The sequence below is a fragment of the Colwellia polaris genome (genome assembly GCF_002104515.1).
Taxonomy (GTDB): Bacteria; Pseudomonadota; Gammaproteobacteria; order Enterobacterales; family Alteromonadaceae; genus Cognaticolwellia; species Cognaticolwellia polaris.
The window spans coordinates 1-115,343 of the sequence record NZ_NBOE01000004.1; the positions used below are offsets into that span (position 1 = coordinate 1).

Annotated in this window: 91 protein-coding genes, 1 tRNA gene and 2 rRNA genes (1 of these 94 running past the window's edge); 58 read left to right on the plus strand and 36 right to left on the minus strand. The window is 37.5% G+C overall.

The window, feature by feature from the left end; translation table 11 throughout:
• From B6A32_RS08400 to B6A32_RS08415, 4 genes are all read left to right on the plus strand, one after another.
• Positions 1–108, plus strand: a 23S ribosomal RNA gene (locus tag B6A32_RS08400); the annotation flags it as partial.
• A 203-nt stretch (positions 109–311) separates the two neighbouring features.
• A 5S ribosomal RNA gene (gene rrf, locus B6A32_RS08405) occupies positions 312–426 on the plus strand.
• Between the two features lie 43 nt (positions 427–469).
• A tRNA-Tyr gene (locus B6A32_RS08410) sits at positions 470–554 on the plus strand.
• Between the two features lie 177 nt (positions 555–731).
• Positions 732–2,099 carry a DEAD/DEAH box helicase gene (locus B6A32_RS08415; RefSeq protein WP_085302900.1) on the plus strand — a complete coding sequence of 456 codons (1,368 nt, stop codon included), beginning with the start codon at positions 732–734 and terminating at the stop codon, positions 2,097–2,099.
• Positions 2,100–2,223: 124 nt separating this feature from the next.
• On the opposite strand, the gene B6A32_RS08420 is transcribed toward B6A32_RS08415, so the two are convergent.
• A complete protein-coding gene (locus B6A32_RS08420) occupies positions 2,224–2,667 on the minus strand; it encodes a YaiI/YqxD family protein (protein WP_085302901.1) in 444 nt (147 codons plus the stop codon).
• A 117-nt stretch (positions 2,668–2,784) separates the two neighbouring features.
• Between B6A32_RS08420 and B6A32_RS08425 the strand changes: the two genes are divergently transcribed.
• The 3 genes from B6A32_RS08425 to B6A32_RS08435 all read left to right on the plus strand — a co-directional run bounded on the left by B6A32_RS08425 (position 2,785) and on the right by B6A32_RS08435 (position 4,947).
• A complete protein-coding gene (locus tag B6A32_RS08425; protein ID WP_085302902.1) occupies positions 2,785–3,261 on the plus strand; it encodes an acyl-CoA thioesterase in 477 nt (158 codons plus the stop codon).
• A gap of 66 nt (positions 3,262–3,327) precedes the next feature.
• Positions 3,328–3,681 (plus strand): DUF2750 domain-containing protein, encoded by a 354-nt coding sequence (locus B6A32_RS08430; protein ID WP_085303361.1) that lies wholly within the window; start codon positions 3,328–3,330, stop codon positions 3,679–3,681.
• Positions 3,682–3,687: 6 nt separating this feature from the next.
• Entirely contained in the window at positions 3,688–4,947 is a 1,260-nt protein-coding gene (locus B6A32_RS08435; RefSeq protein WP_085302903.1) for a DEAD/DEAH box helicase, read from the plus strand.
• Positions 4,948–5,339: 392 nt separating this feature from the next.
• Here the strand turns inward: B6A32_RS08435 and B6A32_RS08440 are convergent, their stop codons facing one another.
• The 3 genes from B6A32_RS08440 to B6A32_RS19620 all read right to left on the minus strand — a co-directional run bounded on the left by B6A32_RS08440 (position 5,340) and on the right by B6A32_RS19620 (position 7,285).
• A complete protein-coding gene (locus tag B6A32_RS08440) occupies positions 5,340–6,467 on the minus strand; it encodes an alpha/beta hydrolase (protein ID WP_085302904.1) in 1,128 nt (375 codons plus the stop codon).
• Between the two features lie 75 nt (positions 6,468–6,542).
• Positions 6,543–6,980 carry a hypothetical protein gene (locus B6A32_RS08445; RefSeq protein ID WP_085302905.1) on the minus strand — a complete coding sequence of 146 codons (438 nt, stop codon included), beginning with the start codon at positions 6,978–6,980 and terminating at the stop codon, positions 6,543–6,545.
• A 68-nt stretch (positions 6,981–7,048) separates the two neighbouring features.
• Entirely contained in the window at positions 7,049–7,285 is a 237-nt protein-coding gene (locus tag B6A32_RS19620; RefSeq protein ID WP_085302906.1) for a cysteine-rich CWC family protein, read from the minus strand.
• Positions 7,286–7,427: 142 nt separating this feature from the next.
• Between B6A32_RS19620 and B6A32_RS08455 the strand changes: the two genes are divergently transcribed.
• Entirely contained in the window at positions 7,428–9,389 is a 1,962-nt protein-coding gene (locus B6A32_RS08455; protein ID WP_085302907.1) for a DNA topoisomerase III, read from the plus strand.
• A gap of 81 nt (positions 9,390–9,470) precedes the next feature.
• On the opposite strand, the gene B6A32_RS08460 is transcribed toward B6A32_RS08455, so the two are convergent.
• A complete protein-coding gene (locus tag B6A32_RS08460; RefSeq protein WP_085302908.1) occupies positions 9,471–10,355 on the minus strand; it encodes a LysR family transcriptional regulator in 885 nt (294 codons plus the stop codon).
• 123 nt (positions 10,356–10,478) lie between these two features.
• On the opposite strand from B6A32_RS08460, the gene B6A32_RS08465 reads away from it, so the two are divergent.
• The 6 genes from B6A32_RS08465 (at position 10,479) to B6A32_RS08490 (ending at position 20,732) form a co-directional block, all read left to right on the plus strand.
• Positions 10,479–11,129 carry a peroxiredoxin-like family protein gene (locus tag B6A32_RS08465; RefSeq protein WP_085302909.1) on the plus strand — a complete coding sequence of 217 codons (651 nt, stop codon included), beginning with the start codon at positions 10,479–10,481 and terminating at the stop codon, positions 11,127–11,129.
• Positions 11,129–11,890, plus strand: a complete 762-nt coding sequence (locus B6A32_RS08470; protein ID WP_085302910.1) for a haloacid dehalogenase type II — start codon at positions 11,129–11,131, stop codon at positions 11,888–11,890. Before B6A32_RS08465 ends, B6A32_RS08470 begins: the two co-directional genes overlap by 1 nt.
• A 402-nt stretch (positions 11,891–12,292) precedes the next feature.
• Positions 12,293–16,321 carry an ExeM/NucH family extracellular endonuclease gene (locus B6A32_RS08475; protein WP_101685936.1) on the plus strand — a complete coding sequence of 1,343 codons (4,029 nt, stop codon included), beginning with the start codon at positions 12,293–12,295 and terminating at the stop codon, positions 16,319–16,321.
• Positions 16,322–16,364: 43 nt separating this feature from the next.
• Positions 16,365–16,955 (plus strand): PEP-CTERM sorting domain-containing protein, encoded by a 591-nt coding sequence (locus B6A32_RS08480; RefSeq protein ID WP_085302912.1) that lies wholly within the window; start codon positions 16,365–16,367, stop codon positions 16,953–16,955.
• A 191-nt stretch (positions 16,956–17,146) separates the two neighbouring features.
• On the plus strand, positions 17,147–19,342 hold the full coding sequence (locus B6A32_RS08485; RefSeq protein ID WP_085302914.1) for a DUF3857 domain-containing transglutaminase family protein: 2,196 nt from the start codon (positions 17,147–17,149) through the stop codon (positions 19,340–19,342).
• Between the two features lie 10 nt (positions 19,343–19,352).
• Complete coding sequence (locus tag B6A32_RS08490) at positions 19,353–20,732, plus strand: hypothetical protein (protein WP_085302916.1); 1,380 nt, start codon at positions 19,353–19,355, stop codon at positions 20,730–20,732.
• 173 nt (positions 20,733–20,905) lie between these two features.
• Here the strand turns inward: B6A32_RS08490 and B6A32_RS08495 are convergent, their stop codons facing one another.
• On the minus strand, positions 20,906–21,535 hold the full coding sequence (locus tag B6A32_RS08495) for a GNAT family N-acetyltransferase (protein ID WP_085302918.1): 630 nt from the start codon (positions 21,533–21,535) through the stop codon (positions 20,906–20,908).
• A 266-nt stretch (positions 21,536–21,801) separates the two neighbouring features.
• On the opposite strand from B6A32_RS08495, the gene B6A32_RS08500 reads away from it, so the two are divergent.
• Positions 21,802–23,250 (plus strand): sensor domain-containing diguanylate cyclase, encoded by a 1,449-nt coding sequence (locus tag B6A32_RS08500; protein WP_085302920.1) that lies wholly within the window; start codon positions 21,802–21,804, stop codon positions 23,248–23,250.
• Positions 23,251–23,318: 68 nt separating this feature from the next.
• Here the strand turns inward: B6A32_RS08500 and B6A32_RS08505 are convergent, their stop codons facing one another.
• Positions 23,319–24,455, minus strand: coding sequence for a BaiN/RdsA family NAD(P)/FAD-dependent oxidoreductase (locus B6A32_RS08505; RefSeq protein WP_408607667.1), 1,137 nt, complete (start codon positions 24,453–24,455; stop codon positions 23,319–23,321).
• Between the two features lie 338 nt (positions 24,456–24,793).
• Here B6A32_RS08505 and B6A32_RS08510 point away from each other — a divergent pair, with 338 nt between their 5' ends.
• Complete coding sequence (locus tag B6A32_RS08510; RefSeq protein ID WP_085302924.1) at positions 24,794–26,314, plus strand: DUF4397 domain-containing protein; 1,521 nt, start codon at positions 24,794–24,796, stop codon at positions 26,312–26,314.
• Positions 26,315–26,434: 120 nt separating this feature from the next.
• On the opposite strand, the gene B6A32_RS08515 is transcribed toward B6A32_RS08510, so the two are convergent.
• From B6A32_RS08515 to B6A32_RS08540, 6 genes are all read right to left on the minus strand, one after another.
• On the minus strand, positions 26,435–26,887 hold the full coding sequence (locus tag B6A32_RS08515; protein WP_408607668.1) for a peroxiredoxin: 453 nt from the start codon (positions 26,885–26,887) through the stop codon (positions 26,435–26,437).
• Positions 26,888–27,072: 185 nt separating this feature from the next.
• Entirely contained in the window at positions 27,073–29,007 is a 1,935-nt protein-coding gene (locus tag B6A32_RS19265) for a methyl-accepting chemotaxis protein (RefSeq protein ID WP_158088470.1), read from the minus strand.
• A gap of 772 nt (positions 29,008–29,779) precedes the next feature.
• Positions 29,780–30,391, minus strand: a complete 612-nt coding sequence (gene cas6f, locus B6A32_RS08525; protein ID WP_085302930.1) for a type I-F CRISPR-associated endoribonuclease Cas6/Csy4 — start codon at positions 30,389–30,391, stop codon at positions 29,780–29,782.
• 1 nt (position 30,392) lies between these two features.
• Entirely contained in the window at positions 30,393–31,445 is a 1,053-nt protein-coding gene (csy3, locus tag B6A32_RS08530) for a type I-F CRISPR-associated protein Csy3 (RefSeq protein ID WP_085302932.1), read from the minus strand.
• A gap of 14 nt (positions 31,446–31,459) precedes the next feature.
• The gene (locus B6A32_RS08535) at positions 31,460–33,556 is read right to left on the minus strand and encodes a type I-F CRISPR-associated protein Csy2 (RefSeq protein WP_198946890.1); all 2,097 of its coding nucleotides are present in this window, start codon (positions 33,554–33,556) and stop codon (positions 31,460–31,462) included.
• A 5-nt stretch (positions 33,557–33,561) separates the two neighbouring features.
• Positions 33,562–34,806 carry a TniQ family protein gene (locus tag B6A32_RS08540; protein ID WP_085302936.1) on the minus strand — a complete coding sequence of 415 codons (1,245 nt, stop codon included), beginning with the start codon at positions 34,804–34,806 and terminating at the stop codon, positions 33,562–33,564.
• 388 nt (positions 34,807–35,194) lie between these two features.
• On the opposite strand from B6A32_RS08540, the gene B6A32_RS08545 reads away from it, so the two are divergent.
• The 9 genes from B6A32_RS08545 to B6A32_RS08585 all read left to right on the plus strand — a co-directional run bounded on the left by B6A32_RS08545 (position 35,195) and on the right by B6A32_RS08585 (position 49,975).
• Positions 35,195–36,919 (plus strand): type I restriction-modification system subunit M, encoded by a 1,725-nt coding sequence (locus B6A32_RS08545; protein WP_085302938.1) that lies wholly within the window; start codon positions 35,195–35,197, stop codon positions 36,917–36,919.
• On the plus strand, positions 36,909–38,222 hold the full coding sequence (locus tag B6A32_RS08550; RefSeq protein ID WP_085302940.1) for a restriction endonuclease subunit S: 1,314 nt from the start codon (positions 36,909–36,911) through the stop codon (positions 38,220–38,222). The genes B6A32_RS08545 and B6A32_RS08550 overlap by 11 nt, the downstream gene beginning before the upstream one ends.
• Positions 38,212–39,513: an FRG domain-containing protein gene (locus B6A32_RS08555; protein ID WP_085302942.1), complete on the plus strand. Its 1,302-nt coding sequence runs from the start codon at positions 38,212–38,214 to the stop codon at positions 39,511–39,513. The genes B6A32_RS08550 and B6A32_RS08555 overlap by 11 nt, the downstream gene beginning before the upstream one ends.
• Positions 39,514–39,588: 75 nt before the next feature.
• Positions 39,589–41,550: an RNA-binding domain-containing protein gene (locus B6A32_RS08560; protein ID WP_085302944.1), complete on the plus strand. Its 1,962-nt coding sequence runs from the start codon at positions 39,589–39,591 to the stop codon at positions 41,548–41,550.
• Between the two features lie 56 nt (positions 41,551–41,606).
• The gene (locus B6A32_RS08565; protein WP_085302946.1) at positions 41,607–43,577 is read left to right on the plus strand and encodes a nuclease-related domain-containing DEAD/DEAH box helicase; all 1,971 of its coding nucleotides are present in this window, start codon (positions 41,607–41,609) and stop codon (positions 43,575–43,577) included.
• Between the two features lie 16 nt (positions 43,578–43,593).
• The gene (locus tag B6A32_RS08570) at positions 43,594–46,809 is read left to right on the plus strand and encodes a type I restriction endonuclease subunit R (protein ID WP_085302948.1); all 3,216 of its coding nucleotides are present in this window, start codon (positions 43,594–43,596) and stop codon (positions 46,807–46,809) included.
• Positions 46,810–46,910: 101 nt separating this feature from the next.
• A complete protein-coding gene (locus tag B6A32_RS08575; RefSeq protein WP_143327888.1) occupies positions 46,911–48,188 on the plus strand; it encodes a hypothetical protein in 1,278 nt (425 codons plus the stop codon).
• A gap of 48 nt (positions 48,189–48,236) precedes the next feature.
• Positions 48,237–49,397: an ankyrin repeat domain-containing protein gene (locus B6A32_RS08580; protein ID WP_085302953.1), complete on the plus strand. Its 1,161-nt coding sequence runs from the start codon at positions 48,237–48,239 to the stop codon at positions 49,395–49,397.
• Positions 49,398–49,399: 2 nt separating this feature from the next.
• On the plus strand, positions 49,400–49,975 hold the full coding sequence (locus tag B6A32_RS08585) for a hypothetical protein (RefSeq protein WP_085302955.1): 576 nt from the start codon (positions 49,400–49,402) through the stop codon (positions 49,973–49,975).
• Positions 49,976–49,993: 18 nt separating this feature from the next.
• Here the strand turns inward: B6A32_RS08585 and B6A32_RS08590 are convergent, their stop codons facing one another.
• Positions 49,994–50,248 (minus strand): helix-turn-helix domain-containing protein, encoded by a 255-nt coding sequence (locus B6A32_RS08590; RefSeq protein WP_085302957.1) that lies wholly within the window; start codon positions 50,246–50,248, stop codon positions 49,994–49,996.
• Between the two features lie 156 nt (positions 50,249–50,404).
• Between B6A32_RS08590 and B6A32_RS08595 the strand changes: the two genes are divergently transcribed.
• The 3 genes from B6A32_RS08595 to B6A32_RS08605 all read left to right on the plus strand — a co-directional run bounded on the left by B6A32_RS08595 (position 50,405) and on the right by B6A32_RS08605 (position 52,998).
• Entirely contained in the window at positions 50,405–50,986 is a 582-nt protein-coding gene (locus B6A32_RS08595) for a hypothetical protein (protein ID WP_085302959.1), read from the plus strand.
• Positions 50,980–52,383, plus strand: a complete 1,404-nt coding sequence (locus tag B6A32_RS08600) for a DEAD/DEAH box helicase (RefSeq protein ID WP_198946891.1) — start codon at positions 50,980–50,982, stop codon at positions 52,381–52,383. Before B6A32_RS08595 ends, B6A32_RS08600 begins: the two co-directional genes overlap by 7 nt.
• Before the next feature lie 66 nt (positions 52,384–52,449).
• The gene (locus B6A32_RS08605; RefSeq protein ID WP_085302963.1) at positions 52,450–52,998 is read left to right on the plus strand and encodes an HD domain-containing protein; all 549 of its coding nucleotides are present in this window, start codon (positions 52,450–52,452) and stop codon (positions 52,996–52,998) included.
• 651 nt (positions 52,999–53,649) lie between these two features.
• Here B6A32_RS08605 and B6A32_RS08610 read toward each other — a convergent pair.
• On the minus strand, positions 53,650–54,555 hold the full coding sequence (locus B6A32_RS08610) for a LysR substrate-binding domain-containing protein (protein WP_085302965.1): 906 nt from the start codon (positions 54,553–54,555) through the stop codon (positions 53,650–53,652).
• A gap of 146 nt (positions 54,556–54,701) precedes the next feature.
• Between B6A32_RS08610 and B6A32_RS08615 the strand changes: the two genes are divergently transcribed.
• The 16 genes from B6A32_RS08615 (at position 54,702) to B6A32_RS08690 (ending at position 67,877) form a co-directional block, all read left to right on the plus strand.
• Positions 54,702–55,574 (plus strand): DMT family transporter, encoded by an 873-nt coding sequence (locus tag B6A32_RS08615; RefSeq protein ID WP_085302967.1) that lies wholly within the window; start codon positions 54,702–54,704, stop codon positions 55,572–55,574.
• A 650-nt stretch (positions 55,575–56,224) separates the two neighbouring features.
• A complete protein-coding gene (locus tag B6A32_RS08620; protein ID WP_085302969.1) occupies positions 56,225–56,593 on the plus strand; it encodes a hypothetical protein in 369 nt (122 codons plus the stop codon).
• Positions 56,594–56,725: 132 nt separating this feature from the next.
• Positions 56,726–57,418, plus strand: a complete 693-nt coding sequence (locus B6A32_RS08625; protein ID WP_085302971.1) for a thermostable hemolysin — start codon at positions 56,726–56,728, stop codon at positions 57,416–57,418.
• Entirely contained in the window at positions 57,415–58,860 is a 1,446-nt protein-coding gene (locus B6A32_RS08630) for an AMP-binding protein (protein ID WP_085302973.1), read from the plus strand. The genes B6A32_RS08625 and B6A32_RS08630 overlap by 4 nt, the downstream gene beginning before the upstream one ends.
• A gap of 10 nt (positions 58,861–58,870) precedes the next feature.
• Entirely contained in the window at positions 58,871–59,542 is a 672-nt protein-coding gene (locus B6A32_RS08635) for a TenA family transcriptional regulator (RefSeq protein WP_085302975.1), read from the plus strand.
• A 9-nt stretch (positions 59,543–59,551) separates the two neighbouring features.
• On the plus strand, positions 59,552–60,403 hold the full coding sequence (locus tag B6A32_RS08640) for an SDR family oxidoreductase (RefSeq protein WP_085302977.1): 852 nt from the start codon (positions 59,552–59,554) through the stop codon (positions 60,401–60,403).
• Between the two features lie 3 nt (positions 60,404–60,406).
• Positions 60,407–61,069 (plus strand): tetratricopeptide repeat protein, encoded by a 663-nt coding sequence (locus B6A32_RS08645; RefSeq protein ID WP_085302979.1) that lies wholly within the window; start codon positions 60,407–60,409, stop codon positions 61,067–61,069.
• A 91-nt stretch (positions 61,070–61,160) separates the two neighbouring features.
• Complete coding sequence (locus B6A32_RS08650; protein ID WP_085302981.1) at positions 61,161–61,637, plus strand: TlpA family protein disulfide reductase; 477 nt, start codon at positions 61,161–61,163, stop codon at positions 61,635–61,637.
• Entirely contained in the window at positions 61,624–61,851 is a 228-nt protein-coding gene (locus B6A32_RS08655; protein ID WP_085302983.1) for a DUF4266 domain-containing protein, read from the plus strand. The genes B6A32_RS08650 and B6A32_RS08655 overlap by 14 nt, the downstream gene beginning before the upstream one ends.
• Complete coding sequence (locus tag B6A32_RS08660) at positions 61,842–63,125, plus strand: DUF3570 domain-containing protein (RefSeq protein ID WP_085302985.1); 1,284 nt, start codon at positions 61,842–61,844, stop codon at positions 63,123–63,125. The genes B6A32_RS08655 and B6A32_RS08660 overlap by 10 nt, the downstream gene beginning before the upstream one ends.
• Positions 63,126–63,134: 9 nt before the next feature.
• Entirely contained in the window at positions 63,135–64,043 is a 909-nt protein-coding gene (locus tag B6A32_RS08665) for an FAD:protein FMN transferase (protein ID WP_085302987.1), read from the plus strand.
• A 39-nt stretch (positions 64,044–64,082) separates the two neighbouring features.
• The gene (locus B6A32_RS08670) at positions 64,083–64,742 is read left to right on the plus strand and encodes a response regulator (RefSeq protein ID WP_085302989.1); all 660 of its coding nucleotides are present in this window, start codon (positions 64,083–64,085) and stop codon (positions 64,740–64,742) included.
• A gap of 48 nt (positions 64,743–64,790) precedes the next feature.
• Positions 64,791–66,053 carry a sensor histidine kinase gene (locus B6A32_RS08675; RefSeq protein ID WP_158088471.1) on the plus strand — a complete coding sequence of 421 codons (1,263 nt, stop codon included), beginning with the start codon at positions 64,791–64,793 and terminating at the stop codon, positions 66,051–66,053.
• A 37-nt stretch (positions 66,054–66,090) separates the two neighbouring features.
• Positions 66,091–66,399: a cupredoxin domain-containing protein gene (locus tag B6A32_RS08680; RefSeq protein ID WP_085303378.1), complete on the plus strand. Its 309-nt coding sequence runs from the start codon at positions 66,091–66,093 to the stop codon at positions 66,397–66,399.
• Positions 66,389–67,192 (plus strand): FTR1 family protein, encoded by an 804-nt coding sequence (locus B6A32_RS08685; RefSeq protein WP_085302993.1) that lies wholly within the window; start codon positions 66,389–66,391, stop codon positions 67,190–67,192. The genes B6A32_RS08680 and B6A32_RS08685 overlap by 11 nt, the downstream gene beginning before the upstream one ends.
• A complete protein-coding gene (locus tag B6A32_RS08690; RefSeq protein WP_085302995.1) occupies positions 67,182–67,877 on the plus strand; it encodes a hypothetical protein in 696 nt (231 codons plus the stop codon). The genes B6A32_RS08685 and B6A32_RS08690 overlap by 11 nt, the downstream gene beginning before the upstream one ends.
• An 845-nt stretch (positions 67,878–68,722) precedes the next feature.
• Here the strand turns inward: B6A32_RS08690 and B6A32_RS08700 are convergent.
• The 4 genes from B6A32_RS08700 to B6A32_RS08715 are packed head-to-tail and all read right to left on the minus strand — an operon-like array spanning position 68,723 to position 74,549.
• Positions 68,723–69,034, minus strand: coding sequence for a DUF3240 family protein (locus B6A32_RS08700; RefSeq protein ID WP_085302997.1), 312 nt, complete (start codon positions 69,032–69,034; stop codon positions 68,723–68,725).
• Positions 69,031–72,096: an efflux RND transporter permease subunit gene (locus tag B6A32_RS08705; protein ID WP_085303380.1), complete on the minus strand. Its 3,066-nt coding sequence runs from the start codon at positions 72,094–72,096 to the stop codon at positions 69,031–69,033. Before B6A32_RS08705 ends, B6A32_RS08700 begins: the two co-directional genes overlap by 4 nt.
• A gap of 3 nt (positions 72,097–72,099) precedes the next feature.
• Positions 72,100–73,296: a hypothetical protein gene (locus B6A32_RS08710; protein ID WP_085302998.1), complete on the minus strand. Its 1,197-nt coding sequence runs from the start codon at positions 73,294–73,296 to the stop codon at positions 72,100–72,102.
• On the minus strand, positions 73,293–74,549 hold the full coding sequence (locus tag B6A32_RS08715; RefSeq protein WP_085302999.1) for a TolC family protein: 1,257 nt from the start codon (positions 74,547–74,549) through the stop codon (positions 73,293–73,295). The genes B6A32_RS08710 and B6A32_RS08715 overlap by 4 nt, the downstream gene beginning before the upstream one ends.
• 182 nt (positions 74,550–74,731) lie before the next feature.
• Here B6A32_RS08715 and B6A32_RS08720 point away from each other — a divergent pair, with 182 nt between their 5' ends.
• The gene (locus tag B6A32_RS08720) at positions 74,732–75,229 is read left to right on the plus strand and encodes a helix-turn-helix transcriptional regulator (protein WP_085303000.1); all 498 of its coding nucleotides are present in this window, start codon (positions 74,732–74,734) and stop codon (positions 75,227–75,229) included.
• 660 nt (positions 75,230–75,889) lie between these two features.
• Here the strand turns inward: B6A32_RS08720 and B6A32_RS08725 are convergent.
• From B6A32_RS08725 to prlC, 6 genes are all read right to left on the minus strand, one after another.
• Complete coding sequence (locus B6A32_RS08725) at positions 75,890–76,921, minus strand: TniB family NTP-binding protein (RefSeq protein WP_085303001.1); 1,032 nt, start codon at positions 76,919–76,921, stop codon at positions 75,890–75,892.
• A complete protein-coding gene (locus B6A32_RS08730) occupies positions 76,918–78,759 on the minus strand; it encodes a Mu transposase C-terminal domain-containing protein (protein ID WP_085303002.1) in 1,842 nt (613 codons plus the stop codon). The genes B6A32_RS08725 and B6A32_RS08730 overlap by 4 nt, the downstream gene beginning before the upstream one ends.
• Positions 78,746–79,384, minus strand: coding sequence for a TnsA endonuclease N-terminal domain-containing protein (locus B6A32_RS08735; protein ID WP_085303003.1), 639 nt, complete (start codon positions 79,382–79,384; stop codon positions 78,746–78,748). The genes B6A32_RS08730 and B6A32_RS08735 overlap by 14 nt, the downstream gene beginning before the upstream one ends.
• Positions 79,385–79,622: 238 nt before the next feature.
• Positions 79,623–80,414, minus strand: coding sequence for a class I SAM-dependent methyltransferase (locus tag B6A32_RS08740; RefSeq protein ID WP_085303004.1), 792 nt, complete (start codon positions 80,412–80,414; stop codon positions 79,623–79,625).
• Positions 80,404–81,117, minus strand: coding sequence for a DNA-3-methyladenine glycosylase I (locus tag B6A32_RS08745; protein WP_085303005.1), 714 nt, complete (start codon positions 81,115–81,117; stop codon positions 80,404–80,406). Before B6A32_RS08745 ends, B6A32_RS08740 begins: the two co-directional genes overlap by 11 nt.
• Positions 81,118–81,122: 5 nt before the next feature.
• Positions 81,123–83,165, minus strand: coding sequence for an oligopeptidase A (prlC, locus tag B6A32_RS08750; protein WP_085303006.1), 2,043 nt, complete (start codon positions 83,163–83,165; stop codon positions 81,123–81,125).
• Positions 83,166–83,397: 232 nt separating this feature from the next.
• Here prlC and B6A32_RS08755 point away from each other — a divergent pair, with 232 nt between their 5' ends.
• The gene (locus B6A32_RS08755) at positions 83,398–87,165 is read left to right on the plus strand and encodes an EAL domain-containing protein (protein ID WP_143327889.1); all 3,768 of its coding nucleotides are present in this window, start codon (positions 83,398–83,400) and stop codon (positions 87,163–87,165) included.
• Between the two features lie 151 nt (positions 87,166–87,316).
• Entirely contained in the window at positions 87,317–88,669 is a 1,353-nt protein-coding gene (gorA, locus tag B6A32_RS08760) for a glutathione-disulfide reductase (protein ID WP_085303009.1), read from the plus strand.
• A 124-nt stretch (positions 88,670–88,793) separates the two neighbouring features.
• On the opposite strand, the gene B6A32_RS08765 is transcribed toward gorA, so the two are convergent.
• Together B6A32_RS08765 and B6A32_RS08770 are read right to left on the minus strand one after the other, a co-directional pair.
• The gene (locus B6A32_RS08765; RefSeq protein WP_085303011.1) at positions 88,794–90,197 is read right to left on the minus strand and encodes a heavy metal sensor histidine kinase; all 1,404 of its coding nucleotides are present in this window, start codon (positions 90,195–90,197) and stop codon (positions 88,794–88,796) included.
• On the minus strand, positions 90,187–90,873 hold the full coding sequence (locus B6A32_RS08770; RefSeq protein ID WP_085303013.1) for a heavy metal response regulator transcription factor: 687 nt from the start codon (positions 90,871–90,873) through the stop codon (positions 90,187–90,189). The genes B6A32_RS08765 and B6A32_RS08770 overlap by 11 nt, the downstream gene beginning before the upstream one ends.
• 155 nt (positions 90,874–91,028) lie before the next feature.
• Between B6A32_RS08770 and B6A32_RS08775 the strand changes: the two genes are divergently transcribed.
• The 5 genes from B6A32_RS08775 to polA all read left to right on the plus strand — a co-directional run bounded on the left by B6A32_RS08775 (position 91,029) and on the right by polA (position 98,491).
• Positions 91,029–92,882: a copper resistance system multicopper oxidase gene (locus B6A32_RS08775; protein ID WP_085303015.1), complete on the plus strand. Its 1,854-nt coding sequence runs from the start codon at positions 91,029–91,031 to the stop codon at positions 92,880–92,882.
• Complete coding sequence (locus tag B6A32_RS08780; RefSeq protein WP_085303017.1) at positions 92,879–93,751, plus strand: copper resistance protein B; 873 nt, start codon at positions 92,879–92,881, stop codon at positions 93,749–93,751. The genes B6A32_RS08775 and B6A32_RS08780 overlap by 4 nt, the downstream gene beginning before the upstream one ends.
• A 23-nt stretch (positions 93,752–93,774) precedes the next feature.
• The gene (locus B6A32_RS08785; RefSeq protein ID WP_085303019.1) at positions 93,775–94,188 is read left to right on the plus strand and encodes a copper resistance CopC family protein; all 414 of its coding nucleotides are present in this window, start codon (positions 93,775–93,777) and stop codon (positions 94,186–94,188) included.
• Positions 94,189–94,199: 11 nt separating this feature from the next.
• A complete protein-coding gene (locus tag B6A32_RS08790) occupies positions 94,200–95,102 on the plus strand; it encodes a copper resistance D family protein (RefSeq protein WP_085303021.1) in 903 nt (300 codons plus the stop codon).
• 644 nt (positions 95,103–95,746) lie between these two features.
• A complete protein-coding gene (gene polA / locus B6A32_RS08795; RefSeq protein WP_085303023.1) occupies positions 95,747–98,491 on the plus strand; it encodes a DNA polymerase I in 2,745 nt (914 codons plus the stop codon).
• 658 nt (positions 98,492–99,149) lie between these two features.
• On the opposite strand, the gene B6A32_RS08800 is transcribed toward polA, so the two are convergent.
• On the minus strand, positions 99,150–100,610 hold the full coding sequence (locus tag B6A32_RS08800; protein ID WP_085303025.1) for an HDOD domain-containing protein: 1,461 nt from the start codon (positions 100,608–100,610) through the stop codon (positions 99,150–99,152).
• A 288-nt stretch (positions 100,611–100,898) separates the two neighbouring features.
• Between B6A32_RS08800 and B6A32_RS08805 the strand changes: the two genes are divergently transcribed.
• A complete protein-coding gene (locus tag B6A32_RS08805; RefSeq protein WP_085303382.1) occupies positions 100,899–103,736 on the plus strand; it encodes a M16 family metallopeptidase in 2,838 nt (945 codons plus the stop codon).
• A 240-nt stretch (positions 103,737–103,976) separates the two neighbouring features.
• Here the strand turns inward: B6A32_RS08805 and B6A32_RS08810 are convergent, their stop codons facing one another.
• A complete protein-coding gene (locus tag B6A32_RS08810; RefSeq protein ID WP_198946892.1) occupies positions 103,977–104,846 on the minus strand; it encodes a DMT family transporter in 870 nt (289 codons plus the stop codon).
• 189 nt (positions 104,847–105,035) lie between these two features.
• On the opposite strand from B6A32_RS08810, the gene B6A32_RS19325 reads away from it, so the two are divergent.
• Complete coding sequence (locus B6A32_RS19325; RefSeq protein WP_198946893.1) at positions 105,036–105,206, plus strand: NF038104 family lipoprotein; 171 nt, start codon at positions 105,036–105,038, stop codon at positions 105,204–105,206.
• A 130-nt stretch (positions 105,207–105,336) separates the two neighbouring features.
• On the opposite strand, the gene B6A32_RS08820 is transcribed toward B6A32_RS19325, so the two are convergent.
• Together B6A32_RS08820 and B6A32_RS08825 are read right to left on the minus strand one after the other, a co-directional pair.
• Positions 105,337–106,860 carry a S10 family peptidase gene (locus tag B6A32_RS08820; protein WP_085303031.1) on the minus strand — a complete coding sequence of 508 codons (1,524 nt, stop codon included), beginning with the start codon at positions 106,858–106,860 and terminating at the stop codon, positions 105,337–105,339.
• Positions 106,861–107,010: 150 nt separating this feature from the next.
• The gene (locus B6A32_RS08825) at positions 107,011–107,592 is read right to left on the minus strand and encodes a HutD/Ves family protein (RefSeq protein ID WP_158088472.1); all 582 of its coding nucleotides are present in this window, start codon (positions 107,590–107,592) and stop codon (positions 107,011–107,013) included.
• A gap of 245 nt (positions 107,593–107,837) precedes the next feature.
• On the opposite strand from B6A32_RS08825, the gene B6A32_RS08830 reads away from it, so the two are divergent.
• Positions 107,838–108,332, plus strand: coding sequence for an outer membrane beta-barrel protein (locus B6A32_RS08830; protein ID WP_085303035.1), 495 nt, complete (start codon positions 107,838–107,840; stop codon positions 108,330–108,332).
• A 169-nt stretch (positions 108,333–108,501) separates the two neighbouring features.
• Here B6A32_RS08830 and B6A32_RS08835 read toward each other — a convergent pair whose 3' ends face one another.
• Both B6A32_RS08835 and B6A32_RS19330 read right to left on the minus strand, forming a co-directional pair.
• Positions 108,502–109,122, minus strand: a complete 621-nt coding sequence (locus B6A32_RS08835; RefSeq protein WP_085303037.1) for a c-type cytochrome — start codon at positions 109,120–109,122, stop codon at positions 108,502–108,504.
• Positions 109,123–109,321: 199 nt separating this feature from the next.
• The gene (locus tag B6A32_RS19330; RefSeq protein ID WP_198946894.1) at positions 109,322–110,548 is read right to left on the minus strand and encodes a c-type cytochrome; all 1,227 of its coding nucleotides are present in this window, start codon (positions 110,546–110,548) and stop codon (positions 109,322–109,324) included.
• Between the two features lie 195 nt (positions 110,549–110,743).
• On the opposite strand from B6A32_RS19330, the gene yihA reads away from it, so the two are divergent.
• The gene (yihA, locus tag B6A32_RS08850; protein WP_085303039.1) at positions 110,744–111,400 is read left to right on the plus strand and encodes a ribosome biogenesis GTP-binding protein YihA/YsxC; all 657 of its coding nucleotides are present in this window, start codon (positions 110,744–110,746) and stop codon (positions 111,398–111,400) included.
• Between the two features lie 105 nt (positions 111,401–111,505).
• Here the strand turns inward: yihA and msrA are convergent, their stop codons facing one another.
• Complete coding sequence (msrA, locus tag B6A32_RS08855) at positions 111,506–112,003, minus strand: peptide-methionine (S)-S-oxide reductase MsrA (RefSeq protein WP_085303041.1); 498 nt, start codon at positions 112,001–112,003, stop codon at positions 111,506–111,508.
• A 3-nt stretch (positions 112,004–112,006) separates the two neighbouring features.
• Positions 112,007–112,450, minus strand: a complete 444-nt coding sequence (gene msrB / locus B6A32_RS08860; RefSeq protein WP_085303043.1) for a peptide-methionine (R)-S-oxide reductase MsrB — start codon at positions 112,448–112,450, stop codon at positions 112,007–112,009.
• Between the two features lie 599 nt (positions 112,451–113,049).
• Here msrB and B6A32_RS08865 point away from each other — a divergent pair.
• Together B6A32_RS08865 and B6A32_RS08870 are read left to right on the plus strand one after the other, a co-directional pair.
• Positions 113,050–113,886: a hypothetical protein gene (locus tag B6A32_RS08865; protein ID WP_085303045.1), complete on the plus strand. Its 837-nt coding sequence runs from the start codon at positions 113,050–113,052 to the stop codon at positions 113,884–113,886.
• On the plus strand, positions 113,886–114,362 hold the full coding sequence (locus B6A32_RS08870; RefSeq protein WP_085303048.1) for a pilin: 477 nt from the start codon (positions 113,886–113,888) through the stop codon (positions 114,360–114,362). Before B6A32_RS08865 ends, B6A32_RS08870 begins: the two co-directional genes overlap by 1 nt.
• 548 nt (positions 114,363–114,910) lie before the next feature.
• On the opposite strand, the gene B6A32_RS08875 is transcribed toward B6A32_RS08870, so the two are convergent.
• Positions 114,911–115,343 carry the 3' portion of a TIGR00645 family protein gene (locus B6A32_RS08875; protein ID WP_085303050.1) on the minus strand. 80 nt of this gene lie beyond the right edge of the window, so 433 of the gene's 513 nt are visible here — the last part of the coding sequence; its start codon lies off the right edge, out of view; the stop codon is at positions 114,911–114,913.

Here is a 115,343-nt window from a genome sequence, read left to right on the forward strand (position 1 = left end):
TTAAGCTCCCTAAAGGGTCGTTGGAGACTACAACGTTGATAGGTTGGGTGTGGAAGTGCTGCGAGGCATTGAGCTAACCAATACTAATTACCCGTGAGGCTTAACCATACAACACCCAAGTGGTTTTGTAGGTAAGTTTGACTAACATTCGAAAGAATGACACGTACATAAAGAATTGAATAAAAATTTGAAAATCGTCGTTCCTTGGCATCCATGCCACCACGACATTAGTGCATCCGTGCACGTCAACGTATTTATCATCATTGAGACAAGGTCTCATTGATACGGCTTTCAAGATTGTACCCTTTTTGTCTAGCGACAATAGCGACATGGCCCCACCTGATCCCATTCCGAACTCAGAAGTGAAACGTGTTAGCGCCGATGGTAGTGTGGGAGTTCCCATGTGAGAGTAGGACATTGCTAGGCTTCTTTTCAGAATACCCAGCTTATGCTGGGTTTTCGACCCTGTGGAGGGGTTCCCGAGTGGCCAAAGGGATCAGACTGTAAATCTGACGGCTCAGCCTTCGGTGGTTCGAATCCACCTCCCTCCACCATCATTCTTAAAACCCGTAACGAAAGTTACGGGTTTTTTCGTTTATATCTATTAATCGAAAATAATTTATATTAAATCTACTGCCTACAAGCACTATCATTGCACTAAAGCCTCCTATAATGTATTCTCCACCGCTGTTTGACATTGGCTCAAACCATCAGCGAGAAGAGTACATTCTATGAGTTTTACCGATTTAGGTTTATCTGCACCAATACAAAAAGCTATTGCTGAGAAAGGCTATGATACACCGTCACCTATTCAAGCTCAGGCAATACCTGCAGTGCTTTCTGGTAAAGATGTTATGGCGGCAGCCCAAACGGGTACAGGTAAAACGGCTGGCTTTACTTTACCGATTCTTGAATTGCTATCTCGTGGAGATAAAGTTCGTGCAAACCAAGCTCGAACATTAATTATTACCCCAACGCGTGAGCTTGCAGCACAGATAGCTGAGAATGTAGAAATGTATGGTAAACACTTACCATTAAAATCAGCTGTAGTTTTTGGTGGCGTTAAGATCAACCCTCAGATGCAAAAGCTACGTGAAGGTGTCGATATATTAGTTGCCACGCCAGGTAGATTGCTAGATTTATATAATCAAAATGCTATACGCTTTAATCAACTTGAAATACTAGTACTCGATGAAGCTGACAGAATGTTAGATATGGGTTTTCTTCGAGATATTAAGAAAATCTTGTCATTGTTACCTAAAGTTCGTCAAACCTTGCTTTTCTCTGCGACATTCTCACCAGATATTCGTGAACTTGCTAAACGTATGGTCAATGACCCTGTAGAGATTTCAATTAGCCCAGAAACTACCACGGCTGAACGAGTTGAGCAATCGATCTACTCAGTTGATAAAAACAGAAAATCAGCGTTGTTAACACATTTAATTTTAGAAAATGACTGGCAACAAGTTATCGTGTTTATGAAAACTAAGCATGGCGCAAACAAACTTACTAAACAATTAGACGCTGCAGGTATTCCTGCTGCTGCTATTCATGGTAATAAAAGCCAAGGTGCAAGAACCAAAGCATTAGCACAATTTAAAGAAGGTAAGATCAGTGTGCTAGTTGCTACTGATATCGCCGCACGTGGTATTGATATTGACCAACTACCGCAAGTGGTTAACTATGAATTACCTAATGTTCCTGAAGATTATGTTCATAGAATTGGTAGAACGGGCCGAGCAGGCTCAAGTGGTCATGCTGTATCCTTAGTGTGTGCTGATGAAATAGATTTACTTAATGACGTTGAACATGTGATACAAGCGCATATTCCAAGAGAGATTGTTGCTGGTTTTGAACCCGTACATGCGCTACCCGAGTCACGTAAATTAAGAGCATTAAAGCCTAAAAAGCCAAGAAAATTTAAATCTGAAAGCTTAGATCATAAAGATGGACAACGCTCAGGTGGAAATGCTCGAGGCAATAAACCTACTGGAAAAAATAGACGTCATATAGGAAATAGCTCTGCAAGTAACCCTTACGGTAATAGCGAGCAAAAAAGTGGCGGTAGAAGAAGAATAAATCCTAACCCAAGCAAGTAGAACTCTTTAATACCAATTGACTTAATGAATCGTTCAATTTTAAACCGCTTTAAAATGATCGATTGTTTATATCAATTGGTATAACTATGGCTAAATAAAATTTAGCCATAGTGCTAATCAATAATTATTTCTGAGCTAATAATTTATCCAAGTTGTTAGCAAAAGCTTGTCGATCACTTTGACTGATCGGCGGTGCACCACCTGTTTCAATACCACTAGAACGTAATGTATCCATAAAATCACGCATGTTAAGGCGTTGGCGAATATTACTTTCAGTGTATAGCTCACCTCTAGGGTTTAAAGCTAAACAGCCTTTCTCAACCACTTCTGCTGCTAATGGGATATCAGCGGTTATCACTAAATCATTGGCTTGAGCGCGTTTTACTATTTCATCGTCAGCAACATCAAAACCCGCGGTAACCTGAACAAAGCTAATAACCTTTGATGGTGGGACTTTTAAGTAATGATTTGCTAATAAAGTCGTGGTTGTTTGTGTTCGTTCTGCAGCCCTAAATAGTATCTCCTTAATAACAACAGGACAGGCATCAGCATCAACCCATATTTTCATGGTTTACCTTTAAATTATAAATGATTTAACTAGTGGTAATGTAACGCTAAATGTCGTGTAATGTAAGTACTGCTAGCGTTAATCAACCAAACTCAATTTACTTTATTAGGAATAATCATGAACCAACCACAACGCGATATTACCTTAAGATTTTTAGCTGAACCGCAAGATGTTAACTTCGGTGGTAAAGTTCATGGTGGTGCGGTAATGAAATGGATAGATTTAGCTGCATACGCCTGTGCCGCAGGATGGAGTGGTCGATATTGTGTTACCGCGTACGCTGGTGGTATTCGATTCATAGCACCTATTCATGTTGGTAGTTTAGTTGAAGTAGAAGCTAAGGTAATTTACACCGGAAACTCTTCTATGCATATCGCATTAGAAGTTAATGCTTGCGATCCTAAATCATTAAATCGTCGTTTAACAACCCACTGTATTGTGATCATGGTTGCTGTAGATCAAAACGGTCAGTCTGAACAAATTCCTAAATGGATACCAAAAACAGATGAAGATAAAAAGCAGCATGAAAGTGCGAAAAAATTAATGGAAATGCGTAAACAAATCGGCGAAGAGATGCAAATTTTTGTAGAATAGCGCTATTAATAAAGTTGGGCAGGATTACTCGTGTTAGAAGCAGATAAAATTAAACAAATATTGCAAATGGATGATGCACAGCGTGCAGCTTATTTCATCAATGAAACTGTCAGTCAAAATACTCTTTGGATATTAACCGATGAGCATGGCTGTGTAATGCTAAACACCGAAGATGAAGACTGCGTGCCTGTATGGCCGAACCAAGAGTTTGCAAAAGCTTGGGCAACTGATGAATGGCAAGCCTGTCAACCTGAAGCTATTTCTTTAAATAAATGGTTTAGTCGTTGGACGCATGGCTTAGCTGATGATGAGTTAGCAATAGTGGTATTTCCAAGCCAAGAAGAGCAAGGTTTAGTTTTTTATCCCGATGAACTAGAACATGAACTTAAACAAAAGCAACAAGCGATTAAGAAGCGATAGACAGGCATGAGTTTTTCATCACTAGCATTAGATAAATCATTAACTGACGCTGTAAAAGCCTTAGGTTATGAGCAGCCAACTCCAATACAGCAACAAGCTATTCCCGCTATTCTAGCCAATAAAGATATCATGGCAGGTGCGCAAACGGGTACAGGTAAAACGGCTGCTTTTGCATTACCTATTCTTCAACGTTTGGGCGAAAATATTCCAGCTCAAAGGCCGATAAGAGCATTAGTGTTAACGCCAACACGTGAACTTGCTCAGCAAGTGTATAAAAGCTTTGTCAGTTATGCTGAAAATACTGATCTTAATATTGCTGTAGCTTATGGCGGAGTTAGTATTAAACCGCAAATTGAAGCAATAGAAAAAGGTGCAGACGTTTTAATCGCCACACCGGGTCGATTGTTAGACCATATTATTAATGGCAGTGTGTTATTAATTCACCTTGAAACCATCGTATTTGATGAAGCTGATCGCATGTTAGACATGGGCTTTAAAGATGAAATTGATCGAATTTTAAATCGCTTACCACCAAAGCGCCAAACATTGCTTTTTTCGGCCACCTTTGATGATGCAATTTTTAAACTCAGTAAAACATTGCTCAATGATCCAGAGCTCATTGAAGTTAGCGAACGTAATACTGCAGCAAGCCAAGTAGAGCAAATTGTTTATACCGTTGATAGTGATCGCAAACGTGAACTGACATCGTTTTTAATTGGTTCGAAAAATTGGCAGCAAGTGCTTATTTTTACTCGCACTAAGCAAGGCGCAGATGATCTAGCAAAAGAAATGTCGAAAGACGGTATTAAAACTCAATCTATACACGGTGATAAGTCTCAAGGCGCAAGAGACAAAGCATTAGCTGAATTTAAAGCGGGTAAAACGAGAGCATTAGTAGCAACTGATGTCGCTGCTCGTGGCATCGATATTCACGATTTACGTTACGTGATTAACTACGAGTTGCCTTATATCGCCGAAGACTACATTCATCGAATTGGGCGCACAGGACGTGCAGGTAATGACGGCTTAGCTATTTCTTTAATGAGTCCATCAGAAGAATGGTTGCTAGAAGCGGTAGAGAAAGTATTAGATACGCGTTTAATGCAACAATGGTTACCAGGTTATGAGCCCGATCTAACCAAGAAAGACTTGCCAGCTCGTAAAAACACACTAGGGCAGCAAAAAAAGCATGGTCGACAAAAAGCTTTTGGTGGCAAGAGTAAAGCCAAAGCAAATGCTAAACAGAACAAACAACGTCGTCGATAAGCTGGTTTGTTACGTTGATATCAAAAAGCCGAATTGAATAACAATTCGGCTTTTTATTGTAATTTATAGTTAGATAACCTGAACTCTGGATAATGAGTGCTTGAAACTCAAGTGAACCAAAAGCTTAGGTAATAAAGTAAATGCTATAGCCAGGTGAACATCACTAATAGACACCATCAATGCTTCATTTTATGCCATTTTTAAGGCAAAACGTTTATGAATAGCGCGCTATTTATCGACGTTTTAACGCAGAAAATGGCTTAAAAGGGAGCTTTGAGCAAGTGCTGCTTATCCAGAGTTCAGGTTAGATATAAAAACGACTGCATTTAACGCAGAAACACGTTACTCAACAAAGCTAACACAGCCGCTATAAGTTAAGGAGTTAAGCTAGCCTACGTTAATCGCCAAACTTGCGCTGATTTACTTTGTCTATTTCGAGTGCTGTCTTCGTAAGGTACGCCATCAATACTTTGTCTGATATCTTCATTCACGGTGGCCCATAAGTAATAGCTATGCTCAGTAATACCACCAACAATTTTAGAACAGTTTACTTGGCTGACTTTGTTGTGTAATTGCGAGGGTCTAGCTGTGCCGTTGTGACCAAGCCTATCAGTATTGCCTTTAGTGTAATCAGAAATATACATCGCTAAATCACCATTGTTATAATAAACCGTTACTTGCTTTGCTAGTCGGTACAAGTTAACCATAGGGCGATCTTCTTCAAAAATATTATCGTCTACATCAGGAGCACACATAAATATATGCTGAAATAATTGAGGGAAACGTTTTTGATTATTGAGTTTATCTAATGAAACTAGTGCATGTTGTAAAACATAATTCCCCATAGAATGACAAAGCAAATGTAATTGTTGTCCACATTCTTTTATGGAAGGATCTTTATGCGTAGGTCTAAGTGTCATCAGAAAATCGCGTAATTTAAGAAACCCTCGCGCGACTGCAATACTTGAATCTCTGGCATCGTTACGGTCAGACAAGTAGGCTTTGTTTTTCATCATTGCGCCGTCCGAAGGCCAAGAAAATAAGAACACACAAGTGTCTTTTTGTTCTTCATTATTGAGCGAATGTCGGTTTAGCATTAACTCTAGAGCCAAAGCGGAAGCAACCGCTTCAAACCAGTCAACATTAAAGCCATGAATGAAGATAACGAGATCTTGTTTCGTTTCCATTTGTTTTTTTAGCGCTTGAAAAACCTTAACTGAAGGCAGTTGAGTTGTTGTGACATCGGCTAGATTTTTAGGTTCTTCAAAAGCCGTGATTAAATGTTTTTTACGCAGTTTTTTCTCGATATAGCCAGCTAAACTTTCACCATCGCCAGAGCGTTTATCAACGGTACTGTTAAGGTATTCCTTAACTTTATTAGCACTTACTTCTACGCAAACTTTGCCAAAGCGTAAATTGTTAGCGCGATCAGAACTAAAGTCTTGTCCGTAGCTGTCAGGTGACCAACGTTCACCTATGTGGTTTCTGTTTGTGGCATAATACAAGGTTAAAGTGAGCATATAGTCATCCCGTTACTATGAACTTAACTACTATAATTGTAGCTAAGTTATGGTTGCTAACAAGTGAACGTTAAGCTATTTCGATTTAAGCTTGTGGATGATTCTTGAAAGTAGGTTTGCTCGGCCCATTTCTAAAGAAGCCTCGTCATAATTACTGTTTAAAATTTTAATACGCATAGAATACGTACCGCCATGGCCCCAAGGCCACCAAATAACAGCAATAGCAGGAAAGTCTTCAGTAGCAGGCTTAGTAAAGATGAATTGATCTTTACTCAGTTGAGTTAACTCTCCTAACTCAGCCTTTAATGACGTTGGCGATTTTTTAATATTTTTTTTATGCCACTCCTCACTAAATATTCGGCGCAAAACTGTTAACACCCGCTCTTTTTTTTCCCATGAAAACTCTGTAAGTAACACAGATTGTTTTTCTTCCCAACGCCAGGTAAGTTCATCGCCTAATGGTGTGGTTATAGCGTTGAATATAGTGTCTTGTTGTTTTTTATTATATGACACAAAAATTCCTTGTTATTGAATGAATTAAGAAAATTGCATGAGAAATATTAACACGTTATTACTAACGTTTACGTCTTATCGACAATGTTATTGAAGTTAAATTTATCGATACATTTTTTGCAAATACACGACTTTAGAGATAGCGCCTGTGGTACTTTTTGCAGTAACTCAGGTTTTACTTCACTTGTTGTGCACCAGCAGGGCGTTTCAGCATTAATTTCACAGAAATTATTTTGTTGGCACAAAGGACATTGATTAGTATCAATGGTAGGCATTAGTATTCGCTTAATATTGTAATTGTTCATCAGGAAAGTAGCACAATTTACCTCGCAGTAAAATATTTAGCTAGAATCTCAAGAGTAATTCTTGGTAACTGTATAAATAAACAGGTTTAAGTGTTAGGCTGTTATAAAATTCATTCGACGTTACGCTAGAAAAGTTTACATTGTGAAATTATACATCGCAGAAAAACCAAGCTTAGGGCGAGCCATAGCAGCAGCTTTGCCTAAACCTCAAAAAAATAATCAAGGTTATATCACACTTGCTAACGGTGATGTGGTGAGCTGGTGTATTGGACATATTCTTGAGCAAGCTGATCCTGAAAACTATGACCCAGCGTTTAAAAAGTGGCAAATGGCCCATCTACCGATTATTCCAGAGCAATGGCAGTTAAAACCCAAAGCACAAACGCGTGCCCAACTTACCGTGTTGCGTAAACTCGTTAAACAAGCGGATGAAATTGTCCATGCAGGCGACCCTGATCGAGAAGGGCAGTTGCTAGTGGATGAAGTGATCGAATTTTTAAAAGTTCCGGCGAAGAAAAAGCAAAATATTCAACGTTTACTGATCAGCGATTTAAATTTGCCAGCCGTAAAAAGATCGCTAAATAACATGCAAAGTAATCAACTGTTTATGCCGTTATCTATTTCAGCGTTAGCGCGCTCTCGAGCAGACTGGTTGTACGGCATTAACCTCACTCGTGCTTATACTTTACAAGGGCAAAAGGCAGGCTTTAACAGTGTGTTGTCAGTAGGGCGAGTACAAACCCCTATTTTAGGTTTAGTAGTTCGACGCCAACAAGAAATCGACAACTTTGTTGCGAAAGACTTTTATGAAGTACATGCGCATTTGTTAACTAATCAGCAAGAGGCGTTTATTGCCAAGTGGCAGCCAAGCGAGGCATGCCAACCCCATATGGATGAGGAAGGGCGTGTACTTAATCGTGCGTTAGCGGAAAATGTTGTTGGTCGAATTGAAAATAAAGCTGCTGAGGTCAGCAAGGTTGATGAGCAACAAAAAAAACAAGCGGCGCCTTTACCTTATAATTTATCGTCATTACAAATTGACGCAGCCAAAATATATGCTTTAAATGCTAAGCTTGTTTTAGATGTATGTCAGGCGCTCTATGAAAAGCATAAATTGATCACCTATCCTCGTTCAGATTGTCGTTATTTACCGAAAGAGCATCATGCGCAAGCGAAAGGTATTATTGCCATGTTGGCCAGCGCCGATGAAAACTATGGCAAATTTGCTCAAGGTGCTAATAGCGCATTAAAAAGTAAAGCTTGGAACAGTGCTAAAGTTACCGCGCATCATGCCATTATACCGACCGAAAAATCAGCCAATAATTTGAGTTTAAACCCTTTTGAAAAGAAAATTTATTTTCTGATTGTGCGACAGTATTTAGCGCAGTTTTATCCGGCTTATCAATACAACCAATGTCGAGTGGAAATTTTAATTGCTGGCGGAAAATTTTTAGCTAATGCCAAAACACCTACAGCGCAAGGCTGGAAAGTATTATTTCAGCGAACTAAAACTAAGCAGGCTGACACCAACACAGATAATTCGGCTCAAAATAATGACGATACACTCAGTAATCAATTATTACCAAAATTAGTCGCGGGTGAAAAAATACATTGTACTCATGGTGAATTAATTAGCCGCATGACCCAAGCCCCCAAACACTTTACCGATGCTAGTTTATTGAGCGCCATGACCGGTATTGCTCGATTTGTAAGCGATAACGAAATAAAAAAATTGTTAAAAGATACCGATGGTTTAGGCACAGAGGCAACCCGTGCCGGCATTATTGATTTGCTTTTTAAACGTGGGTACTTAGAGCGTAAAGCTAAAAATATTCATGCAACTGTAGTGGGCACATCACTAATTAATGCCTTACCTATTGCTGCTACCATGCCAGATATGACCGCGCATTGGGAAGCAACGCTGACCAATATTAGTGAGAAAAAAAGTCGTTACGAACATTTAATTACTCCCTTAACATCGACAATCACCGAGATGATCCGCCAATCAGAGCAACAATCTTTTGCTCATCTGCCAAAAGTAGCTTTTAAGCGAAAATCGAAAACAAAAAAGAAAACAGCTTGGAAAAAAGCAGCGGCTAAGTAAAGTTACTTTTATGTTTAAAGCCAAGCTGAAAATAAGTGCTTAGCATTCGGCAATTAGTAATCGACAGTTAGTAATACATAACTAGCAATCAATAAACAGCGATTTCATAAAGTCATAAAACACGTCAGTTTTACGGGTGGTTAAGCTATTTTGTGGTCGCAAAAACCATACGGGTGCATCACTTTTGGCCATTACCTTAGGCATTACTTCAACTAAAGTGCCGTCAGCGAGTTCATCATTAATCGCTATTCGTGACTTAATCGCGATACCATGTCCGGCGATAGCGGCTTGCGTCATATTGTCTGAATTTGAAATCGTAAAGCGGGTTTTAGCGTTAAAGTTTTGTATTTTGCCTTTTTCATCAAACAGCTTTAATTGCCTTTGCCAAGGTAAACAAACCCAATTATGTTCAGCAAGTTCAGTTAAGTTAGCTGGCATGCCATGTTTTTCGATATAACTTGGTGCAGCACACAGTACACGGCTGTTATTTACTAATTTTCGAGATAATAAACCTGAGTCATTTAATTGCCCAACCCTTATCGCCACATCTTGCGCATCATCAACAACATTAACAAAGTGGTCGTTAATAAGAAAATCGAGCTTGAGTTCAGGGTAAGTATCTTCAAATTGGGTGAGCTTAGGCATTACATATTTAGAAAACACCCAAGGCGGCATAGTAACTCTGAGCAAGCCATTTACCGATGAACTACGGGCACCAATACTGTGCTCTGCATCGTGTAAAGCCTCTATAATAGCGCCAACTCGCGTATAAAAAACTTCTCCAGCTGGAGATAAACGTATTCTACGACTATCTCTAAATACTAAAACAGTTGAAAGTTCTCGTTCAAGTTTACTTAATCTATGACTCACGGTGGCAGGCGATAATCGTTGTTCGCGCGCAGCAGCTAAAACACCTTTATTTTCCACCACAGCAATAAAGGTTTCTAAATCGCTTAAGTTATACATCACAACACCAACATTTGTTTTTCAATGTTTAATATTTTCGAATGATGCTTTCACTTTTGCAATGTTTATTTAAATAAGTAAAACACTATAATGAAGTATAGTTTGATTAACGAGGTTTTTATTATGAGTTTAAAAGCACAAATTGACGCATATAATGTTCAAAAAGAAGCGAAGTTACCGGCTGACGTTTTAGCATTAATGAATACAACTAACGAAGAGCTTATTGCCCAACATGTTAGAGATAATGCCTTACAAGTAGGCCAAAAGGTTGCAAATTTTAGCCTAGCAAATCATTGTGGCGATACCGTAGCGTTAACTGATTTACTGGCAAAAGGACCAGTAATTATCAGCTTTTATCGTGGCGGTTGGTGTCCATATTGTAATTTAGAGCTAAAAGCACTGAACGATTATTTACCAAAATTTAAAGCACATAATGCGCAGTTAGTTGCCGTATCACCGCAGTTACCTGACGAGTCACTATCAACAGCACAAAAAAATGAGCTTGAGTTTGATGTACTTTCCGATGTGAGCAATACCGTGGCGAATCAATTTGGTTTGTTATTTACTTTAGATGAGCGCATTCAAAGCTTATACACGGGTTTTGGTATCGACTTTGAAAGTTACTACGGCGATAAGAGTTTCAAACTACCTTTGCCTGCAACTTATGTTATTAATCAAGATGGTATTATTACTTACGCATTCATCAGCGAAGACTATACTTTACGTGCAGAGCCTGAAGCTGTACTCAACGCCCTACAAACGGAAAAAAATTAATGTCAGTTTTACAATCACTAAAAAAAATTACCCTCGCACTTTTAGTGGGTACGAGCCTTTTATCTGGAGCTGTTATGGCGAACGAAGCACCAAGCAAACCTAAAGTACTTATTTTTGATGTTAACGAAACCTTACTTGATCTAACATCAATGCGAACGTCTATTGGCCAAGCTTTAGGTGGTCGCGAAGATTTATTGCCACTTTGGTTTTCTACCATGTTGCATCATTCGCTGGTTTCTACTGTGATGAACGATTACCACGACTTTGGCCAAATTGGCGTGGCTTCATTATTAATGGTGGCACAAAACAACAATATTGAAATCACTTCTGAGCAAGCAAAAACCGCAATAGTAACGCCACTTTTAACCTTGCCACCACATAGCGATGTAAAAGCAGGCTTAGCGCAACTTAAAGCGCAAGGTTACAAGTTGGTTAGCTTAACTAACTCTTCAAATAAAGGCGTTAAAGCACAGTTCGAAAGTGCAGGGTTAACCTCTTACTTTGACGAGCGTTACAGTATTGAAGATATAAAAATTTATAAGCCCGACTTACGCGCTTACGAATGGGTACTTAAAAAACTTAATATTAAAGCGAATGAAGCTATGATGGTAGCCGCTCATGGTTGGGATGTTGCTGGCGCCAAAGAAGCTGGCCTACAAACCACCTTTATTGCTCGCCCGGGTAAAGCACTTTATCCGTTAGCTAAAAATCCTGATCATGTGGTGAAAGACTTAGCTGAATTGGTTACGTTACTGAAATAATATCGATAATTTTAATCAGAATACTAGCGGTTAATTACACTGTAATTAATCGCTTTTTTTAACCCTCTAATTTTAGCCCCCACATTACATATCTCTTCATTGTTGTTATTTATTTATATTTATCTAAAACATTTACTATTTTTATTTCATTGGATAAATAAAAAATTTTTCATTTTATCAAGAGTTTATGATTATTTAGATGCAATACTCTAATATTACCTCAATTATCATAAAAATAAATATAGAGCTAACTTACTGTTAGTAATGAGAAAATAATGTATTTATTTACTTACCAAGTGGTCAGCGATTAAAAAACCTTCATTTTGTTGTAACAATAATTTAACATTAATAAGGCAAAATAAGGTCAGGTGATTTTGAATAATAATAATATTAGGAGAATGTGTGGTGGCTATTTTTTTACCGAGAAAACTCAACAGCGTTAGGTCAGGCTTCGCTAGTTCGATAGTTTTTACTATTTTTACCGGGAGTGTATTAGCATCAACTTTGGTTAACGCAGAGGAAATATGGAGTGAAAACTTCGACGCTGCAGCCATTGATGGTAAAGGAGCAGTTTTCAACCAAATTGATTTAACGAATGTAACCAAATGGTCAATTGATGTAAGTTCAGCAGGACTTACCGCGACTTCAGATTGGTTTAAAGTTAATAATGGCAAGTTTGAAGGTAGAGATCTTGATGGCGCAGCGATGTGGTTGTCTGAAGCTATCGATATTAGTCGCTTTTCTGATGTTAGCTTGTCGGTAAATGCCGCAGAAAATGGTAACCATGAAGGGACAGATTTTTTAGATGTTGCTTATGCTATCGACGGTGGTGCATTTGTTACTGTAGAGAATTGGCAAGGTAAGGGCAGTGCTTCAAATACCTTAATTGATGATTTTACCAGTGAAACAGTGACAGCAGCAATTGCCGCAGGCAATTCATTAGTTATTCGTATTAGCATGAAAAACAATGCCGGTTCTGAGTATATTTCTTTTGATAACGTAATGGTTTCGGGTAACAGCGGTAACGTTGAACCGCCAATTGACCCACCCATTGATCCACCTGTTGAGCCACCAGTTACAGATACTATTACAAACGCATGTTTTAATTGCCCTGATTTAAGTAAAGTGGCATCAGCAAGTGATTTTGATGACGCTATTTACTATGCCGATGTACACGCATTGCAAGCTAACCAAGCATCAGCAACAGATTTTCGCAATGCAATTAATGGTGCCATTACCATAAATCATAACGTACTGAGTTACTCTGAAGTTTGGACTGCATTGACGAAAACTGATGAAGATCCGCTGAACAGCGATAATGTTATTTTATTATACCGAGGCCTTTCATTAGCTAAATTCTCAAACGGTAGTGGTTCACAATCTTCTAATCCAGATAACTGGAATCGCGAGCATGTTTGGGCAAAAAGTCATGGCTTCCCAAGTTCAAGTGCTTCAGCGTATACCGATATTCATCATTTAAGACCTACCGATATTTCAGTTAATTCATCGCGTGGTAATTTAGATTTTGATTACAGCGACAATGCCTTATCAGAAGCACCACAAAATCGCGTCGATGGTAACTCATTTGAGCCACGTGATGCGGTAAAAGGTGATGTTGCCCGTATGACCTTTTATATGGATGTACGCTATGAAGGTGCTGATCCACAAACACCTGATTTAACCTTAGTTGATATGCTAACCAGCACAGGTCAGCCTCGTTTAGGTAAATTATGTGCTTTACTTGCTTGGCATGTTGCTGACCCTGTTGACAGCTACGAGCAAGAACGTAACAACCGTATTTATGAATTCCAAGGGAACCGTAACCCGTTTATTGATCACCCTGAATGGGTAACACAAGTATTTACTAATGCCTGTGATGGAACAACACCGGTAGATCCGATTGACCCTACGCCTGTAGACCCAGTTGACCCGGTTGATCCAGACCCTGTTGATCCGGTAGACCCTACACCACCATCAAGCAGCTCAGCTTTGTTTATTTCTGAGTATGTTGAAGGCAGTAGCTACAACAAAGCGGTTGAAATTTTTAACCCAACCGATACCAGTGTTTCATTAACCGGCTACCAATTAAAACTTTATGCTAACGGCAATACTGAACCAACAGTAACAACAGATCTATCGGGTGTAGTATTAGCGAATGACGTTGTAGTGCTTGGTTCAACACAAGTAACAGCAGACAGCGCTCTAAAACCTTTAATAGATATAGCGGTTAGTGCAGTTAACTTTAATGGCGATGACTATTTTGAACTAGTAAAAGATGGCGAACTCGTTGACTCTTTTGGCGTTAAAGACGAAAGAACAAGTTGGGCGTCTAATACTACCTTGGTTAGAAAATCGTCGATTGCCAGCGGTGATAAAAATGTTAGCGATGCATTCGTTGTTGCCAATGAATGGGACAGCTATCCGTCAAACACTTTTAGCTTTTTAGGCTCACACAGCTTTGATGGCACAGTGGTTGATCCAGGTCCTGATCCAGAACCTGAAGAACCGTCGCTAATCGGTATGTGTGGCGACAGTGCTGAGCTGATCAGTGCAATTCAAGGCAACGGCGATGCTTCTCCTATGGTAGAGCAAAACAAAGTTGTGGAAGGTGTAGTAACTTCAGTTGTTGATAGTTTATCTGGCTTTTTTGTTCAAGAAGAAGCGCAAGATAACGATGCAGACCCTGAAACTTCAGAAGCACTTTTTGTTTATTTAAATGGTCAAGGCGAAGCGCCAACTTTAGGTTCGCAAGTACGTGTTAAAGGTGACGTTAAAGAGTTTTATAATCGTACACAGTTAACGCTTAGCGAAAATGTTGTTGAGTGTGGAGTAGGCGATACTATCGCAGCAACGAATGTAATTATGCCGGTTGATAGTTTAAATACTTGGGAATCATTAGAAGGGATGAAAGTTACTTTTGAGCAGAAACTACATGTAACCGATACCTTTAGTTTAGCAAGATATGGTCAACTGAGCTTATCAAAGGGTCGCTTACTGATCCCAACTAATATTTATCAACCTAACTCAAGTCAAGCGCTAGCATTAGCCGAGAGAAATACGCGAAATGTTATTGTCCTAGATGATCAAAACAATAGCCAAAACCCAGAGTTTATACCATTTCCAAACTCGGGACTTAGCTACAATAATGGCGTTCGCTTAGGCGATGCGGTTGATAATATTACCGGTATTTTAGATTACAGTTTCAATGAATATCGTGTTCTACCAACGCAAGAGCCAACTTTCCTTGGTAATAACCAGCGTTTAGCATCTCCAACTATTGGTTCTACAAGTGAAGTTAAAGTCGCAAGCTTTAACGTGCTGAATTACTTTAATGGTGACGGCCAAGGTGGCGGATTTCCAACCGCACGTGGCGCTGACAACCTTGAAGAGTTTACACGCCAAAGTGACAAAATAGTTGCCGCTCTAGCTGAAATTAATGCTGATGTTGTTGGCTTAATGGAAATAGAAAACGATGGCTTTGATGAGTTATCTGCTATTGCCGACTTAACCGATAAACTCAATAGCGTTGTCGGTGCAAATACTTATCAATATATAAGTATTGATGCCACAGAACTAGGTACTGATGCTATTACCGTTGGTTTACTTTACAAGCCTGGTACGGTAACTCTTGCTGGTAATGCAGTAACAACAAACGAAGCACCATTTGATTTTGGTAATCGTCAGCCTTTAGTACAATCGTTTACCTCTAACACTAGCGGTGAAGCATTTACTGTTGCTGTAAATCATTTTAAATCAAAAGGTAGCTGTGGCAGTGCTTCAGGTGCAAATGCTGATCAAAATGACGGACAAGCATGTTGGAATGAGCTACGTACTCAAGCTGCCAATAAACTTGTATCTTGGTTAGCTTCAAAGCCAACGCAATCAGATACCGATAATATGCTCATTATTGGAGACCTTAATGCGTATGGCATGGAAGACCCAATTCGCGCTATTACCGCTAGTGGCTATCATAACCTTATTGCTGAAAAGGTAGGCCTAAGCGCTTATTCTTATACTTTTGGTGGTGAAAGTGGTTACTTAGATCATGCCCTAGCTTCAAGCAGCTTAGCGGCTTTTGTTGATTCAGTTGACGAGTGGCATATTAACGCCGATGAACCTGTCGTTTTTGATTACAATATTGAAAATAAATCAGCAACTCAGTTAGTGTCGTATTACGGCAGTGACGCTTATCGTGCCTCAGATCATGATCCAGTTATTGTCTCACTAACCTTTAACACACCTGAAGTGTTAATTGGTGACTTTGACAACGATGCCGATATTGATATCGCTGATGTTAGAGCGTTTATCAGCATGCTAAGAGCGGGCGAAAACTTTGATTTAAGTTACGACTTTAATAACGACGGCCAAGTAAATACGCTTGATGCACGTACGCTTATGCAAAACTGTACTCGCAATCGCTGTGCGATGTAGTAACAGTTGAAATAACAATAATAAATTTATAATAGGAATAAACATGAAAAAATTACTGATACTACTAAGCTTTTGGTGTGCTGCTATAACCGCCAACGCTTCACTTATTACCATCGATGTAGAAGACAAAAACTATGGTATAAACGACACATTAACCGCGAATATTTATATCTCTGAACTAGAAGATGACTTCGGGTTTCAAACTTTTGTGACGGAATTTACCTTTGATTTTATTTTCGCAGAAGGTTTGCTAGATTTTGAACAAGTTACCTTTGGTGACAAGCTTGATATAGATGCTTTTTTTCCTAGCGATAGAGTTGATAGCTACACCATGGGCCAACCATTTACCATCAGCGAAACAACTTATGCATTTGATATTGACACCGTACAATTTGGCTTAAGTAGCTTCTTACTTGCGTCAATTGACTTTACGGTTGTTGGCAGTGGTTTAGCGGAATTTTCATTAGCAAATGTCGATGTACTAGACTTAGGTTTTTCACATGATGATATATCATCACGAGGAACTAGTGCTCAATTAGGTAATCAAGTTGCCGTGCCAGAGCCAAGCACAGTAGCTATATTAGTATTAGCTTTATTAATGCTTATCAGCATGAAAAGAAAAGCAAAACACTAATTAAATAGCATAAATTATACCTACTAGCCGAAGCTAACTCTAAGCGTTCACTAGTAGGTATACCTTTCTAAAAAATTCAAACATTATTGCAGAAAAACAATACTTTAGTTATTTTCAAAAACTAGGTAAGCTAGCAGTATAAAATTCAACCTGTTAAGCACTTAACCGGTATTTAGAATAAGGAAATCAGCATGCTGTTTCGCGGTATTATTACAATCATTATTAGCTTCATATTTTTGGCTTTACCTGCTTTTTCACAAACGGCCAGTATTGGTCCGTCTGTAGAAGATCTACTTGAAAAACGCGCGTTAGCGACTAAACAATTTAGTAGTAGCGCGGTGATACTAAGCCGCCGAGGCGATGTTATTGTTGATGATAAGGGGTTTGAAAAAAGTCACTTTTATAATGCCATTTATATTGCAGATGAAAGTGCCGTAAAAGACTATTCAAAAATGATTAGTCAATTTAATTCGCATTACCAAGAAAAACAAATCGACTTTGCGCGGGTTATTACCCCAGAAGGTAAAGTAATAGAAATGCAAGCAGACGCTATTACCTTAGTCACCAGTAATAATGGTGACTACTTTGATGAAGGTAAACAATATGAGTTTGCGCTTCCTCAACTGCGCGCCGGCAGTATTATTGAGTATCAAGCCACTACACAGCAAATAAAACCTTTTATTGAAAACGAATGGTTTTCAAGTATTAGCTTTCATTTCGTAAAATTTCTCCCTAGCATTAATTGGCTACGAATCGATCCAGTATTAGAAACTAAAAACACCCTAACATTACCCAAAAATACTGAAATTTCTATTGTTAACCACAATATTGAAATAAGCCCTAAGTTGACTGAAGCAGCAAAAACTAAAACTTATAGCTGGCAAACCAGCAACCAAACCGGTATTGAGTTGGAAATGGAAATGCCGAGTTTAGATGATATTTTACCGTCTATTCACCTTTCCACCATCAAAGAATGGCGTACCGTTAATCAGTGGTTTAATACCTTATATTTACCAACACAAAAAGCTGATCAATCCATTGTTGAGTTAGCTCAATCTCTATTTAAAGATGGTATGAATGAGCGTGAAAAAATTAAAGCCGTTTTTGACTATATGCAGAAAAACGTGCGTTATATAGGTGCCCATGTAAATCGAGGTGGTTATAAGCCTCATTTAGCGAGCGAAGTGCTAAGCCAAGCCTACGGTGACTGTAAAGATCAAACCGTACTTATTATTGCCTTATTAAAACAAGCCGATATAGCAGCATATCCTGCATTAATTAACTCATACCCAGGCGCAAAATTTAACGACGATTTACCGATGTTAAATTTTGACCATATGATCACCTACATTGAAACAAAAACTGCAAAATATTGGCTTGATACCAGTGGGCAAACGGGGACATTCCCAGGTATTAACCTTAATTTAGAAGATAAAAAAGCGTTAGTGGTAAATGAACAAGAGGGCAGAATATTAACACTACCGGCTACAACAAGTGCTGACAATATAGCCACCGTGAATATCGACTTTTCAGTTGATAAAGCGAAAATTAACGCGCGTGTATCGTTAGATTTAGCAGGTCATGTTGAAACCAACCTAAGAAGTTTTATGCAGTTTTCGCCAAACGCTTTATCAGCCGCAGAGCAAATACTGTCGCCATTATTGTTTAGCCGACGCATTAACGATTTTGAAAACTCAGATCCCATTGATATTACAACGCCTTTTACCTTATCAGCAAATTTCAATGACATAGCAGAGTTAACAGCAGAAATTGATAACTTTAGATACAGTTATGATTACAGCGCACTTTTAAATGTTTTTACTACACTGAGTAATCTTGCGCCCGTAGCAACGCGAAAATTCGATTTTGTTATCTTACAACCTATAACGGTTGTTATTAATTCCTTTTACCCACACCCGTGGTCAGGCTCAACATTAGGTTATAGCCAACCGGCGAAAAATGTAGAAAACGACTTTTTTGAAATAACCCATCAAGTACAAGAAAAAAGTGACGGCATGTACATAAGCTCAACCTTTGTTTTGCCTAAGCAAGTTATTAAAGTTGGCGATTATGCGCGCTTTTACCAGCAGGTCAGTGAATTGCCAACACATTCACAAAGCTTATTTGTTTTTCTAAAACCGTCGAAATCAACACCTAAGGTTGATATTAATGACGCGACAACAACCAATAAAATAGCACTCGCAAAGCACTTGTTAGAGCAATCAGAATTTGCACAAGCACTTGAGGTTATTGGTGAGGTAGTTGCGTTAGACGAAACTAATGGTGAAGCACAGTACTTATTAGGCATATCATTGGGCTTTGCCGGTAACAATGAGCAATCTGAAAAAGCTTTTGAGCGTGCAGAACAACTTGGCTATCAGGACTAGGAGCACAGAGATGAAAATTATTTTAGCTGTTTTAATGACTTCAATTCTTTTGCTTAGTGCCTGTGCAAGTACGGAAAAAGAGCCCAGCCGAGCAACAACTAATCAATCGTCATTAGATAATTCGTTAGCAGCAACAGCGGCCAAATATCCAAAAGACACCGTAGCGTTAACACAATTAGCCTTGCAGCAATTACAAGAATATGAGGCCAATAAGAACTTATATACCTTAAACCAAGTTATTGCCTCTTATGATGAACTATATAAGCGCCAGCCTTATAATCACGATGTGTTATTAAACTATTATCGTTTGAATTTGATTAAAAGCTTTGGCACTAATAGTTATGATGTTGCCTATTGGCAGACCTTTTTTCAACAACAGCCTTTTCTAAAAACCATTGATATAGCACCACCGGTATATATGAAACTTCCGCTCGCGCCACGAGGGAGTTTAAGTATTGAAGATCGCATTAATATTTTACAAGAAACAGTGCACGATAATCCCAAATTTATAAACGGAAACATGGCACTTGCGGCAACATATGTAGAACAGAATAACTTACAATTAGCCTTATTTGTGCTCGAAACTGCAGCCAAACATAATCCTGAAAGCAGCGATATTTTAGGCGCTTTAAATGAATACAAAGTAGACAAAATATTCGATAACCTTTGTCATAAAGATACTAGTCAGCAATTAACTCAAGTATTTGAAGATTATAAACTATTAGTAAAACAGACCCCAGAAAACGCTTATTATCATATGCAATTAAGTACGGTATTAAGGTTGATGGGCAAACTGCGCATGTCAAACTTTTCAGCTAAAAAGGCTGCCTCACTTGATGTTGACTTTAAAAGTGCTTTAGCGGAATCTGATTTTTGGCTTGGCAACAATAAAGCGCTTACCACCTATTTTTCTGATAAAGATATGCACAGCCTAAGTACTGACGATTTATACCTCGCTATTTTGTCTAATGTGGTTAACTTTAACTGGCAAACTGCGGCGGATCTAATGCCTGAATATATTACGCGTAACGACAGAAGTTTTTATGGTGTGCTATATGGAGCGCATGCTTTTAAAATGTTAGGTAAACCCCATGTCGCAAAACAAATTACCGAGACAGGTTTAACAAATGTAAACCTGAAACCTTGGCATCAACAGATGTTAAATTATGCTAATCAACAAATTACCTCTGCTGAACTGATGGCCGCTAGTAAGAATAATTGTAACTTGTCAGAAGCTCATTTTATCGAGGGCTTAAGCGATATTAAAGCTGATAATATGACGGACTTTGAGAAAAATATGGCCGCAATTGTTGAGCTAAATATTTATCCATTTTATGAATATGCTGGCGCGAAGCAAATAATGAAACGTATTAAACGTAGCAAGCCTTAAGCATGAAAAAATAAAGTGTTAATTCATGTGGCTAGCTCAAATGGCTAATTCAAAAGTTCAACGTAGATAATATGTAAGGGCGGTAAAGTATTAACTTACTAACGCAGCATGTAGCTTATGCTGCATTAGTAAATTAACTTAACATGTTGTGTTTATCGAACACAACGCAACATTTATGCAGTGATGGTGTTTGGGCTAGCCATAAAAACTTTAAAAGGTAATGGTGCTTCTAAGGCACTGTCATCAATGGCTAAATGATTAAAGCCAGATTTTTCAAAAAATGCACTTAACTGTTCCTGAGTTAAGGCATCATCAGTTAAATTCATCGCTTGATAATACGCTTTGTTTTCTTCAGTTTCACAATCTTGCGCATCAACAAATAAATTCATCGGCAAGCTTAATAGTGAGATAGATTGCACTTTATTATAATGCTGGGCAATTTCATTTAATAAAAATGTAGCTACACCTTGCTGGCGAAATGCCGGTAGCACACTAATCGCTTCAATCAAAATATGATCTTTCGCTTTTGCGTCTACTTTGGCTTGAAATTTTTCGACTAAGTCAGCAGCAATATTTTGTTTTTTAAAGAATAAATTTAAAGGTACTTCCCAATCAGTCGCATCTTGTTGGCTAAGTAATTCATAGCTTTCGTCAGCGCCGCGGTGTTTGTTTAGGGTAATTATTTCAATCTCTGCTTTAGCAATAACTCGGTTATCGTCATTTTTAACGTTTACTTCCTGTATTAACTGCCATTCAAAGCTAGTTTTAATTTCTGGTTTATTAAATTCTATTGTTAAATTCATTTTTATTCAGTGCCTTGCGATGAATTTTCACCGTAATTAGCAACAGCCTTCACTTGTTAGCGCAGTAATTTTATTAAAACGTATTCACTAATACTGCAAATATTAATTCTATGGCGCGTTTATACCATTAGAAAGCCTGTCTGACCAGATTTTGCGGCAATTACCGAATATTAATTGAGCTTTTATAGGGGATACATAGTATTAATTTGCATAAAAATCTCAAAGTATTCTAAGCTTAAAAGATGCATTAAAGAAGTGAGCGCGAAATGACAGATTTTTATGGTCTTAATCTAAAAAATTTACTCGAAAAAGCGCATGTAGGGGTTGTTGTTCATCGATGGGATACCTCAATTGTATATGCTAATCCAACAGCGTTGAAATTGTTAGATGTAAGTTTTGAAGATATGAATAACAAAGCAACTGCCGATTTTCAATGGGACTTTTTAGATTATGCTGGTAATAAGTTAGCTGAAGAAAACTTTCCCGTAAACAAGGTAAGGCGTACGAGAAAGCCCGTTACCAATGAAATAATAGGGATAGTAAACGCTAATAACTCACTTTGGGTTATGATAAATGCTTACCCAGAGGGCAATGAAGACAGCGATACTCGTGCAATTATTGTTACCTTTAATGATATATCAGATTTTAAACAGCTTTATTTTTTCTCAGACATTGTAGAAAACACGCAAGATATTGTTATTGTATGTGAAGCAGATAATATTCAATACCCAACCGGCCCTAAAATTGTGTACGTTAATAAAGCATTTGAAACACTTACCGGCTACAAAAAAGAAGAGGCTATAGGCGAAACTCCTCGAATTTTACAAGGAGAACTCACCGATAAAGAAGCCATGGGACGCATCAATGTTGCACTGACAAATAATGTAGCTATTACAGAAACCTTGTTAAATTATGACATTAATGGCAGACCTTATTGGATTGAAATGAATATTATTCCGTTAAAAAATAAATACGGAGAAGTAACGCATTTTGGCGCAATTGAGCGTGACGTTTCAGAGCGAAAGTTTCATTTAGAACAGCTGCAGTTTAGAAATCAAGAACTAAAGTCTTTAAAAAATGAGCTTGAAAAATTAGTGCGAGAAAGAACAAATGAACTACAAAAGGCCAACGAAAAATTAGAAAAAATTGCATTTTTTGACCCCCTCACTAATATTCCTAATCGCCGTTTTTTTATCGACCAAGTACATCGACTGATTAAGTCTTGCAATAGAAGAAAAGTATCAATTGCTTTTGGCTTAATAGATATCGACGACTTTAAGTTGGTAAACGACACACATGGGCATGACGCAGGTGACTTGATTTTAGTAGAGCTAGCAAGCTATTTAGAAAAATTTTGTCGAGTAGATGAGGTTTTTTGTCGATACGGCGGCGAAGAGTTTGCCTTTGCGGTAGCAATTGAAAAAGAATCTGATCTCGACAGTTTAACAACACGTTTAATTGAAGGTATTCGCGGCTTAAAGCCAACACTTGGTGGTAACGACTTATCGATTACCGCTAGCGCTGGCTTTAAACTATGCCAACCTAGCGACTATCTCGACTTTGAAAAAGCGATGAAACAGGCCGACATAGCGCTTTATCATTCTAAACAAAGCGGAAAAAATAGAGTAACCATTGAAAGTGCCCAAGAGAATGACTGCTGCATTGAACACAACTTGAACACTGTTGATAAGCTAACACCACATAAAGACGAGTAACGCTTGGTTAGGTTTTAATGCTTTAAAATGTAAATGAATATATTGGATTTATTGTTATTCAAAATTAACTAAACCGCCTGCCCACAAGCCACACCGCTGCTCCACGCGAACTGAAAATTGTAGCCTCCGAGCCATCCCGTTACATCAATAGCTTCACCAATAAAAAATAAGCCTTTCGATTTTTTAGCTTCGAAAGTTTTTGATGACAATTCATCAGTGTCGACACCGCCTAAAGTAACTTCAGCGGTTCTATAGCCTTCGGTGCCATTAGGTTTTATTTGCCAGTTATGTAGGTATTGGCTTAGATAGGTTATTTCGTCGTTACTAATTTGCTTAATAGTTTTATCGGTTATATCTTTTTGTTTTACGAGTGCTTCAATGAAACGCTTGGGCAATACGGTTGCGAGCATATTTTTTAGGGATTTCTGGCCGCTAGTTTCTCGCCATTGTATGAGTAAATTTTCGATCGAAGTTTCTGGCAATAAATTTATAGTTACCGCTTGGCCTGAGCGCCAGAATGACGATATTTGCAGTATGGCGGGGCCTGATAAGCCACGATGGGTAAATAGTATATTTTCTTTAAATGAAGTGCCGTCTTCGCTAGTCACCTCAGTCGCTAAGCTAATGCCTGATAAACCATCAAACTTTTGTTTGTCGTGATCGTGCAAAGTAAAGGGCACTAGAGCTGCCATTGTCGGTAAAACGTTTAACCCAAATTGCTCTGCTACTTTATAGCCTATTGGGCTGGCGCCTAATTTCGGCATAGTTAAGCCACCTGAGGCAATAACTAATGATTCACACTGGTAACTTTCACCTGAGGTAACTACCACATAACCGGTTTCATTTTTACTTACTGATATGACTTCGCTGCGCAGGGCAATATTAACTCCGGCCCATTCACATTCGGTCATCAAAATATCGACAATGTCTTGCGCGCTGTTATCACAAAATAATTGCCCTAAGGTTTTATGATGATAATTAAGGCCATGGCGATCAACCAGTTCAATAAAGTCTTGTGCGCTATAGCGACTCAATGCTGATTTAGCAAAATGAGGGTTTTGGCATAAGTAGTTTTCAGCGCTGGCATTTTCGTTGGTGAAATTACAACGCCCACCGCCTGAAATGAGTATTTTTCGACCAGGCTTTTTACCCATATCCACAACGGTTACGCTTTTGCCACGATAGCCAGCAGTTGCAGCAGCCATTAAGCCTGCAGCGCCAGCGCCAATAATAATTACATCAGAAAATATCAACGAAATAACCCAGTTTAAGCTTTTAATGTCAGCATTATACGTGAGATAACAAAGTAGGGCGATAAGTTAAAATAGTGAATGAAATGTTAACTATAAACTTGCATAAGTCGCCCGCTATGTCAGGAAATGTAGGGTTAAGTAAAGAAGTGCAAAGATACTGTGAATCGTTGAACTTACCCATAAAATGCCGCTCTACGTAGTGCTATCTCAGCTGTTTAACAGGTGTAAGCATAAATAAGCTGGCAGTTATATCTGTACAGTCGTGACAACTAACTCTATTGGAAAAACATATGCGCTTTAACTCCAACCTACTTTCAACGATTTCGCCTGCAAAAATACTGTTACTTTCTTCCGCATTTGTACTGGCTGCTTGTGGCGGCGGCAGTGATAGCTCAAATGTGGGCTATGTAAAATTTTATAACAGTTCGAAAAATGCGCCGGATATTATTCTTACCATAGATCAAGATCTTGAGTCAGACGATGACGATGATTCTGATAACTTTGAAGTAACCTTTAACGGTGTTGCTTATACAGAAGCGCTAAGTGCTTTTGAAATAGACACGGGCAGCTACTTTTATGAAATGGGTTGGCAAGACGAAGACAGTAGCGACCGTGATGATCTTGAATTAGTTGCAGAAGGGCAAGTTAATGTTACAACCGATACCATTGAACTTGTGGTATTAACTGACGATATTACGGCTGCTCAAGTACAGACCTACAGCATCGAAATGCTTGACGATGAAGAAGACGAAGATGAAGATTTATTCAACTTACGGGTATTAAATTTACATCCTGATTCAGCTGGCGTAGATTTTTATATGTCTGAGTCTGACGAAACCTTTAATGAAGCAAAACTTGTTGGTCAATACAACTATAAGCAGTTATCGGATAATCAAAAATTTGACCAAGACGAATATATTTTCTACATCACTAGGGCTGGAACGCAAGAAGTACTATTTACGTCAGACGATATAGATTACGCATTCCCTGCACAATATGTGATGATAGTTCGCGAAAATACCGGTTCAGGTAACTCGCCTTATGCTATGGATAGAATGTCTAACTCGTCAATTACCGAGTATTTAGATACCGACTCCGAAGCGCAATTTCGAGCATACAATGCGATTAGAGAACACGAATTAATCCCTAATTATACTGGTACGTTAGATATATATATTAATGGTGTTGATGATGAAGCAGAAATATCAGCACTTGAAATTGGTACCTATAGCGAGACTAAAGTTCAAGATAAAGGTGATTATAGTTTAGATTTATTAATTCCGGGTACTACTGAGCGCCTTTTAAGTAATCATTTATTGGGCTTGGCTGAAAACACCAATAAAACCGTATTCTTTTACTTAAATGAAGAAGATGTTGATTTAGACGGCGACGGCAATGTTGATGAAAACAATGACGGTATTGTTGACGAAATTGAAATAACTATTAAGTCACTTGTAGTTTCAAATAGTACGCGAGAAAGTATCTACGATCATCAAATTACCATGATAGATTTAGTCGATAGTGATGACTTTAACTTTGTTAAATTCTATTTTGTTCGTAATAATGAAACTATAGAAACTGCTTTGTATAACCGCAGTGCAGTATACACTCAGCCGGAGTCAATTTACTTACAAAACAATACTTATCAAGTATTTGCTATTGCCGAAGTTGATAGCAGTGAGATTATTTTATCAAACTTTCAATTAACCCTTGATGAAGACTCACATGAACTATTTTTAATTGTTGAAGCGGATATCGATTCGCCAACAGGTTATCGCATAGAGATGATTAAGCAAACTGAAGGCGAGTAATTAATCTTGAGTGATTAAGACTTTGAGCATAATGAATGCACAGAATAAAGCAGGGAGCCAATGGTTCCCTGCTTTGATAAACAACGGTTAACTACATTGTTTAAAGTCGTTTAAAGTCGTTTAAAGTTGTTTGATAATTGTTTCGGCATTACTAACTTCAAACTTCTGTGGCTGTTCAACATTTAATGTTGTTACAACGCCGTTTTCAATAATCATAGCGTAACGTTGTGAGCGTAAACCACCAAAAGTGGCGGTATCCATTTCAAGGCCTAAGGCTTTTGTGTAGCTACCATCACCATCAGCAAGCATCATTAGATTTTCAGCATTTTGCGCTTTACCCCAAGATGACATTACAAATGCGTCATTAACTGCCACACAAATAATCGCATCAACGCCTTTGGCTTTGAATTCATCAGCTAATACAACGTAACCCGGTAAATGAGTTTCTGAACACGTAGGGGTGAATGCGCCAGGTACGGCAAACATAACTACTTTTTTGTTCGCAAATAATTCAGCGGTTTTGTGGGTGAGCATTTCACCATTTTTTAATTCTTGTAGCTGCCCTTCAGGCATAGCTGCATTTAAAGAGATCATAATATTTCCATTATTGTGTAGTGAATTAGCACCCTTACTTTATAGTGTTAGGGTAATTTTATGGTGTGGTCTAAAGCTAAGTACTGTTTAAGCTAGTGTAGAATAATGTATAGCACAGCGCACGAATTAGATGGAATTAATTAACCACACTTTGCGTTAGCTAGCTAGCTAGCTTGCTTTAAGGTATCGGAAATACCTGATATATGGCTATTAACATCTTGAGTTATTTTCTCGGCAAGTTTTTGTGATTGATTCACTTCTTGGTCAACATTACTCATAGCGGTTTCAAACGTAATGAACTGTTCTCGCTGGAGGGTAATTTGTTCTAAAGTGTTTTGAGCGACTTCAGCCGAAACTTTCGCTTGGCCTGTAACCTCTATAGCCGTTTGTTGAAGTTCATCGGCAATGTTTTGTTGATTGGCTGATGCGGTTTCTATATCAATAATGGTGGCTTGAATTGAGTTGGTCGCGCTTTGTAATTGCTCAAGCTTCGCTGAAATTTGTTGTAATGACTCTTGTGTTTTACCGGCTAACTGTCTTACTTCATCTGCGACTACCGAAAAACCTCTACCGTGCTCTCCAGCTCTTGCTGCTTCAATAGCGGCATTTAATGCCAGTAAATTTGTTTGATCGGCAATCGCGGCAATAACGTCAACAATCGAGGTTACACTATTTACTGATTGAGAAAGTAAAGTAATGGCGGTTTTACTTTCCTGTGCAGCCATATTGGTTGACTCGCTGGCTTTTAATACTTGTCCAACACGGGCTTGGCTCGCTTCCATTGCTTGTTGAGTGGCTTGTGCGTTACTTACAACCTGGCCAGATAAGTCGTTAACGGTTTCAGTAGCTTGTCCAAGTGCTGCCATAATCTCACGTGCGCCTTGTACGTGGTCACTGGTACTTGCAGACGATTGGTAAATATTTTGTACTTGGCTTTCCATGGCTTTAAGTGCGCTTGCTACTAGGTCAAGCTGATGCGCTTTTTGTCTGTCGTCATGGGCAAGCTTATTTACCATTTCATTAAAACTTGACGATATTTCACCGAGCTCGGTTCTAGCAGAAATCCCTTTAATGTTATCTACTTTGCCTTGCTCAACCAAGGCGACAAAGCTATCGCGAAGCTTGCGCAAAGGGTTTAAAATAACCGTACGTTGTAAGACATAATTAGTCACAAGAAAAATAATTAAAAATGCCGTTAAGCCACAAACAATCCACATAAGTTGATTATTTAATGCTTGTTGTTTGCGAGTAACTGTTAATTCGCCAATAAGAATAATTTGCTCTAATGCTTCAACGTCTTCTGCTAGCTGTTGCAGACCTTTTTTACTACTTAATTTAAGTGCTAAGGTATTATTAACCTCATTAAGATAGCGACTGTTGATTGAGCGTAGTTCATTTATTGCATCGTTTGCTAAGTCTTCATTATCTTCTTCATCAGCAAAAAAATCATCTTGTTCCACATCAGCATATATAGCTAAAGCAGGCATTTCTTCTAGCTTTGCTATTAAACTCTGTAGCTCAAGTGTAATAACCTTCATATGCGTAGCGTTAGAAGCACCAGTAAGAAATAACTTTTCTCGGCTATGTATCAGCTCATTAATGCTTTTAGTAATTAATTGAGTGTTTGTTAAGTAATTGAGGCGCTGTTTAATACTCAGTTTATCACTCACTTGTGCATAGCCAGTCAAATTATAAGAAAGCGCTAGCATGTCTTGTTCTGAGTTTCTTAGTAGAGCAAGAGGGTCTCCACTGAGTTTTCCTAAGGCGCGATATTTTGTGCTTATATCATGATCTAGCTTTACCGTTTGTTGCTCAATCTTAGCCTTTAAAAGAGGAAAGTTAAGTTGTGTGCTTTGCTGTTTAATGTATGTTAATTTTTGCTGTGCTTGAGTTAATAAAGTTGCATCACCAGAACGCAAATATTGCGCAATGGTACGATAGAAGTTAACGGTGGTTGCGGACTTTAGCTTTTGATAGTCGGCAAGTTCTGCGCGGCTAGATGTGAGTGAACTACCAACATGGAACATGGTTGTTAAAAAAACGATTGCAAATAAGCTGACCGCAAAAACGGACACTTTTGAAAAACTTGAAACCCGCACTAGCATTCAACCTTGTAAATAACGTTTTTAAAACATGCTAAATTTTTACCTTTTTATATGACAGTTACGTTACGGCTAGGTGACACAAATGTGACAAATTTAAGATGATGAAACTGATATAGGCCTGATACGTTACTTAGCAGAACTAAGCGATTGTATGTATGCAAGATGTTAAGCGCAGTAAGGGGAAGGTCTGAATATCGCTTATGCTCCTAAATGCAAGGTGTCGCTGAACCCAAAGCATGACATAAGCCACAACTAAAAAACAAGGACTTAGCAACACTGTAAAACCATACAGTGACATAAAATATAACCATACTATGACAAATAAATAACCAAATAAAAATATTTTATTTAATCTTGTAATAAAATTACATAAATATTCGAGAGAATTTATGAAGAAAAAGGCCTCTTCTAAACTTAAAATTTAGAAGAGGTCTGATCTCTGCCTGTGCGGCAAATGTCGGTTAACATAAACATCAAAACGATTGTTTTTATTTTCAGCTGCCTATGCGGCAGGTCACACGTTCAAGCATCAAATCCATACCTTTATCAAATTTTCAGCTGCCTATGCGGCAGGTCACCATGGCGAGCTTTTTGCTATTAGTGTTGTGATATTTTCAGCTGCCTATGCGGCAGGTCACAATGAAGAATAAGCTTATTATACATTGTAATCATAAGATTAGATTATAAATGATAATTATACCAAAAATATTCGTATTAAATATAAATGATGATTATCAATTGGTTAGCTTATTACTTTAAGATTAGGTTAAATATTATTAGTTAAAGTAGATAAGTCAGGAACCGTTCCTTGAAACTTCTTATTCGTTGCGAAACCATAACTACCAAAACTTTGTTCACCTTTAAAATCTACGTATTCTCGTTGTATATGGAGAATAAAATCTTCAAGATTGCAGCTACTACTCATTGGAATCCGGTGAAAAGTATCTAATTCCCTTGTGTAAGACGACTTTTTAGGGCTAAAAACTTCGCCTCTTGCCAGTGCCCTTTTTTCAAGCCGCTTGAGTCTTCTCCGGCTTTCACCTACAAAAATTTTAGCTACTGATTGATTTCGCTTAAACCTAACCTCTTTACATTCATTTGGTACAACACAAACGTCGCTCAATTTAAAAAAGCCACAGTCTTTCATATCTTGAAAATAGGGTTGTTGTTTTAAACTATTTAAAGTCACATCATCATAGTGGATGAAAGCAATTTTATTTCCAATTGTGTTATCAGACCAAGCAGGAAGCGATACTCCCAACCCTTGAATATTATTTTTGCAAATAAAACCATGCATAATCGAAATGCAGCGACCGGAAAGTAAAGGGAAATTGGCTTCTTTTGGACAAAACTCCACCATAAAATAATGCCGTAACATATTACCCCTTCTTTGATTCAAGTTTTTTCTGAAACAGTCCGCCCTTTATTAACACTGAAAACATGTAATATATGTTTGAGTTAATAGTGTACTTTGTCGTTGTGTTTTTTACGTTTAGCTCGTCAATATATTGTTCAGTATTTTTCAATAAGTGATAAAAATTTCTGCCTGAATCAGGAGGGCGACGAGTTACACTAAGTTCCTTATCAGCACCAAATTCATGAACTCGTAATCTTTTATCTGCATCTTCATCCCACCAATCGTCAATTGATTGGAGTGCCGCGCCTACTTTTACCGAATTGAAACTCACAGCATAACGTCCGTCTATACATTTGGTTTTTACAAATTGTTTAGAAGCATCGCCTTGTGCTGGCTTGTCGCTGAGAATTTGGCTTGGGTAAATCTCCTGACAAAAAGCAGTCTCAATCTTCGCGGTTATATCTGCACTCCAAAATATATTCGGATCGATTAATGCGTTTTGCATTTCATCACTTAATTCATTTAATACGTTTTGATCTTCAGAAGGCCATGAACTTTCCCATGCAACTTTACGGGTATTCCTTATTTTATAGGAGTTTCCTGAGCTGGTTTTAATCTCAATTTCGGTGTTGCCAGTATTTTGATTACGCCATAACCAAGTACCAAGTAAAATATTTCTACAATAACGAGTTGCTAATTCTTTGTAGCCACCACTATCTGTAAATACTGTTGCTAGTTCTTTTAGTAAAGAAAATACTTTAGGATCACTACAGCCAGAGGGCTTTAATGAATTGGCTTGCACTCTTAATGAAAAACGACAATAAACGTGCTCTACATTAGGAGGAACATAACACTCTTCAAGCGTTAAAATATTATTATGAGTTAAATCTTGAGGAGCTAATTTCTTGGGTGAAAATTGTGGAGTAAAGGCTTCAGTAAAACCTGCTTTTGGTCCGCGAATCTTATTAATGTCAGCCTCAAGAGGAATAAAATCATTATCTTTTGTCTTATAAAAGAAAACAGCTTTACCAGGGTAAAGCGAGCGATCGTATTTTAATATATTGCATATATCCATAAAAGGCCTTTAGTTTAAACTCCCTTCATTAGCATAAACTGTTCTTTAGCTTCTAACATCCAAAAACCATGATTAAAGTAAAAGTTTTTCCCTTTTAATCTTATATTAATGGCTGTGATATATTCAACTAATCCTATAGCTGGCTCAGCATAGCAATGTAATTCTTCTAAAGACCCACACCTTTTTTTAGGTTTATCTAGTAGTAAATATCCAAACATAATAGGGCTTAACTTAAGATCATTGTTGAGCAACAAAAGCAACTCATCTAAGTCACAGATTTTATGTTTTGTTGGCATAACCCATCGACCAGATAAAGGAAGACGTTTTAGTTTTTCAAACAGTTTATTTTCATCGTCATATAATCTACACCAATTAATAGCTAAATCTAGCTCGGGTGGATGCATCACACCTCCAGCAAAAGTTGTTGGAAAGTGCGCTTTAAGCATTTCAGGTTGTTCATCGATTAATAATAAATCTTCTTCATTGCCATCTATATGAATTACTAAATCAAACACTAAATCGCAATGCTTATTATCTATAATACCTGGGCGCTTAAGCTCATTTTGCTTTGCTCCTTGTAACCGCATTTCAGGTAACTTTTTACCTGGCACATTAGAATAATCTTTGATAAACCAAGAAAAAGAAGTAAATCTTACATTTGTATCTAGTGCATTATTTAGTTTTCGTTGGTAATGATGCATCATTCCCCAAGCAGCTGTTAATGACGGCGTACCAGCACAATACGGGTTTGATAATGCTTGAGCATCAAACACCCTTATATCCCGTAAATGTAAGTATCGATATTGTTCTTCATTATCGTGAAAAGCTGGTGAGTTATCGATAATGGCTGCATTACTTAACAGCCACTTTAAACTCGCTTTTATAGACCCTATTAATTTAGGGTGAAAGGCATACTTTTGAGTTGATGTATCGTGTGAAAACATTGCATTTAACACACCAAATAAAGGATTAACTAACTCGGGCAAATCATCATCTAATGTTGTTAACAGCTGGTACTCTAACGTATCAGAAATTTTGTCCAATTGTTCTAATTGGCTTTTATTTTCAATGATACTAAAACGCCACTCAAAAATAGGAGACAACCACTCAGACAAAGCATTTCTGACAGCCTTTATACAAATCACTTTTTGCTGTCTGCGTTGTTTAAGTGCTAATGCATTACCATTATATATTAGGCCATTTAAAGCATTAATAAAGTGTGTTGTTGTTAAAGCGATAAGGTTAAATACACTTTGTCCATTTTGCACTTTTAATCGACGAGAATCATGCAAACCATGGTGTTTATTATTGAAATACAACGGATAACTTAATGCCTTAACAACGCCTCCAAGGGACGCGACTAATTGACTTACGGCGGCTGACCTAGTGAATTCAATTTGGCTGAATTTTCCATTCTTGTTTATAGCAGCTTGTTGTATCTTAGATTGCAGCACATGGCTAACAACTGGTGTAACGGCTACATAACCATCATGGTATGGCATTCTAACTTGGGGTGAGTATCTATCGACAGTATCTGGGATCATTACTTGTGGTAAAAAGCCTTTAACTCTACCGCAGATATTTATAAATAATTTAACTTGCATACCAAGTGATTGAAATGCGGCTTTCCATTCTACTTCGATTGGCTGTGCAGCTAAAATTTCTGCAAGACAACATTTATTTCCCTGCCAATAAAAATAACTAACAAATAACTTAACTAAATTTACTTGAGCTGAATTATGGGTCCATCCGTAGGCTCTATCATAATTTGCACTACTCAAAACCAAAGGATGTAACATGGGTGAATCAACTACTAAGTTTTGTTTACTGACTCTAATATCAGGATATTTCAAGTTATGAGTATGAAACCACTGAAGTTCATCAATACATTTATTAAGTAGGCTTTCATTATTTAGCGCTTTCTTGGCTAGTTTTTTATCAAGTAGGTTATCAATTTGCACCTTACGGTAAGTGAGGTTTAACAGAATAGTTAATGCGATTGATTCATAACCTGTAATGTCTATTTCTTCTGTATAAGCGCTAAAAGCACGCCTTAAAGATTGATCGCGATCTGGAACACTTTCAATAGCTAACAGTTCTTGTAAATGCATACCCATTACCAAGCCGACAAGTGCATTTTAGGTTTATCGTCACCAAAGCTAGATTTATACTCTATTACTTGCCTTAAGAAAAAGACACCAGTATGGGGATCTATTCTGCTATTCATTTTTTGACGAAAAGCATTTTGCAAAATACCATCTTGGTATAACCTATAAACTTGCTCATGTGACGTACCTAAAATTATCGCTACCTCAGTCACGCTCACTAACATATCAGCAACATTAGGCTTTTTCGATTTAGGATTGTTTGCAACTAAACGAATTAAATAATCAATTAGCGCTATTCGAATGAAATGACGCTGACCTTCTCTTTGAATACTATGTGGTACTGATAAAATAACCTCACCGAAAATAAATCGAAATATAGTTTTATTAAACATCTCAATCAACTTCATATTAGCGTTTTTACTTAAATGGTCTAATTCGTTATATAAATTTTCAGGCCACTTACTAAAGAAGGTAGCTGCATCATTTAAACAAAAGTTATCTATGCAGCTATATCTTTCTTGATACCAAAGTAATGCCGCAAAACGTTGGGATATTGTAGTCTCACGAAACAATGGATTATCAATTAAAGTTTCGTTATTGAGCAGGTTATGTATTAACTCAGCATCTTTACGCTTTACAGTAATAGAGGTTGTATTACTGTTGGTAGCTGAGGCCAAATCAAAGCCACATAAACAATGGGCAATTGATTCATTTTCAATATAATTTATAGGTAAGTTACAGTCGGGACACTGATGGATTAATGTACATTTATGTTTAGTGCAAATGTTTATCCATCTTATGTGCCAACTTTGTTTTATATAGGGTTCTTCAGCTAAACATTGAGGGCATATAGGTAGAGAGCATTCTCCATCCGCGCCATTAGAACGAATAAACTTTAATGGGATATCGATACCATCACGATGAACTGCAACGGACGAGTTAAACTTTTTATCTGATTTTAATAAAGCAAGTTTTTGCAATTCAAAACGAGGGAGGTCTAACAATGTTTCCAGAAGACCGATTGCTCGCATTCTAAAGTGGCTATTGTGTTTAGCGTGGTAAACGTTCAACCTTTTTAAATCGATTGGAAAAGCACCATGGGCATCAAAGTCGAGTTCATGAAGCGCTTCCCGAATAGCTAAGCTTAACTGTTCGTATGAGTCAAAAAAATTTTCTGAAACAACACGCAGTAAATAGCTTTCTAATGTTTCATCAGAAAACGCACGAACTTTAGGAGAAAATAAAAAAGCCACGCCACACACCAAAACTTAGTAAACCTAAGTTTAAGGTAAGGCTATTTAATGAAAATTGCAAGTGAGTGAAAAAATAAACTATTGAGCTAAATAGAGTGCCACTTTAATGCTATTTGTTTCTCTTGTTTTTAGTCATCTTTAAAGAACTGACCACACTTCGAATAAGGCAGGTACTCTTACGTAACAATTTAGTACCTGGCTTATAGGTTCTTAATGTTGAAATAATCTCAAACAAGCGTAATATCATGAGGTTAATTCTGCGAAAGGAGTATCGTTTAAGTAAATTAGCAGCACCCTGCCATGTAGTACAAATACTCCCCCAGCACTCATTATTGAAAACCACAGATTAGCTAATCATTAACTAATCTGTGTAACTATTGGAATAGTCATGAACCAAACCGAACAGCAATTTTTAAAAAGCCTTGAAAATAAACTCTGGACAGCAGCAGATAAGCTGCGTTCTACGCTCGATGCATCACAATATAAGCATGCTGTACTAGGCCTACTTTTCGTAAAATATGTATCAGACTCATTCACTCTGCGTCAAAATGAAATCAAAACTGATATTGCCAACCCAGAACATGAATATTACTTAAATCCTGAAGACTTTGGTGGTGAAGAAAGCGAAGAGTATTTAGCTGAAGTTGCCGCTGAGCTTGAAGTGCGTGATTTTTACACTGAAAAGAATATTTTTTGGTTACCAATAGAGTCACGCTGGCAGTTTCTGCAAGACAATGGTCCATTAGTGATTGGTGGTGCTGAGCTAGATATTGGTGATAAAAAGAAAAAAATCACCTCAGTTGGGCATTTAATTGATAACGCATTAGAAGCCATTGAGCGAGATAATATCAAGTTAAAAGGTGTGCTTAATAAACACTACTCACAACTTAAAATTGACCAAGCTAAACTTAATGAACTTATCAACCTTATAGCAACTATCCCGTTTACTTTTAAAGATGATAACGCGTCACTTAACAGTAAAGATATTCTAGGGCATGTGTACGAATACATGCTTGGTCAGTTCGCACTAGCCGAAGGTAAGAAAGGGGGGCAGTTCTATACACCAGCTTCAATCGTAACGCTCATTGTACAAATGATTGAACCCTTTGAAGGCCGAGTATACGACCCTGCAATGGGTAGCGGTGGTTTCTTTGTGCAATCTGAAAAATTTATTGAACGCCATGCTGCTGAAAAGCAAATTGATGCCGTTACCCAAAAATCGCGAATCTCTATTTACGGTCAAGAATACAATCACACCACATGGCAACTTGCCGCGATGAATATGGCAATTCGTGGTTTGGATTATGACTTTGGTAAAGAACCTGCCAGTACCTATACCAACGTTCAACACCCCGATTTACGTGCCGATTTCATTATGGCTAACCCGCCATTTAATATGAAAGAATGGAATACTGGCGTTAACGATAACGACCCGCGTTTTAAATATGGCACACCACCTGCGGGTAACGCTAACTTTGCTTGGTTACAACACATGTTGCATCACTTAGCGCCTGACGGCTCACAAGCATTACTTTTATCCAATGGCTCTATGAGTTCAAACACCAATAACGAGGGTATTATTCGCCAAGCGTTAATTGAGAACGACTTAATCGAATGTATGGTCGCCCTACCAGGGCAATTGTTTACTAATACTCAAATTCCTGCTTGTATTTGGTTTTTAACCAAAAATAAAAGTACTCGTGTTGATAAAGCTGGTCGAAAATTGCGTGACAGAAAAGGTGAAGTGTTATTTATTGATGCCCGTAACCTTGGCTACATGAAAGATCGTGTATTACGTGATTTTAGCTTTGACGATATTCAAAATGTGGCTGATTTATTCCATGCATGGAAAACAGGCGAAGTCGTTAACCATGTTGTTTATGAAGACCAACTTGGTTTTTGTAAATCAGTAACTATAGGTGACATTAAAAAGCATGATTTTGTCTTAACCCCCGGCCGTTATGTTGGCGCTACAGAAGAGGATGATGACGGTATCCCTTTTACTGAAAAAATGGTTACGTTAACAACTAAGTTAAGTGAACAGTTTGCTGAATCGGCAATCTTGGAAGCTGAAATTAAGAAAAATCTTGCGGGGTTAGGTTATGAGCTTTGATAAGCTACCTCACGGATGGAAATTTATTTCTCTCGAAGATGCCATGGAAGCGATTATTGATTATCGCGGAAAAACTCCTAAGAAAACGAAATCAGGAATACCTCTTGTCACAGCTAAAATAGTTAAAGGGGGATATATTCTTGAGCCTTTTGAGTTTATTGCAAATGACAACTATGACTCATGGATGGTTCGAGGATTGCCAAAAATTGGTGATGTGGTTTTGACGACGGAAGCCCCATTAGGGGAAACTGCACAGCTAACAAGTGCCAATGTGGCGCTAGCTCAGAGAATTGTAACCTTGAGAGGGAAAAAGGGGCTATTAGATAATGATTTTCTATTATGTGCCTTACAAAGTAACTTTGTAAGGCACCAATTAGAGTCTCGCTCATCGGGGTCTACTGTTAGAGGTATAAAACAAAGTGAACTAAGAAAAGTTAGCTTGCCTGTCCCACCATTAACCGAACAGCAAAAGATAGCTCGAATTCTGAAATCTTTAAGTAATAAATTAGTATGCAACACCCAAACAAACAAAACTATAGAAGCAATGGCGCAAGCCATCTTCAAATCATGGTTTGTTGATTTTGACCCCGTGAAAGCCAAAATTCGCAATGAACAACCAGAAGGAATGGATGCCCTCACCGCTGAACTATTCCCTGACAAACTAGTAGAGTCAGAATTAGGCTTGATTCCTGAAGGTTGGGAAGTAAAGCCTCTTTACGATATTGCTGAATATATTAATGGTGCTGCATATAAAAAATTCGAGCCTAATACTAACGGCTTAGGTTTTCCTATTGTGAAAATAGTTGAATTAAAGTCAGGCATCACTGATAAAACAGGTTTTTCCACAGTTAAAATGCCTGAAAAATACAAATTAAATGATAAGGATATTCTGTTTTCATGGTCTGGAAATCCTGATACGTCAATTGATACTTTTATTTGGGCTTTAGGGGAGGCTTGGCTTAATCAACATATTTTCAAAGTTATTCCAAAACCAATTATTACTCGTAATTTTTTATTAAGTTTGCTTAAGTCTATGCGGTCAGTTTTTGCTGAAATAGCTAGAGATAAGCAAACTACAGGGCTGGGGCATGTGACTGTTAAGGATTTGAAACGTTTAATGGTTGCGTTACCTTCGAAAGAACTCCTAGCAAAATTTGATGATGCTGTAAGTGCAATTATTAATCAACAGTTCAACCTCGTTAAACAAACTCAAAATTTGGAAAAACTCCGTGACACTCTGCTCCCTAAGCTTCTTTCGGGTGAACTAGAACTCACTAATGAGGAGTTAACAGATGAAAGCTAGCTCACCAGTTGAAGTAGAATTGTACCAAGAACAAGCCATTGAATACTTTATGAATTTGCCTGTTTGGCCCGAGTTTAATATCCATAATCAAAAAATAGATGGCTTAATTCCATCGTGCAGAGTTAATTCGTGGGAAGAGTTCGATCAAGTTGTTAAACACTACTGTGAAAATGATTTAGACGGTAGTTATGTGTTTAGAGGACAAAAGCATTACCTGTGGCAATTAGAGCCGACTCTTGACCGACTAGTAAAAGGAGCCGTAAAGGCTGATTTGGCTGATAAGCATTTAAGTAACTTTAGGCTTTCAACAAGGGGTAGATTAAACGATAAAACTATTTTAGACAAAGATAGTGAGCTGTGGGCTTTAGGACAACATCATGGCTTAGCTACGCCTTTACTTGATTGGAGTTTATCACCTTATGTCGCACTTTTTTTTGCGTTTGAAGGAGAAGATGATGCAACTTGGTTTGAAGCTAGTGGTGATTGTAATAATTATAGTCGGACAATTTTTATATTAAACAAAGCATTTATTCAAGATCTCGGATTAGGTGAATCAGAGCCTGACGGTACGGTTTTGAAAATTGTAGAACCATCAATAGATGACCACGGAAGGCTTGTGAATCAAGCAGGTTTATTTAGCCTCGCCCCATATGGTGAGACACTAGAGTCATCTTTATATGAACACCTTGCAGATTCGGGAGTTGATGTAGATGACGTAAATGAAGTGTCAAAGTACATCTGTAGAATACACATTCCTAATAAGCCAGATACGCGTTTTTCATGTTTAAAAAAACTACGAAAAATGAATATTCATCACGCCAGCTTGTTCCCTGATTTAATTGGCTCATCTGGTTATTGCAATGACTTGATCCGTGATGCTATCAATTCCTCAATAAAAAAATCTGAAAGTGTGCAATTTGATAAGTCTGCCGAGGAAATCGTAAAAGAAACACATGTAAGTTCGCCGTGGGCTATGCATAGGTTACCCAATGATGTTAATGGACTATTGTTACAAGCCCTTATTGTTGATGACAGTCTCAAGAGTAAAACTAACCCAAGTACCTTAAGTAAAGTTGTTGATGATCTTATCGACTTTATCAATGAAAAAGCAGGTGTTGATTGGTATAAAAAAGATTCTATGCTCGCTAGACTGAGAAATATAGTTAGGCGTTCATTACGAAGACAGCAATTCCCCGATGATTTCATAGATTCAGCGACTGAAGCATTAATATCTAAGTCGGCCGCAATGAGTGCTGATGTAGAGTCAATGTCATCTAAGGATGTTGAATGATTACAGAAAAAAAATTAACGTGGCTCTACTAAATAAGTAACCACCAACAACGATTAGCAATAGGAATACAGCTCAATGAGTGAGTTTTCATTAAACAGCCTTGATGACATCAATTTATTAAGAGAGTCATCTGAAATTGAATGCAAACTCGCCGGTGGTAAGGACGGTAAAGGCGCGGTTCCTAACGATATGTGGGAAAGCTACAGCGCATTTGCTAACACTGACGGTGGCTATATCATTCTTGGTTTAAAAGAAAAACAGCATCGTTTCTCAGTTGTGGGCATTGAAAACATAGAAAAAGTTAAAGCTGAAGTATTTAATCTCGCCAACAATACTAACAAGGTTAGTGTTAATTTATTGAATAACAGTAACGTTACCGAAGTTGAAATAAACGGTAAAAAGTTACTGGTGATTTATGTTTCTAGGGCTAAACGGCAAGAAAGGCCTGTGTATTTAAACGGTAACCCTATGGGTAATACCTTTAAAAGGGGTAATGAGTCAGATCAAACTATTTCCGGTGAACAAGTTAAACGTATGCTTGCCGAACAAATCGAAGACTCCCGTGATGATGAAGTATTGGTACACTTTAGTATGGCAGATCTCGATTTAGAAACCTTAAGAATATATAGGCAAACCTACGCTAATTTAAACCCTAACCACCCATGGAATGAATTAGATAACGCCTCTTTTTTACGCATGATCGCCGCATGGCGTATAAATAGAGAGACAGGACAACAAGGTCCTACTGTTGCTGGTTTATTGATGTTTGGCCTGCATACCTCTATTCAAGAAAAATTTCCGTATTATATGTTGGATTACCAAGAGCGGCCTGAGGCAAAAAAAGAATTACGCTGGGTTGATAGGCTAACGTTAGATGGATCTTGGTCGGGTAATCTTTATGATTTTTCTCGCAAAGTATATCGTAAGCTGATTGATGATTTAAAAATTCCTTTTAAACTGCGAGAAGGTACACGACAAGAAGATACACCTGTGCATATAGCGCTACGTGAAGCACTTGCAAACGTAATAGTGCATGCCGACTATAGTGGCCGCTCTTCTGTTTTAGTGGTAAAGCGCCCTGATATGTTTGGTTTTCGTAACCCCGGTTTAATGCGAGTACCTATTGATATTGCTTTGCACGGTGGGGAACCTGACTGTAGAAATCGTTTATTAGCGCAAATGTTCCGATATATAAAGTTTGGTGAACAAGCTGGGTCAGGAATTCGCCATATTTTAGATGGTTGGAAAAGTCAGCATTGGAAAATGCCGCTATTAAGAGAAGTTCTTGAGCCTAATGAGCAAACACTATTAGAACTAAGAATGATCGACCTTTACCCCGAAGAAGTTATTCAACTATTAAATGAAAAATTTGCTGATAAATTTACACAGCTATCGGAGTTAGAAAGAACTATTGTCATTACTGTTTATTCTGATTTGTATTTAACCCATCATCAACTTTGCACTCAAACGGCAGCTCATACCCGTGAGGTAACGTTAGCATTAGTTAAATTAAGCAAGATGGGGATTATCGACTCAAGCGGTGAGCAACGAAGTAAAGTATACCACCGACCAAATATTGAAGTGCCTACTCCTGATAATGTCGCGGGGCAGTTTCTAGCCGAGCACGAATTTGTGGTTAATCCTGAAAAGCCGACTGAAAACCCTGAGTTACTATCTGAAGATCCGGAGCTACCCTCTGAAAGTCCGGAGCTAAGCCCTGAAAGTCCGGAGCTACACAAAGAAAACCCAGAGTTATCAGATACACTTTGGCACGAACTTATGCGGGTAGGACAAGCTATCCGAAACCAGCACCGCCCCAAAAAAGAAGATATGGAGACTGTAATAATACAGCTGTTATCTATAGCTTCCAGCCAATATATTAGGTTATCTCAGTTTGCCGAACTATTAGGTAAAAATACTGATGCACTAAGAAAGAACCACCTCAACAGATTGCTAAAAGAAGATAAAATTGGTTTGGCTTTCCCTACGTCGCCTAACCACCCAGCACAAGGCTATAAGTTAAAGGAAGACGAATGATCACTGAAGACATTCTTAGTTACTTTTTTGGAATTTCCTTTTTATAAGAAGATATTATGGCCAGTTTATATCCGTCGTTAGAGAACATTGAGCGTTTAAAAGTACAACCTACTGAAGGTGAGTATCATTTATTACATTATTTAAATGAGCACCTCGATGACAGCTATGAAGTATTTTTTAACCCCTTTTTAGATGGTGATAGGCCAGATTTTATTATCCTCAAAGAAGGAGTTTCGATATTTGTTATAGAAGTTAAAGACTATAACTTAAGTAATTATCAGGTTGATAATTATAATAAATGGTCAGTTAAAAGCGCTCAAGGTACTTCACGAATAGCATCTCCGCAGTCACAAGCCTTTACCTACAAAAAGAATATGTATCAATTACATTTACCAGTTCTAGGGCTAGGGCAACTCACTAACCGTAACTTCTTTAACCTTGTTCTACCTTTGGTTTATATGCATAAAGGTAGTAAATCTCAAATTAATCAGCTTTATAGTCAGGCCGAAAGTGAGCTGAGGCAACAGTCACAAGATCTTTTCAAGCAACATGGCAGTAAGTCTATAAACCATGAAACCTATAACAAGCGTTCCGATGGTATTTCAGGGGTACAAAAACGGATATCTCGTGATAAGGCGATGGTATATGCAAATGATCAACTCAGCATGCTTATATCGAAAATTAAGAGCTTTAAGTCTCATGTGTTATTTGATGGGCGTGTATATGATGATCTAAAACGGCGTCTCATGCCATGTGAGCATGTTTTAAAACAAGGTAAGTTAATTCCTTTGGATGATAAACAAGCTAAGTTGGCACTGAGTAATATTGGCAAAGAGAAAATAAGGGGCGTTGCCGGTTGTGGTAAAACCGCCATAATTGCCCAGCGAGCTGTCAATGCGCGTAAAAGGCATCAAGAAAGTGTACTTATCATCACATTCAACATTACACTCAAGAATTTAATTAAAGATAGAATCAGTGATATTTTAGGTTATAGAGATGAGCAGAATTTTGCTGTTACTAACTACCATCAATTCTACAATTCTCAAATCAATGAAACCGGACAAGAGCTCAGTGAATTGATAACGCGTTTTGGCTTAGAAGCTCTTTATAAAAAAGATTGCTTTGAAGACTATACATTATCACGTTATCAAACGATTTTAGTTGATGAAGTACAAGACTTTGAGAGTGAGTGGGTTAAAATTATTAGAGATAACTTTTTAGCCACTGACGGGGAAATGGTTTTATTTGGTGATGCATCACAGAATATTTATGAGCGAAACAATGAACGAGTAGCAGTTATAGCTCAAGGATTTGGTAGTTGGAAAAAATTAAATCGATCTTATAGAACAAGCTTTACGTCACCCCTCAATCAAGTTTTCAAAGGCTATCAGTCTAAGTATTTGATAGAAAAATATTCAGACTCTGAATTGTTAGAAACAGCGCCTGTTCAACAAGGACTGTCGTTTGAGGTCCTAGATTACCACTTTATTAGTGATAACTGGGCGGATCAATCATTTGAGTTGATTCAAAAAACTATTAGGGCTAACAACTTTAACCCTAATGATGTGGTTATATTATCCTCTAACATTTATCTTGTCCGTAAGTTAGCTGATAAATACCAAGGAGTTGAAAAGTTCCACTGTATGTTTGAATCTTATGAGGAGCTACACCAGTTACTTTCAATATATGACTCTACCACCACTTTGGATGAGTTAAAATTAATGTCCGAAAAAGAATTACGGAAAACTATCTACGGCTATAAAGAATTACAATCTGAATTGGAGCGGGCACGCCGAACCAAAAAGAACCACTTTTATGCAAATAGCGGTTTGATCAAGCTATCAACCGTGCATAGTTTTAAAGGGTTAGAATCGAAAACCGTATTTTACTTAATGGATGATAAAGATACGCCGGAAATTGTCTACACATCAATTACGCGCTCTGTGGAAAACCTTATAGTTTTGGACGTGAGTAAAGATAGCCAATTCTCAGGTTTTTTTAACCATAACATGAATAAATCAGATTAGGCTGGAGAGCTGTTAAATGATTACTGAAGATCAACTAGAACAACAATGCCTTGAATGGTTTCAATCGCAAGGGTATAGCTTTGCATGTGGTTATGATATTGCGCCCGATGGCTCGTCACCAGAGCGTGAAGACTATCATCAAGTAGTGCTCAAACAACGTTTGTTAAATCAGTTATCTGTTATCAATCCTACGTTACCCTTAACGGCACTAGAGAGTGTAGTTAATACGGTATCTAAACCAGACTCTTTAGTGCTAATTAAAAGTAACCGTCAATTTCATAAGTGGCTTATTGAAGGCGTTCCTGTTGAATATACCGGAACACAAAGCGACGGAACGACGGGTAGCTTGCATACTCATGTTCAGTTGTTCGACTTTAACAACACGACCAACAATGAATTTTTAGTTGTTAATCAATTTACGATAACGGGTACTAAAGGCAATCGACGACCCGATATTGTGGTGTTTATAAATGGTTTACCAATTTCAGTGATTGAGTTAAAAAATCCTGCCGATGAACATGCTGACATTTGGAATGCTTTTAACCAACTGCAAACTTACAAAGATGAAATTAGTGACTTATTCGCTTTTAATGAAGCGTTAATTGTAAGTGATGGTTGGATCGCGCGTGTTGGCTCACTCACAGCCAGTAAAGAGCGTTTTCTTCCATGGAAAACCATTAAGCATGAAGATGACAAGCCGTTACTAGAGTTTCAACTAGAGACTATGGTACGTGGGTTCTTTGATCAAGATATGCTGCTTGATTACATTCGTTACTTTGTTTTATTTGAAAGTGACGGTGACAACATCATTAAGAAAATAGCGGGCTATCACCAATTCCATGCAGTACGCGAAGCCGTTAAAGCTACTGTGATTGCCGCTAACTCAGCTGAAGGAGTGGGTGAGCGACGTGCCACTTACGGCAGTAAGGTTGAGGCTGGCTCAGGTAAAGCGGGTGTTGTGTGGCATACACAAGGCAGCGGTAAAAGTATTTCTATGGTGTGTTATGCCAGCAAGCTTTTACAGCAAGCTGAAATGAATAACCCCACCTTGGTTATTGTGACTGACCGTAACGACTTAGACGGACAATTATTTAATACTTTTTGTATGGCACAAGAAACGTTGAAACAAATGCCGCAGCAAGCTCATGACCGTGATTCATTGCGTGAATTGCTACTAAGTCGCCAATCTGGCGGTATTATTTTTACCACGATTCAAAAATTTGCATTACTGGCTAATGAATTAGAGCACCCTGTGTTATCTGACCGTGGCAATATTATTGTTGCTTCTGATGAAGCTCATCGTAGCCAATACGGCAATAAAGCCCGCTTAGTTGATGTTAAAAATGCGGAAGGTGAAGTGATAAGCCAAAAATATGTATATGGTTACTCAAAATACATGCGTGACGCCTTACCTTATGCCACATTCATAGGTTTTACGGGCACACCTATTGCTATGGATGATAAAGATACTCGTGCTGTATTTGGTGATTACGTGTCTATTTATGACATCCAAGATGCGGTTGATGATGGTGCAACAGTTCCTATTTACTATGAGTCTCGTCTTGCAAAATTAGAGATTAACCAAGAGCAAATTGAAGCACTTAACGATGACGTTGATGAAGTGCTTGAAGATGAAGAAGAAACCAACGTGCGCGAGAAAGCTAAGTCTAAATGGGCGGCATTAGAAAAACTAGTAGGTTCACAACCCCGAATTGAACAAATAGCCAAAGACTTGGTGTCGCATTTTGAAGAAAGAACAAGCACCTTTCCTGGCAAAGCGATGATAGTAGGTATGAGCCGTGATATTTGTGTTGATATTTACAATGCCATTGTTGCTATTCGCCCCGATTGGCACAGTGACGATACCGCTAAAGGCGCAATAAAAGTAGTTATGACAGGTTCAGCATCAGATAAAGCTGCGCTTCAACCCCATATTCATGACAAAAAAACCAAAAAACTATTTGAAAGCCGCTTTAAAGACATTGATGACCGACTCCAGTTAGTAATTGTTCGTGATATGTGGCTGACTGGTTTTGATGCACCCTGTTGTCATACTATGTATATTGACAAACCGATGAAAGGCCATAACTTAATGCAGGCTATAGCCCGTGTTAACCGTGTATTCAAAGATAAAGCTGGTGGCTTAGTTGTAGATTACATTGGTATTGCCAGTGAATTGAAAAATGCATTAAAAACTTACACTAACTCACAAGGTAAAGGTCAGCCAACCGTTGATACTGCGGAAGCTTTTGCGGTATTAGCTGAAAAAATTGATGTGATTCGTGGCATGTTTGCTACACCTGTCGATGGTAACACCTTTGATTATATTGATGACTTTGAATCTAAAGCGTTACAACTACTACCAGGTGCTGTAAATCACATCTCAGGATTAACGAATACTAAAGGTGAACGTGAAGGAAAACGCCGATTCTTAGATGTAATGGCGTCATTAACTAAAGCATTTTCTTTATGTAATACCTTAGATGCTGTTAGTGAATATCGAACAGAAATAGCGTTTTACTCAGCTATTAAAACTGCCTTCATGAAACACACTAAGGTTGATAAAAAACGTAGTGATGAAGATCGAAATTCAGCATTTAAACAAATTATTGATAACGCTATAGTCGCTGAAGGTGTTGATGATATATTTAAGTTGGTGGGCTTAGACAAGCCAAACATTGGTTTATTGTCAGAAGAGTTTTTAGAAGATGTTAAAAACATGCCTCAGAAAAATTTGGCGGTTGAATTACTTGAAAAGCTGTTAAGAGACGAAATAAAAGCGCGAATGAAAAATGATGTTGTGCAGGAGAAAAAATACTCTGATCGTATCATGGCAACATTACTGAAATACCATAACAGAGGCATTGAAACCGCACAGGTTATTGAAGAATTAATACAGTGGGCGAAAGAAATGGCCGCTGATTCTGAAATGGCGGATAAATTAAACCTATCTGTAGATGAAATAGCTTTTTACCGCGCTTTAGTTGTTAATGAAGAATCAGTACGTGAACTTGGCGATGATGCGTTAAGGCAACTCGCTATAGCGTTAACGGCGGAACTACGAAAATCTGCAACAGTCGACTGGCAAAAAAGAGACAGTGTACGCGCCCGAATGCGAAATCTTGTTAGACGTTTACTGCGTAAGTGGAAATACCCACCTGACAAATCATCTGAAGCTATTGAGTTAATACTAGCTCAAGCTGAAGTGTTAGCTGATAGTTGGGCTACCTAGGTTGTCGAAGCCATAATTCGTCAGTACAACGCTAAATAAACAGCTAAGCCAAAGTGTTTTTAGCTTAAATCTTAAATAGGAAGTATGAGATGAATAGGCACATGAATCTTTTTCGCTTTTATGGAGAAAGCGAATCAAAAGAGAAACTTGAAAACAATCTAACGAAAGGGTTAGCACTTTGCTTAAAATATGACCCTTCTTTATTGCACTCATTTATTGCTGAGATTGATCCACTGTACTCCAGTATTACCATTCCGCCTCAAGATAGTTCATTTTTTGACATTGGTATTCAGGTTCCTTCTAATGGATTAGAAGGTGAAAGAGTTATTGCTGTATCAATGACTGTTGATGATTACACTTCTGCACAATACGATGCAGTAAAAAAAAGATTAACCAAATCACCAATAATTGATCTCGTAATAACGTACGCAGACACTGTGATTATTTGTGAGATTAAACCCACCAATGAAAATTGTTTAGCTCAACTCAAGAATCAGGTTTTCAGTTATAAAAAAAATGCCAAAGAGACTTTTAAATCTTTTTCCTGGAAGAAGGTTGCGGCGCTCATAGAGAAAGTCACAAATGTTAATAAAAGTATGGGACAACCTAGCCATATATCGTCCGATTACCTCGATATGCTAAAAGGGCACTTTCCCATGTGGCATCAAATTAGTCGTTTAAATGAATTAACAATTCGAACTAAAAACCTTCAATATAATATCGAACAACGATTAATTGAAGTTTGTAGCTCTCTTAATGAAATGGAACTTACCGATTTTAAACGACGAATAAGCTTCCAATTAAAATGGGCAATGGCTACAGAGCTAAAAATTCAGACCTCTGAAATAAATGGCGCTATATGCCTAGAAGATATCTTTATTGAATTTTGTTTTTGGGCTGGAGATACCAAAAAGCAAGGACATGCGCTTTTTAAAGGTGATTATGCACAACAGTTACTTTTTAAAAAAAATATGACTATCAGAAATGAAGCTTTTAGTATTAATAGTGAACCATACATTAGAGTTTCTAGCTGGCAGAAAGGTATAGCATGGTTTGATAACATAAAAAAGGAAGATTACAGCCTATTTAATAAGTCTCTTTTTGATAAACTTGCAGGACGGTGGAGGGTAAAAGATTGGGCTAAAGTAGACAAATTAGTATCTAAATTTGATCTCGATTGGAAAGAGCAATCAAAATGGGACGATGAAGTAGAAAATTCAAATAGAACTCAAGTAGATATTTCGATGGGAGTTAGGACAAAACTTTACGTCCCATTTTCAACTCTGCGTAAAGCTGAATCTAAAAATAACGGCTTAAACATTAAACTTCGTGAAATTCTTCAAGCAATGAATACGGAGTTTGGCTCAATAGGCGGTTAATCGGGTGAAGCAATGGACAACCTTCCTTTTTAAAAAAAGATATAATTTATGACAGAACAATTTTTTGAAGCACTACATAATGGCGACATTAACACTGTTAAAATATTAGTTAGTGAAACCCCGTCGTTAGTTAATGAATTAAGCGCTGATAATCTTAGCCCTTTTGAATTAGCCTTGAATTCTGGCTTTACTAAGGTAGTAAACTATCTGATTAGTGCTCAAGAGTTTAACGTAAATCTTGATGGTCACAACCCTTTAAGGTTAGCTTTGGACTTAGGGTTCATAGATATTGCCAAACAACTTTTAGACCTAGGTGCAAATCCAAACTATCGTCCGAAAAAGATAAGTAGTGCTCTTTTACTTTGTTTAGAGAATGAATACTTTGAGTTAGCAGAGCTAATGGTAGAAAAAGGCGCAGAAGTTGATATTAGAAATGAAAATGGCTGGACGCCATTAATTTGGGCATCAATAAAGGGCAGAAAAGCTTCTGTTGAGTTTTTAATTAAGCATGGAGCGAATATCCACACATGCAATAACGATGGATGGAATGCAGTAACAGGAGCTTATTTCAAGCAGCACTTAGATATTGTTGAGTTACTAAAAGAAAAAGGAGCGGTATTTAGTGCTAAATATAGTGAGGCTGCGTTGCTTTCAGCTTACCAAAACAGTTACTTAGATATTGTTCATCAGCTATTAGACGACGGGGTAAACCCTGATGTTAAAGATGAAAAAGGGAATACCTTACTTGTTCTTACAGTCAGAAAGGGCGACGAGTCTACAGTTGAAAAGTTACTTTCTCTGGGTGCTGATGCAAATGCGATAAGTGAAAATAATAATCCTCTACTATCAGTGGCAACAAACAGTGATCACTTCACTATAGCGATCAAATTAATTGATGCGGGTGCTGATGTAAATAAAAGCGCTGAAGAAGGCTCCGTGCCATTGATCAGAGCAGCCTATAGTGGTGAATTTGAATTATGTAAAAAACTAATAGATAACGGAGCGGCACTAAATCATAGAGGCAATTCTGATTTCACGGCGTTAATGTTTGCTGCTCAGAATGGACACCTAGAAATAGCTAAGTTGCTGGTTGAATCCGGAGCTAGCGTCAATTTAAAAAATAATTTAGGAAGAAGCGCGAAGGATTTAGCTAATCAACAAGACTTTGGACATATCAGAAACTATTTAACAGAACATAGTGGTATATAGGCATGATATCAAACGATGTTGTATTTGATTCTGTTCGACGTGGATACAACGAACTTGAAGCCTCAAATAATAGTGAGATTATTGATTACTTTGAAAATATAGAGCCAGATGCAATGGTCGGCCATATTAGCAACATCAAAGGCATAGTGTTTGAACAAGAGGTGGTTAACGCTTTAAATAAACAAGGTTTTGATGCCATGATGTTCGAAGCTACAAATCACCCTATATCTGACATTGCACTCATGAGCGATGGTGATATTGCATTAGAAATGCAATTAAAAGCAACAGATAGTACGAGTTATATTAATGCCACGCTAGATCAACATTCTGATGTACCAATTATTGTGACAAGCGAAGTGGCAAATGGTTTTGATTCAGCAATGGTTATTAATTCGGGATTAGATAATGCAGCTTTAGAAACTGTAGTATCAAATACTTTATTGTCCGAAGGTACCAATGATGTTGCTATTGATTCGGTAAATGAAGGTCTCGGTGAAGTTATTGGGGAATCATTATTACCAATCCCTATCTCACCTATAGGCTTAATAGGTACTTTTATTGGTCTACCGTTTTTGTAACAAGTGTCTTACTTTTGATTATTCTGATTCTAGCATCTGAATAAGTTTACGTTTCCCTTCATCATCAAGTTTATCTATTAAGCGAGCTAAAACAGCGCTTTCTTCAGACTCACAAAAAAAGTAATTTACGGGCACATTTAGCTCTGCCGCTAATTTTTTTAAAGTAGCAAGATCAGGCATATGCCGTCCAGTTTCATAATGGTTCATGCGACCGCTTGCAGAACTAGGATCGATTCCCATTTTGATGCCTAAATCTTTTTGACTTATTTTCATTTGTTTTCGAGCCTCTTTAAGACGCTCTGTAAAGAAGGATTTAACCTGCACGGGTGTTTCATCTCAATAACTCTCAGTTAAAAAGGATTGTCTAGTTTTTACATCAACATGTATACTTAGGTATCCTAAGTTTATGGTTATTTGTAAGGTATAGCAATGAGTAAGAAAGTGAACATGAATGTATTTTTGCATTTCCTATTAGTAATCAAACAGATGAATAATTTCACTGTTGTTGAAGCTAGAGATGTTTTATTACATGAACAGTCAGAGTTTAATGATGCAGTTGAAACTAGAAAATTTATATATCGCCAATTAACACGAAATGTTGAAAAAGGGCTTTTAAAGCGTAGTAACGAATCAGATAATGGGAATAAAGAGGTTATTTATTCAAAAACAGCCTTATTTTTTACTGTTGAAATTAAATCTGTTCTTAGGGGTAATAAACCGAAGAGAGCTAAAGTTTATAATAAAACTTCTAGCGGCTCGCGCAAAGTAATCAAAGCAATTTGCTATCAGGAAGAGCTGCAAAAAGAACTCCTCTCTTATGAAATAGACTTTAATACAGTGCTTGAAGAAGCTAAAGAGTATAAACGTTTGACAAAGCGTTTCCCTAAACTAAACAAACAACTCCAGCAGCATTACACCCACGCTAAAGAAAAATCTATTAAGTTACTTGGGAAAATTCACGCTTTACAAAACTTGCTAGGTAAAAAAGAGATGGATCTTCAATCATGTTAAGGGAGTGGCAAAGAGAGTGCTTAAACAAAGTTAAACAGCATTACTATGGAAACCATAAACATTTTTTTTGTTTAGCAACACCAGGTTCTGGTAAAACAGTGCTCGCGGCAGAGGTTGCAGCCTATCTATTTGATGCAAAAAAAATAGATTTTGTAATATGTTTTTCACCATCTTCTGAGGTTACAAGTAGTATTAAAATCTCCTTTTCGAAACGACTCAATTGCAATTTTGATGGCGTGATTGGCTCTGTCGGTTGCTCTTATACATATCAAAATATGCGATTCTTTAATGATGATTATTGGCAGCTACTAAGAAAGAATCGAGTACTTGTTGTGTTTGACGAGATACATCATTGCGCAGGCTCTTCTATAGAGGATGCGAATGTTTGGGGGCAAGATATTGTTAAAAATATTCAAGAACAGGCTGCATTTACTTTAGCATTAACAGGCACTCCCTGGCGCTCAGATCTACTACCTATTTCATTGGCAACTTACAGTGACCCTGATAATCAGATTTTATGTAATTATATTTATTCATTGCAACAGGCTGTCAATGATGGAGTTTGTCGTAACCCGAAGATAGTTTTAATTGATAATGAAGAAATTTCTGTCACGACAGCAAAACAAGAAATAAAAACGTATCACTCACTAAAGGCTTTACTAAAAAGTCCATCAATTTCATACCAAGAACTTATTATGCATGAAGCTGTAATCAATTATATTATTGCTCAAGGTGTAAGTAAGTTAGTTACAATAAGGCAGCAAAACCCTAATGCAGCTGGGTTAATTGTAGCTTCTTCTGTAGAACATGCTGAACAAATATTCTTTTTACTTACTGAATCGTTTCATCAATCGGCGACGATAGTTACATACAAAGAAAATAACCCATCGGATAAAATTAATGATTTTCGTTTCAATGATACTCAATGGATTGTAAGCGTAGGAATGGTGTCCGAAGGAACGGATATACCGAGATTACAAGTTTGCTGTCATTTAAGTAGAGTTAAAACAGAGCTTTATTTTAGGCAAGTGTTAGGTCGTATATTAAGGGTCAATGAATTTCACAATCAAGAGGCTTGGTTATTTACTTTGGCTGAGGAGCAACTGAGTATTTTTGCAAATAGAATTGATCAGGAGTTACCTGATATTTGTGTTTTGAAAAGAAGCAATGAACTAGCTAATGAATTTTTTAAAGCTGATAGTAATAAGGCCGAAAAACTAATATCGAATAATATTCAACCTATAACAGATGTTAAATTACTTGGTGAACTTGCCACTTCAGATACATTGAGCCAAAAACATAACTTGAAAAGAGACATTCTTGAGTCAAGTTACTTACAGACCTTTGGCTGCTTTAGAGATAAGTTAATAGAAACGTTTGTTATGTTAAAAAGATAAGAGATTTACATATAGTAAAAATCAACTAATCTGTATGTAAATACAGTTAAACATGTGGTGGTTAATATGCTTGAAAAATTGGGAGGAAGTGATATAAAGCTTATTACGAAAGCCTTAATGCTTGCTGCTCAAGGTCATGCTGATCAACAGCGAAAATCTGATAAATCTCCTTACATAAACCACTTAATCGAAGTCATGTCATTGTTAGTGGAGTTAACGGATGATATTGCCCCGAGTGTTTTATGTGCTGCAATCTTACATGACAGCTTGGAGGACACTGATATTTCACAAAGTAAAATCTTAAATGAATTTGGGGCTGATACATTGGAAATGGTTAAAGCGTTAACTGATGATAAATCACTGCCATTGAGCAGAAGACGCAAGAATGTTCTAGCAAAGCTTCCTGCTGCTACCAACCACATTCGACGCATTAAGCTGGCTGATCTCTGCTCTAATGTATCCGCCATACCTGCTAATTGGGACGAGAAGAGACTTACAGACTACTTCTTATGGCTCGATCAGGTTGCAAAATTATGCAGAGTTTCATCTGAAGCTCTTTATCAAGAATATTTAGTCAGAAAACTAAACGCTACCCTACATCATAAAGTGCTGTAATCGGGCAGCTCTGTACTGATTGTTATATTGTCTAGTTGACGTGCAGTGACAATGATGTGTCATACTCAACAAAAAAGAATCATACTTTCGAGCTGTTGCTCTGGTCAAAAACAGCTTAGCTCCTCGTTATAAGTCCAACAAATTTTAGAACTTTTCGATCAAGAGCTGACCTAAATTAATCCTGAAAATGAGGCAAGTTTATGATCACTTTGATACGTTAGCCTTCGCTTATCTAGCGATATTTGAACCGAGACAAATCAGCCCTGCGTTAGATAATAGAATTGTTCTAAATTTCATCAGGAATCTATAAAGTCAAAAATTCTAATTTGATTAGAAAATACCAAAGCGGACATTAGATTAATATGATTTTAGGTTTTAAATTCTATGGCGCTTCGGGGCACCTAGCGCCATAGATTTTATGATCACTTCATGGAAAAGTGAATGTATCTAGTTAAGGTCCGTTGCTAGTAGCAGACATTTTTGATTACTTAGTAAGTGATTGCAACGACCACATTGACAAAATATTGAGCTGAAATAACTCAACATTAATGCACTATTGATAAGTAAGCGGTAATAAACATTTAAAAGGTAATTCACACTCGATTTGCAATGAAGGTATTAGCCTATTTTTTGGCTAATACCAATTTAGAGTTATGATGATTCCTGTTCAAAGCACTGCTGTTTTAACCAGTTGCCTAATTTCACAATATCGGTTTGCTTGGCTCGCGTATTCTTGTAAACAAAATAGAAATCATCTCCTGTAAGAAGCTCATGCATTGGGATACGGACAAAGTTATGCTGGCGGTCTTGATCTGTCATTAAGTAATTATCAATGAGGGCGATCCCTAGATCATAGCGGGCCGCCTCAGCGGCAAGTAATACATGACTAAAATGACTTGTTTTTACCTCTTCAGGTAACTCAAAACCGCCACGTTTACACCAACGCAACCAGTCTTCACCAAGGTGTTCATTCGAATCTGAATATTTTACTGATAACAATGGCTGCTGCCATAGTGTCTCGGGAAGAGGTTTATCTCTGATCTGCTGCCAAAGCTTTTTCCCACAAACAGGATAGAGTTTTTCAGTATAGAGAAAGTGATTGACGAAGTTACGTTTCGGTGGATTCACGGTAATAAAACAATCGGCGACTTGATCGTTGCAATCCGGTTCCTCAGCTACCATATTTAGTGTTAAATCTATTTCAGGGTATTGTTTGCGAAAATCCGCCAACCTCGGTATTAACCATTTCACCGCTAAAGAGCTGTATAACGCCAAACGAATGTTGCCGGATTTACCATGCCGAATAAGCTGACTGGCATTTGAGAGGTTAGCCAATGAGCTGCTGACCTCTTCAAAATAACGCTCACCGACCTCAGTCAACGAAAAAACACGGCCCTGGCGGCTAAACATACTTTCACCTAAGTACTCTTCCAGTACTCTGACCTGATGACTGACGGCACTCTGGGTGACATTAAGATATTCAGCTGCTTTTGAAAAGCTGTTCATGCGCGCAACTGCTTCAAAACATTGCAGAGCACGTAAAGGAGGTAATTTCATTATTAGTTCAGCTCATGCTAATGGTATTTTAATCATTATACATCATGATACGGATTGGAATATGCTAACCATCTCAGCATTTAGCTGACGAGGGATTGTTGATTGATCTCAATTGAAACTTTTTATAATGTAGTAGGAAAAATAAAATGCCAAAAATATCTGTCGGATTAGCAATGACGTTACTTATTATTGGCAATATGATTGCTGTATTTTCAGATGCCTTGATAAAAACGCTGTCAGCAGATGGTGCGGTATATCAGTTTGTTTTTTTTCGTCAATTAAGCGCAGTGTTAATTTTACTACCATTTTGCCTCTTCAGTAAAAAAAATGGCCTGTTCGATGGTCTAAAGTGGCACGTCCTACGCGGCCACATTTGGTTATTTGGCGCTATATTTATGGTTATAGCCCTCAACGCTATGCCATTAGCCACCGCTAATGCCATTTTCTATGCGGCACCTTTACTTATGCTGCCACTAGCGATGATATTTTTTCAAGAAAAGCTAACACGTCATTCAATTGCAGTGGCAATTTTGGGCTTTATCGGCGTGCTCATAGTGGTTAAGCCGACACACATTAACTGGGCAGCGATTGCCGCGCTGATCGTAGCATTAACGATGGCGATGAATAATATATTGATTCGTAAATTGCCCAAACATCATAATGTCTTTCAAGTTTTACTGCTAACCAACCTCGTTGGCGTCCCAGCAGCGCTTGGGTTAACGTTATGGGAAGACAAACCTTGGCATTGGGCTTCTATGCTAACAGCTACGGGGTCCACTACTTTCATCTTAATTTATGCTGGTATATGCGTGCTGGTGTACCGCGCTGTTGAAGCCAGTAAAATTGCCAGCGCCGAATACAGTGGCCTGTTAGGTGCAGTTGCAGTGGGCATATTGTGGTTTGATGAAATTCCAGATCTGAGCATGACAATCGGTACTGCATTTATTATTATTCCTCTGATTTGGTTTGCCAAGATCGAAGCAAAGAAAAAACGATTGGAAGAACAAATAAAAGGGTAAGTATTCGAGAGCAGACGTGCTGAGATGAATTACTTGAACTTACTCGCTGCTCTGCTTAAAAATTTACTCTCAAATTTTTTAAGATACAAAGGTAATCCCCCCGAAAAGTAATAAATAACTATGTAGTGGCCAAGTGATTTTGGCCACTAACTTATAGTTTCTATCTCGCTCTGGTGGCGAAATCACCATAGGATTAATACTCTAAATTTATTTATAACTTACATGATTCAATGTCCCCTTTGGGGATTTGAGATCTAATTCCGTGCAAAAATTTTCGGTACAATATCAATTGTGAATGAATGTGAATTTTTATATAAAAACGATAAGTTTACGACCCTGATCCACCGATTGAACTCAAGCCACTTTGCAGACCTAAATAAGGCTTCAAAAATAGTCATATTAATGTTCACTTAGATACGATTGCTGACATTAGCCTTGGCTTATCTAGCGACATTTGAACCGATGAAAATCAACCCTGGGTTAGATAATAGAATTGTTCTAAATTTTATCAGTAATTTATAAAGTCAGAAATTATAATTTGATTAGAAAATACCAAAGCGGACATTAGATTACTAGGCATTGTAAGTATGAAAAAATAACTTTCTATCTCTCTTTGGGGCACATAGTTAGATAGGTTTTACGATAAGTCTGTGTGCAAAGCGGAAGCTGTTGGTATCAACATCACACCTCTAATGGGGATTGAAAATTATTCACCTATGTTAGGGCATGACTTGAGCAATGAAAATTTAACTAATCGAGCGATGATGCTATACGCTAATAATTTTGCCTATATGAATGATAATGGCGTTACCATATTACAACCAGATAAAGAAGCTAAATTATTTAATTATGTTTTTAGTCAAAAATCACTGGTCGCTAGCGATAGAAACGATGAGTTGTCTGATATAGCCTTAGCTCATGCTTTATGGCGGAGCCGTGCTTTTAAAAATGATTGGTATCGATTTTCGATAAATGTTCAGGTTAATAGCCTTGATGATGAATTCGCTATAAGTGATTAATAATTTATCCTTTGTTTATTGGTTGTTAGATTGAAAACAAATAAATTTAATATTTTAGCAAATAATTTACTTACCTTAAGTTTTCTTTAAGGAGGGTTTATTAAAGTTACATCATAGGCAACGAGGAGGTTTATGATGTTTAATTTAGTTTCTAATCATTCTAGAAAAAATATTACTAAAAAAAGTGATTCTGCTTTCACATTAGACTTGGATGTCTTTGCAAAAACTTCACCTGGTAGAACTGATGTAGAGTCCTTTATTATAAATGGATTTCAAAAGTCTTATAACGCTAGTGTTTCAGTGAATATGCCTTGGGTTCTAGCGATTAAAGATGGACAGTTCAAAGCGGCATTAGGCATAAGAAGTGCCGTCAATCCTTTGTTCATTGAGCAATACTTAGATACTCCAATTGAAAATGTTATATCAAATGTGGCGAGTAATGTGTCACGTGATGAAATTGCTGAAATTGGTAATTTATATAGCAATGCCAAACGATTTACCCTGCCTTTGTTTTTGGTAACAGCAGTATCTTTATTTTGTAATAACTATCGCTACATGGTGTTTTCAGGAACTGAGCATGTTTTAAAACTTATACAAAAAATAGGTGTAGACACTCGGTTTATTGTAGATGCCGACCAAAACAAACTTAATCCATCAACGGATGACTGGGGAAGTTACTATCATACTAACCCCAAAGTGGTTTCAATATCATTGGCCAGTGTAATGAGTATTATTGAAAACAATGATACTTACGCTACTTTGTTCTCTGCATTAACCCCTAAAATTGTTCAAACCACTTCTCGCTTGCGAGGAGAATTATCATGAGAGAATTACTTTATAATTTTAAAGAAAACGATATCGCTATTGAATCTAGCGCTGGTTCTCTATCTTATGAAGCATTATTTGATAAGGTAAATAAGTTATCTGTATGGTTTAAAGAGCGCCAAATAACTTCTGTGTGTATTTATGCTCAAAACTCAATTGATTGGATAGTTGTTGATTTGGCATGTCAACAATCAGAGGTGGTTTTTACACCGATCCCGTTATTCTTTACTGATGAACAATTTAATAACCTTGTAGCGTCAGTAAAACCAAATGTTATCTTCAGTGACAATATTCTACCGTTTGAAAGTGATGACGCATCACATAACTTAACGTTAATCGCCTATAAAATCGCTCAAAATGATATGGCTGAATTTCCCATAGGTACAGCTAAAGTCACTTATACATCAGGTTCTACTGGTCAGCCCAAAGGTGTATGTTTAAGTAAAGATAATCAATATAACGTTGCGATATCTTTAGTTGAAAGAATAGGACTAATGAAGCCTCGACATTTATGCCTTTTGCCACTTCCAACTTTATTAGAAAATATTGCGGGTATTTATAGTCCTTTCATTGCCGGGGGCACGGTTATCGTACTGAGTGATAATGAAAGAGGCTTTCAGGGAAGTCGGTTAATTAATCCTCAACAATTACTCGCTTGTATTAGTGAACAACAACCTAACTCGTTAATCTTAGTGCCAGAGCTTTTACATGTTTTAATACTTGGTGTTGAGCAAGGTTGGACACCACCTAAGTCACTAAAATTTATAGCGGTTGGAGGTAGTAAAGTTTCAAATAAATTAATTGTAAAAGCAAGAGAGTGTTTATTACCTGTTTTTCAAGGTTACGGTTTGTCAGAGTGTGGCTCTGTGGTGAGTTTATGTACACCTTTACATGACAAAATAAACAGTGCAGGTAGCCTATTACCACACTTAAAAGCAAATGTTAAAAATGGCGAATTGGTCGTTACTGGAAATACTTTTTTAGGGTATTTAGAGGATAAAAATTCTTGGTATCCAACATCCGTACAAACAGGAGATATTGCCAGTATTAAAGAAAATACAATTTTCATCAATGGCAGAATCAAAAATATTCTGATCAACTCTTTTGGACGAAATATTTCCCCTGAGTGGGTCGAATCAGAAATTCTTTCAACAGGTTATTTCCAACAGGCCGTTGTCTTTGGTGATGGCAAGCCTTTTTGTACTGCGATTATTTATTCAAATATAGCAAATTCAACACACGCATTATTGCAAAACATCATTGATCAAATAAATGACTCGCTACCTGATTACGCCCAAATAAGAGCATTTGTTAGCCTTGAAAAACCACTGGCGTTTGAAAAAGGGCTACTAACGTCAAATGGCAGACCCAAAAGGGCTGAAATTTTTACTGAGTTTAAATCTCAAATTGAAAATGCATACCTAAATACATCAATTGCATAGGATAAATTATATGAACCTTTATCAACGATTATTAACAGAAACAACCCAAGAACGTGAATACCTACTATCTGCTCCTATCATTAAACGATGTTTCGAAGGAGATATTGTACTAAGTGATTATGTGGCCTTTCTAACGGAGGCTTATCATCACGTTAAGCATACGGTGCCATTACTTATGTCTGTTGGAGCCAAATTACCTGAAAGTAAGGAATGGCTCAGAGAAGCCGTTGCTGAGTACATAGAAGAAGAGCTAGGTCATCAAGAATGGATATTAAATGATATTGAGCATTGTGGTTCGGACAAAGAACAGCATAGAAAAAGTACGCCTAATCTAGCCACTGAATTAATGGTCTCTTACGCTTACGATATGGTAAATAGGATAAACCCATTAGGCTTTTTCGGCATGGTTCACGTGCTTGAAGGAACCAGTATAGCAATGGCAGACAATGCTGCTGAAAATATTAAGCAGACATTAAATCTACCGACAAAAGCCTTTTCTTATCTTCGTTCTCATGGCTCGTTAGATATTGAACATGTAAAATTCTTTGAAGGGTTAATGGAAAGAATTACTGATAAAGCTGAGCAAGATTTAATTGTAGAAAGTGCCAAAAAATTCTTTATTTTATATGGTGATATGTTTAGAGGTTTATCTATTTCACCCGCTAAAGAATTCGCTGCATAGGAGGTAATTATGAAACAAGAAAAAATTTGCCTAGTTACTGGTGCGTCAGGAGGGATTGGTCGTGCAATCTCTCGTGAATTAGCAAGTGCGGGTTACACCGTGATTTTGCAAGGAAGGGATCTTGATAAGTTAACAGATATTAGAAAGGAACTAAGATATAACTCACATATCGTTTGTGGTGATCTTACTGATGAAAATGCTCGAAATAGAATACTTAATGAAGCGTTTGACTATGGTGATATCGAGTTACTGGTTAATAATGCTGGTATTTCTAGTTTTTCAGATTTTCAAGATTTAGCAAAAAGAGAGTTAGTGAACTTAATGGATATAAACTTACTTTCCCCCATGCTTTTTACACATGAATTCTTAAAGCGGCTTAGTCCGTCTAAAAGTACTAATACTAATAAGGTTAAAGCAACAATAGTTAATGTTGGCTCAGCTTTTGGCTCAATAGGCTATCCTGGCTTTAGTGCATACTGTGCGAGTAAGTTTGGCCTTTATGGTTTTACTGAGTCCTTGAGTCGAGAATTGGCAGACTCAAACATAAGAGTTGCTTATTTTGCTCCAAGAGCAACACATACAAATATCAACAGTGACATTGTTGATGAAATGAACAGATCATTAGGAAATGCCAGTGATTCACCTGAGTTTGTAGCAAAAGAGTTTATGACGTTAATTCGCAGTAATAAAGCACGAAAGTTTGTTGGCTGGCCTGAAAAGTTTTTTGCGCGGTTTAATGGTGTCTTTCCTGAAATTGTTGATAGAGCGATAAGTACGAAACTTAATAAAATCAAGCGTTTTTTTAATAAAAGCAGAACTTCTGAATCAGTTTCTGAAATATCGTTAGTAGAGGAGAAATAAAAAATGAAAACGACTAATAAGGTGTTCTTATTTTTGATCAGTGGTTTTATTTCACTTGGTTCGTTGGCAAATAACGCCAATGACTTTGATGATAAGTTGTTATATTTGCAACATGAATGGGCGAATGTAAATTATACATTGAAAGGTGATAGTCAAGAAGATGCATTTGATGAACTCTCTGAAGAAGCTCAAAGCTTTGTTAAAAAATATCCAGAGCGTGCAGAAACTTGGATTTGGCAAGGAATTATACAATCTAGTTACGCTGGTGCAAAAGGTGGTTTAGGTGCATTGTCGTTAGCTAAACAAGCTAAAAAATCTTTCGAAAAGGCAATTGAAATTGATGATTCAGCATTATCAGGATCAGCATACACCAGTTTAGGGACTTTATATCATAAGGTTCCAGGATGGCCGATTGCATTTGGTGATGATGATGATGCGAAAGCGTTTTTAGAAAAAGCCTTAGCGATTAACCCTACAGGAATTGATGCCAACTATTTTTATGGTGAATTCATGTTAGACGAACGAAACTATGAAAAAGCCAAAAACCATTTTATCATCGCAAAATCAGCTCCTGGCCGAGAATTAAGACCTTTGGCTGATAAATATCGACACATTGAAATAGAAGTGCTTTTAAATAAAGCCGAAAAGAAGTTGAAAAAACACTAGTAATATTTAATTGATACGCAAAAGTTTTCTTAAGGTTTCCTTAATAAAACTTTCTTATGCTTGAAAGGCTTATATTTTATCGTGGTGAATCATGAAGTTTTCAGTATTTCCAATTGTATTTTTACTATTGTTATCCCCGTTGCTCTATGGCAACGAAATCATACCATTTACTTATAGCGAAGCGATCAAGCCTTACAAAGGGAAAGTTGTTTATTTAGACTTTTGGGCATCTTGGTGTGCTCCTTGTAGGAAGTCTTTTCCTTGGATGAACGATTTAAAAAATAAATTTGATAATGATAAATTTGTCGTTGTTAGCGTTAATTTGGACGCTGATAAGAAACTCGCAGAGAGGTTTCTTTCACAAGTCCCTGCGAATTTTTCTATTATTTATGATCCTAACGGAGACCTCGCAGGTGAACTGCAATTAAAAGGAATGCCCAGCAGTTTTCTAATTAATACTGAAGGTAAAATTGTGAGTGCTCATATGGGATTTACTGAAAAGAAAAAATTGCGTTATGAACAAGAAATTAAAGAATTACTACAAGGAAATCATTATGCCGATAATTAAAGGTTTACGTGGGGCGCTTATACTTAGTTTCGTTCTGTTGACTGGATGTTCAAGTTTAGGTGTCGAACCTTGGGAAAGAGATTTATTAGCGAAAAAGGAAATGGCATTAACAAGTGCCCCAATTGATACCGCCCTAGATGATCATATCTACTTCAGTAAGGAAGCAACAAGCGGTGGGCGTAGTTTTGGTGGTGGAGGCTGCGGATGCAATTAAAAAAAACAAAACCTAATTTAAAAGTGTTACTAACAACGGCATCTTGTGCTTTGCTAGGTGGCACAGCACAAGCACAATCCGATGAAGGCTGGCAATTTGACACTGCGATTATGCATTATGCTGAAGCTGATAGAGTCACGGCCACTGAAGCAATTATTGCGGGTCAAAAGAGCTTCGCGAATGATCAAGTACTTAATTTAAAATTGACCATTGATGCCTTAACGGGGGCTTCTCCAAATGGCGCGGTTGCACAGCAAACACCACAAACCTTTACGAGACCTTCAGGAAATGGGCAATATACGGTTAAGCCGGGGGATACTCCTTTAGATGACACATTTAAAGATACACGAGTACAATTAACAGGGCAGTGGACCCAGCCTTTGTGGCAAAATTATACCGTTAGCGCGGGAGGAAATTTCTCAAAAGAGTATGATTATATGTCTGCTTCTGTAAATGGCAATATTGCAAGAGACTTTAATAAAAAGAACACCACCCTTTCAATGGGGATAGCTTATGCGTATGACATTATAGAGCCAGAGGGAGGAATTCCAAAGCCGTTTACTAGCATGGTCATTGGTGACTCTGATGATCCCAGTTTTGATGATGAATTTGATAATACGCGTAAAGGTGGTGATGATTCAAAATCAACAGTTGATCTATTGTTCGGCATTACGCAAGTCATCAACCGGCAAATGATTGTGCAATTCAACTATTCCTACTCCTCAGTCAGTGGCTACTTAACTGATCCATTCAAGGTGCTTAGCTTAGTTAATGAAAACGGAGAAGCTCAAGAATACTTGTATGAGCACAGACCTGATGAACGAACCAAGCATGCTTTTTTTGGCCAGAGTAAGTATCACTTTGATAACGGGATATTAGATGCCAGTTATCGATTTATGACAGACGATTGGAAAATAGATTCTCATACTATTGATGTGAGGTATTTAATTCCATTTGAAAATGGTCACTTTATTGAGCCACATGTCCGGTTTTATACTCAAAGTGCAGCAGAGTTTTATCAACCTTTTTTAGAGCAAGCCAATGCGTTGCCCGAATATGCGAGTGCTGATTATCGAATTGGTGAGTTAGACACTTATACAGTAGGCGTTAAATATGGCATGCCGATGGGTAGCGCTAATAATTTAGCTTTTAAACTTGAATACTATCACCAAACACCTAAAAGTAATGGAACAGAGGAGATTGGTGTATTAAAGGGAGTTGAGTTATATGAGGAAGTTGATGCTATAATTGCTCAGGTAACTTATTCATTTTAATTGTGTTTTATGGCTAAAATTAACTCTGTCAAAAGAAACGTGAAATGCCAGTCTAGGGACGATGGCTTCACGCTGTCATTTTTTTCTATGGCTAGCTTGTGTGAAATATTAGTTGACACACAAGATGAAGCATTGGCAAAAAAGATGGGGATAATTGCCGCGAATGAGGCATGGAGAATAGAAGATAAGTATTCTCGTTATAATAAAAGTAGCCTATGTTCAAAGATGAACGAAAAGGCTGGTGAAATTGTAGCAATAGATAATGAAACTTATCAATTATTTGCGTTTGCCAACCAATGTTATGAGATGAGTGAAGGTGCTTTTGATATAACATCAGGAATTTTAAGAAAAGCATGGCACTTTGATGGCAGTGATAATATTCCGAGTAAAGAAATTGTTGAAGACCTACTTGAGTTTATTGGTTGGCACCAGGTTGATTATTCTCCTGAAACTTTTTATATGAAGCAAGGAATGGAAATTGATTTTGGTGGTTTTGGTAAAGAATACGCTGTTGACCGCGCTATTTTACTTTTAAGTAAAATAGCTAATGTACCATTTTTGGTTAATTATGGTGGTGACCTTGCTGCTTATGGCAAAAAAAAGGCTGACAAAGCGTGGCAAATAGGTATTGAACACCCGGCATTTACATCGAAAAAATCAACTATTGTGACAGTAAGGGACGGAGCGATTGCAACCAGTGGTGATGCTAATCGATTTTTATTGAAAGATGGTCAACGGTATAGCCATGTACTTGATGTTAAAACGGGCTGGCCAATTAAAGATTCACCAGCCTCTATAACCGTAGCGGCACCTAAATGCATTCAAGCGGGATTTTTGGCTACATTAGCGTTATTACAGGGGAAAAATGCAGAAGCACTTTTACAACAACAAGAAATTATGCATTGGGCCATACGATAACTAAGCATAAAGCAGTAAAGAAATAGGGATGGTGTGAGTATGAGGTTATTATTAGTTGAAGACGATATACACCTAGCAAACGGTTTACGTGAATCTTTAAGACACGAAGGTTGTAGTGCGGATGTAGTCTTTAACGGCTATGATGGTTTGACCGCTATACAAAGCGGTGACTTCGATATAGTCATACTTGATTTAGGTTTACCTGATATCGATGGGCTGTCAGTGCTCAAAAAGGCTAAGCAAATCAATAAAGCTCTACCTGTTCTTATTTTGACGGCAAGAGATGGCATTGAAAGCAAAGTACAGGGGTTAGATTTAGGTGCTGATGATTATTTAGCTAAGCCATTTAGTATAGAAGAATTACTCGCAAGAATAAGGGTTTTTGAACGAAGACTAGGCACACATTCTACCTCAGTTATTGAACATAAAGGCATATCACTAGATACTAAAGCACATACTATTACAGTTAGAGGCGCTGAAACTAATTTTTCACGAAGGGAATATATGCTTGTTAAATCATTGGTAGAAAACTTAGGAAGAATTCAATCAAAAGAACAATTAGAAAGTAAGCTCTATGAATGGGGTGAAGAAGTTGCCTCGAATACAATAGAAGTACACATCAGTAATATTCGAAAAAAATTGCCTAAAGAATTTATTAAAACCGTCAGGGGAGTTGGTTACGTAGTGAGTAAAGGTTAAATGAGTATACAGCGCTATTTACTGGTCGTGATATTGTCAGTGGTAACGTTGGCATCCTTTGCCGCAGCCTTACAAGGATACAAAGCTAGCCGACATAGTCTTTCAAGCATCTTTGATGAGGAAATGAAGTCGTTTGCTCTAGCATTAATGAACAGTCCCATCAAACGGGGTGGACAAAATACAACGTTACCTTCAACATTTGCCTATCAAATTTTCACTGATGATATATTGCTGTTAAAGAGCAATAATGCCCCTCAACAAATCATAACTACTCAAAGAGAAGGCTTTATAGATAGCAGCTTCTTAAGCAAAAGGTGGCGTGTATTTGTTCTTGTTGAAAATGATACAAAAGTCATTGTTGCACAATTAGTAGATCAAAGAGTTGAATCAATTGAGCATGTGTTATTAGAGGCGATCCTGCCCATAGTGTATGTTATTCCAATTATCGGTTTATTGGTTTTCTTTGCGATTAACAGAAGCTTAAAGCCCCTTAATTTTTTATCTAAGCAGCTTAAACAAAAAAACGTTAACGACTTAACCCCTGTGGAAGTCAAAGATAACTCTGCGGAACTAAAACCTATAGAGCAAACATTAAACCTTTTGCTAGAGAGATTAGAGCGTTCATTTGAACGAGAAAAAAGATTATCTGCTGACGCAGCTCATGAACTAAGAACTCCAATAAGCGTATTAAAAATAACAGCTCATAATATCTCCATTGCTTTTGAAGATAATAATATAACGCACCAACATATTCATGAGCTAAATAATAATACTGCTAGAATGGCACATGTGATTGAGCAAATTATTACATTAAATAGAACAACACCAGAAAACTTTGAACAGAGTAAATCTACCATTGATTTACGTAGTGTATTGCAACAGGTAATTTCAGACAATTATGAGAAAGTTGAGTTAGCGCATCAGTCTATTTCGTTAAAATCACACGCTATTCCATTCTACGGTGACTCGTTTTCACTTGAGATATTGTTTGATAATTTAATTAAAAATGCCATCAAATACAGTGGTGAGAATACTCAAATAAGTATATCAACTTTACAGGGTGACGATACTGTCGAGGTAATTGTTGAAGATTCTGGCATTGGAATATCTCAAGATAACTTGGATAAGGTTTTTCAGCGTTTTTATAGGGTAAAACAGCATGTTGAAACAGGAAGTGGATTAGGTCTATCCATTGTTAAACATATTGTAGAATTGCATGGAGGGGTAATCGCCTTATCTAAATCTACGTTGGGCGGACTTAAGGTATCAATAACACTTCCTTATAACGCAAAGGATGTAGATTGTGGTTAGGCGTAATCACCTATTTTCACCTTTTTGGCTTGTGCTAATGCTTTTGCCTTTTAATTTGTGGGCAAAAACACAAGAGTTTACTTTAACCCTTGAAAATCATGTGTTCACTCCTTCAGAATTGAAAATACCCGCCAATGAAAAGGTTAAGTTAATTATTCATAACAAGGATGAAGTGGCTGAAGAATTTGATAGCTTTGATTTAAATAGGGAAAAAGTACTATTCCCAGGTAAAAAAACAAGGATATTTATAGGGCCTCTTCCAGAAGGAAACTATGAGTACTTTGGTGAGTATAATCCCACTACTGCCAGAGGTGTTATCGTGGTGGAGGTGAATAATGCTGATTAATACTGTTATATTATTCCTGAAAGATTTGCTGCCCATTTTTATTCTTTTGTGTTTACTTAAAGTCAATAACGCGAATGCCGTGATTTCGAAAAAAGTAATCTTTATCATCGTTTTGCTTAGTATCTTTGGTGTTATCGCTACATTTAAGCTTTTGCCATTAATAGGGGAAATGTGGGATGGCACCGGGATAGAGATCTTACAAACGATTGAAGTATTGCTTGTATATGTTTTATTAGTTTTTAGTTACTCAAATGTTGCTTTAAGCAAATATTCATCTGTGAAGCAGCTCTATTTTATTTCATCAGCCATAGTTATTTTTGTTACGTTAAATACGAGTGTTTTTATCGTATTTTTAGATAGTTATATTACTAGTAGTGAATTTATAAAGCATATCATAGCAGGCTTAGCTATAGGGTTAGGTATATGTTTTAGTTTCAGCTTTTTAATGTATTTTTTATTAATCTGGCTAAATAAGAAGCAACGCTATTTAGTTATCTACACATTTTGGGCACTGTTTTTGACAGGGCAACTTAGCCAAATCATTAATCTATTGCAGCAAGTGGATATTATTCAAAGCAGCGCAGCGCTTTGGGATAGCTCAACTTTAGTTGAGGATAGTTCGGAATATGGACACCTTCTTAAAACACTATTCGGATATGAAGCTAGACCATCTTCAGAATTTATTATGGTATATCTCGGTAGTTTACTTGTTCTTTATAGCTATTTTTTTATCCAACTTCGCTACAAAATTAGCGAGTCAAAACAGCCAGAAGGGAGAAATTATGAGCATTAGAGTGATATTGATAATACTGCTAAGCTTTTCAAAGGTAGTACTGGCTGATGGAGTTGTTGTTGATAAAGTTTACCATCCTTATGTTTTACCGAATGAGAAAGAGTTTGAATGGCGATTAATGTCAAGACAAACAGACAATAATACGATTCTTGGTCAAAGGATTGCCTACGGTCAGTCATTGAGTGAAACAGTAATGATAGAAGGGTATCTAGTAGGAGAAAAAACTGAAGTTGAAGATTTTGGTCTTCAAGCCTACGAGGTGGAAATTCGTTGGATGCTAACTGAGCAAGGCGAGTTGTGGGCAGATTGGGGAATGCTCTTTGAAGTTGAAAAAATGCATAAAAGCAATGACTGGGAAGTAACGACAGGCGTTTTATTTGAAAAAGAGTTTGGCCGTACTAGCCTTACTTTGAACTTATTCGGTATATATGAATGGGGAAAGAATCTTCAAGATGAAATTGAGATGGAGTTTAGGTTAAAGTATCGTTACCGATGGTTGCCACAGATTCAGCCTGCCATTGAAATTTATACTGGAGAAAATTATTTTGGTATCGGCCCAGCATTTATGGGAATTCAACGTTTTGATGGACAGAAACAGCTAAAATGGGAAGCTGGATTTATTACAGAGGTATCTAACTCAGGTAAAGACCACACCTTCAGGCTAGCATTAGAATATGAGTTTTAGATTTTTCTTATAAGTACCAAAGGAGAATGTTGAGTGCATTTTTCAGTTATTATGTTCGGGATCCTAATTGCTTTTCTGTCTTCAGTCGCCTTGATTCATAAAGCGGAAGGAAGTTCTGGTTTAAATATTAGAGCAAAGATGGCTAAGAATACGACATTATTTGAATTTACGATAATATATGGTTTGTTAATAGGCATATTAATAGATCTACTTATTGGTGATGCTCTTTACAACAAACTTTGGGGGCGATAGCGCCTTAGATTTAATACTGTAATTTCATTTAAAACTTAAATCAGTCAAATGTCCGCTTTGGGGATTTGAGGTTTAACGCCATGTAAAATTTTAGGCATAATTTCAGTTTTGAATAGATGTAAATTTTTAAGTAAAAAAGGAAGCTTTAAGATCTCTGAACTGCCGTTAATACTCAAAAGCTAATGTCGACTATTGGCTATCACTTGACCTAAAGAATAATTAGCAGCTATCGTCAACAAAGATACGATTGCTGACATTAGCCTTGGCTTATCTAGCGACATTTGAACCGATGAAAATCAACCCTGGGTTAGATAATAGAATTGTTCTAAATTTTATCAGTAATTTATAAAGTCAGAAATTATAATTTGATTAGAAAATACCAAAGCGGACATTAGATTACTAGGCATTGTAAGTATGAAAAAATAACTTTCTATCTCTCTTTGGGGCACAAAGCGCCTTAGGATCTTTAACCCCATTTTGTTCCGCTCCGTGCGCAGAGCGGAAAGTAACTTAAAAAAATTATTGAGATTATGCCTCTAAGTACACATCTAATTTGGAATAGATTGAATACCTACACATGTTTAATGTGTGGGTTAAAAGTGCCCGCTGTCAATGGTGGGTAAAAACCAATATTTAAGTTTAGCGGGTTGGCACACCGGCATTAAGTGTGAAATCAATGCACTTTTTTCTGTCGCTTTTAATAAAACTTCAAACTGAATAAATTCACGGTAACCTTCAACCTGTTCAGTTATGCTAAAACAACTATGCTCTTTACTATAACCATTAATCACTTTTAAATTAAAGCCAGTCAATTTATCCATCGTCATTAATAAATCGACAATGTCGTCTTTGAGTTCTTTGGGCGAAATCAAAATGAAGAGTAATTCTTCGGTGGTGTAGGTCATTTTTTTCTCTCCATCAAGCTATAAAATATTGGTAATAAATAAAGGGTGGTGATGGTTGATGTGATCAAACCACCAATAACAACAATAGCTAATGGTTTTTGAATTTCAGCGCCAGGGCCAGTGGCAAAAGCTAAAGGCAGTAGACCAACCAAACCTGTTGATGCGGTCATTAATATTGGGCGTAAACGTCGATTGGCACCCTCGGTAATACGTTGGCTTAAATTACTGATAAGCATTCTTGTTTGTTCGAAATAACTGACCATTACTACCCCATTGGCAACAGCAACGCCTAATAACGCAATGAAACCCACCGATGCTGGCACCGACAAGTATTCGCCACTTAGGTATAGAGCGATAATGCCGCCCATCACCGCAAAAGGAATATTGGCGAGAATTAAGGCTGACTTTGCTAAAGAGTTAAAGGTGGTAAATAAAATAATAAAAATTAATATCAGCGACACAGGCACAACAATCAGTAAGTTTTTGGTGGCTCGTTGCTGGCTTTCATATTCACCGCCAAAAACCAAGCTATAGCCATTGGGTAAATTAACTTGCTGATTTATTTTTACATTTAACTCATCAACAAAACCAACCACATCCCGGCCAATAACATTGGTGCTTATAGAAACAAAGCGCTTGCCTTTTTCACGTTCAATTAATAAAGGCCCTTCTTTAAAGGAAACATCGGCGATGCTTTCTAGTGTTACCAAAGTATTGTTGGGCATTAAAATTAGGCTGGCTTTTAAATCGGCTAGTGAGGTGATCGTGCTGGTTGGATGGCTAAAAACAATGGCGGTGGTTTTATTACCTGCTAATATTTTTGAAACGGTTAGTTCTTCCAACTGACTTTGTAAAAATTTTGATAACGCTGAGGTGGTCATTCCCGATAATGCGGCAATTTCAGGGATCAAGCGAATGTTGACATATTTGCCACCTTCTATAATCGCGGCTTGTACGTCGGCGCTGCCTTGGGTTTTGCTCACGATATTTGCTATTTTGTCGGCTAGTTCTGCGAGAGTTGCTACATTATTGCCAAAAACTTTAATGGAAACATCACCTGTGCTACCGGTAAGCATTTCTGAAACGCGCATTTGTATTGGCTGGGTAAAGCCGATATTAATGCCAGGAAAATTCACTAGTACTTTTCTGATCTCTGCGATTAGCTCTGCTTTTGTATCGAAACGCCACTGGCTTGCGGGTGTTAGCTCCATAAACACATCGGTTTCATTTAGCCCCATAGGATCAAGACCAAGTTCGTCGGAGCCTGTTCGAGCTACTATTTGTTTTATTTCAGGTATAGCTTCTAGCAGGGCTTGTTCAATTTGGTTATCAAGAGCCACGGATGATTGTAGTGAAATACTGGGTGATTTCTCTAATTGCACAATAATGTCACCTTCATCAAGGAGTGGCATGAAGCTTTTTCCTAAGCCAGTAAATAACACTAAACTTACCGCTAATACCAGAGAAATGCTGATGATAAACTTTTTTGGTGCTACTAGGGTTTTACTTAACGAGTGTAAATAATGGCGTTGTAATACCTTAACCAGTTTAGGATCTTCAACCGCTTCATTTTTCAGTAACAGCGAGGCTAAAATAGGAATAATGGTCAGTGATAAAATAAGTGCGCTGATCATCGCAAAAACAATAGTTAGTGCTACAGGGGTAAAGAGTTTCCCTTCTAAACCCGTTAAGGTGAGTAACGGAGAAAAAACAATCAGCACGATAACCGTGCCAACAACAACAGGTGTCGCTACTTCTTTACAAGCGCGATAAATAACATGCAGGCGCGGTAAAGATTTGTTTTTTGCTAGTTGATTAACAATGTTTTCAACAATTACCACCGAAGCATCAACGAGCATTCCTATGGCTATAACTAAGCCACCTAAGCTCATTAAGTTGGCTGATAAGTTAAATTGCTTCATTAAAATAAAGGTCATTAATGCTGCAAGTGGTAATGATAAAGACACGACAACGGATGAACGTAAGTCGCCGAAAAATATCGCTAGTAAAATAATAACTAAAATAACGGCTTGAGTTAAGGCGCTGGTAATTGTGCCAATGGCGGTATCAATGAGGTTTGAACGGTCGTAAAAAACATTAATAACCGTGCCTTTAGGTAATGTCGGGGTAATTTGCGCTATTTTCTTTTTCACCTGACTAACCACTTCGGCTGTATTACTGTTTTTTAGCGCAATAATAAGTCCTTGTGTGGTTTCTTTGCCGTCTTTAGTTACTGCACCATAACGGGTTAAGTGGCCAATGCTAATTTCAGCAATATCACTGAGGCGTATTACTTGCTCGTTGTTTGCCGGAGCACTAGATACTAATACCAAATTTTGTAATTCATCAATATTTTCTATACGGCCTTGGCTGCGAATAATAAGGGTGTCGTTGCCTTTAATTAAACGTCCGAGTCCGCTATTAATATTATTAAGTGTTAATGCATTTTCAATATCGTTAAAAGAAATATGGAGCTGCTGCATTTTTAAAATGTCAGTGTTTATTTCATAGGTTTTAACAAAGCCGCCTAAAGCGTTAACATCAGCAACACCAGCTACTGTGCGCAGTAAAGGCCTTATTTGCCAGTCAAGTAATTCGCGGCGCTCGGTTAATGATAAGTTTGGGTTCTCTACTGAAAACATAAACATTTCACTTAAAGGTGTACTCATTGGAGCCATGCCGCCGCTGATATTATTCGGCAGTGCTGACCAAACATTCATCAGCCGCTCGTTAACTTGTTGTCTCGCCCAATAGATATCGGTGCCTTCTTTAAAGTCTAAGGTAATGTCGGTAATAGAATATTTTGTCGTTGACCGTAGCATTGCTTGCTTTGGAATACCGAGCAATTCTGTTTCAATAATACGGGTAACTTGCGACTCTATTTCTACCGAGGTCATCCCCGGCGCTTTTAAAACGATTTTTACTTGTGTTGGGGATATATCAGGAAAGGCATCAATTGGTATACTTAGCCAAGCGTTAGCACCAATAATAATGGTAATAACAGCGAGTATACTGACGAATAATCGTTGGGTTAACGAAAATTTAATGATGGAAGTTAGCATCAATTATTCTCCTGAACCTAGTTCAAGTAAAATGCCTTGTACGGCACTTACTGATGAGATTAATACCGATTTTTCAGTAAGATTTACTTGGCTGGTAAATAAATAGTTCCCCTCACTTGAACCCAACAATTCAACGGCCACTAACTCAAGTTGTTGCCCCTTTTTTATCGCAATATGATCACGATTATCTATTTCAAAAAGAGCACTTTTATTAATACTAAAAGCCGCTTGTTGATAAATAGGGCTAACAACCAAATTTTCGCCAAGGGTAATGTTACAGGCATCTGTGATTGGGGCTGACCAAACTGTGGTGCTAAAGTTATGAACCAGTGCATTTTGCGTACTCGTGGTGTCGATATCGATAACACAGTTATGATTAAGTACTTTTACTTTGCTTAATTGCTTTACTTTTTTTAATGGTGCAGATATTTTTAGGCGCATAGCATGGTGAGGAATTACATCAAAAAGTAGTTCGCCTTCTTGCTTTACATTGCTATTTGCGAAATAGCGTAGGGTGCCTGTGATTGGTGAAATAATACTAACAATTTCATCATCACCTTTATTTGCGCTTTTACTCTTGCCTTTATTGCCGCCTTTATTGTTGAAAGGGCTAATCGATAAGAATTCTTTTAAATGGTTTAAATGGCCGAAATGTAATTTAGCGGCAAAGTAGCTATTACTGATTTCAGTCCAACGTGATTGTGATAATGCCTTTTGCTGATATAAACCTAAGCTTGTTTGATAATGCTGTTTGGCATTGCTAAACAATGTTTTCGCTGCTTGATACTCTTCTAGAAAATGATGTACGTCATAACCACTTAAAATAGCAACCGCTTGACCTTTAGTAACCTTAGAGCCATTAGCGATAAGAAATTGGCTATGTTGTACCGAAAAAGGTAAGTACATGGAAAAATTTTCACCGGGCTTTGTTTGGCTACTTGCTAATAAGTTTTGCCCGTTAATATGGTCAACTGCCGTTATTTTTTCAAAGTCGAGCTGATAACCGCCTAGCTGCGTCAGTAATAATGGGGCATTATCACTGCTAGTGGTGTGTTGAGTTTCTGCCTGCGCTACGGATAAAAATAAACTTGCTGATATTGCAGCAAGTAATGTGCAGGCTTTTACTCCACTTTTTATTGCATTAAACATATTTTTTGTAAGCTGAACTTGAGGCTGATGGTGGTTTGATAAAAAACTCATAATGAAATTCCTGCGGCTTGTCTTAACATAGCGGTATTTTTACGTAATAAAAGTTGGTTCAAGGTTAGTTGAGATTTGCTGGTAAAAGCATTAAGCATTCGTCTTATTGCTTGTTCTTGCTCAATTTGTCCGGCATCAATTAACAATTGAGTTTCTTTAATAATGGCTTTTGAAATTGTCTGACTTTGCGTAAGTAAAGACTGCTTTTTGTTGAGAATAATTTGCTGACTTTGTAAACGACGATATTTATTTTGCAGCGTTAACCAAAGCTCTTGTTTGGCTAATTGGTAATTATTACTGGCACTTAACCATTCACTATTTACTGATTGGCTCTTAACGTCTAAAAAGGTCAACGGAATTTCTGCACTGACACCTATTTGCGTTTCATCAACGTCGTTATTACTGAGCTGTTTTGCACTTAACGATAACTGCCAAGATGCGGCATTATTACTGGCTAATTTAAGTTGTAGTTTTTGCTCAAGCCATTGTTGGTTTAGCTGTTTTATTTGCGGATGCTTAATCAATAACTTATTTTCATTACCATAAGTATTTTCTTGCTCGTTCGTGGAGATATTTTTTTCATTAATATTATCGGGTAATGCGCTAAATCCGGTTAACTGTTGGTATTGATGTAATACCTGCTCAACGTATTCGCTTTGCTCTAATTGTGCAATTTCACTGGTAAGCTTTTCTTTTTTTATTAATAGCAAAGGGTATTGATTCGTCGCTGATGATTTAAATAGTTGTTGATATTGTTGTTCTAAACGACTGAGAAAGGTTATTTTTTTCGTTAAATTTTCTACTTGGTACTGAGCGAGTTTTATTTGCCAAACTTGCTCTCTTATTACTCCTGAAAATAATAACTTTTGATTGGATTGCAAGAGCGTTTGGCTTGCTTGGCTTGATGTTTTAAGTTGCTGATCAATTGTGCGTTGCAGTGATGACTTTATCGCTAAATTAACTTTTACTTCATTCTCATCAGTGCCACTGTTTAAGTCGCTACTTAAATGACTTATAGCTAACGTTGGTGAAGCGGCGAGCCATGAATAATATTTCTTATCAGCAGAAAACCTTTGGCTATGTGCTTTATTCGTTTTCTCAATAGTGGCATTTAACACATCACTTAGGGTGATAGACTGCGCATAAGAATGTTGAGCAACCATAGATAAAAAGACTATTGCCGTTGCTTTTTCAAGTGATTTAAAGCGAGTCTTTAAGGTGATGATATACAAGCTCAATCGATTACTAGCCATTGTATTTTCTACTTATCAAATATGAATTTACGAGGCATAATAGAGACTTATCAATGAATTACATTAGACATGTGTTAAAAGTGCCTTATGGTACACATGTCTATTGAATTTTTAATGAATTGTTTTTATTGGTTTTTTTCTGCTCTTTTGTGTTTGTTTTACTGGATAATTAATAGGTTTGTATGAAAGATAAAATTATTGCTTTAGTGTTATTGATTATTATGGTGTTAAACTTTTTTGATGTCTTAACTGACATTTCTTTGGGGGTTCCCCAATGGCACATAATAGAAGAAAGTTTGATTGTCTTGATGTCGGGAGTAGCGGCAATATTTTTGATTTTTGATATACGAAAGCGGACTAAAAACGCATTGTTATTAAAAAATCAATTAAGCCTGAGTGCCTATGAGCTTAAAAATATTACTGAAGAAATGAGTTTAGCCCGCAAGCAATACAGCCAAGTGATACATGACCAATTTGAGTTGTGGCAATTAACAAAAAGTGAACAAGAAGTAGCCATGCTACTGCTAAAAGGTTTGAGTTTTAAAGAAATATGTGCCGTTCGCGAAACCAAAGAAAAAACTGCTCGTCAGCAAGCATCGACCATTTATAGCAAATCAGCCGTAGAGGGGCGACATGATTTTGCCGCTTGGTTTTTAGAGGATTTTATTGCGAGTTCGTAGAATCTATTTTAATAAGTTTTATCTTTTAAAGTTTAAACTTACTTATAATTTGATGATAGAGTCTTTTCACATTAAAACTAGAATGGCTTTATGGGTAGTAACTTATAATGCTCCTGTTAATTTTAAAGTGTGACAAAAACAGTTGCTGTTCTAAGGCGTCATGGGGGCGATAGCGCCTTAGATTTAATACTGTAATTTCATTTAAAACTTAAATCAGTCAAATGTCCGCTTTGGGGATTTGAGGTTTAACGCCATGTAAAATTTTAGGCATAATTTCAGTTTTGAATAGATGTAAATTTTTAAGTAAAAAAGGAAGCTTTAAGATCTCTGAACTGCCGTTAATACTCAAAAGCTAATGTCGACTATTGGCTAAAAGCCGAAGTATTAATTGAGTCACTGAAGCTCCCGTTTAGTGCACAAAATTATCTCAATCTATTAGTGGCAAACCTAATGTTATTCAGTGTTCATCACAAATGTCATTCGGTGGCAGTGTGGGATGATAATGACTGGCAGTTCTGATGTAATTAGGTGGGAAAACTGATGTAATTATCCAATCAATCCACTTGAAATCCATTAATTATTTGTTGATTAATCCCCGATTTGGGACGATGCAGGTTATTGATCCAGTTCAGCTTTACTACTAAATTTCACACTATACTATTAAAAAAACCTTCCAGTTAAAATATCCTCAGGATCTAAGGCATTCGGGGCATATTGAGAATGTTTAATTACTTCAGAAATATCAATATCTTTTAAACTTTGATTGAAAGGATTATCTATAACAATGTCTTCGCTTTTCTCCTTGCCTTCTTTCTTTTTGTTCTGTCTTTGTGCTTCTTTTCCTAATAGTTCCAGCTTATCAAAAGCTAAAGCCAAGTGTTTTATTTCTAAGTTTTCATTAGATAAAAGAGCAATTTTTAAAGATTCTGATAGTAGATGTTTCAGCGATCTATTTTCTCCTCGACAAGCAGAAAATATAGCCGTCGCTGTCTGTTTATCTCCCAAAGTGGGAGGTTCCTCAAAAGGCATTTTATTAGCTAAGCCCATTATGTAACGAATAAAATAATTTTTATCATTTTTTAAACTAAAGTAACTTAGCTTTCTTTTTCTTACTAATCGAGAAGACCACTGTGGTTCCTCAGCTATTAGCTCCGCCCATGGCATTCCAACTAATACGATTGGCACTTTAGCCTCTTCACTAATTAATTTTAATTCATTAGCTATATGTTGCCGCTCTTGTCGACTTTTGAATTCAATTAATTCTTGAAATTCATTAATAATGAGTAGCTCAACTTGGGCTTTTATCAAACTTTCTATTAATTTTTTAGTTAGATCAGTTTTATAGCCACGTTTCTTTCTTTGTTCACTCCCGAATAAATCCAAATCAGCTAATACTTGAATAAGAGTCGCTTCTAAACCTTTTCCCTTAGAGATGCGACTAATCAATATAGGTATCGTACTCCGACTATAATTTTGATTAGCTAACACCCTCTTCCTATAGTGATTGATAATGTGGCTTTTCCCAACACCTGCATCCCCACTCAAAAGCATACATTGTTGATCCAGTTGAAATAGACGGTTTTGCCTTAATTCATCAAAATCATTAAATATTGATTTTATTTGAGGGTGTTCAACAATACAGTCATTGAATTGGCGTAATTGCTCAATTTGTGTTTCAGTTAAGGTGTTCACTCGAAAGCCTCTAAATCATCATCCCAATTTTCTAAAATATCATTACTTATATTTTCTTGTTTTGTAGTTGATTTTTGTTCGGAAACTTTAATAGTTCCTGTGCCGGTATTGCTCACATCTGCTAATTGAGCTTGTTTTTTAACGGATGATATCTTTCTTTTATTTTTAGACGTAATAAAAAGTTCTTGTTCTTGTTTTACTCGTTCATGTATAGCCATTCTAGCGGTAGCTAATCCTAATACGTCTTTAGACCCTCGTATCATTTCCCGATTAATTTTTTTAATTGTTTTATGCTCATGAATACTTAGACCTTTTGTATAACCTGTAGGGTCTGTACAAGGCACTTCAATATAACTATTCAGCTCTTCTAAGTAGACATAGATTTTTGAAATATCATCAGGATCCACTTTAATAATTTTTTTAATGGTTTCTTTAGTTTGCGGATAATGCTTTCTATATTCAGATAGGGCTGTTGAATCATACATTAACTCTTCAAATTTAAAGCCATTTCTAGTTAATGTTCTTTCGTCAGAAATATTCATTAAAATAGAAAATTTTTCTTCTTCTTCCTGATTCATTTCAAGTGGCGGATAAACCTCAAAACCAGTTTGCCATTTTTTTATTGGGATACGAGTGTCACGCGAATCACTATCTTGGTGATATATATCAACAATCCAACGATGAAACTCTTCTACAAAAGTTGAAAAACGCATAATCGCATCTTTCTCAGGTTTGTATTCTTCTTTTTCTAATATATTGGAAAAAGTTTTCCCTGGTAACTCTGATATAAAGTATTGATTGATTACTCCAAAAAATCGTTCAACAAAAGGTTTTAACCATGGTTTACGTACAGGATTATATTGAATATTTATTCCTACTGATTGGCAAGCATGCTCCAAGCTTTTAGACCAAAATTCAGCACCGTTATCAACAACTAAGTTCTCAATCTTTCCATAACAGGGCCAATTGTTCTGTAACTCTATACCAATTGAATCTAATGACTTAGGCTTGATTGCATGAGAAATTGCTTTTGCTGCTGATACATAGGAAGGGCATTTATAACTTAAATGGAACCCCATAATACAGCCACTAAATACATCAATAAGTAGTGTTAAATAAGGTCTGCCGATAGGGATCAGTAATTCATCATCGAGAAGGATTAAATCAAGTGGTGTATGATCTATTTCTACTCGCTCTAATATCCGTGTGGGTGGGTTATGTGCGCCGCAATAAGCAAACCATTGAGCGGCTTTAAATATACCGTGCCTTGCAACAGCAACTTTATATGGGGGTAATGATTTAATGCGTTTATTAAAAGCGACATAAGATATTGTTGGTATTTTATTTTCAAAAAGATGTTGATTTTCAATAATGATAAGATCTTTATAATACTGATAAGCGGTAGATACTGTTGGCCGTTTAGCATTTAAGAATCGTTCTAATGCTTTATCAAAAAACACTTCATCTCCTGATATGCGTTTTTTTCTATTACCCATTTTATGGTGTTCAGAAATGAGTGAGGTAAGGTCTCCATTACTCTCATTATACTTTTTTCGCCAACGGACTATTGTTCGCCAATTAGGACGTTTTTTATCATCATTATCAAAGAGTTTATCAAGAATTGGGTCAATATTCTTTTGAGTCCAACCTTCAGTTAGTTCCTTTGCTATATAACTAATAATTTTATACTTATCTAATGTATTGTTTTTTAAAGCCTCTGGTAAAGTGTCCAAATCACGCTTAATTAAGTTCGCGTCTTCTAATCTTATATATTGGATGGGGGTCTTAGGCTTATTAGGTACTATCGATTCATCAAACTCATCATTAAAACCCGTCATAGGCAGCCCATAAGGTTGGATTATTTGTTAAATCATCATGACTTAAGTCCGCTTTTACAAAACCTTTATGTATCAATGCATATAAGAAAGAGCGGGCTTCACCAATTGATAACCCAAGCTGAGAGCTAACATCATTAAATTTGATAACATCTGATTTTTTAATAAGATTAAGCAATTCCTTTTGAACTGCATTAACACCATAAATCCCTGAATATCTATGAAGTAATTTTAGGTTGTTTAAAATCGGGTTAACACAAATTTGTTTGTCTGTTATAAGGATTAATTCACGGCCTAATATTAAAGATGCTTGTTTTTTAGCCTTGAATTTTTCCCTAAATAAGGGAGATGATATTTTGCTAAATGGCTTATATTCGTGATATTTCTCATTACCATTTTTATAGATGATTAGCGTATCAGGGGTGTATGGTAAATTTTTCCCATTGAACTCATATTTGAATCCTTTTGGTTGGCTGCCATAACTTTCAATTTCATCATTGTATTCATGATGGAAACAAGCATTAAACTCTAATGTACTCTCACACATAATAACATTATTAATTTTTGCGCTAGCAAATTTGAAAACATTTTTATTAGGTGAAGGCTTTCTTAAATTTCGAATATACATACAATAAACCGAGTGTTTTTATTGCTATTGAGTATAAACTAAACAAAAGATTTAAACAATTTGTCATTCTATGCTTTATTTATATTTTAAGTTGCTTATTTTAAAGGAATTTAATTTTGTAATTAAATTACAAAATTAAGTTTTATGTCAAAGTATGGTTTAAATTTGTCATTCTATGGTTGCATTATGTCAAAGTATGGTTTCAGCGACACAAGGAGCACTTTTAATCAATTTATTTTCAGTTATTCTTAGGAATAGCTAAGTTAACATAAACATCGAAACGGTTTTTCTTCATGTTAATGCTAGTAGACGGTGTTTTACCAGCAAGCGGCGGCGCATAACTTGGGCGTTTAACTACTACGCGATACTTTGCTAAGGCAATCGCTGGCGCGAGTAAATTGTCGGCATCAAGATCTTCACCCACTAATGACTGAAACACACGCATTTCTTTTTTCACGGCCGCTGACTTTTCTCGATGCGGATACATAGGATCGAGATAAATTACATCGGGTGGTTCGGCTAAGGTCATGTTTTCAATCGATGAAGAGTTAATTAAGCGCATGCGATTAGTAATATCATTAATTTCAGTACTTAATTTTGCGCGCTCTAAGCCGTCTTCAAGCAAGGCGGCTACAATCGGCATACGCTCCATCATGGTAACGTTGCAGCCTAAGGTGGCTAATACAAAAGCATCTCGCCCTAAACCTGCGGTAGCATCAAGTACATTTGGTGTAAAACCATGTTTTAAGCCTACGGCTTTGGCAATATCTTGACCGCGGCCACCACCAAATTTACGACGATGCGCGGTAGCACCATCAACAAAATCAACGCAAATTGCGCCCAATTTAGGTTCATCAAGTTTGCTAAGTTCTAAGCGTTGTAAATTAACTTGTAAGGCAAATAATAGTTCTGGATGATTTTTTATGGCAGCAATATCGCCGATATAATCTAACTGCCATTTTTTGGCAATTTTTTTGGCTTTATCAACATCAATGGCATCAACATAAGCAACAGCAATTTTATTCAACATTTGCGGCTTCTTCTAAATGAATATGATTATCGCCTGTAGCATAAGCAACCAAACGGCTGATTTGGCCTAATGATAAATCACACTGTTGCTGCCAAGTATTAAAGCTTGCTTGAATGGCATTTAAGCTTGATTTTGTTTGAATACCGCCAGTAATTATATCGTGTGCTCGAAAATAGGCTTCAATGTCTCGGCTCAGTAAAAATGTATCTTTGCCTAAAGCTCTTAAAGCATAAGGACCTGTGTTGCCACCAAGGCGTTGACCATGCTTTTTCAAATAAGCCCATAAACCGATAATATTGTCGCTTGGCCATTTTGCAATAAACTCAGCAAAGCTATGTCCTTGTTGCTGCTCTTCAAAAATCATTTGCGCGTTGGCTTTAATGGTTTTTACTTTATTAAAGTTTCGAATAATTTTGGGATCTGCCGCTTTTCGCTCCATCATTTCTTCTGGCATCATCAACACTTTTTCGATATTGAAATTAAAAAAGCTTTCTTCAAAGTTTAGCCATTTGTTTTCAACAACGCGCCAAACAAAGCCTGACTGAAAAACCTTTTTACTGAACTCAGATAAAAAGCGATCGTCAGGTATTGCAGTTAATAAGTGGTCTTGTTTACCAGGGCCCAGCAAAATATTAAGCTTGGCTGCGCCACCTTTGCGGGCGGCGGCGCGTTGATAAATATCGTCAATTGTTTCTAATGCCATGGAATTTAACCTGTGATGCCGCTATGACGTAATAATGCGTCAATTTGAGGCTCGCGACCACGAAAGGCTTTAAATAATTCGCTTGGTTCTTTTGAACCGCCCATTTCTAACACATTGGTTAAAAAGTCGTGACCAACTTTTTGGTTGAAAATGCCTTCTTCTTCAAAACGAGAAAATGCATCTGCCGATAATACTTCAGCCCATTTATAGCTGTAGTAGCCTGCTGCATAACCACCACCAAAAATATGGCCAAAGCTATGCTGAAAACGGTTGAATTCAGGTGCCTTGATAATTGCGTAATCTTCACGTACTTGATTTAACACTTGCTGAATTTCATCACCTTTTTCTGGTGAGTATTGCGCATGCATTTTAAAGTCGAATAAACTGAACTCTAATTGACGAAGCATCTGCATGGCAGATTGAAAATTTTTCGCTGCTAGCATTTTGTCGAGCATATCTTGAGGTAAAGGCTCATTGGTTTGGTAATGGCCAGAAATAAAGGCTAATGCCTCTGGTTGCCAACACCAGTTTTCTAAAAATTGGCTAGGTAATTCAACAGCATCCCATGGCACACCGTTGATGCCTGAAACTCCTGCGGCATTAATTTGCGTTAACATATGGTGAATGCCATGACCAAATTCGTGGAATAAGGTGACGACTTCGTCATGTGTAAATAACGCAGGTTTGTCGCCAACTGGACCATTGAAGTTACACGTTAAGTAGGCAACCGGGTATTGAATATTGCCGTTCGCTAATTCACGACGGCCAACGCAATCATCCATCCAAGCACCGCCACGCTTTTTCGAACGAGCGTATAAGTCGAAATAGAAACTACCGCGCAGCTGTTGTTTGTTGTCTAAAACATCAAAAAACTTAACGTCTTTGTGCCAAGTATCTACGTCTTTTCGTTCGCTAATTTGTAAGCCAAACAAGCGATGCACAACTTCAAATAAGCCGGCTACCACTTTACTTTCTGGGAAATATGGGCGCAGTTCTTCGTCAGAAATAGCGTAGCGATCTTGTTTCAATTTCTCGCTGTAATAAGGTAAATCCCAAGCTTGTAAATTACTTTGACCAAAAGTTTTTTCTGCAAAGGCTGTAACTTCTACAAAATCTTGTTCGCCTTGAGCTTTTGATTTAATCGCTAAATCTTCTAAAAATCCTAGTACTTCGTTAGTGTTTTGCGCCATTTTAGTGGCTAACGATTTATCGGCAAAGCTGTCAAAGCCTAACAAAGTAGAGAGCTCGTGACGTAATGAGAGTAATTCTGCCATAATTGGGCTGTTGTCAAATTCGCCGCCATTTGGCCCTATTTCTGATGCGCGTGTGACAAAGGCGCGATACATTTGTTCGCGTAATGCTTTATTTTCACAGTAAGTCATTACCGGTAAGTAACTTGGAATGTCTAGGGTAAATAACCAACCTGACTTTTCTTGTGATTCGGCTAAGGCTTTTGCGGCTTCTTTTGCGCTTTGAGGTAAACCAGTAAGTTCTTTCTCGTTAGTAATATTAACGCTAAAGGCTTGTGTAGCATCAAGAATATTATTACCAAAGGTCGAGCTAAGTTCAGATAAACGCGTTGAAATTTCACCGTAGCGCTTTTTGTCTTGTTCATTTAGCGCAATACCTGAAAGTTTAAAATCGCGTAAAGCGTTGTTGATTACTTTTTGCTGAGCGGTGTTCAGCTCTTTAAACGCTGCACTTTCACTTAATTGCTGATAAGCTGAAAATAAGCCCGCATGTTGCCCAACAAAAGTGCCGTATTCAGATAAAAGTGGCAAGCATGACTCGTAAGCCTCGCGATGGTCATCGCTACTTACCACTGAGTTCATGTGTGAAATAGGTGACCATAATTTACTTAATACGTCGTCAACTTCATCAATAGGTGCAACCAAATTATCCCAAGTAAATTGCGTATTATTAACCAAAACTTCGCTAATAATTTTTTTACAATTAGCAATAGACTCTTCAATCGCAGGTTTAATATGTTCAGGCTTAATTTTAGAGAATTGTGGTAATGGTGTGGCTTGTAATAATGGATTGGTCATATTGAGCACTATTTTTGTTAGACATTGCTAGTAAAGATAAGGGCAGAATAGATTAATTCAAGGTTTAGTTGTTGAAGCGTATAAATATCTGGCCCTATAAAATAGTCAATAACAACGTGTTACTATTACTCGTAATGTAAGAAAGTTTCTGTGAAACAATGCCATACTTAATTTTTATGTCAGTGCCATTAATTATTTTATCTTTTATTATCGAGAATTGAGTTTTGAAAATATGTTAAAAATCAATCAGTTTTTGTTTGTAATAACGGTTTTTATTGCTGTTTGCTTTTGTGGCTTCTCTGGTTCAGCTACGGCAAAAATGAATAATGTAATGCTTGAGAGAGTTACGGTAGAAGATGGCTTAGCTCAGGCCAGTGCACAAGCGATAGCACAAGATAAACAAGGGTATATTTGGTTTGGTACAGAAAATGGTATTAACATTTATGATGGCTATAAAATCAGCACCTTAATGGGCCCTGACAATGATTTTAATAAATTTAGTGTTAACAATATTTATGTGGCAAGCGATGGTTTAGTTTGGATTTCTTTATCGGGTAAAGGCTTATATAGCTATAACCCTTTAACAGAAGAATATCAGTTAATTTTTAGTATTGGCTTTAATAAAAATGATTTAGAAATTTGGCGTATTATTGAGGATAAAAAAAACCACAGCTTTTGGTTTTTAACCGAGAATACCGCTATTAATTACGATGCAAAATCTGGCGTAGTTATAAAGACACTTGATTTTACACCGTATCTATCGGGTGCTGATATATTATACGGTTTAGCAATTTTAAACGAACGATTAATGTTTTTTAGCCGATCAGGGACTTTCGTATATAACGTCGAAGCTGAACAGATTATTCAATTACCTTCGGTTTTGCATAGCCCAACGGCGGGCAGTAATTTTAATGAATTAGAGTCTTCAAAATCTTATAGTGCTGCATTTTTGAACGGTCATTATTACTTGGGTTCAAACGATGGCGTTTTTAGTTTTTCTGAGCAAGAACTAACAGCATTTCTGCAGGCTAAAAGTGAATACCTACCCTACAAAATAGCGATTGAAAATACCTCTGTTTGGCAATTGTTAGCCACAGAAAATATTATTTATGTGGCAACAACCCAAGGGGTTTATCGCATTGATACTGCTACAGATAAGAATGAATTTTTGTTTAAGTTTAGTGAACATTTCAAGGCAGTTGCAGACCCGAGTGTTATTAGTTTATTGGTGGATAGTAATGGCTTGTTATGGATGGGCTCTAATAGTTCTGGTGCGTATCGTTGGGATCCTAAGACTGAAATAGTAACCACTTATAATTATGATTATTCTAATCAAAATAGTTTATCTCATGGCAATGTTACTGCCATAGTCACCACACAAAAAAATAGATTGTGGGTAGGAACCAATAATGGCCTTAATCTTATCAATTTAGTCACCGACAATACTCAACGTTATCTGTTGAATAACAACAATAAAACAACATTTACGCAAAGTAACATTTATGAAATGGAAAAAGATTACCTGGGGCGACTTTGGCTATCAACGGCTTCTGGTATTGTTATTTTCGATGTTGATAAAAAAAGCATAATAACGCCTAATTTTCCTGAAAAAACACAGAAAATATTAACGAAAGCTAACGACTGGCTAAGCATTGAAAGTATCGACAACTATATTTGGTTAACCTCTAACCAAGGTATTCAAAAGATTCATGCACTAACAGGTGAAGTAAGCACACTTGATGATTTACCTGATTATTTTGATAACAATTATGTTCGGCATATTATGCCTTCATTCTCTGATGACCCTAACAATGTGCTTATTTCTGGTACAGATACGTTATGGGAATATAATCAATCAACTAAAAAGTTAACGCCAGTTTACCGTCCTCAAGGCGTATCAAGAGATGGTTTTAGTTATATCGATAATTGGAGTCGTGATAGCAAAGGTCTTATTTGGTTTTCATATTTGCAGGTTGGGCTAATAGCTATCGACCCGAATACCTTTGAAGTTAAGCATTTCTTTGATGAGCACAATAGCATTCTAGATGTAAACCTTTATGGTATTCAAATTGATCGCGAAGACAATGTTTGGGTGTCGAGCCACAGCGGCATATATCGAATACGTTCGACTGATCAGCATATAAGACGTTTTAATAAGTTTGATGGTTTAGCAAGTTCAGAGTTCAATGCTGGGGCTTTTTTGACATTAGCTGATGGGCGGTTTGTCTATGGTGGTATTTCAGGTGTCAGCATTTTCGACCCGATAAAGCTTAATAACAAAAATAAAGACGATTTGAATACCGTTAGTATTGTGAACGTTGATGCATTATCGCGCACACTTAACACCTCAAGCCGACTTTTTAATGATGAAAAAATACACTTAAATTATAATGACTTTGGTATTCGTATAGATTTTAGTGACTTCACTTTTGGAAAAAATGAGAATCCAATATTTAAATATGGCTTTGTCGGAGGTGTTTCGTTTCCTCAAAGCCAACAAAATTATGTTGTATTTCCTTATCTAGATGCAGGTCAGTACACTTTTCAAGTGCAAGTAAAATCAACAGTAACGGGACAATATTCAAAACCTGCGCTTCTTCGTATTCATGTTAATTATGCACCTTGGCTTTCGCCGGTTGCTTATACTTTGTATGCCGCTGTTATCATTGTTGTTATCTCAATCTGGGTTAGATTTCGACAATTAAGGCGCAGAAAATTACATGTAATGGCTAATTATGATCACCTAACAAGTTTGCCTAATAGAGCGCTACTGTTAAATCGACTGAGGCAAGCTATAGCCTCTTCGCGCAGAAGTCGAACGCCAATCGCTTTATTCTTTATAGATCTCGACCGCTTTAAGCAAGTTAATGATTCTTTAGGGCATGAGTTTGGTGATTTGTTATTAAAAGAGGTCTCTACACTTTTTACCACGTCTTTGCGATCCGAAGATACATTAGCTCGCATTGGTGGCGATGAGTTTGTCGTTCTACTTGAACGCTTTAATAGCGTTAATGATCTTGCGCATATAGCACAGAAAATTATCGATATAGTGCAGAAACCATTTACCTTACATAATAATCTTGTCAGTGTCGGCGCAAGTATTGGTATTTCGCTATATCCAAATGATGCAGAAGACTCAGAGCAATTGTTTAGAAATGCTGATGTGGCTATGTACCACGCCAAGCAATTAGGTCGTAACAATTTTCAATTCTTTACCGAGCAAATGAATAAAGAAGCAAAAGCACGACTAACAGACGAAGCCAATTTGAAAATAGGGTTAAACGAACAAGAGTTTTTTAACGTTTATCAGCCAATCATTAATACGCAGGATAATAATACAGCCGTTGGCGCTGAACTTTTAATGCGATGGCACCACAACGATGAGGTTATATCACCAGTAGAGTTTATTGCACTTGCAGAAGAGTTAGGTATGCTTATACCTATGACAGAACAAGCCATGGAAAGAGGTTTCATACAATTACAGTGCTGGCGTAAATACCGACCTAATTTTTATCTTTCGGTAAATTTTTCAGTTAAACACTTTAACCATAGCAATCTTGTTTCATCTATTCGTGGTTTGTTAGATAAATTTAATTTGCCTGCCAGCGCATTGAAAATAGAAATTACCGAAAGTGCTTTTATTGTTGAGCCTGAACAAGCCATAAAAACGATGAAAGAGCTAGTGAACATGGGCGTGTTACTTTCGCTTGACGATTTTGGTACCGGTTTTTCATCTTTATCTTATTTGAAGCGGTTACCGTTGAGTGTTATTAAAATAGATCAAAGCTTCGTCCATGGTATCGGTTTAGATAAAAAAGACGAAGCCATTATTGAGGCGACACTAGTTTTGGCAAAAAGCCTTGGTATTAAATGTGTGGCAGAAGGTGTTGAAACACAAGAACAGTTAAATTATTTAGTGAATAAACAATGTTTCTACATTCAGGGCTATTTGTTTTCTAAACCGCTGATAGCGGATGACTTTATCGAGCACTTAAAATAAAAGTGCTGATGAAATTTAAAACATCAGATTAAGGTCTGATATTACTTATAAGTATTGCTGTAATAAGTTATTGGTTTTCTGTATTTAATATCCACCAGAACTTAAATTAGTATAAACGCAATTAATACATTGACAAAAATAAGGTAAAACTATGACGCAACATTTTGACTACATTTCAATTGGCGCTGGCAGTGGCGGTATTGCTTCGGCAAACAGAGCTGCTCGTTTAGGTAAAAAAGCTGCCGTTATCGAAGCAAAACACATTGGTGGCACTTGTGTAAATGTAGGTTGTGTACCGAAAAAGGCTATGTGGTATGCCGGTCAAATTGCTGATGCATTGCATTACGCTAATGACTACGGCTTTAAAGCGCCCCTGCAAAGCTTTAACTGGGCTAAGCTAGTTGAAAACAGAGAAGCTTATATTGAACGCATTCATGCTGCTTACGCACGTGGTTTTGCGAGTAATGATGTTACCGTTATTAATGGCTTTGCAAAGTTTGTTGACAAAAATACCGTTGAAGTTGATGGCACTTTATATACGGCCGACCATATTACTATTGCCACAGGCGGGCGCCCAAGTCGTCCAAATATTGAAGGGGCAGAATATGGCATAGATTCAGACGGTTTCTTTGCATTAACCGAGCAACCTGAAAAAGTAGCAGTTGTTGGCGCTGGTTATATTGCGGTAGAGCTTGCGGGTGTTTTGCATGCACTTGGTAGCGAGTCTCATTTATTAGTGCGTAAAGAAAAGCCGCTTCGTGGTTTTGACGACATGCTAAGCGACACCTTAGTCGAGCAAATGGCTAAACATGGTCCTACATTACACACCATGAGCGTGCCTACACGTGTTGAAAAACATAACGATGGTAAATTAACTATTCATTTAGAAAATGGCAAAAGTATTGGGCCAGTAGACAGCTTGATTTGGGCCATTGGTCGTGAACCTGCAACCGATAATATTAATATCGAAGCAACAGGTATCAAGCTTAATGAACGCGGTTTTATTCCAACAGACAAATTTCAAAATACCGACGTTGATGGTATTTATGCAGTAGGCGACAATACGGGCCGAGCACAATTAACGCCTGTAGCCGTAGCCGCGGGCCGTCGTTTGTGTGAGCGTTTATTTAACAATAAACCGAACGAGCATTTAGATTATTCTAATATTGCTACCGTGGTATTTAGCCACCCAGTTATTGGTACTGTTGGCTTATCCGAAGCTGAAGCTATTGCTGAGCATGGTGAAGATCAAGTTAAAGTATATAACTCTCAATTTACTGCGCTGTATCAAGCTATAACCGAAGACTATCGCGACCCAACACGCATGAAATTGGTCTGTGTGGGTAAAGAAGAAAAAATAGTGGGTATTCATAGTATAGGTTTTGGCAGCGATGAATTATTACAAGGTTTTGCTGTTGCTATGAAAATGGGCGCAACCAAAGCTGATTTCGATAACACAGTCGCTATTCACCCAACGTCTGCGGAAGAATTTGTCACTATGTAAGTTTAATTATCGACACTATTTGACGAGATAATTTTAAAAGATAAAACCTGTTAGAAAACCACCGGTTAACTTTTATTCGACATAAGAATAGAAGCTAAAGGTGGTTTTTTTATGCTCGTTACTTCTAAACTCTGTTTGGTGGTGCATTAAATAAAACCTTAAAGGTGGTTTTATCATCATCTGAAGTAACCGTTACTTCGCCACTATTTGCTTCTACCATCGCTTTAACAATGGCAAGGCCTAAGCCAGCACCTTCACTGTGGCGTTGTCTGGATTTATCAGGACGATAAAATCGGTCAAATAAATAAGGCAAATGTTCTGCGGGTATTTTATCCCCTAGATTACTGATCGAAATAGCGACTTGCCCTTGCACTGTTACTTCAGTTTTGACTACTATCGACAACCCCTTTGCAGTATATCGAATGGCGTTTGATAACAAGTTAGAGAGTAATTGGCGAAAATGTAGTTTGTCACAATAAAAACTTACATCATCACCTTGGCGAACAAAGGTAATGTTTGCTTCTTCGGCGAGGGCATCAAAGTATTCAAATAAAGCTTCAATTTCTGTTTGGCTATTTAATATTTGTTGTTTTGGCTTAATTAAGCCATTTTGAGTTTTAGCTAACCAAAGCATATCTCGCACCATGTTTGTTAACCTATCAAGTTCTTCTAAATTCGAAAATAGCAGTTCTTGATATTCTTCTGACGCTCTAGGCTTTGACAACCCAACTTGGGTTTGTGTAATTATATTGGTTAAGGGGGTTCTTAATTCATGGGCAATATCGGTAGAGAAATTAGATAAGCGTAAAAACTCACTTTGCAGCCTATCTAACATCAAGTTAAATGATTGCACCATATTTAATAGCTCAATAGGGACGTTTGTTTCGTCTAACCTGATTTCAAAATTGTTCGTTTGAATATTTCGCATTTTCTTGCTCAGACCGCGCAACGGGTTTAATCCTTGGTGAACAGCAAACCAGCCAGCTAGTAGCACTAAAACAGCAGCGCCAATCATAATCGCCCCTAAACTTTGCCTAAATTGAGTTAAAAAATGAGTATGAAAACTCATATCAATAGCAATAGTTGCTTTGTATGTTGCTTTAGGCGTTTGGTAAGTCGTTGCTAATACACGGTATGAGAATTTTCCAACATCTTGATGTGTTATGTTTTCAATATCAAAATCACCTTCAATAGCAGGTGCAGTGGTAAAGTGTTGAAAATTTAATGCAGCGTTAGCATAGATAAAATTACCTTTTTGGTCGCTAACTTGATAATAAACGCCATGATGACCTGAAACCGCCTGCGATAACTCTTCTGTAAGCGTTTCGTTACTGTCGGTATTTTTAGAAAGAGCCTCATTAATTGAAGAAGATATAACTTTGAGTTCATTAATATCCTGCTGAATAAAATGATGTCTTATCGAGGTATCTATTAGTATGCCGAGAAAGGTTAAACTAAATATTGTGCTTACAGCGACAAATAAAACCACTCTAAAAGTCAGAGATAGAGGTCTTTTGTTAACTTTCATTCACTTGAACCTCCAACTTATAACCCATGCCTCTTACCGTATGAATGAGTTTAATGTTGAAACCTTCGTCAACTTTGCCACGTAATCGGCGAATGGCAACATCAATAACATTAGTATCGCTGTCAAAGTTCATATCCCATACTTGAGATGCAATTAAGGAGCGTGGTAAAACTTCACCTTCGCGACGCACCATTAATTCGAGCAGGCTAAACTCTTTATTACTTAATAGTATATTTTTACCGGCTCGCTTTACTTTATGCTTTAAAATATCGACTTCTAAATCAGCAATTTGTAGCGTGTTTTCAATTTTCGGTGTTCCGCCACGGCGAATAAGTGTTCTGACACGGGCTAATACTTCTGAAAATGCAAAGGGCTTAATAAGGTAATCATCTGCTCCAAGTTCGAGGCCTTTTACTCTGTCATCAACGCTATCGCGAGCCGATAAAAACAGCACTGGGGTTTGATTACTTGCTTCTCTAAGTGATTGTAAGATCCGCCAACCTGAAACGTCAGGCAGCATTACGTCTAATATTATGACGTCAAATACTTCAGTCATCGCCAAATGATGACCGTCTAAACCATTACGTACTAAAGACACCTGAAACCCGGCTTCCGTCAGGCCTTGTTTCAAATAGTCACCTGTTTTTTGTTCGTCTTCTACAACAAGTAATCGCATGAAGTTTTCCTAAATCATCTATATTTATACATTATGGCGTAACTGTGTAAACAGCAACATGACATTAAGATTACAACTTTGTCATGTTTGAGTCATGTTATTGACAGGTATCAGCTTTATACTGCACTTATATTCCGAATAAGAGGAGTCCGTTAATGGGCGACATTAATAAAATACAGTCATCTTCCATGCCTCGCCGCAGATTTGTCCAAGGACTTGTCGCGGGAGGAGTGCTAGCTGCGTTTCCAAGTATTATTCATGCAGCTTCATCGTTATTTACAGATACAATCACCGGAAATGCACCAGAGCTTAGCGGTAAAATTATTGAGTTGGTTATCGACGAATCTCCAGTAAATTTTACCGGTGTTGTTCGTATGGCAACGACCATTAATGGTTCAATACCTGCTCCGACTTTACGATTGCGAGAAGGTGATGATGTTACCATTAAAGTAACAAACAAGTTATCAGTGCCTAGCTCTATTCATTGGCACGGTATCATTTTGCCATATCAAATGGATGGTGTACCCGGCATTAGTTTTAAAGGCATTATGCCTGGCGAAACTTTTGTTTATAAGTTTAAACTACAGCAAAGTGGTACATATTGGTATCACTCCCACAGTGGCTTCCAAGAAATGACAGGTATGTACGGCGCTCTTATTATTGAACCAAGAGAAACCGACATTATTAGTTCAGATAACGAACATGTTATTCAATTATCAGATTGGACAGATGATGATCCAATGGCATTGTTCCGAAAATTAAAAGTACAGAGTGATGTATTTAATTTCAGCCAGCCTACGGTACCTGAGTTTTTTGATGATGTGTCAAATAGCGGTGTCGCCAATGCCTTGCAGCGTAGAAAAATGTGGCATGAAATGCGAATGAACCCAACAGATCTTGCCGATTTGTCAGCATCAACTATGACCTTTCTAATGAATGGCAGCACGCCCATGGCTAACTGGAGAGGCTTATTTAAAACGGGCGAAAAACTCAGGCTAAGATTTATTAACGGTTCGAGTAATAGTTTTTTTGATGTAAGAATACCGGAATTAAAATTAACGGTCGTACAGGCGGACGGACAAAATGTAGAACCAGTAACCGTTGACGAATTTCGCTTTGGGCCAGGTGAAACATACGATGTAATTGTTGAACCTAAAAACGATGCTTATACTATTTTTGCTCAAAGTATGGACAGATCTGGTTATGCAAAAGGCACACTGTCAATTGCCGAGGGCATTGATGCGCCAACACCAATATTAGATCCAGTTGAATGGTTAACGATGACTGACATGATGGGCAACATGGGTAATATGGGGCATGGCAACGATAAAGGCGCTATGACAGGTATGGACCATGGTGCTATGGCTAACATGAAGCAGTCAGGCATGGGCCAAGGTTCAATGAAAATGGACCATAGTCAACATGGCGCAATGGCAATGGACCATAGTAAGCATAATATGCATGATAACCCGCTTAGCGTTGCGAGTTCGAAAGTTCGTCATGCCAAAACAGAATATGGTGCATCAGTTGACATGCGTGTTGACATGCCCAGAACAAATTTAGACGACCCAGGCATTGGCTTGCGTAAAAATGGTCGCCGTGTACTCACATTGGCTGATCTACATTCTTTGGATGGAATTGCTAATCATCAAGAGCCAGAAGCGGAAATTGAACTGCATTTAACCGGTAATATGGAACGCTACAGTTGGTCTTTTGACGGCCTAGAGTTTGGTAAAAGTACACCAGTACATATGCAGCACAATAAACGTATTCGGGTGATTTTACAAAACGATACCATGATGACGCATCCTATGCATTTACATGGTATGTGGAGTGATTTAGAGAATGATCAGGGTGATGTTCAAGTCCGTCGTCATACTATCCCAGTGCAACCAGCACAGCGGATCAGCTTTTTAACTACACCACATGATGTGGGGCGTTGGGCATGGCATTGTCATTTACTATTTCATATGGATGCAGGTATGTTTAGAGAGGTGGTTGTATCATGAGAAATTTAACATCGTTTAAACCTTTTATCAGCGCGCTGCTGTTTTACTTACCTTTAGTAAGCGTGCAAACATTTGCCCAAAATGAAATGTCAGGTATGGCTAGTGCTGATGGTGAAAAGCCGCAACCACAAAGTGGTGACGCGCCTAAAGATGCTAGAGATCCACATGCATACTCGGCTGGCACAACGTTAACTAAAGGCCCTTATGCTTTAGGTGAAGAGCATAGGCTAACACTGGCTGATGAACATAGCTTTTATACACTCTTAGGCAACAGGCTTGAATATAATGAGCAAGCTAATGCTGGCGTATTCGATTTTCAAGCTTGGTATGGCACCACATTTGATCGATTAGTGATTAAAACAGAAGGTGATATTTCAGAGGGTAAGTTGGAAGAAAATCAAACCGATATATTATGGGGACATGCCCTGACTGGATATTGGGATACGCAATTAGGTATTCGCGTTGACTACTATAAAGAAGGCAAAAACCGTCAATGGCTAGCATTTGGTGTGCAAGGCCTAGCACCTTACTGGTTTGAAATTGATATGACCGCTTACTTAGGCGAGGGCGGTAATACAGCATTAACCTTTGAAGCAGAATACGAATTACTACTGACACAAAAATTGATTGTACAACCGCGTGCCGAGCTGACCCTGTATGGTAAAAGTGATGTTGAAAATGGTTTAGGCAGTGGTTTATCAAGTAGTGCTATTGGTTTTCGAGTGCGTTATGAATTCACCCGTCAATTTGCACCTTATGTCGGTGTTGAATGGACAAACAAGTTTGGCACTACAGCAGACTATGCAGAACAAAACGGGCAAAGTAGCAGCGAAACAGAATTTGTTGCTGGCGTAAAATTTTGGTTTTAATTTTTTAATAAATAGAGGTAGTAATGAAATTATTTAATACAGTAGCGACATTTTTAAGCCTAGCATTAGCATTAGCATTTACAGCATCGGCACATGTGTCAATGACACAGTCATCACCTGAGAATGAGGCTATGTTGATGCAAAGTCCTGAAGAGCTTGTCTTGACCTTTAGTGGTGAGGTTAGATTAGCTAAAGTTTTACTTACAGATTCAGGTAATAAAACAGTAGATTTTAACTTTAAGCCAAGTGCACAGGCGAGTAAGCAGTTTAATTACAAATTACCGACTTTAAGTGAAGGCCAGTACACGGCTAAGTGGGTAGTTTTAGGTGGTGATGGTCATAAAATGACAGGTACATTTACCTTTATGATTGGTGGGCATGGTATGCATCAAGAAATGAAACAAGCGATGCCTGCTTCGCACAGCCATAATCACTAGGACGATAAGCAATGGAATTAAGTTACTGGTCAGTATTATTACTTTTATTAAAGTTAGTAGTTTATGTTGCTAGTGCAGCGTTGGCCGGTACCTTAGTTTTACGTTTACTTAATCGCAACAATAAAGCTAGCGCCAATAACGTTGCGACTTTTAATAACTATATAAAACGTGGGGCTTTGGTTTGTTTAAGCTTAGCGTTAATTGCTTCTATACTACAGGTGCCAATTGAGGCAGGGGCAATGGCTGAATCAGGTTTCTCTGGCATGACTGATGCCTTTATGTTGGAAATAGCTTGGAAGTCAGTTATTGGCGAACAAGCTTTGGTAAGAATGCCTGCTTTTTTACTCGCTATAGTTGCGGTGAGTACTTGGGGGAAATATAGTCCCTTATTTAATACGCTCAATATTTTGGTAACAGTTGTAGTGCTGATAGTCATTACCTATAGTTTTACTTTTACTGGTCACAGTGCTGAAAAAAATCTCTGGATAAAAGCGTTATTAGTACTTCATGTTTTGGCCATTACTTGTTGGGTAGGTTCATTATTACCACTTTATAAAAGTTGCCAGTTACTAGCACTTACTGAAGTAAAGCGGTTAATGCATCAATTTGGTCAGCTTGCGATTATGATTATCGTACTACTTTTAGCATCAGGCATTACCCTGATTTTACAATACTTAGATACAGTGGCAGATTTGTTCACCTCGAGTTATGGGCAATTAATATTACTCAAATTATTATTGGTCAGTGCAATGCTTATGTTGGGGGCGTGGCATAAATTATCGCTAGTACCCCAGATCACCGAAGAACATCATGTACTCACATTAAAGCGCTCTATTTCAATTGAGATGTTTATCGCACTTACCGTATTAATCATTACGAGTATATTTACTACGCTAGTTGGGCCACCTATTTAGAAAATAAGCCCATAAAGCACATAACCTAAGTCACTTTATGCTACTTAACACGTAAGTCTAAAGTGACTTTTTTTATTTGCTGAGCTTACATGCCTTACATTTAGTTATTAACGCTCATTGGCGTTACTCACATTCATGTATAACGGTTGCTTTTTTTTATTCACCTCGGATTAATTAGCAAATAAAAATTATATTTTTATCAAAAATAAATTCATCGAATTAAGCTAGCCCTTGCCAAATATAGCTTATGTTTTTTTGTTATTTCTAGGTGTCATAAAAGGGTAAAAATAGTTTAATAATTGTCTGGTAATGGTGCTGTTTTCTGGTAATCTCTTAGCTCGCTAATTTTTATTGTTCGTTAATTGAACAAGTAAATCTAAGCTTGGACATTTATTTATCCACATAATATAAAAATAATAAAAAATATGTGAAAAGGATTTCTGACTTACCTTTTTCCTTATATAACAATTAATTAAAATACACTTGCCGTAAAGTTCGCCAGATCTTTAGGGGGTTTTCCTGTGCTTTTCAACATACTTATCCACAATTTCGGTTATTTTTGTGACTAAATATAATGAAGTGCTAGAGAGAATTTGCCGATTATGGCATGCTTACCCCATCTTTCTTCTAGTTATAAAATTATCATGCCAACTTCTGACCAATCACCGCTTATTTTAGTCGATGGTTCATCTTATTTATTTCGCGCATATCACGTGCCATATTTGCAAGCATTATCAACTTCTGAAGGTCAACCTACAGGCGCTATTACTGGCGTCTTGAATATGATCAGAAGTTTGAAAAAAGATTACCCTAATGGCAATATTATTGCGATATTTGACGCGAAGGGTAAAACATTTCGCAATGACATGTATCCAGATTACAAAGCTAATCGCCCGCCAATGCCAGACGACCTTCGTACACAAATTGCGCCAATTCATGACATTATTACCGCTATGGGTTTGCCACTATTAGTCGTCGATGGCGTTGAAGCAGACGATGTTATTGGCACTTTATCTCATCAAGCTACTGCTTTAGGTATTGAAACGGTAATTTCTACCGGTGATAAAGATATGGCGCAGTTAGTAAATCCCCATGTGCGTTTAATCAATACCATGACCAATGTTGAAATGGATGAAGCAGGCGTAATTGAAAAGTTTGGCGTGCGCCCAGATCAAATAATTGACTACCTTGCCTTAATGGGAGACAAAGTTGACAACATTCCAGGCGTTGAAAAATGCGGCCCTAAAACAGCGGTAAAATGGTTAACGGCTCACCCAAGTTTGCAAGAAGTTATGGATCATGCTGATGAAGTTAAAGGCAAAGTCGGCGAAAACTTACGCACAGCGTTAGAATTTTTACCGTTATCTTATGAACTTGCCACCATTAAGCTTGATGTAGTACTAGAGCAAAACGTTGCTGAACTTAAGCCAAAAACACCAGACACAGAAACATTAAGAACATTATATAAAAAGTACGAACTTAAACGCTTATTAGCTGACTTAGATGCAGGCGATAGTAAAGGTGCTGCGCAAAGTACTCAACAAAGCGCGGAAGTTGCAGAAATTCCAGCAGCCGTTGATAGCGAATACGAGATTATTCTAGACCAAGCTAGTTTTACACTTTGGCTTGAAAAGCTAAACAAAGCTGAGCTTTTTGCTTTTGATACTGAAACCACTAGCGTTGATTATATGAAAGCTGAGTTAGTCGGTTTATCTTTTTGTATAGAAGTGGGGAAGGCTGCTTATGTTCCTTTAGCGCATGACTATATTGATGCACCTGAGCATTTATCATTAACGTGGGTGCTTGAGCAGCTTAAGCCATTATTAGAAAGTAATACTGTCTTTAAAGTCGGGCAAAACTTAAAATATGATGCCAATGTATTATCGCATTACAATATTGAAATGCAGGGCATTAAATTTGACACCATGCTTGAGTCTTATTGTTTTAATAGTGTGGCAACGCGCCACAACATGGATGCGTTAGCAGAAAAATATTTAGACTATAAAACAGTACATTTTGAAGAAATAGCAGGCAAGGGCGCCAAACAACTTACTTTTAATCAAATTGATATTGAAAAGGCTGGACATTATGCCGCTGAAGATGCCGATATTACTATGCGTTTGCACGAAGCTATTTACCCACAATTAGCCAAGATCACTTCGCAGCTCTCGGTATTTACTGATATTGAAATGCCACTATTACCGGTGCTTGCTCGCATGGAGCAGCATGGTGTGTTGATAGACCGTGATATGCTCGCAGAACAAAGCCAGTCGATAGGTGCACGTTTAGCCGAGCTAGAAATTGAAGCACATAATTTAGCAGGTAAAAGCTTTAACTTAAGTTCTCCTAAGCAATTACAAGTAATTTTATTTGACGAACTTAAAATTCCGGTTATTAAGAAAACACCTAAAGGCGCGCCTTCGACGGCAGAAGAAGTGCTGCAAGAATTAGCTTTAGATTACCCATTACCGAAAGTTATTTTAGAGAACCGTGGTTTAAGTAAGTTAAAGTCTACTTATACGGATAAACTACCGCTATTGGTTAGCAATAAAACTAATCGGGTACATACCTCTTATCATCAGGCCGTTACAGCTACGGGTAGACTTTCTTCTACTGATCCAAACTTGCAAAATATTCCTATTCGTAGTGAAGAAGGACGAAAAATTCGCTTAGCCTTTATTGCGCCACCTGAGCATAAAATTGTCGCTATCGATTACTCGCAAATTGAATTGCGTATTATGGCGCATTTATCTGACGATCCCGGCTTAGTAAAAGCCTTTTCTGAAGGTAAAGATGTACATAAAGCAACAGCAGCAGAAATTTTTGCCGTACCGCTAGACGAAGTTACCAGCGATCAACGTCGCAGCGCTAAAGCGGTTAACTTTGGTTTAATTTATGGCATGTCAGCCTTTGGCTTAGCAAAACAGTTAAACGTACCTCGCCATACCGCGCAAGCTTATATGGATAAGTACTTTGAACGTTACCCTAATGTATCGCAATACATGGAAGATACCCGTCAAAAAGCGACAGAAACGGGTTATGTTGAAACCTTATTTGGTCGCCGACTTTATTTACCCGATATTAATGCTAAAAATGGTATGCGCAAAAAAGCGGCTGAGCGTGCTGCTATAAATGCGCCAATGCAAGGTACAGCCGCCGATATTATTAAAAAGGCTATGCTAGATGTTGATGCTTGGATTCAAGAGCAAAACGACCCTAGAATTAAAATGACCATGCAAGTGCACGATGAATTAATTTTTGAAATTCATCAAGATATTGTTGAAGCAACCACGGCTACATTGGTAGAGGTAATGAATAATGCTATCACCATGAGTGTACCGCTAATTGCTGAAGCTGGTATTGGTGATAACTGGGAGCAAGCACATTAATGCCAGTATTAATGTGCCTTATTGTTATAATGTTTATGCTGTTGTGAAATTATTTCACTAGCTAAACGTTCTTATTAAATAACACTTAATGATCCCTTCAACGAGTGTTACTTTATAGGCCTCTACGCAGAGGCCTTTTTTTTAGTTTTATTCCTTCATTTTATTTATCCTGAACTCTGGATGATCAGTGCTTGATACTCAAGAGAGTCAAAAGCTTAGATAGTAAAGTCAATGCTTAGCTGGGTGAACATCACGAATAGACACCATCAATGCTTCTTTCTATGCCATTTCCAAAGCAAAACGTTTATCAATAGCGTGCTATTTATCGACTTTTGAACACAGATAATGGGTTCAAAGGTAATTAAATAACTAAAAATGTAAAAAAATTACAAAATGAGCTTTACATACTTAGAGCTGTTACTCTATAATTACCTTGTTTCCAAATTTAACACTTGTTGTGAAAGTTTGAATTTAAGCTTCCCCATATAGCTTTTGAGTCGATAACTTAGTTGTCGACTCTTTTTTTTGCTTGAAATATGAGTAAGTAAATTATGAACCGAAAATATACTTAGCACAGATAAAATTTAAAGTTGTAATATAATTACACAAAAACTTAAGTGGGTGCTGGTAAGTAACGAAAGACTGAGGAAAGTTTACTTTATTTGTTTTTGTATGAAAGCATGGTTAAGCACAAGTTAAGGTGCTCGACTAGTGCAGAACAAAGATCAAAATCTGTACTAGAAATCTCTTTATCATGTTGAAAAACTTGTGCGGTAATTACACCTATCGGTGTTTGCGCCACTTTAATTGGGCAAATTATTACTGAGCCTTTAACCATAAACTCGGCAATTTCACCGGTAATGAATTGATACCATTTAGCTTCTTGGCGATCTTTTACTAAAATGGCTTGGCCATTATCCATAGCGTAGCTAAAAACATTATTAGTTCGTACAAGAGAAAACTTGGTATTTATGTCTGATTGTTTTCCGGTTATATCGTATGTAAAACGTGATTTAATCGCCTTTTTATCATCAACAACTAAAAATAAACTGCAATGTTCGAAAGCAAATATTGTTGACATAGCTTGCAAGGTTAATTGTATAAACTCTGTTAAGTCGGTCGACGATTTAAGTAAGGTATTGAGCTTACTATAAGTACTAAGCAAATTAATTTCTTTCTCAGGATTAGGCTTTAAAACTTGGTACTTATTACCTTGGAAGTCACCTTCTTTTGGCAAAGGTTTAATATGCTTGGTTAAAGCCGAAGCACCGTACGATGCTAGTAGTTTGTTAGCCCTTTCACGTAAATGCTCAATTTTCAGGACTAACTGTCGAACATTTAAGCCAGTTAACTTCGCTATATCTGTTAACAGTTGCTGAAACTCTTCTGCGCTACAGCTTGGATTTGCAATTGTGTTACTGAGCTTATCCGCAAAATAAATTATTTGAATTTCAATCGTTCGACTTTTAGGTTTATCTAAAGCTTTTAATAATAAATCGCTTAAGCCCCATGTTTTAACAAGTTCAGTACTAAGCTGTGAAAAATCGCAGCCAATTTCATTAATGCATTTTTGACGAAAGCTTTCTGTGGCCATATCGTTATGCGAGATCAATTCTTCGGCAGACTCTCCACCTACAATCCAAAAGGCAGTTTCGCCTATTCGATAGAGCATTGCTGCTAAATAGAGTTCTTCCTGAGTATCTTCTGCATATTGTGGTGCCATCATTTTGGCTAATAGCCCGGCATAAAAGGAGCTCGCCATTGATTGTGTTAATTGATGGTAAATTTTAGGGTTAAGTTCTTTATTTGATAACAGTCCTTCAACTAATTTAGAGGTAAGGCAAATGTTTTTTACTGACCTAATCCCCAATATCACTGCAGCACGAGAAACAGTATTTACCTTATTAACACTAAAGTGTTGCACACTATTAGCCACTTTAAGCAGACAAGAAGAAAGCGCTTGATCATGCAAAATTGCCTGACTTAATTTAGGTAAAGACGATTTATCATCATTATTAAATTTGTCCAGCATTTTAGCTGTAGAGGTGATAGCAGGCAGTTCACTTTTAGCGATAATATCAACCCAATGTTCAGCTGAAGTCTGCGGCAGGTCTTTCATCTCATTGCTCCAAGTGTTGTTAAGCTCTATTTAGGCTTTTTGATCGAGCGTAACATATTTTCTAATAAAGTAACTGAATATCGATTAAACAGTGGTTTCTAGCGCGCCATCAGTCGCTTACCTATTAGTTCAAAAATATAGGGTTTATCGGTAAACAGCGTTACTAAATTTTACAATATTTTTAGCAAAATATAACAAACAAGCTATTGTGCTTGTTGTCTATTTAGTTAGTATTGAGATAACTCAATATAATAGTTGTACCTAAAGGTGAATATTTTGAATAAATGGATGCTACCCTTGTTATGTCTGTGTTTAACGGCATGTGAAAACACTAAACAAGCAGCGACTAAAGAGCCAGCAATAACAGTACCTGGCATAACCTTTGTTGAGCGTGTAGACAGTAAAGCTGGAAAAACAGTAATTCCCTATCAGAAATATGTATTAGATAACGGTTTAACACTGATACTTCATCAAGATAACTCTGACCCACTCGTTCACGTTGATATGACTTACCATGTTGGCTCGGCTCGCGAAGATATTGGCAAGTCTGGCTTTGCACATTTTTTTGAGCATATGATGTTTCAAGGCTCAGAAAATGTTGCAGACGACGAGCATTTTAAAATAGTGACTGAAGCTGGTGGTACCATGAACGGTACAACCAACAGTGACCGAACAAATTACTTTCAAACAGTACCCGCTAACCAACTTGAAAAAATGTTATGGCTTGAAGCTGACCGCATGGGTTTTTTAGTTGATGCAGTCACCCAAGAAAAATTTGAAATACAGCGTGAAACCGTCAAGAACGAACGCGGTCAAAATTACGAAAATCGTCCTTATGGATTATTACGCGAACGTGTAGCGGAAGCTATGTATCCTGTTGGTCATCCATATTCATGGCAAACTATTGGTTATATCGACGATTTAAATCGTGTAAATGTTAATGATTTAAAAGCCTTTTTCTTACGTTGGTATGGCCCTAACAACGCGACTTTAACCTTAGGTGGCGACTTAAATGTCGCTGAAACCTTAGCTATGGTGAACAAATACTTTGGTAGCATTCCTCGTGGTCCTGAAGTTAACATGCCTGAAAAACCGCAATTTACTATAGACGCAGATCGTTATATTTCTATGGAAGATAATGTGCACTTGCCTTTAGTGTATATGTCTTATCCAACGGTAAGTGTTAGGCATAAAGATGAAGCGGCATTAGATTTGTTGTCGAGCATTTTAGGTGGTGGAAAAACGTCATTATTGTATAAAAACTTAGTGAAAAATCAGCTAGCGGTGCAAGCCTCAGTAAGTCACCCATGTGCTGAGCTCGCTTGTACTTTTAACCTGCTAGCCTTACCTCACCCGGCTTCTGGTAAAACCTTAGCAGATATGGAAAAAGTGATTCGTGATACTCTAGTCGAATTTGAAGCACGTGGTGTTGAAGATGACGATTTAATTAAAGCTAAAGCTGAAATGGAAGCAGGTTTTGTGTTTGGTTTGCAAAGTGTTGCCGGTAAAGTAAGTCAGTTAGCGGCGAATGAAACTTTCAAAGGCAACCCAAATTATATTGAACAAGACATCGCTCGCTATGCCAACGTAACTAAAGCTGATGTTATGCGTGTTTATAAAAAATATCTTAAAAATAAACATGGCGTGATCATGAGTATAGTGCCAAAAGGGCAGTTGGCATTTGTTGCCGCTCCTGATAATTTCGTTGCACCTAAACGAGTGCTTCCAACACTTGAAAGCGCTACCGCCCAAAATTTACAAGTCCGTAAAGCAAAAGATGACTTTGATCGCAGTGTAACTCCAGTTGCTGGCGCAAATAAAGCCGTTGAAGTTCCTCAAATGTGGCGAGAAACTTTTGCTAACGGCATTAAAATACTCGCAACGCAAAGTACTGAAACACCAACAACGTCAATGTTGATAAAAATTCCTGCAGGTCATTACTTTGAGCATAAAGAAAAGGCAGGCACAGCATCATTGTTAGCGGCCATGTTAAATGAATCTACTACGCAGCGAAGCGCAGAAGACATGAGTAAAGCGCTGCAAAAGCTTGGTGCCTCGGTTAACATTTCAGCAGGCACGCAATATTTATCGATTAATATAAACGCCTTAACTAAGCACATTGATGCCACACTTGCGTTAGTGTATGAAAAGCTTACGCAACCTGCGTTCTTGCCAAATGAATTTGATCGTAATAAAAACAACGCGATTCAAGGCGCAATTAATGGCAAAAAAGATGCAGGCTATTTAGCGGCAAATGCTTATCGCCAATTACTACATGCAGACAACATTGCGGCAACGTCTAGTAATGGTTCAGAGGCGTCATTAACGAATATTGCACTAGCCGATGTTAAAGCACTTTATCAACAACAAGTTAAAGCTAAAGGCAGTGAAATAATACTGGTATCAGATTTAGAGAAAACAGCGGTATTAAAGTCTTTAAGTTTATTTAATGCTTTAACAGGTGCAGCAAAACCCTTGTTATTAGACTTACCTGAATCTAATGCTAAACGTGGAGTTATTTACTTAGTTAATAAAGATAACGCAGCACAATCGGTAATTCGCATAGGTAAGCGCTCACTTACGCAAGACATCACAGGCGAGTACTATCGTGCTTATTTAATGAATTTCCCGCTAGGTGGTGCTTTCAATAGCCGTATTAACTTAAATTTACGAGAAGATAAGGGCTATACCTACGGTGCAAGTTCGTATTTCTATGGTAATAAATTTTCCGGCACATTTACCGCCAGTGCAGAAGTACGTGCAGACGTTACCGATAAATCGATTGTTGAGTTTGTTAAAGAAATTAAACGTTACGCAGAGCAAGGTATAAGTGATGAAGAGCTAGCCTTTATGCGCAATGCCATTAACCAAAAAGATGCCTTAAAGTATGAAACTCCGGGTCGTAAGTTAAGCTTTTTAGCACAAATTTTGGAGCACGACTTAAGTGCAGACTTTGTTAAAGAGCGCAATAATATAGTCGCCAATATTAGCAAGGCAGAGATTAATTCCTTAGCGAAAAAACACTTAAACTTAAGTGAGATGTTAATGGTAGTGGTTGGCGATGCTAACACCTTAAGGCCTCAGCTAGAAGCGCTAGGTTATCAAGTGATTAGTTACGAAATCTAGCTTAACTGATTTGACTTAACTTAACTAACTTTAGCTCTAACTCTATGAATATATGGCAGTTAAAGCTGTTGTAAATAAAGGCTACCATTTGGTGGCCTTTTTTATCGATGAAGAAAGTGCTTTCGCCACGCTATTTATCATTAAAACATATACGTTATTTTGAATGATGCTTGCCTGATTAATATGGTCGAAACAAGCTGAACATTCGTAGCTCATCAAATGTTGGCGCTATTTCATAAGTTACAGCGCATTATGTTCGTTATTTGAAGGTTTAGCTTTTATTTGATTAAGTAATAAGGCAGCGAAAATAATCCCAGCGCCAATACTTAACCTGAGTATGTCAGCCTCTGTATTCCATATCAGCACGTTAACAACAATGCCTGCTGGAATAAGTAAATTATTCATTGCTGCTAATGTTCCGACATTGACAAGCGTTGCACCTTTATTCCAGCCAAAATAGCCTAAACCGGAAGCAACGATACCTAAGTATATTAGCACCCCCCACTGAGTTGGCGTGCTGGGTAATTTATCGCTATTGCCAAATAACACATAACAAACAGAAGCGACAATGAATGCACCAATAAAAAACCAGCCGAATACGGTTTTGTGGTCGAGTTTACTGTCGATCATTAAGTGCTTGTAGGTTACTTGCCCTGTGGCAAAGCACATGTTGGCGGCTTGCACGAGTAACAAACCTACCAAGAAGTTGCTGTTAATGCTTTCGTAGCGAATAGCTAACGCACCACATACCGCAATAATAGCGATAAGAAAAAACCGAGGATTAAAATGCTTTTCAAGGGCATCATTAAGCAGGGTAATATAAATAGGGGTCATCACGGTAAATAATAAGACTTCGGGCACCGACAAATATAAAAAGGAGTGGTAGTAAAAGCTATACATTACGCCAAGCTGAACTGCGCCAATAAGCATCAGTTTTAAAGCTAAGGCCTTGGGTGTTTTTTTTAATTTTAAAAACGGTAAAAAGACTAAAGTTGCCAGCGCAATGCGCATTAAAACGCTAAACCAGGCATCAACTTGGCCTGCTAAATAAACGCCAATTAAACTGAATGAAAATGCCCACAATAGGGTCACTGCAAGTAAATAGCCCATAAATATCATCGTTAAATCATTAATGGCGACAGTTTATCTCTTATAAAAAATAAAGTCTCTTTGTTGGGCTTTGAAAAGCATAACTATCCCAGCAGCATTATTACTAACAGGTGCCTGAATTCATTTATTGATTTATCATTTAATTATCGTATTCTGAATGAATATTTTTACTTATTTGGTGAAATTGTTTTGAAAAAAATAGCACAAGGCCTTTTATTGTTGGGCGTAATTTTTAGTTTGTCGGGCTGTATTGCGGCAACGGTTATTTCTACCGCGGTTGATGTGACTACGACCGTAGTGGGTGGCGCTGTTGATGTTGTGGATACGGTTACGCCAGATATTATTGATGACGAAGAGTAACCAATTGGCGAGCCTAGCAATAAGCAAACTACATTTGCCTACTGCTGGTTAAATTAAAAGCGACAGCGTTGTCAGTTTTTACACCGACAACGCTGACTAATAACGCAAACATTTGATATAACGTTATTGTTTATGGCTTACTTTGATATTTCGCAGGGGTAGTTTTATTCGGTAATGTTGCTTTTAAAAACTCACGAATATCTTGATTCGAAGCTTCTAAATCTTGGTAGCGCAAATACATCATGTGGCCACTTTTATAACCTTTAAAAGACAGTCTGTCTTTCATTTTTCCGCTTGGATCAAGCTGCGACAAGGTATATTTAGCATCGAAATAATTAGTCGCACCATCGTAGTAACCTGATTGAATCATAACGTTTAAATACGGGTTTTGCGCCATGGCTAAACGTAGGTTTTTACCTGTGTTGTTGTTGCTTCTATCCCATGGATGAACGTTGCCAAACATATTATATTTAACATCGGTTTTATAATTAAGCTCTTCACGTAAATAGTAGTTTATAGCCGGTGTAAAGCTGTGTAACCATGAGGTAAGCTCTGCGTTATAGTCTGGTCTGCTACCGGTAACTTTTTCATCAATGCCTAAATAGCGTGAGTCTAAACGACCCACGGTTTGTTCGCGTTCACGCAGTATTTCTTTCCAAAAGTAAGAGGCTTCAATATCTAAATTATTGCGTAATACTTCTTGTAACGACAAGCCAGAATATCGGGCAACTTGTTTAGCTATGCGCAGTTTTTCATCGGCGGCAATAAAGCCACCTTTAGCAAGGGCTGGTAGATATTGCTCGACAGTGAACTTTTCAATTTCAGGTAATATTTCTAATAAGTCTTTATTTTGTAAGTCACTGGCTAACGCTTTGTGATACCAAGCTGTTGCTGCAAAGTAAGGTAAGCGATTTGCTGATTTTACTGGTCCTTCACGTTTTATACCTATATCGGTAGGAGAGACTAAAATAACGCCGTTTAAATACATCCACTGGCGAGATTGTAGCTCTAATGCTAAACCCGAAACACGGGTGGTTCCGTAGCTTTCACCAATAAGGTATTTAGGAGACTGCCAACGATTATTGCGAGTTACAAAGGTATTTACCCAATCAGCTAAGTATTTAACGTCGGCATTTACCCCAAAGAACATTTCTTTTTGTTCTGCCTTTGACGGCATTTTGCCTTCTTTATTAGGTAAAACTCGTGAATAACCGGTATTAACTGGGTTAACAAAAACGATATCCGCGGTATCTAAAATTGAAAATTCATTAGCTTTTACACCGTAAGGCTGTAATGGAAAACCTTCACTATCAACATTTAGCACTTTAGGGCCAGTGTAAGCTACATGCATCCACACAGAAGCTGAACCAGGACCGCCATTAAAAGATATAAGTAAAGGACGCGCCGCTCTATTTTTTACTTTCGAACGTTGGTAATAGGTATAAAAAAGGCTCGCAATTGGGTTGCCTTCTTCGTCCCAAACAGGCTGTGTACCAGTAGTTGCGGTGTAGTCAAACGATTTACCTTTAACTTTTGTGCTATGGCTAGTGGTTTTGCTTTCATCAATAGCAATTTTGCGCTCAAACTCTGCATTTGCTAGCGGCGATAGCAACATGAGTAACGCCGATAAGGTTATAAAATGTCGATATGTCATCACAATGTTCCCTAGGTTAAATTTACTTTATCTTGAGACTACGACAGCAAAATTAAAAAATCATATTTAAAAGTTAGAACGAGTAATTATAGCGATTAATAACCGTATACCTGTTTAGCAGCGCACAAGCTTCGTTTTATAAAGCGAAGCTTAAATCGCACAACGCCTAAGATAAACAATAATCAAATGTTCGCCCGTTATCGCAACATTATCTGCCGTTAAGTCGGTTATTTTTACTAAATGTTGGCTAGGTACAAGGGTAACTTCTTGCGTGCTTTTTGTCGTGAGAGTTGTGTCGCTAAATAAACTGTAGACAAAGCATAAGTCGCTTTTTTCTAATATATGGTTGGTAGTATTTTTATGACAGCTAACCTTACTATGAAACGCTGAAGTTCGGGCAATAACGTTAAAGTCGGTTATTTCATTAGTATGTAGATTACCAATGGTTTTATTGCCGCCGTCAAAGGTGGCAACATCAAGTAAGTTTTTTAAACGGTCAATTTTGTTATCGTTGTGCTGCAGGTTAATGCCATCACCTTCAATTAAAATTAAGTTGCGCGTGTAACCAGTAAAGTTAGAAAAAACGCCATCTTCAACCACACTTGCCATACTTAAGCGCCAGTCGAAATTTTCTAAAGTACCGCCAGGGTTTATCGCCATTTCAACTGTTTCGCCTTTGCCGTTTTTCCAAGGTACGGTTTTAAATTGAGTAGGGTGAATAATTTCGATCATATGAGGCATTCCGAATAAAAAACGAATATAAAATGAATAAAGCAATGTGCTGATCATAACGCGAAACAAGGTTGAATACTTACAACAAGCTATATTTTACCGGTGAATTTTTACAGAAAACATAACTTGTTACGTATTGTAAAAGTTTATAACAATAATTTAATTGCTTAACAAATTTTGCATTGATAGCATGCGCACTTTCTTAGTTTGATTTCATTTTTCTAGAAGAATAAAAGGATATTATTATGTTTAAAAAATCACTTATTGCGCTTTCTTTACTGGCATTACCTTTAACTGCCTCTGCTAACTGGTCGGCGGGCGGCGGTTATGCAAACTTGTCTGATGAAGATCTTTCGTTAGGTGTTATCTATGGTTCAATTGCTTACGAATTTGCTCAAGAGGGCAGTAAATTTTCATTTATGCCAGAATTGCGCTTAGGTACGGGTATTTCTGACGATAACATGGACGGCGTTAAGCTTGAAGTAGAAAGGTTCACCGCTCTTTCTGTTCGTGGACAGTATAACTTCGATAATGGTTTCTACGCTTATGCCATGCCTTCATATGCAAACTTAGATGTTAAAGCTAGCTATCGTGGTGCATCTTATAGTGATGACGAATGGGAGCTAGGCTTTGGTGCTGGTGTTGGTAAGAAATTAAACGACAAAACCAGTGTTGAAGCTTCATTTGAAAATTACGATGGACTTGACGTATTTACTGTTGGTTTTAAATACTCATTTTAAGCGGCTAATTTAAGGGTTAACTTTTAAATTATTACGAACAGGGAAGCCATTGAGCTTCCCTTTTTATTGAGAAAATAAAATCACACTTTTATTTAAAAGCTAGATCAAAAAAGCAGTGATAACCACTACTTTTTAAACATTATCCTACAGGCGTTTAACCCGTACAATATTACTTTAAAGATGACATATATTGCGATAATGCTGTGATTTCTTCATCAGTTAAATTAGCCGCAACACCTTGCATCATACCGTTAAGGTCATTATTACGTGAACCGTTACGAAATTTTTCTAACTGAATTTTTAAGTATTCAGCATTTTGGCTTGCAAGGGCAGGGAAACCAGCACTTGGCATACCTTTACCATTAATACCATGACAAGCAACACATGCAGTAACTTCCATTTCAGCGTTGCCACCTAAATAAAGTTTTTTGCCTAAAGCATCTGCGTTACCCGTACCTGCTGTTATTTCTTGGCTAGCATAAAATGCAGCAACATCGGCCATGTCTTGTTCGCTAAGTGCCATTGCCATGCCACCCATTACAGGGTCAACACGACCAGATTTACCACCTGATGTCATACCTTGCTTAAATTCAACGAGTTGTTTTACTAAGTAACTAGCGCTTTGACCCGCTAATTTAGGGTACATAGGTACAAGGCTATTTCCGTCAGCACCATGACAAGCAGCACACATTGCTGATTTGTTTTTACCTGCTTCTGCATTACCTTCTGCCGCATTGGCGGTAGCAATTGCACTTAATCCTAATAAAATAGTAATGATAAATTTTTTCATTGGTTTACTCTCTACTTGTCGTAAACACGATCATGGGTTTACTGCTAAAATTTGTTAACGTATTGCTTCTGCATTCTACACGAATTTAATGATTGTGAAATAATGCGGAGAAAAAAATCAATCAAATCTTTGATAACGTCCAGTTTAAAAACAAAAAAACCGCAATGAATGCGGTTTTTTTAATAACGTTAAAACTAGCTTACTTCATTGAAGCCATGTACTTAGCAAGCTCATCCATATCACTTTCTGATAGTTTAGAAGCAACGCTTTGCATCATGGTGTTGTAATCGTTATTACGCTCACCTTTTTTGAAGCTCATTAATTGCGCTTTTAAGTATGTTTCATTCTGGCCAGCAATTGTAGGGAAACCAGCTTTATTCATACCTTTACCATTTACGCCGTGACAAGCAACACAAGCTGTAATTTTGCGTTTTACGTTACCACCAAAGTAAAGTTTTTTACCGATTTCAGAGCCGGCTAACTCAGCCGTTGCTACTTTTTGTGCAGCATAATAGCTAGCAATTTCTAGCATATCTTGTTCGCTTAGCGCTGCAGCCATTGGGGCCATTACTGCGTTTTCACGTGTTCCAGCTTTAAATTCTTGTAACTGTTTTATTAAATAATCAGCGCTTTGACCTGCAAGTTTAGGGTACATAGCAACAGAGCTATTACCGTCTGCGCCATGACAAGCAGCACAAGTAGCAGACTTAGCTTTACCGGCAATAACTTCAGCAGTTATTGGCGCTGCAGGCATTACTCTACGTGAAACTACGTTGGCAACTGCTGCAGGGTCAGCAAAATAAGCGGCCATATCAGCTATGTCATCTTTGGTCATGTTGCCAGCAAATTGATTCATTGCGTAGTTATCACGACTTTTGTTTTTAAAGTTCATTAACTGTTTAGCAATATACTCTGGGTGCTGATTAGCTAAATTTGGGTAAATCAGTACTTCACTATGACCTTCAGTTCCGTGACAACCAATACATGACGCAATATTGCGAGAAGGGTCGCCAAGTTCATATAAACTTTTACCTGCAGCTGGGTCTGGTACATAAGCTACTGGTGCAGCACTACCTGTAGCGCTTGCATTATCAGCGCCTGAACCTTGGCTGGCACCGTCACGAGGTAAAGCTGAAAAATATGCAGCAACGTCAGCCATATCTTGCTCAGATAAAGGCGCTGCCATTGGGCTCATAAGTGGGTCTTTGCGATCGCCTGATTTAAAAGCCTTTAATTGTTTAACAATATAATCAGCATGTTGGCCTGCTAAGTTGGGGAATGTATCGCTTGCGCCAATCCCGTTAGAACCATGACACGCAGCACAAGTAGCTGCTTTAGTTTTGCCTGCATCTGCATCGCCCGATGCGGCTACAGCAAAATTAATACTTAGAAGTGTTAAAATTAAAGAAGTTAAAATATGTTTCATAACTAAACTCTCAACATGCTTTGGTGTTTTTTATTGAATGCAATCAATAAGCCGGAAAATCGGCAACATCATACACTATTAAAGCACCTTAGAGATATTTTTAGCTAATTTTTTTAGCAAAAACTGAATACAATTGCATCTTTAATGCGAAAAAACGATATAATGCCGTTTTTACTTACATAGTTGGATCTAAACTTGTCATCTACAGCCATTCATCTTAGCAAAGCGACCTTTACACTTAGCGCACCCGATATCCGTCGTTTACCCGCAGATAGTGGTATTGAAGTTGCATTTGCAGGTCGCTCTAACGCAGGTAAATCAAGTGCGTTAAATACATTAACTAATCAAAGAAGCTTAGCGCGTACCAGTAAAACACCAGGTCGTACGCAGCTAATTAATATTTTTGAAATTGCAGAAAATAAGCGTTTAGTCGATTTACCCGGCTACGGATTTGCTAAAGTGCCTATGGAAATGAAGAAAAAATGGCAAAAAGCTTTAGGTGAATATTTAGAAAAGCGTGAATGTTTAAAGGGATTGGTTATTTTAATGGATATACGCCATCCGTTAAAAGATCTTGATATGGACCTTATTCAATGGGCTGCAGACGGTGATTTACCGGTATTAGCTTTATTAACAAAAAGCGATAAACTTTCTCAAGGTAAAGTAAGTGCACAAGTACTTGCCGTTAAAAAAGAACTCGCAAAACTCAATGCTGACATTAAAGTGCAGGCGTTTTCATCATTAAAGCGCAGCGGTTCAGAGCAAGCTGATAAAGTGATTTGTGAATGGTTTCAAGATGAGAATATGCAAGAGCTGAACGAATTAAGCGAAGGCCCTTATTCAGAAGAGTAATTAGCTAAAATCAAAGATATAAAAAAACGCCTCGAAGATTCGAGGCGTTTTTGTTTTAGGTGCTTTATTAAGCATCAAATTTAAATTTTAAGCTTAAGGTTAAGATTACTGCTCAGGTAGTACCCAATCAGCTCTTGGAAAATGACAAGTGTACCCGTTAGGCATGCGCTGTAAATAATCTTGATGCTCAGCTTCGGCTTGCCAAAATTCACCAACAGGCTCAAGTTCTGTAACCACTTTACCAGGCCATAAACCTGAAGCATTTACATCACCAATCGTTTTTTCAGCAACCATTTTTTGCTCTGCGCTAGTGTAATAAATAGCCGAACGATACTCGCTACCTAGATCGTTGCCTTGTCGGTTAACTGTTGTAGGATCATGTATTTGAAAGAATAATTCTAAAATTTTACGATAACCGATCACCGTATTATCAAAATAAACTTCAATAGCTTCAGCATGGTTACCATGATTTCGATAAGTGGCATTTTCAACATCGCCACCCGTATAACCTGCACTGGTTTCTGTAATGCCAGGCAACCTACGAATTAAATCTTGCATACCCCAAAAACAACCACCCGCTAAAACCGCTCGTTCAATGGTCATATTTTATCCCTCTACCTGTTCTAAGTAAGCTTCGTAACCTTCAGCGACCATATTATCGCGATGAATAAATTTTAAAGAAGCTGAGTTTATACAATACCGCAACCCCCCTTTTTCAGCAGGGCCATCGGTAAAAACGTGCCCCAAATGACTATCGCCATGTGTAGAGCGAACTTCTGTACGCACCATGCCATGTGTGGCATCAGTAAGTTCATTTATATGAGTGCTTTCAATAGGTTTACTAAAGCTTGGCCAGCCACAGCCAGCGTCAAACTTATCAGCTGATGCAAATAAAGGTTCGCCTGAAACAATATCAACATAAATACCGGGTGCAGTATTTTCTAATAGTTCACCAGTCCAAGGACGTTCAGTTCCGCTTTCTTGCGTAACCCGATATTGCTCAGAGGTAAGCGCAGCAATAGCATTATTTGATTTCGTATATTTTGGCATAAGAGATCCTAAGTAACTCGGTAACGATAAATGGTTTATGGCTCAGTAGCTTCAGAAATATTATCTTGATAAGCAACTTGAAACAATAGACCGATGAAACAGTAAATAGTGTGCAAACATTCATGTATTTAGTTTAAGCAGAGTACTTTGATAGCAAGAGAATCATCAAATTTTAGACATAAAAAAACCGATGTCAAAAGGTAACATCGGTATAGAAGCTTGGGGAAGCTAGAATTTAAAAATTAATACAACAGGTCTCAAAAGAGAACAAAGTAATTATAGAGTAACCACTCTATAAAAGTAAAGCCTTTACTCTAAAAATATTTTGATATTTTTAAATTTGTTGGTTTGGTTATGTCGTGCGTCATAAATCATGAGAAATGCGTCACGCCATGAGAAAATTTAGCATATGGATTAAGTTTTATTTCGCTTCTTAATTCGAGACTAGTTTCAAGCATGATAATTAGAATCATGAGTTGAAAATAAATTCGAAGCCAGCTTTAGTAAGCTACTTTATGTTGATTGAAACTGTTAATTGCCATTGAGTAGTAATCAATATAGAGTCTAATAGTAGGATATAAATCAAAGGGAAAGGTTGTATGAGCTGGGGGCTATTTCATTTTAAATGTAGATATTTTATTCAAAAAACTAATGAGGAATTAACATTACAGCAAGCTAATAAAGCTTTTGAAGGGGCTGATTTACATTTGATGTATTCAGAAAAGGATTTAACAGGTATACAAAAAGAGCTTTTCGACAAAATATTCCAACTTTCCAGTATCACTGAGATTAAAAGGGCGCTTAACGTCTTTTCATCGATCAACTTAGCAGAAAGCCTCACTTCATCAAAAACACTTAAAGTTATTAGCAATAAACTGTCTTATCTAGAGGTAATAACTGCAGTATTCATCATGTTTATTACGATTTATAAACTATACGTATATCCTGTTTTTTCAGACATTATTCAGCAATATCCTGCGCTAGGTAATAGCTCTTTCGATTTCGTTTCGTCAATGTGGCTATTGGGTCTAGCGGTGGCTTTTCTGACATTTATGTTTACTTTTTCATATCGTAAATACATAAAAAATATCGATGTTCTGATCATTAACAAACCGAGTAGAGCTATGAAGTTTTTCACCTCAAAAAATGTTATGGCTGAAATCTTGATGCTAAATAAAATTATTACTACGCCGTTAGATATAAATAGAGGCGATGAATCTTTTCGTAAAAAGATGATTGCCATTGTGGAGGCAGGGCTAGATGAATCTGTAGAGCTTACCTCACTATTTGGTTATCACTCAGAAAGATTAGAGTTAGCTATATGGCAGCACTTTAAACGGATGTTTGGCGTTATTTATACACTAGTAATTCTAGGTATTGCTTTCAACATCATGCAAATTTATGAACCATTATTTAAACTTGGAGAAATTGTATAATGAAGAATGTGAAGGGATTTACTTTAATTGAATTGATGATTGTGGTTTCCATTATTGGAATTTTAGCAGCAGTTGCATTACCGCAATATCAAACCTATACAATAAAAGCGCATGTTACTGAAGCGTATACATTTGCGGGCAATTTAAGACAGCCTATTACAGAATATTACGGTGAGCATTTAAGTTTTCCAGCCAATAATAAACAAGCCGGACTACCTTCTCCCGATAAGCTGATTTCCAACAAAATTACAGGTGTAACTGTAGTTAATGGTGCTTTTCATATTGAACTCGGAAACAAGGTGCCAAAGCCTTTGCAGGGAAAAATTCTAACGTTTAGGCCTGCGGTGGTTGAAGGCAGCCCAATGAGTCCTATTTCTTGGTTATGTGGATATGCTAAGCCAGTGAAAGGGATGACAGCCATTGGTGAAAACAAAACAAGCCTTGATTTACAGATGCTTGTGGGTGAATGCATCTAGGTTAGTGACTAATGTCAATATTAAGTAGGGTCATATTAAGTAGGGTCAGGTACACTTTATTAATTATCAGGCAACCAAGAATAATCTCAACGCTCACAATAAGCTTATTCCAGCCTCTCTAACAACGAGTTATTTTGGTTAAAACTGTTTTTAATGTATTAATGATATAATAAAAGCTAATGTCGGTTATTCGATAACGGTTGACCTAAAGAATGACCGATTGCTAGCGTTTCAATACGCAAAAAGTTCAAGTTTACAAGTTCATGCACCTTGATTATTGGATAACTCCATAATAAAAGTAGTCCAACGTTCGACATGACTTTAATGACTTTAATGGCTTATATCAATTATCCAATATCGCATAAGTGCTATTTTTGCCAATATGCTCACGGCAAAGGAATTACAGCATTGCCAAATCAGTTAAATGACTCAACAGAATTTTTGAGCACTCTGTTCAATGTTATTTGGCTACATCCCTTTTACAAAAACGATTACAGTCGAGCTAAATAGAAAATGCAGCGTGTAGACTTGAGTCGTAACCTCAATAATTAGTGGTCTTTTTTCCGAGCTGCCGATATCCAGTCAGTTAGCGCGAAGAATAAGCCAGAGAGTACAAATGTGAAGTGAATTCCTACCTTCCAAGCAAGTTGCTCACCAGTATATAAGTTGCTTACTAAGAAAGCTTTTAGGAGCTCAACTGCAGAGATGGCTACAATGGCACCAATTAATTTTAGCTTGAGATCCGCAAATCCAACTCGTCCCATCCAAGCTGGCCGATCTTCGTGATCGCTAACCGAAATTTTCGAGACAAAATTTTCATAACCGCTGAAGATAATAATTAGTAGTAAACAAGCTACTAGTGAGGTGTCTACTAGCGTGAGAATAGAAATAATTGCATCATGTTCATTTGAGCTCCAAATCATCATAACAAGTGATGAAAGCTCTTTCATGAACTTCACAAGTAATGTAATTATCGCGACG

What these genes read in the sequence shown, in the direction of transcription:
- B6A32_RS08415 (WP_085302900.1), top strand. Translation starts at nt 732, where the DNA reads ATGAGTTTTACCGATTTAGGTTTATCTGCACCAATACAAAAAGCTATT.
- B6A32_RS08420 (WP_085302901.1), bottom strand. Translation starts at nt 2,667, where the DNA reads ATGAAAATATGGGTTGATGCTGATGCCTGTCCTGTTGTTATTAAGGAG.
- B6A32_RS08425 (WP_085302902.1), top strand. Translation starts at nt 2,785, where the DNA reads ATGAACCAACCACAACGCGATATTACCTTAAGATTTTTAGCTGAACCG.
- B6A32_RS08430 (WP_085303361.1), top strand. Translation starts at nt 3,328, where the DNA reads ATGGATGATGCACAGCGTGCAGCTTATTTCATCAATGAAACTGTCAGT.
- B6A32_RS08435 (WP_085302903.1), top strand. Translation starts at nt 3,688, where the DNA reads ATGAGTTTTTCATCACTAGCATTAGATAAATCATTAACTGACGCTGTA.
- B6A32_RS08440 (WP_085302904.1), bottom strand. Translation starts at nt 6,467, where the DNA reads ATGCTCACTTTAACCTTGTATTATGCCACAAACAGAAACCACATAGGT.
- B6A32_RS19620 (WP_085302906.1), bottom strand. Translation starts at nt 7,285, where the DNA reads ATGAACAATTACAATATTAAGCGAATACTAATGCCTACCATTGATACT.
- B6A32_RS08460 (WP_085302908.1), bottom strand. Translation starts at nt 10,355, where the DNA reads ATGTATAACTTAAGCGATTTAGAAACCTTTATTGCTGTGGTGGAAAAT.
- B6A32_RS08465 (WP_085302909.1), top strand. Translation starts at nt 10,479, where the DNA reads ATGAGTTTAAAAGCACAAATTGACGCATATAATGTTCAAAAAGAAGCG.
- B6A32_RS08470 (WP_085302910.1), top strand. Translation starts at nt 11,129, where the DNA reads ATGTCAGTTTTACAATCACTAAAAAAAATTACCCTCGCACTTTTAGTG.
- B6A32_RS08480 (WP_085302912.1), top strand. Translation starts at nt 16,365, where the DNA reads ATGAAAAAATTACTGATACTACTAAGCTTTTGGTGTGCTGCTATAACC.
- B6A32_RS08485 (WP_085302914.1), top strand. Translation starts at nt 17,147, where the DNA reads ATGCTGTTTCGCGGTATTATTACAATCATTATTAGCTTCATATTTTTG.
- B6A32_RS08490 (WP_085302916.1), top strand. Translation starts at nt 19,353, where the DNA reads ATGAAAATTATTTTAGCTGTTTTAATGACTTCAATTCTTTTGCTTAGT.
- B6A32_RS08495 (WP_085302918.1), bottom strand. Translation starts at nt 21,535, where the DNA reads ATGAATTTAACAATAGAATTTAATAAACCAGAAATTAAAACTAGCTTT.
- B6A32_RS08500 (WP_085302920.1), top strand. Translation starts at nt 21,802, where the DNA reads ATGACAGATTTTTATGGTCTTAATCTAAAAAATTTACTCGAAAAAGCG.
- B6A32_RS08505 (WP_408607667.1), bottom strand. Translation starts at nt 24,455, where the DNA reads ATGGCTGCTGCAACTGCTGGCTATCGTGGCAAAAGCGTAACCGTTGTG.
- B6A32_RS08510 (WP_085302924.1), top strand. Translation starts at nt 24,794, where the DNA reads ATGCGCTTTAACTCCAACCTACTTTCAACGATTTCGCCTGCAAAAATA.
- B6A32_RS08515 (WP_408607668.1), bottom strand. Translation starts at nt 26,887, where the DNA reads ATGCCTGAAGGGCAGCTACAAGAATTAAAAAATGGTGAAATGCTCACC.
- cas6f (WP_085302930.1), bottom strand. Translation starts at nt 30,391, where the DNA reads ATGTTACGGCATTATTTTATGGTGGAGTTTTGTCCAAAAGAAGCCAAT.
- csy3 (WP_085302932.1), bottom strand. Translation starts at nt 31,445, where the DNA reads ATGGATATATGCAATATATTAAAATACGATCGCTCGCTTTACCCTGGT.
- B6A32_RS08535 (WP_198946890.1), bottom strand. Translation starts at nt 33,556, where the DNA reads ATGCATTTACAAGAACTGTTAGCTATTGAAAGTGTTCCAGATCGCGAT.
- B6A32_RS08545 (WP_085302938.1), top strand. Translation starts at nt 35,195, where the DNA reads ATGAACCAAACCGAACAGCAATTTTTAAAAAGCCTTGAAAATAAACTC.
- B6A32_RS08550 (WP_085302940.1), top strand. Translation starts at nt 36,909, where the DNA reads ATGAGCTTTGATAAGCTACCTCACGGATGGAAATTTATTTCTCTCGAA.
- B6A32_RS08555 (WP_085302942.1), top strand. Translation starts at nt 38,212, where the DNA reads ATGAAAGCTAGCTCACCAGTTGAAGTAGAATTGTACCAAGAACAAGCC.
- B6A32_RS08560 (WP_085302944.1), top strand. Translation starts at nt 39,589, where the DNA reads ATGAGTGAGTTTTCATTAAACAGCCTTGATGACATCAATTTATTAAGA.
- B6A32_RS08565 (WP_085302946.1), top strand. Translation starts at nt 41,607, where the DNA reads ATGGCCAGTTTATATCCGTCGTTAGAGAACATTGAGCGTTTAAAAGTA.
- B6A32_RS08570 (WP_085302948.1), top strand. Translation starts at nt 43,594, where the DNA reads ATGATTACTGAAGATCAACTAGAACAACAATGCCTTGAATGGTTTCAA.
- B6A32_RS08575 (WP_143327888.1), top strand. Translation starts at nt 46,911, where the DNA reads ATGAATCTTTTTCGCTTTTATGGAGAAAGCGAATCAAAAGAGAAACTT.
- B6A32_RS08580 (WP_085302953.1), top strand. Translation starts at nt 48,237, where the DNA reads ATGACAGAACAATTTTTTGAAGCACTACATAATGGCGACATTAACACT.
- B6A32_RS08585 (WP_085302955.1), top strand. Translation starts at nt 49,400, where the DNA reads ATGATATCAAACGATGTTGTATTTGATTCTGTTCGACGTGGATACAAC.
- B6A32_RS08590 (WP_085302957.1), bottom strand. Translation starts at nt 50,248, where the DNA reads ATGAAAATAAGTCAAAAAGATTTAGGCATCAAAATGGGAATCGATCCT.
- B6A32_RS08595 (WP_085302959.1), top strand. Translation starts at nt 50,405, where the DNA reads ATGAGTAAGAAAGTGAACATGAATGTATTTTTGCATTTCCTATTAGTA.
- B6A32_RS08600 (WP_198946891.1), top strand. Translation starts at nt 50,980, where the DNA reads ATGTTAAGGGAGTGGCAAAGAGAGTGCTTAAACAAAGTTAAACAGCAT.
- B6A32_RS08605 (WP_085302963.1), top strand. Translation starts at nt 52,450, where the DNA reads ATGCTTGAAAAATTGGGAGGAAGTGATATAAAGCTTATTACGAAAGCC.
- B6A32_RS08610 (WP_085302965.1), bottom strand. Translation starts at nt 54,555, where the DNA reads ATGAAATTACCTCCTTTACGTGCTCTGCAATGTTTTGAAGCAGTTGCG.
- B6A32_RS08615 (WP_085302967.1), top strand. Translation starts at nt 54,702, where the DNA reads ATGCCAAAAATATCTGTCGGATTAGCAATGACGTTACTTATTATTGGC.
- B6A32_RS08625 (WP_085302971.1), top strand. Translation starts at nt 56,726, where the DNA reads ATGATGTTTAATTTAGTTTCTAATCATTCTAGAAAAAATATTACTAAA.
- B6A32_RS08630 (WP_085302973.1), top strand. Translation starts at nt 57,415, where the DNA reads ATGAGAGAATTACTTTATAATTTTAAAGAAAACGATATCGCTATTGAA.
- B6A32_RS08635 (WP_085302975.1), top strand. Translation starts at nt 58,871, where the DNA reads ATGAACCTTTATCAACGATTATTAACAGAAACAACCCAAGAACGTGAA.
- B6A32_RS08640 (WP_085302977.1), top strand. Translation starts at nt 59,552, where the DNA reads ATGAAACAAGAAAAAATTTGCCTAGTTACTGGTGCGTCAGGAGGGATT.
- B6A32_RS08645 (WP_085302979.1), top strand. Translation starts at nt 60,407, where the DNA reads ATGAAAACGACTAATAAGGTGTTCTTATTTTTGATCAGTGGTTTTATT.
- B6A32_RS08650 (WP_085302981.1), top strand. Translation starts at nt 61,161, where the DNA reads ATGAAGTTTTCAGTATTTCCAATTGTATTTTTACTATTGTTATCCCCG.
- B6A32_RS08655 (WP_085302983.1), top strand. Translation starts at nt 61,624, where the DNA reads ATGCCGATAATTAAAGGTTTACGTGGGGCGCTTATACTTAGTTTCGTT.
- B6A32_RS08660 (WP_085302985.1), top strand. Translation starts at nt 61,842, where the DNA reads ATGCAATTAAAAAAAACAAAACCTAATTTAAAAGTGTTACTAACAACG.
- B6A32_RS08665 (WP_085302987.1), top strand. Translation starts at nt 63,135, where the DNA reads ATGGCTAAAATTAACTCTGTCAAAAGAAACGTGAAATGCCAGTCTAGG.
- B6A32_RS08670 (WP_085302989.1), top strand. Translation starts at nt 64,083, where the DNA reads ATGAGGTTATTATTAGTTGAAGACGATATACACCTAGCAAACGGTTTA.
- B6A32_RS08680 (WP_085303378.1), top strand. Translation starts at nt 66,091, where the DNA reads ATGCTTTTGCCTTTTAATTTGTGGGCAAAAACACAAGAGTTTACTTTA.
- B6A32_RS08685 (WP_085302993.1), top strand. Translation starts at nt 66,389, where the DNA reads ATGCTGATTAATACTGTTATATTATTCCTGAAAGATTTGCTGCCCATT.
- B6A32_RS08690 (WP_085302995.1), top strand. Translation starts at nt 67,182, where the DNA reads ATGAGCATTAGAGTGATATTGATAATACTGCTAAGCTTTTCAAAGGTA.
- B6A32_RS08700 (WP_085302997.1), bottom strand. Translation starts at nt 69,034, where the DNA reads ATGACCTACACCACCGAAGAATTACTCTTCATTTTGATTTCGCCCAAA.
- B6A32_RS08705 (WP_085303380.1), bottom strand. Translation starts at nt 72,096, where the DNA reads ATGCTAACTTCCATCATTAAATTTTCGTTAACCCAACGATTATTCGTC.
- B6A32_RS08710 (WP_085302998.1), bottom strand. Translation starts at nt 73,296, where the DNA reads ATGAGTTTTTTATCAAACCACCATCAGCCTCAAGTTCAGCTTACAAAA.
- B6A32_RS08715 (WP_085302999.1), bottom strand. Translation starts at nt 74,549, where the DNA reads ATGGCTAGTAATCGATTGAGCTTGTATATCATCACCTTAAAGACTCGC.
- B6A32_RS08720 (WP_085303000.1), top strand. Translation starts at nt 74,732, where the DNA reads ATGAAAGATAAAATTATTGCTTTAGTGTTATTGATTATTATGGTGTTA.
- B6A32_RS08730 (WP_085303002.1), bottom strand. Translation starts at nt 78,759, where the DNA reads ATGACGGGTTTTAATGATGAGTTTGATGAATCGATAGTACCTAATAAG.
- B6A32_RS08735 (WP_085303003.1), bottom strand. Translation starts at nt 79,384, where the DNA reads ATGTATATTCGAAATTTAAGAAAGCCTTCACCTAATAAAAATGTTTTC.
- B6A32_RS08740 (WP_085303004.1), bottom strand. Translation starts at nt 80,414, where the DNA reads ATGTTGAATAAAATTGCTGTTGCTTATGTTGATGCCATTGATGTTGAT.
- B6A32_RS08745 (WP_085303005.1), bottom strand. Translation starts at nt 81,117, where the DNA reads ATGGCATTAGAAACAATTGACGATATTTATCAACGCGCCGCCGCCCGC.
- prlC (WP_085303006.1), bottom strand. Translation starts at nt 83,165, where the DNA reads ATGACCAATCCATTATTACAAGCCACACCATTACCACAATTCTCTAAA.
- B6A32_RS08755 (WP_143327889.1), top strand. Translation starts at nt 83,398, where the DNA reads ATGTTAAAAATCAATCAGTTTTTGTTTGTAATAACGGTTTTTATTGCT.
- gorA (WP_085303009.1), top strand. Translation starts at nt 87,317, where the DNA reads ATGACGCAACATTTTGACTACATTTCAATTGGCGCTGGCAGTGGCGGT.
- B6A32_RS08765 (WP_085303011.1), bottom strand. Translation starts at nt 90,197, where the DNA reads ATGAAAGTTAACAAAAGACCTCTATCTCTGACTTTTAGAGTGGTTTTA.
- B6A32_RS08770 (WP_085303013.1), bottom strand. Translation starts at nt 90,873, where the DNA reads ATGCGATTACTTGTTGTAGAAGACGAACAAAAAACAGGTGACTATTTG.
- B6A32_RS08775 (WP_085303015.1), top strand. Translation starts at nt 91,029, where the DNA reads ATGGGCGACATTAATAAAATACAGTCATCTTCCATGCCTCGCCGCAGA.
- B6A32_RS08780 (WP_085303017.1), top strand. Translation starts at nt 92,879, where the DNA reads ATGAGAAATTTAACATCGTTTAAACCTTTTATCAGCGCGCTGCTGTTT.
- B6A32_RS08785 (WP_085303019.1), top strand. Translation starts at nt 93,775, where the DNA reads ATGAAATTATTTAATACAGTAGCGACATTTTTAAGCCTAGCATTAGCA.
- B6A32_RS08790 (WP_085303021.1), top strand. Translation starts at nt 94,200, where the DNA reads ATGGAATTAAGTTACTGGTCAGTATTATTACTTTTATTAAAGTTAGTA.
- polA (WP_085303023.1), top strand. Translation starts at nt 95,747, where the DNA reads ATGCCAACTTCTGACCAATCACCGCTTATTTTAGTCGATGGTTCATCT.
- B6A32_RS08800 (WP_085303025.1), bottom strand. Translation starts at nt 100,610, where the DNA reads ATGAAAGACCTGCCGCAGACTTCAGCTGAACATTGGGTTGATATTATC.
- B6A32_RS08805 (WP_085303382.1), top strand. Translation starts at nt 100,899, where the DNA reads ATGCTACCCTTGTTATGTCTGTGTTTAACGGCATGTGAAAACACTAAA.
- B6A32_RS08810 (WP_198946892.1), bottom strand. Translation starts at nt 104,846, where the DNA reads ATGGGCTATTTACTTGCAGTGACCCTATTGTGGGCATTTTCATTCAGT.
- B6A32_RS08820 (WP_085303031.1), bottom strand. Translation starts at nt 106,860, where the DNA reads ATGACATATCGACATTTTATAACCTTATCGGCGTTACTCATGTTGCTA.
- B6A32_RS08825 (WP_158088472.1), bottom strand. Translation starts at nt 107,592, where the DNA reads ATGATCGAAATTATTCACCCTACTCAATTTAAAACCGTACCTTGGAAA.
- B6A32_RS08830 (WP_085303035.1), top strand. Translation starts at nt 107,838, where the DNA reads ATGTTTAAAAAATCACTTATTGCGCTTTCTTTACTGGCATTACCTTTA.
- B6A32_RS08835 (WP_085303037.1), bottom strand. Translation starts at nt 109,122, where the DNA reads ATGAAAAAATTTATCATTACTATTTTATTAGGATTAAGTGCAATTGCT.
- B6A32_RS19330 (WP_198946894.1), bottom strand. Translation starts at nt 110,548, where the DNA reads ATGAAACATATTTTAACTTCTTTAATTTTAACACTTCTAAGTATTAAT.
- msrA (WP_085303041.1), bottom strand. Translation starts at nt 112,003, where the DNA reads ATGACCATTGAACGAGCGGTTTTAGCGGGTGGTTGTTTTTGGGGTATG.
- msrB (WP_085303043.1), bottom strand. Translation starts at nt 112,450, where the DNA reads ATGCCAAAATATACGAAATCAAATAATGCTATTGCTGCGCTTACCTCT.
- B6A32_RS08865 (WP_085303045.1), top strand. Translation starts at nt 113,050, where the DNA reads ATGAGCTGGGGGCTATTTCATTTTAAATGTAGATATTTTATTCAAAAA.
- B6A32_RS08870 (WP_085303048.1), top strand. Translation starts at nt 113,886, where the DNA reads ATGAAGAATGTGAAGGGATTTACTTTAATTGAATTGATGATTGTGGTT.